General features: G+C 33.8%; 89 protein-coding genes and 4 tRNA genes (1 of these 93 running past the window's edge). 44 read left to right on the forward strand and 49 right to left on the reverse strand.

The window, feature by feature from the left end:
• Window positions 1-678: 678 nt before the first annotated feature.
• On the reverse strand, window positions 679-1,695 hold the full coding sequence (locus GSY47_RS15380) for an LLM class flavin-dependent oxidoreductase (protein WP_179001022.1): 1,017 nt from the start codon (window positions 1,693-1,695) through the stop codon (window positions 679-681).
• Window positions 1,696-1,868: 173 nt separating this feature from the next.
• Here GSY47_RS15380 and GSY47_RS15385 point away from each other — a divergent pair, with 173 nt between their 5' ends.
• From GSY47_RS15385 to GSY47_RS15400, 4 genes are all read left to right on the forward strand, one after another.
• Window positions 1,869-2,384, forward strand: coding sequence for a DUF2975 domain-containing protein (locus tag GSY47_RS15385; RefSeq protein WP_179001024.1), 516 nt, complete (start codon window positions 1,869-1,871; stop codon window positions 2,382-2,384).
• 2 nt (window positions 2,385-2,386) lie between these two features.
• Window positions 2,387-2,593, forward strand: coding sequence for a helix-turn-helix domain-containing protein (locus GSY47_RS15390; protein ID WP_012024053.1), 207 nt, complete (start codon window positions 2,387-2,389; stop codon window positions 2,591-2,593).
• Window positions 2,594-2,708: 115 nt separating this feature from the next.
• Window positions 2,709-3,608: an ABC transporter ATP-binding protein gene (locus tag GSY47_RS15395; protein ID WP_179001026.1), complete on the forward strand. Its 900-nt coding sequence runs from the start codon at window positions 2,709-2,711 to the stop codon at window positions 3,606-3,608.
• The gene (locus GSY47_RS15400) at window positions 3,598-7,137 is read left to right on the forward strand and encodes an ABC transporter permease/M1 family aminopeptidase (RefSeq protein WP_219071457.1); all 3,540 of its coding nucleotides are present in this window, start codon (window positions 3,598-3,600) and stop codon (window positions 7,135-7,137) included. Before GSY47_RS15395 ends, GSY47_RS15400 begins: the two co-directional genes overlap by 11 nt.
• Before the next feature lie 166 nt (window positions 7,138-7,303).
• On the opposite strand, the gene GSY47_RS15405 is transcribed toward GSY47_RS15400, so the two are convergent.
• Window positions 7,304-8,503 (reverse strand): polysaccharide deacetylase family protein, encoded by a 1,200-nt coding sequence (locus GSY47_RS15405; protein WP_179001029.1) that lies wholly within the window; start codon window positions 8,501-8,503, stop codon window positions 7,304-7,306.
• Between the two features lie 361 nt (window positions 8,504-8,864).
• Between GSY47_RS15405 and GSY47_RS15410 the strand changes: the two genes are divergently transcribed.
• Window positions 8,865-9,650 carry an alpha/beta fold hydrolase gene (locus tag GSY47_RS15410; RefSeq protein WP_218651369.1) on the forward strand — a complete coding sequence of 262 codons (786 nt, stop codon included), beginning with the start codon at window positions 8,865-8,867 and terminating at the stop codon, window positions 9,648-9,650.
• 162 nt (window positions 9,651-9,812) lie between these two features.
• Here GSY47_RS15410 and GSY47_RS15415 read toward each other — a convergent pair whose 3' ends face one another.
• On the reverse strand, window positions 9,813-11,792 hold the full coding sequence (locus GSY47_RS15415; RefSeq protein WP_179001031.1) for a sigma 54-interacting response regulator: 1,980 nt from the start codon (window positions 11,790-11,792) through the stop codon (window positions 9,813-9,815).
• 207 nt (window positions 11,793-11,999) lie between these two features.
• Between GSY47_RS15415 and GSY47_RS15420 the strand changes: the two genes are divergently transcribed.
• From GSY47_RS15420 to GSY47_RS15470, 11 genes are all read left to right on the forward strand, one after another.
• Entirely contained in the window at window positions 12,000-14,438 is a 2,439-nt protein-coding gene (locus GSY47_RS15420) for a tetratricopeptide repeat-containing sensor histidine kinase (protein ID WP_219071458.1), read from the forward strand.
• Window positions 14,439-14,486: 48 nt separating this feature from the next.
• Window positions 14,487-15,833 carry a sigma-54-dependent transcriptional regulator gene (locus GSY47_RS15425; RefSeq protein ID WP_179001037.1) on the forward strand — a complete coding sequence of 449 codons (1,347 nt, stop codon included), beginning with the start codon at window positions 14,487-14,489 and terminating at the stop codon, window positions 15,831-15,833.
• 264 nt (window positions 15,834-16,097) lie between these two features.
• Window positions 16,098-16,379 (forward strand): DUF7674 family protein, encoded by a 282-nt coding sequence (locus tag GSY47_RS15430; RefSeq protein WP_026730398.1) that lies wholly within the window; start codon window positions 16,098-16,100, stop codon window positions 16,377-16,379.
• Window positions 16,380-16,534: 155 nt separating this feature from the next.
• Window positions 16,535-16,612 (forward strand): K(+)-transporting ATPase subunit F, encoded by a 78-nt coding sequence (kdpF, locus tag GSY47_RS15435; protein WP_081909388.1) that lies wholly within the window; start codon window positions 16,535-16,537, stop codon window positions 16,610-16,612.
• Window positions 16,613-16,703: 91 nt separating this feature from the next.
• Window positions 16,704-18,425, forward strand: coding sequence for a potassium-transporting ATPase subunit KdpA (kdpA, locus tag GSY47_RS15440; protein ID WP_179001038.1), 1,722 nt, complete (start codon window positions 16,704-16,706; stop codon window positions 18,423-18,425).
• 199 nt (window positions 18,426-18,624) lie between these two features.
• On the forward strand, window positions 18,625-20,682 hold the full coding sequence (gene kdpB / locus GSY47_RS15445) for a potassium-transporting ATPase subunit KdpB (protein ID WP_179001040.1): 2,058 nt from the start codon (window positions 18,625-18,627) through the stop codon (window positions 20,680-20,682).
• Window positions 20,683-20,795: 113 nt separating this feature from the next.
• Window positions 20,796-21,347 carry a K(+)-transporting ATPase subunit C gene (locus tag GSY47_RS15450; protein WP_179001042.1) on the forward strand — a complete coding sequence of 184 codons (552 nt, stop codon included), beginning with the start codon at window positions 20,796-20,798 and terminating at the stop codon, window positions 21,345-21,347.
• A 435-nt stretch (window positions 21,348-21,782) separates the two neighbouring features.
• The gene (locus tag GSY47_RS15455; protein ID WP_179001044.1) at window positions 21,783-22,862 is read left to right on the forward strand and encodes a porin; all 1,080 of its coding nucleotides are present in this window, start codon (window positions 21,783-21,785) and stop codon (window positions 22,860-22,862) included.
• Between the two features lie 157 nt (window positions 22,863-23,019).
• Entirely contained in the window at window positions 23,020-24,144 is a 1,125-nt protein-coding gene (locus GSY47_RS15460) for a sensor protein KdpD (RefSeq protein ID WP_179001046.1), read from the forward strand.
• 76 nt (window positions 24,145-24,220) lie between these two features.
• Window positions 24,221-25,939: an ATP-binding protein gene (locus GSY47_RS15465; RefSeq protein WP_179001048.1), complete on the forward strand. Its 1,719-nt coding sequence runs from the start codon at window positions 24,221-24,223 to the stop codon at window positions 25,937-25,939.
• Window positions 25,940-26,430: 491 nt separating this feature from the next.
• Window positions 26,431-27,192, forward strand: a complete 762-nt coding sequence (locus tag GSY47_RS15470) for a phosphatase PAP2 family protein (RefSeq protein WP_179001050.1) — start codon at window positions 26,431-26,433, stop codon at window positions 27,190-27,192.
• Window positions 27,193-27,271: 79 nt separating this feature from the next.
• Here GSY47_RS15470 and GSY47_RS15475 read toward each other — a convergent pair whose 3' ends face one another.
• Entirely contained in the window at window positions 27,272-28,045 is a 774-nt protein-coding gene (locus GSY47_RS15475) for an XRE family transcriptional regulator (protein WP_179001052.1), read from the reverse strand.
• 88 nt (window positions 28,046-28,133) lie between these two features.
• On the opposite strand from GSY47_RS15475, the gene dinB reads away from it, so the two are divergent.
• The 6 genes from dinB (at window position 28,134) to GSY47_RS15505 (ending at window position 35,682) form a co-directional block, all read left to right on the forward strand.
• A complete protein-coding gene (gene dinB / locus GSY47_RS15480; RefSeq protein WP_179001054.1) occupies window positions 28,134-29,315 on the forward strand; it encodes a DNA polymerase IV in 1,182 nt (393 codons plus the stop codon).
• Window positions 29,315-32,368, forward strand: a complete 3,054-nt coding sequence (locus tag GSY47_RS15485) for a DNA polymerase III subunit alpha (RefSeq protein WP_179001056.1) — start codon at window positions 29,315-29,317, stop codon at window positions 32,366-32,368. The genes dinB and GSY47_RS15485 overlap by 1 nt, the downstream gene beginning before the upstream one ends.
• 109 nt (window positions 32,369-32,477) lie before the next feature.
• Window positions 32,478-33,857, forward strand: a complete 1,380-nt coding sequence (locus GSY47_RS15490; protein WP_179001058.1) for an exonuclease domain-containing protein — start codon at window positions 32,478-32,480, stop codon at window positions 33,855-33,857.
• A 40-nt stretch (window positions 33,858-33,897) separates the two neighbouring features.
• Window positions 33,898-34,524, forward strand: coding sequence for an alpha-ketoglutarate-dependent dioxygenase AlkB family protein (locus tag GSY47_RS15495; protein WP_179001060.1), 627 nt, complete (start codon window positions 33,898-33,900; stop codon window positions 34,522-34,524).
• A 157-nt stretch (window positions 34,525-34,681) separates the two neighbouring features.
• Window positions 34,682-35,143, forward strand: coding sequence for a DUF1810 domain-containing protein (locus tag GSY47_RS15500; RefSeq protein WP_179001062.1), 462 nt, complete (start codon window positions 34,682-34,684; stop codon window positions 35,141-35,143).
• A gap of 137 nt (window positions 35,144-35,280) precedes the next feature.
• Window positions 35,281-35,682 (forward strand): MFS transporter, encoded by a 402-nt coding sequence (locus GSY47_RS15505; protein WP_179001064.1) that lies wholly within the window; start codon window positions 35,281-35,283, stop codon window positions 35,680-35,682.
• 251 nt (window positions 35,683-35,933) lie between these two features.
• Here GSY47_RS15505 and GSY47_RS15510 read toward each other — a convergent pair whose 3' ends face one another.
• On the reverse strand, window positions 35,934-37,343 hold the full coding sequence (locus GSY47_RS15510) for an APC family permease (protein WP_179001067.1): 1,410 nt from the start codon (window positions 37,341-37,343) through the stop codon (window positions 35,934-35,936).
• Between the two features lie 240 nt (window positions 37,344-37,583).
• On the opposite strand from GSY47_RS15510, the gene GSY47_RS15515 reads away from it, so the two are divergent.
• The 3 genes from GSY47_RS15515 (at window position 37,584) to GSY47_RS15525 (ending at window position 40,523) form a co-directional block, all read left to right on the forward strand.
• Entirely contained in the window at window positions 37,584-38,342 is a 759-nt protein-coding gene (locus tag GSY47_RS15515) for a methyltransferase domain-containing protein (RefSeq protein WP_179001069.1), read from the forward strand.
• 383 nt (window positions 38,343-38,725) lie between these two features.
• Window positions 38,726-40,150 carry a sensor histidine kinase gene (locus GSY47_RS15520; RefSeq protein ID WP_179001071.1) on the forward strand — a complete coding sequence of 475 codons (1,425 nt, stop codon included), beginning with the start codon at window positions 38,726-38,728 and terminating at the stop codon, window positions 40,148-40,150.
• Window positions 40,140-40,523: a response regulator gene (locus tag GSY47_RS15525; protein ID WP_179001073.1), complete on the forward strand. Its 384-nt coding sequence runs from the start codon at window positions 40,140-40,142 to the stop codon at window positions 40,521-40,523. The genes GSY47_RS15520 and GSY47_RS15525 overlap by 11 nt, the downstream gene beginning before the upstream one ends.
• A gap of 3 nt (window positions 40,524-40,526) precedes the next feature.
• On the opposite strand, the gene GSY47_RS15530 is transcribed toward GSY47_RS15525, so the two are convergent.
• The 3 genes from GSY47_RS15530 to GSY47_RS15540 all read right to left on the reverse strand — a co-directional run bounded on the left by GSY47_RS15530 (window position 40,527) and on the right by GSY47_RS15540 (window position 47,150).
• The gene (locus GSY47_RS15530) at window positions 40,527-41,690 is read right to left on the reverse strand and encodes a C40 family peptidase (RefSeq protein ID WP_179001075.1); all 1,164 of its coding nucleotides are present in this window, start codon (window positions 41,688-41,690) and stop codon (window positions 40,527-40,529) included.
• Between the two features lie 300 nt (window positions 41,691-41,990).
• Window positions 41,991-44,255: an aconitate hydratase gene (locus tag GSY47_RS15535; protein WP_179001077.1), complete on the reverse strand. Its 2,265-nt coding sequence runs from the start codon at window positions 44,253-44,255 to the stop codon at window positions 41,991-41,993.
• A gap of 123 nt (window positions 44,256-44,378) precedes the next feature.
• Entirely contained in the window at window positions 44,379-47,150 is a 2,772-nt protein-coding gene (locus GSY47_RS15540) for a bifunctional aconitate hydratase 2/2-methylisocitrate dehydratase (RefSeq protein WP_179001079.1), read from the reverse strand.
• Between the two features lie 423 nt (window positions 47,151-47,573).
• Between GSY47_RS15540 and GSY47_RS15545 the strand changes: the two genes are divergently transcribed.
• The gene (locus tag GSY47_RS15545; RefSeq protein ID WP_179001081.1) at window positions 47,574-50,069 is read left to right on the forward strand and encodes an XrtN system VIT domain-containing protein; all 2,496 of its coding nucleotides are present in this window, start codon (window positions 47,574-47,576) and stop codon (window positions 50,067-50,069) included.
• Window positions 50,069-51,304 (forward strand): exosortase N, encoded by a 1,236-nt coding sequence (gene xrtN, locus GSY47_RS15550; protein WP_179001083.1) that lies wholly within the window; start codon window positions 50,069-50,071, stop codon window positions 51,302-51,304. Before GSY47_RS15545 ends, xrtN begins: the two co-directional genes overlap by 1 nt.
• 38 nt (window positions 51,305-51,342) lie before the next feature.
• On the opposite strand, the gene GSY47_RS15555 is transcribed toward xrtN, so the two are convergent.
• Both GSY47_RS15555 and GSY47_RS15560 read right to left on the reverse strand, forming a co-directional pair.
• The gene (locus tag GSY47_RS15555) at window positions 51,343-52,296 is read right to left on the reverse strand and encodes an AAA family ATPase (protein ID WP_179001085.1); all 954 of its coding nucleotides are present in this window, start codon (window positions 52,294-52,296) and stop codon (window positions 51,343-51,345) included.
• 78 nt (window positions 52,297-52,374) lie between these two features.
• The gene (locus GSY47_RS15560; protein WP_179001087.1) at window positions 52,375-53,808 is read right to left on the reverse strand and encodes a peptidylprolyl isomerase; all 1,434 of its coding nucleotides are present in this window, start codon (window positions 53,806-53,808) and stop codon (window positions 52,375-52,377) included.
• Window positions 53,809-54,278: 470 nt separating this feature from the next.
• Between GSY47_RS15560 and GSY47_RS15565 the strand changes: the two genes are divergently transcribed.
• Together GSY47_RS15565 and GSY47_RS15570 are read left to right on the forward strand one after the other, a co-directional pair.
• A complete protein-coding gene (locus tag GSY47_RS15565; protein ID WP_179001089.1) occupies window positions 54,279-55,721 on the forward strand; it encodes an alpha-amylase in 1,443 nt (480 codons plus the stop codon).
• 149 nt (window positions 55,722-55,870) lie between these two features.
• A complete protein-coding gene (locus GSY47_RS15570; protein WP_091492772.1) occupies window positions 55,871-57,463 on the forward strand; it encodes a peptide chain release factor 3 in 1,593 nt (530 codons plus the stop codon).
• A 90-nt stretch (window positions 57,464-57,553) separates the two neighbouring features.
• Here GSY47_RS15570 and GSY47_RS15575 read toward each other — a convergent pair whose 3' ends face one another.
• From GSY47_RS15575 to GSY47_RS15670, 20 genes are all read right to left on the reverse strand, one after another.
• Window positions 57,554-58,288 carry a hypothetical protein gene (locus GSY47_RS15575; protein ID WP_179001091.1) on the reverse strand — a complete coding sequence of 245 codons (735 nt, stop codon included), beginning with the start codon at window positions 58,286-58,288 and terminating at the stop codon, window positions 57,554-57,556.
• Window positions 58,289-58,645: 357 nt separating this feature from the next.
• Window positions 58,646-58,957 (reverse strand): DUF3467 domain-containing protein, encoded by a 312-nt coding sequence (locus tag GSY47_RS15580; protein ID WP_012024017.1) that lies wholly within the window; start codon window positions 58,955-58,957, stop codon window positions 58,646-58,648.
• A gap of 11 nt (window positions 58,958-58,968) precedes the next feature.
• The gene (gene rpoC, locus GSY47_RS15585) at window positions 58,969-63,276 is read right to left on the reverse strand and encodes a DNA-directed RNA polymerase subunit beta' (protein ID WP_179001093.1); all 4,308 of its coding nucleotides are present in this window, start codon (window positions 63,274-63,276) and stop codon (window positions 58,969-58,971) included.
• 280 nt (window positions 63,277-63,556) lie between these two features.
• Window positions 63,557-67,369 (reverse strand): DNA-directed RNA polymerase subunit beta, encoded by a 3,813-nt coding sequence (rpoB, locus tag GSY47_RS15590; protein ID WP_179001095.1) that lies wholly within the window; start codon window positions 67,367-67,369, stop codon window positions 63,557-63,559.
• 267 nt (window positions 67,370-67,636) lie between these two features.
• Entirely contained in the window at window positions 67,637-68,008 is a 372-nt protein-coding gene (rplL, locus tag GSY47_RS15595; protein WP_008466917.1) for a 50S ribosomal protein L7/L12, read from the reverse strand.
• Window positions 68,009-68,100: 92 nt separating this feature from the next.
• On the reverse strand, window positions 68,101-68,604 hold the full coding sequence (gene rplJ, locus GSY47_RS15600) for a 50S ribosomal protein L10 (RefSeq protein WP_091492767.1): 504 nt from the start codon (window positions 68,602-68,604) through the stop codon (window positions 68,101-68,103).
• A 22-nt stretch (window positions 68,605-68,626) separates the two neighbouring features.
• Window positions 68,627-69,316, reverse strand: coding sequence for a 50S ribosomal protein L1 (gene rplA, locus GSY47_RS15605; RefSeq protein WP_025572415.1), 690 nt, complete (start codon window positions 69,314-69,316; stop codon window positions 68,627-68,629).
• Between the two features lie 13 nt (window positions 69,317-69,329).
• A complete protein-coding gene (rplK, locus tag GSY47_RS15610; RefSeq protein ID WP_008466923.1) occupies window positions 69,330-69,767 on the reverse strand; it encodes a 50S ribosomal protein L11 in 438 nt (145 codons plus the stop codon).
• 67 nt (window positions 69,768-69,834) lie between these two features.
• Entirely contained in the window at window positions 69,835-70,386 is a 552-nt protein-coding gene (gene nusG / locus GSY47_RS15615) for a transcription termination/antitermination protein NusG (protein WP_008466925.1), read from the reverse strand.
• Window positions 70,387-70,396: 10 nt separating this feature from the next.
• Window positions 70,397-70,594 (reverse strand): preprotein translocase subunit SecE, encoded by a 198-nt coding sequence (gene secE / locus GSY47_RS15620; protein WP_008466927.1) that lies wholly within the window; start codon window positions 70,592-70,594, stop codon window positions 70,397-70,399.
• 18 nt (window positions 70,595-70,612) lie between these two features.
• Window positions 70,613-70,683: transfer RNA gene (locus GSY47_RS15625), tRNA-Trp, on the reverse strand.
• 55 nt (window positions 70,684-70,738) lie between these two features.
• Window positions 70,739-71,926 (reverse strand): elongation factor Tu, encoded by a 1,188-nt coding sequence (gene tuf, locus GSY47_RS15630; RefSeq protein ID WP_026730432.1) that lies wholly within the window; start codon window positions 71,924-71,926, stop codon window positions 70,739-70,741.
• 55 nt (window positions 71,927-71,981) lie between these two features.
• Window positions 71,982-72,053, reverse strand: a tRNA-Thr gene (locus GSY47_RS15635).
• A gap of 49 nt (window positions 72,054-72,102) precedes the next feature.
• Window positions 72,103-72,183: transfer RNA gene (locus GSY47_RS15640), tRNA-Tyr, on the reverse strand.
• A gap of 60 nt (window positions 72,184-72,243) precedes the next feature.
• A tRNA-Thr gene (locus GSY47_RS15645) sits at window positions 72,244-72,317 on the reverse strand.
• 90 nt (window positions 72,318-72,407) lie between these two features.
• On the reverse strand, window positions 72,408-72,710 hold the full coding sequence (gene hpf, locus GSY47_RS15650) for a ribosome hibernation-promoting factor, HPF/YfiA family (protein WP_179001097.1): 303 nt from the start codon (window positions 72,708-72,710) through the stop codon (window positions 72,408-72,410).
• Window positions 72,711-72,744: 34 nt separating this feature from the next.
• Complete coding sequence (locus GSY47_RS15655; RefSeq protein WP_179001099.1) at window positions 72,745-73,638, reverse strand: tyrosine-type recombinase/integrase; 894 nt, start codon at window positions 73,636-73,638, stop codon at window positions 72,745-72,747.
• Window positions 73,639-73,736: 98 nt separating this feature from the next.
• Window positions 73,737-73,931, reverse strand: coding sequence for a 30S ribosomal protein S21 (gene rpsU / locus GSY47_RS15660; RefSeq protein WP_026730435.1), 195 nt, complete (start codon window positions 73,929-73,931; stop codon window positions 73,737-73,739).
• Window positions 73,932-74,055: 124 nt separating this feature from the next.
• Window positions 74,056-75,198, reverse strand: coding sequence for an acyl-CoA dehydrogenase family protein (locus tag GSY47_RS15665; protein ID WP_179001101.1), 1,143 nt, complete (start codon window positions 75,196-75,198; stop codon window positions 74,056-74,058).
• Between the two features lie 14 nt (window positions 75,199-75,212).
• Window positions 75,213-76,100 carry a ComEA family DNA-binding protein gene (locus tag GSY47_RS15670; protein WP_179001103.1) on the reverse strand — a complete coding sequence of 296 codons (888 nt, stop codon included), beginning with the start codon at window positions 76,098-76,100 and terminating at the stop codon, window positions 75,213-75,215.
• Window positions 76,101-76,374: 274 nt separating this feature from the next.
• Here GSY47_RS15670 and GSY47_RS15675 point away from each other — a divergent pair, with 274 nt between their 5' ends.
• The gene (locus tag GSY47_RS15675; RefSeq protein ID WP_179001105.1) at window positions 76,375-77,847 is read left to right on the forward strand and encodes an APC family permease; all 1,473 of its coding nucleotides are present in this window, start codon (window positions 76,375-76,377) and stop codon (window positions 77,845-77,847) included.
• 58 nt (window positions 77,848-77,905) lie between these two features.
• Here the strand turns inward: GSY47_RS15675 and GSY47_RS15680 are convergent, their stop codons facing one another.
• The 5 genes from GSY47_RS15680 to GSY47_RS15700 all read right to left on the reverse strand — a co-directional run bounded on the left by GSY47_RS15680 (window position 77,906) and on the right by GSY47_RS15700 (window position 83,504).
• Window positions 77,906-78,133 (reverse strand): PspC family transcriptional regulator, encoded by a 228-nt coding sequence (locus GSY47_RS15680; protein WP_008466940.1) that lies wholly within the window; start codon window positions 78,131-78,133, stop codon window positions 77,906-77,908.
• 73 nt (window positions 78,134-78,206) lie between these two features.
• Window positions 78,207-79,478 carry a DUF2851 family protein gene (locus GSY47_RS15685; RefSeq protein WP_179001107.1) on the reverse strand — a complete coding sequence of 424 codons (1,272 nt, stop codon included), beginning with the start codon at window positions 79,476-79,478 and terminating at the stop codon, window positions 78,207-78,209.
• Between the two features lie 74 nt (window positions 79,479-79,552).
• Complete coding sequence (locus GSY47_RS15690) at window positions 79,553-80,035, reverse strand: 3'-5' exonuclease (protein ID WP_179001109.1); 483 nt, start codon at window positions 80,033-80,035, stop codon at window positions 79,553-79,555.
• Between the two features lie 79 nt (window positions 80,036-80,114).
• The gene (locus tag GSY47_RS15695; protein ID WP_179001111.1) at window positions 80,115-81,476 is read right to left on the reverse strand and encodes a pyridoxal-phosphate dependent enzyme; all 1,362 of its coding nucleotides are present in this window, start codon (window positions 81,474-81,476) and stop codon (window positions 80,115-80,117) included.
• 45 nt (window positions 81,477-81,521) lie between these two features.
• Entirely contained in the window at window positions 81,522-83,504 is a 1,983-nt protein-coding gene (locus GSY47_RS15700) for a putative porin (RefSeq protein ID WP_179001113.1), read from the reverse strand.
• 171 nt (window positions 83,505-83,675) lie between these two features.
• Between GSY47_RS15700 and GSY47_RS15705 the strand changes: the two genes are divergently transcribed.
• Entirely contained in the window at window positions 83,676-84,341 is a 666-nt protein-coding gene (locus GSY47_RS15705) for a ribonuclease HII (RefSeq protein WP_179001115.1), read from the forward strand.
• 45 nt (window positions 84,342-84,386) lie between these two features.
• Here GSY47_RS15705 and GSY47_RS15710 read toward each other — a convergent pair whose 3' ends face one another.
• The 4 genes from GSY47_RS15710 to GSY47_RS15725 all read right to left on the reverse strand — a co-directional run bounded on the left by GSY47_RS15710 (window position 84,387) and on the right by GSY47_RS15725 (window position 87,815).
• The gene (locus tag GSY47_RS15710) at window positions 84,387-85,238 is read right to left on the reverse strand and encodes a nuclear transport factor 2 family protein (RefSeq protein WP_219071459.1); all 852 of its coding nucleotides are present in this window, start codon (window positions 85,236-85,238) and stop codon (window positions 84,387-84,389) included.
• A gap of 296 nt (window positions 85,239-85,534) precedes the next feature.
• Entirely contained in the window at window positions 85,535-86,233 is a 699-nt protein-coding gene (lipB, locus tag GSY47_RS15715) for a lipoyl(octanoyl) transferase LipB (RefSeq protein ID WP_179001120.1), read from the reverse strand.
• A gap of 5 nt (window positions 86,234-86,238) precedes the next feature.
• Window positions 86,239-86,991, reverse strand: coding sequence for a hypothetical protein (locus GSY47_RS15720; protein WP_179001122.1), 753 nt, complete (start codon window positions 86,989-86,991; stop codon window positions 86,239-86,241).
• Window positions 86,992-87,089: 98 nt separating this feature from the next.
• Complete coding sequence (locus GSY47_RS15725) at window positions 87,090-87,815, reverse strand: hypothetical protein (RefSeq protein ID WP_179001124.1); 726 nt, start codon at window positions 87,813-87,815, stop codon at window positions 87,090-87,092.
• 280 nt (window positions 87,816-88,095) lie between these two features.
• Between GSY47_RS15725 and lysS the strand changes: the two genes are divergently transcribed.
• The 4 genes from lysS to GSY47_RS15745 all read left to right on the forward strand — a co-directional run bounded on the left by lysS (window position 88,096) and on the right by GSY47_RS15745 (window position 94,292).
• Entirely contained in the window at window positions 88,096-89,799 is a 1,704-nt protein-coding gene (gene lysS / locus GSY47_RS15730) for a lysine--tRNA ligase (RefSeq protein WP_179001126.1), read from the forward strand.
• A 92-nt stretch (window positions 89,800-89,891) separates the two neighbouring features.
• Window positions 89,892-90,029, forward strand: a complete 138-nt coding sequence (locus tag GSY47_RS15735; protein WP_179001128.1) for a hypothetical protein — start codon at window positions 89,892-89,894, stop codon at window positions 90,027-90,029.
• A gap of 219 nt (window positions 90,030-90,248) precedes the next feature.
• Complete coding sequence (locus GSY47_RS15740; RefSeq protein WP_179001130.1) at window positions 90,249-91,397, forward strand: S1 family peptidase; 1,149 nt, start codon at window positions 90,249-90,251, stop codon at window positions 91,395-91,397.
• A gap of 84 nt (window positions 91,398-91,481) precedes the next feature.
• On the forward strand, window positions 91,482-94,292 hold the full coding sequence (locus tag GSY47_RS15745; protein ID WP_179001132.1) for a VIT domain-containing protein: 2,811 nt from the start codon (window positions 91,482-91,484) through the stop codon (window positions 94,290-94,292).
• Between the two features lie 54 nt (window positions 94,293-94,346).
• Here GSY47_RS15745 and GSY47_RS15750 read toward each other — a convergent pair whose 3' ends face one another.
• Both GSY47_RS15750 and GSY47_RS15755 read right to left on the reverse strand, forming a co-directional pair.
• Entirely contained in the window at window positions 94,347-94,940 is a 594-nt protein-coding gene (locus GSY47_RS15750; RefSeq protein ID WP_179001134.1) for a hypothetical protein, read from the reverse strand.
• A 78-nt stretch (window positions 94,941-95,018) separates the two neighbouring features.
• Window positions 95,019-96,020 carry a 2-hydroxyacid dehydrogenase gene (locus tag GSY47_RS15755; protein WP_179001136.1) on the reverse strand — a complete coding sequence of 334 codons (1,002 nt, stop codon included), beginning with the start codon at window positions 96,018-96,020 and terminating at the stop codon, window positions 95,019-95,021.
• Window positions 96,021-96,212: 192 nt separating this feature from the next.
• Between GSY47_RS15755 and GSY47_RS15760 the strand changes: the two genes are divergently transcribed.
• Window positions 96,213-96,653: a hypothetical protein gene (locus GSY47_RS15760; RefSeq protein WP_179001138.1), complete on the forward strand. Its 441-nt coding sequence runs from the start codon at window positions 96,213-96,215 to the stop codon at window positions 96,651-96,653.
• Between the two features lie 46 nt (window positions 96,654-96,699).
• On the opposite strand, the gene GSY47_RS15765 is transcribed toward GSY47_RS15760, so the two are convergent.
• The 5 genes from GSY47_RS15765 to GSY47_RS15785 form a co-directional block, all read right to left on the reverse strand.
• A complete protein-coding gene (locus GSY47_RS15765; RefSeq protein WP_179001140.1) occupies window positions 96,700-99,174 on the reverse strand; it encodes a zinc-dependent metalloprotease in 2,475 nt (824 codons plus the stop codon).
• Window positions 99,175-99,338: 164 nt separating this feature from the next.
• Entirely contained in the window at window positions 99,339-100,625 is a 1,287-nt protein-coding gene (hemL, locus tag GSY47_RS15770) for a glutamate-1-semialdehyde 2,1-aminomutase (protein WP_179001142.1), read from the reverse strand.
• A gap of 76 nt (window positions 100,626-100,701) precedes the next feature.
• On the reverse strand, window positions 100,702-101,598 hold the full coding sequence (locus GSY47_RS15775; protein WP_179001144.1) for a glucosaminidase domain-containing protein: 897 nt from the start codon (window positions 101,596-101,598) through the stop codon (window positions 100,702-100,704).
• Window positions 101,591-102,499 (reverse strand): 1-aminocyclopropane-1-carboxylate deaminase/D-cysteine desulfhydrase, encoded by a 909-nt coding sequence (locus GSY47_RS15780; RefSeq protein ID WP_179001146.1) that lies wholly within the window; start codon window positions 102,497-102,499, stop codon window positions 101,591-101,593. Before GSY47_RS15780 ends, GSY47_RS15775 begins: the two co-directional genes overlap by 8 nt.
• Window positions 102,496-102,831 (reverse strand): hypothetical protein, encoded by a 336-nt coding sequence (locus GSY47_RS15785; RefSeq protein WP_179001148.1) that lies wholly within the window; start codon window positions 102,829-102,831, stop codon window positions 102,496-102,498. The genes GSY47_RS15780 and GSY47_RS15785 overlap by 4 nt, the downstream gene beginning before the upstream one ends.
• Window positions 102,832-102,947: 116 nt before the next feature.
• Here GSY47_RS15785 and GSY47_RS15790 point away from each other — a divergent pair, with 116 nt between their 5' ends.
• The 8 genes from GSY47_RS15790 to GSY47_RS15825 all read left to right on the forward strand — a co-directional run bounded on the left by GSY47_RS15790 (window position 102,948) and on the right by GSY47_RS15825 (window position 111,421).
• Window positions 102,948-103,130 carry a DUF5522 domain-containing protein gene (locus GSY47_RS15790; RefSeq protein WP_012023986.1) on the forward strand — a complete coding sequence of 61 codons (183 nt, stop codon included), beginning with the start codon at window positions 102,948-102,950 and terminating at the stop codon, window positions 103,128-103,130.
• 18 nt (window positions 103,131-103,148) lie between these two features.
• Window positions 103,149-104,126 carry a 2-hydroxyacid dehydrogenase gene (locus GSY47_RS15795; protein ID WP_179001150.1) on the forward strand — a complete coding sequence of 326 codons (978 nt, stop codon included), beginning with the start codon at window positions 103,149-103,151 and terminating at the stop codon, window positions 104,124-104,126.
• A gap of 270 nt (window positions 104,127-104,396) precedes the next feature.
• Complete coding sequence (locus GSY47_RS15800; protein WP_179001152.1) at window positions 104,397-106,376, forward strand: urocanate hydratase; 1,980 nt, start codon at window positions 104,397-104,399, stop codon at window positions 106,374-106,376.
• Between the two features lie 23 nt (window positions 106,377-106,399).
• Complete coding sequence (locus tag GSY47_RS15805) at window positions 106,400-106,939, forward strand: DUF4136 domain-containing protein (protein WP_179001154.1); 540 nt, start codon at window positions 106,400-106,402, stop codon at window positions 106,937-106,939.
• 329 nt (window positions 106,940-107,268) lie between these two features.
• Window positions 107,269-108,513, forward strand: coding sequence for a threonine ammonia-lyase IlvA (gene ilvA, locus GSY47_RS15810; RefSeq protein ID WP_179001156.1), 1,245 nt, complete (start codon window positions 107,269-107,271; stop codon window positions 108,511-108,513).
• A 78-nt stretch (window positions 108,514-108,591) separates the two neighbouring features.
• Entirely contained in the window at window positions 108,592-109,002 is a 411-nt protein-coding gene (locus GSY47_RS15815; protein ID WP_179001158.1) for a group III truncated hemoglobin, read from the forward strand.
• A 74-nt stretch (window positions 109,003-109,076) separates the two neighbouring features.
• Window positions 109,077-109,520 (forward strand): hypothetical protein, encoded by a 444-nt coding sequence (locus GSY47_RS15820; protein ID WP_179001160.1) that lies wholly within the window; start codon window positions 109,077-109,079, stop codon window positions 109,518-109,520.
• Window positions 109,521-109,657: 137 nt separating this feature from the next.
• On the forward strand, window positions 109,658-111,421 hold the full coding sequence (locus GSY47_RS15825) for an aromatic amino acid hydroxylase (RefSeq protein ID WP_179001162.1): 1,764 nt from the start codon (window positions 109,658-109,660) through the stop codon (window positions 111,419-111,421).
• Between the two features lie 208 nt (window positions 111,422-111,629).
• Here the strand turns inward: GSY47_RS15825 and GSY47_RS15830 are convergent, their stop codons facing one another.
• The 3 genes from GSY47_RS15830 to GSY47_RS15840 form a co-directional block, all read right to left on the reverse strand.
• Window positions 111,630-112,259, reverse strand: coding sequence for a DUF4230 domain-containing protein (locus GSY47_RS15830; protein ID WP_179001164.1), 630 nt, complete (start codon window positions 112,257-112,259; stop codon window positions 111,630-111,632).
• A 183-nt stretch (window positions 112,260-112,442) separates the two neighbouring features.
• A complete protein-coding gene (gene tamL / locus GSY47_RS15835; RefSeq protein WP_219071460.1) occupies window positions 112,443-114,761 on the reverse strand; it encodes a translocation and assembly module lipoprotein TamL in 2,319 nt (772 codons plus the stop codon).
• Window positions 114,745-115,343, reverse strand: partial view of a translocation/assembly module TamB domain-containing protein gene (locus GSY47_RS15840; protein WP_179001168.1) — the end only. The gene runs 4,501 nt beyond the window's last position; only the last 599 of its 5,100 coding nucleotides appear in the window; its start codon lies beyond the right edge, outside the window — the gene reads right to left on this strand; it ends in the stop codon at window positions 114,745-114,747. Before GSY47_RS15840 ends, tamL begins: the two co-directional genes overlap by 17 nt.

Raw genomic sequence — 115,343 nt, forward strand, 5'->3', positions numbered from 1 at the left:
TTGATCCTTATTTCCTGTCAGTATTTCTGTGAACGTTTTTCGCTGTTGCGGGTGCAAAAGTACACAACAATTCCAGTTACGCAAGGCTTTTTCCAAACTATTTTTATTCTTTTTCTTAACACTCTCATAACTCGCAGGTTATAATCGAAGTTTTTTCTGCTCCTTGTGGGGTTTTTCCTCGTTTGGCCATTGTTTCTCTTGTTTTACCGCAAAGGCGCCAAGTCACAAAGCCTTCTTTTCTACACTTTTTGATATTGAAAACACGCAAAGGCGCTGGGTTTTTAATTCGCTTTCTTGTCAAAACGTCTTTTGCTTCCGAAATTTTCTTCTGAAAACTGGTGTCCCAGCCCCGATAGCAGTGGAAATCCTTTTGTTTTTTCCTTTAAAAAGCAAAAGATTGAAGCGCATAGCGGGAAATAGCTCCTTATTATAACAAAATTCAATTTTTAAATCCCAAATTCCAAAAACTGACCGCTGAAGGCTTCGACTTCGCTCAGTCTGACACCACTATATACTATAGAGTATTATATATACGTTGCGCATTAGACGCACTGCGGTGCGTCTCTACAGAAAGCCTGAATTTAATTACTCTTATATATATGTATAAAAAACAAACCTGACAGATTTTGAAAACCTGTCGGGTTGTGGGAATGAAATCTACTCTTATATATAGTATACTTATATATGTATACTTTCGTTTAAGTTATCGATAGCTTCTTTTGTGATTTGAATGCTTTTTAATTTTGCCTGATGATTAAAGATTGGGCTTGTTACCATTAGTTCGTCTATTCTTGCATAGTCAATGAACTTTTTCAAATCGGTTATTAATTGTTCTTTGTTTCCTGTGAAAGTTCCAGCTGTCATTTGATTCACATGGAAACGTTCTTGCTCATTCATTATATCGTCTAATGATGGAACCGGCGGCTGTAAACCTTTACGGTCGTTTCTTATTAAGTTCAGAAACATTTGATACAAACTTGTCGACAATAGTTCTGCCTCTTCGTTTGTGTCTGCTGCAATTATATTGACGCATGCCATTGTTTTTGGCTTGTCTAAATATTCTGAAGGCTGGAAGTTTTCTCTGTAAAATTCAAATGCTTGGATCATTAGCTTTGGTGCAAAGTGTCCAGCAAAAGCATAAGGCAAACCGTAAGCTGCCGCTAAAGCTGCGCTATCCATACTTGATCCTAAAATCCAAATTGGGACTTTTAAGCCTTCGGCTGGGAATGCACGTACTTTTCCTGTTTCATTTTCGCTTGAAAAATACTCTTGAAGTTTGCTTACGTTTTGCGGAAAACGCTGTGCCTGCTCAAAAAAGTCTTTACGAATTGCTTCGGCAGTTGGCTGATCTGTTCCTGGTGCTCTTCCTAAACCTAAATCGATTCGGTTGGGATAAAGCGTTTCCAGAGTTCCAAATTGTTCGGCAACTACTAAAGGAGAATGATTCGGCAACATAATTCCGCCAGAACCTACTCGGATGTTTTTGGTCTGACTTGCCACATAACCAATTAAAACCACTGTTGCTGTACTTGCAACGTGTGCCATATTGTGATGTTCTGCAAGCCAAAAACGCTTGTATCCTAAAGTATCTGCTAATTGCGCTATGTCTTTTGTTTTTTGAAATGTTTCTTTGGCATTGCTATCCTGAGTGATGATAGCGAGGTCTAATAATGAGACTGAAATTGAGTTTTTCATATAAAAAATGCTAGTCTACAAAATTAACTCATTTATACGGATGCCTTTTGTTTTCTAATGTTAATAGATTTATAATATTTCTAAAACTATTCAAAAGTGTATTTTTCAATAATTAATTATTGTTTTACAATAATTAATTATACATTTGCAATATCAATCTAACTTTTCATTATATGAAGACAACTCATATTGTATCTAGAATATTATTTTACTTTACTCGATTTTTGTCTGTGGTTTATTTCTTTTTGGCCGCATATTCTGTTTTCACTTTAACAACAGGATTGTTTTTGACATTTAAAGATAACGGAAAGTATTTTCAGGTTTGTTATCCGTTTACTACTCATCCAATAATGTTAGGTGATTACAATCTGCCATATATTCTTTTTGATTTTTTGGCTCCGCTGAGTTTATACGGACTTTTCTTTTTATTGAGCAGTAATGTCTTTAAAGTATTTTTTCAGCCTAAACTGTTTACTCAAAATGGAATTTCTCATTTAAGGCGTTTCTATTTATCCAATTTACTAATCCCGAGTATTGTAATTTTTGTGGCTTTCTTTTTTGTTCCGCTGGATAATGAAGTTTCGCTTTTTATTCTATTGCACGGAATGCTTGGTGTTTTCGCTTACTTTTTAGCAGCCATATTTAAACAAGGTTTAAACCTTCAGAACGAACAAGACTTATTTATATAACTATGCCAATAATTGTAAATGTTGATGTAATGCTTGCTAAACGCAAGATGCAGAGTAAAGAGTTGGCAGAAAAACTAGATATTACGCCTGCCAATTTATCGATTCTAAAAACTGGAAAAGCAAAAGGAATTCGATTTGATACTCTCGAAGCTATTTGTAAAATATTGGATTGTCAGCCTGGCGATATTTTAGAATACGTGGCAGAATAGCTTTCTTTTAAATCTTATTTCACTCTTAATAAATCGGTTTTTGAAGCCGACAGGTATTCTATTGCCTAATTTTTTCAAATCACATTTTAATTCAATCATCTAAATCAATCAAAAAATGAACAGTTTATCAATTCAAAATCTCAACAAAACGTATGAGAACGGCACAAAAGCGATTGACCAATTATCACTTGAAATTACAAACGGAATGTTTGGTTTACTGGGACCAAACGGCGCTGGAAAATCGACTTTAATGCGAACTATTGTCGCTTTGCAGGAACCGACTTCGGGAATTATTGAATTTAACGGAACTAACATTCTGGAAAATCCAATGTTTATCAGGCAAAATTTGGGGTATCTACCACAGGAATTTGGCGTTTTTCCTAAAATTTCTGCTTATCGCCTGCTCGATCATTTGGCGGTTTTAAAAGGAATCGTGGATAAAAAGGAACGTCACGATCAAATTTTATATTTATTACAGCAGACGAATTTATTGCAACACAAAGACAAAGCGGTTCATTCTTTTTCCGGCGGTATGCGTCAGCGCTTTGGAATTGCTCAGGCTTTACTTGGAAATCCGAAGATAATTATTGTGGACGAACCTACTGCGGGACTTGATCCGGAGGAAAGAAACCGATTTAACAATTTGCTGAGCGAAATTGGCGAAAGCATTATCGTGGTTTTATCGACTCATATTGTAGAAGACGTTCGTGACTTGTGTCCAAAAATGGCGATTATCTCTAACGGAAAATTGATTTTGGAAGGAAAACCAAATGAAGCGATCGATTCTTTGAAAGATAAAATCTGGATGAAGGCGATTGAAAAAGCAGAACTAAAGAACCATCAATCGAACTTTAACATCATTTCGTCCAACTTAAATTCAGGAAAAATCAATATTCATGTTTTTTCAGATGAAAGGCCAGATTCTGGTTTCGAATTGATCTCGCCCGATTTAAGCGATGTTTATTTTAGTGTTTTAGCTCAAAATCAACTTAAAAATCAGTGTTATGCTTTCTAAATTAATTCAATTTGAATGGCATAACAATACCAGAAGCTGGACTTTTTATGCCACTTTTATCATTTATTTGGTCTTAGGATTTTTTGTGAGTGCTTTTGCGAATTTCTCTTTTTCGGGTGCTTACAAAAATAGTCCGTATGTGCTTACTTATGCGATTGGTCTAATTTCGCTGATGACGATATTTTCTATTACACTTCAGGTTGCGCAAAGTTTTTTAAAAGAATATGAAACTAAACTCGATTCGATTATTTTCTCTGCTCCTATTTCTAAGTTTCATTATTTGGCTCCAAAGTTTATTACGGCATTTATAATCGCCGTAGTTTCTTTTGGAATGTTTATTGTTGGAATGATCGTTGGCCATCAAATGTCGTGGCTTTCTAAAAGCGAGATTGGTCTTTTTGAAATTATAAATTATCTCTGGCCGTATTTTGTCATTGTGATTCCGAATATTTTTCTGTGCCTTTCTATATTAACGGCTTTGGCCTGGATTACTAGAAGCAAACTCTTTATTTATGCTGGAGGTTTATTAATCTACATCTTATATATAGCAGGTTCGATTTTTTCTAATTCGCCCATCTTTGCAAATGCTTCTCCGTCTTCGGCGAAAGCCATGTCTTTATCGGCAAAAATAGATCCGTTTGGTTTGGGAGCGTTTTTAGAACAAACAAGATATTGGACTGCAATTGAAAAAAATACCGAATTGGTTTCGCTTTCCGGTAACTTTCTTTTCAATAGAATGCTGTGGTTTTCTGTTGCGATACTTTTACTTTTTGTTTCGTATCGATTGTTTTCTTTCCGAAAAACAAAAACTAAAAAGATAAAAACACCAAAAAACATTTCAAAAGAAACAAAAGTCCTTTCTTCGGAAATTCCAAAAAACATCGAATTCAAAACTTTCAGGCAAAATTGGGCGGTTTTTAAAAGCAATATCAAGCTGGATATTTTTTTAGTTCTAAAAGGAATTCCGTTTTTATTGATTGTTCTTTTGTTTTCGGGATTATTGGCAATCGAAATTTCGGATGAACTTGACGGCGGAATCCGATTAGCCGAAAAAATTACGGATACTGCTCTGATGATTTCAACGATAATGGATCGTCTACCGTTTATTCTAATTTTAATTCTCCTTTTTTACAGCAATGAATTAGTAAACCGAAGCGAAAATTCGAGATTTGAAATGCTTGAAAATACTGCACCGTATTCTCAATTTGTAATTTTACTATCAAAACTAACGGCACTTTTTATTATTCCGTTAATCATAATCAGCATTAGTATTTTGATTGGATGCAGTTTTCAAATTGTGAATTCGAATGCTCCAATCGAAATTGGTCTTTATCTTTCTTTGTTTTATTATCTTGGTTTTCCGTTGTTGTTGATCTCGATTTTGGTAATTGCGATTCAGACGTTTATTAAAAATAAATATATCGGACTTTCCGTTGCTTCTTTTATATGTCTTCTATTTTGCACCGGAATTGGAGAGCAATTGGGAATTTCACATCCTTTACTGCGATTTGGAGACGCTTTTAAAAGAGAGTATTTTGATTTGAATGGTTTCGGAAAATACACTTTCCCGTTTCATATTTCGATGCTGTACAATTTCGGATTGGCCTTACTGCTTCTTACTTTGACTGGAATTTTATGGAAAAGAAATGTTTCAATCGTAAAAACCTTTCGAAGAAATTCATTTAATGGCATTCAAAAAGTAACTTTCTTCTTGGGAATTATTCTTTTTATTGGTTTTGGAAGTTATCTTTTTTATAAAACGAATATCGAATATCTGTATTTGACCGAAGAAGATCAGAATAACTGGAGCGAGAAATATGAAAATCAATTTAAAAAATACACTAATCTGCCTCAGCCCACGATTGTTTCTGTAAAAAACAAAGTCGATTTATTTCCTGAGGAAAATCGTTATGAAGTAAAAGGCACTTATGAATTGATCAATAATTCTGAAAAACCTATTGATAGTTTACTCCTATATATAGATCGAAATTCAAAACTGACTTCTGTTGAAATTCCGCATTCGAAAAATCTGGACGATGTTTCGGTATTTCATCATTATTGGTATCGATTGGAAAAACCTTTACAACCTCAGCAGAAAATGAGAATGAGTTTTTCTTTTGAGTCTTCGTGGTCGCCATTTAAAGGACATACTTCTTTTAATTCTATAATCGAAAATGGCTCTTTTATGCGAATAAGCCGTTACTTCCCGCTTTTTGGTTATCAGGAATCGAATGAAATCAGCAGTAAAAAAGAGCGCACTAAAAGACATTTGAAACCACAGACGCCTCTTAAAAAGCTGGAAGACAAATCGGAAATTAAATATGATTTTGTTGATTATGATGCTGTAGTTTCGACTTCTAAAAATCAAACGGCGATTGGTGTTGGGGATTTAATTGGAAATTGGACAAAAAACAACCGCAATTATTTTCATTATAAATCTAATGGTAAGATTCCGTTTCGATTTGCTTTTTCTTCTGCGGAATATGAAATTCAAAAAACGAATTATAAAGGTATTTCGATTGAAGTTTTTTATGATAAAAGGCATTCTAGAAACATCAAAAAACTAATTCAGGATGTAAAAAACACTTTAGATTACTGCCAAACTAATTTTGGCAAATATCCTTATAAAACAATTCGTTATGCCGAAGTTTCTGCTTTCGCCGATGGATTTGCGGCGACTTCTTATCCGTCGACGGTTTTTATGAAAGAGAATTTCGGCTTCTACAGCAACCTCAACAACAAGGATAAGGAAGATGTAATTAATCAATTAACGGCTCATGAATTGTCGCATGAATGGTGGGGAAATTCACAGATCAATCCAGAACAAAAAGAAGGAAGCTGGATTTTGACCGAAACTTTGGCGCAATACACGGAATTGATGCTTTATGAAAAAGAACATGGTGTAGAAAAAGCACTCGAAACTTTAAAAATTCATCTGGATTTGTATTTGAGCAGTCGAAGTTACGATCCTGAAACACCTTTGTATAAAACGAATTACGAAACTCCGCATTTACCTTATGACAAAGGAATGCTGGTGATGCATCAACTTCGAATTTTAATTGGTGAAGAAAAAGTAAATCTTGCTTTGAAAAATTTTCTGAATCATAATAAATATCCAAATCCGTTTCCTGATTCTGAAAGTTTATTAAAGGAAATTTATGGGGTTACTGATCAAAAACTGTATTCTAAATTAGATGAAATGTTTAAGCAGATTATTACGTATTCGTCAAAAATAGAATCAGATGCAAGTAGTAGAAAGAATGGTTTTTATGAAGTTTCTTTTAAAGCAGTTTCTGAAAAATTCAGAGAAAATGCAACTGGAGAACGAAAACCAATTGCAAACGATGCTACAATAGATATTGGAATTTACGATGAAAACGGAAAATTATTTCGTTATCCTTTCGCTATCAAAAACAATAAAATTGAAGGGAAAATTAAACTCAAAACAAAACCTCAACGCGTTGTGATTGATCCGTATTTAATGAATATTGATACTTTTATTAAGGACAACGAGAAAGAAATAGATTAGTTTATTTCTTGTGCATAATTTTTAAACACATAGAAACATAGATTTTGTTACTGATGAAAGACGTTTCACTTGCATAAATACACATAGTTATCTATGTGTTAGAAACTAGTTTCTTTTTATTTCCTTTTTTAGATAAAGAAAAAACTATGTTTCTATGTGTTTATTTTTATTTCAATTGAATGAAAATCTGTTTGTGGGTTGTTTTTCCGTTGTCTTTTATTTTCAAATCTTTGGGTGATTCGATTTCAAACTTAGATGGCGTTTCTATATTTAATGAAATGTCTCTGTGTCGAAACGCTTCTGGAATTTCGGGAAGTATAATTGTAACTTCTATTTCTTTTTTGTTCTGCTTGTATTCTATTTTGATGCGGTCTCTTAACCAAATGTATTCGTAAACTTCCTGCCACGGCGCCATCCAGATAGAATCATTTCCTTTTTCTCCGTAGTTATTGGCAAGCATTGTCATATAATATTTAAAATCGGGAAAACGCATACTTAAATTCCACAGATTTCCATTTCCTGTTCCGTGCGTGAAATCATTAAACCAAACTGGTTCTGAATGTTTTACGATTGAATCTATGGTTTTTAAATAACGATCCATTGTTTTGAAACTGAGTGTATCTTTTGAACTCAACACAAAAGTTCTGGCAGAAATCATTTTATCTAAATCAACTTTTGAATTCACTTTATAAACTGGACCAGTACCTTTATAAGAAGCAACAGAAAGGAATCCGTTAGCCAAAGCTTCTTTTTCATATTCTAAATGATAATCGGGATCGCCTTCTCCGCCTGGAACTACAAAATGTGACATGGTGAATTTTAGATTTTGCTTTATTGAAGCTGTATTTTCGGTCACTTCTGTTTTGTAATTTGTTCCGTGTTTGGTTGCATGATGAAAACTATGGTTCAGAATATCCCAGCCAGCATTGTACATTTCTTTAATTTCTGACCATGAAAGATGTCCACGGTTTTCAGGTAGATCACGAACTGATCCGCCATTGATAGCCAAAGCCAGTTTAAACTGAATTTTATTTCCGAATCCGTCTGAATAAAAAAGTCCTTTTGAAGTTGTTCCATCTCCGCCCTGATCGACTTTCCATTCGTTTTTATCCGGATTACTGATTTTTCCACCATTCAATAACGGGAAAGCCGTTAAATAAGCTGAACGATATCCATCATCAAGTGTAAAACTGTAAGCAAAATGTTTGTTGAATTTTAATGGTGAAGCTTTTATTTCTACTTTGCTTTCTGATTTTAGTTTTATTTTAAAGGAAATATTTTGCGAATAAATAGTATTGAAAGAACATTGAAGTAAAAGAATAAAAACGAATAAAAGTGCTTTGATCTGTAAACTTGGTAATTTCATTTTTTAGGTTAGTTAGATTTTTTAAAGGTACATTTTCTTTAAAAACAAACTACCAAATGCTGTAGAATTGTACGCGGATGAGCCGGATTTGCTATCGCAAAGACATTGATTTACACCGATTTTTTTTAAGATGCGAATGAGAAATCCGTTTTTATCCGCGTTTTCGCAAAGCGAATCTGTCTCATCCGCGTCTAATTTTCCATTGTGAACATTCAAAAAAATGATATTTCAATACATTAAAAGGTATTTAACGAAATATAATAATTACAATTGAGTCGAAACCTCATCAACTCGGTAATAATAAGACTTTTTTAAACAGGCATATAGATTGTATCTTAAAATATAACCTAAAATTCCTGCTATGTATCTTTCTAATACAAAAACGATTGTGTTTATTTCGGGAGCTTTTGTGAGTCATTTTTATTGGGAAGCATGGCTTGCTTTTTTTGAAAACAAAGGATACAAAGTGGTCGCTCCGCCCTGGCTTCATAAAAATGATTCGGTAGAAAATTTAAAAAAACAGAATCCGTGTGCAAAAATTGGATCCATTACTTTATTTGATCTTTTGTGTTATTATACCGAAATCATTGAAAAACTTCCAACAAAACCTATTTTAATGGGACATTCGTATGGCGGACTTTTAGTGCAATTGCTACTACAGAAAGATTTGGCCGAAGCGGGAATCTGTATCAATTCTTTTCCTCCAAAAGGTTTTACAACTTCCAAATTTTCGTTCTATAAAACTATTTTAGGTTATACGTGGAATGTTTTCTCTTATAAAAAAACATTGATTCTATCTTATAAAGACTGGCAAAATAGCTTTTTTATTAATGTATCTGCCGAAGAACAGAAAAAAGAATACGAGAAATTAATTATTCCGGAATCTAAAAAAGCGCTTCGAAGTCTATTCTCAAAAAATGCTCAAATCAATTTCAAGAAAAAACATGTTCCGCTGTTTTTTATTTCTTGTTCAGAAGACGAAATAATTCCTCCAAAACTCGTTTTGTGTAATTTCAAAAAACATAGAAATGTGCATTCTATAACTTGTTATAGGGAATTTAAAAACAAAAATCATTTTGTAATTCTACAGCCTGAATGGGAGGAAGTCGCTGAATGTATTTCAAAATGGATTGAGAAAGTTAGTTGATTATTCTTTAAACACATAGAAACATAGATTTTGCTACTGTTGAAAGGCATTTCACTTTTAATAAAACACATAAACTAAGTGTTAGAAACTAGTTTCTTTTTGCTTTCTTTTTTAGATAAAGAATAAACTATGCCTCTATGTGTTTAATATTTGCACATCAAATTAACTTATTTCTCTCTTAATTTCAAGTTTTTTGATTTTCGAATTTAAAGTCGAAGGATGAATATCCAGAATTTCGGCTGCTCCGCCTGCTCCTGAAATTTTCCCATTACATTTTTTGAGTATATATAAAATGTAGTCACGCTCATTTTCCATGATTGTTTTAATTGAAAATGAATCGGTGTTTTGCTGTTGTGCGTGTATTTTGGATGAAGGCGAAAACTCGATATTTTTAATCGTATTGCCTTCGGTGAGTAAAATAGTGCGTTGAATAAGGTGTTCTAATTCCCTGATATTTCCTGGCCAGTCGTAATTCATAATCTGCTGCAAAGCATTTTCTGAAAGTACGGGAGCTTTTCGGTTCATTCTTTCACTGTAGATATTTATGAAATGATCTGCCAGTTCTGGAATATCTTCTTTTCTCTTTTTTAAGGACGGAACCATTATTGGAAAAACATGCAGACGATAATATAAGTCCATTCTAAAACGTCCTGCTGCGACTTCTTCTTCCAGATTTTTATTGGTTGCCGCGATAATTCGCACATCGATTTTTATAGGCATCAATCCGCCAATACGTTCGATTTCTCGTTCTTGTAAAACACGCAATAATTTGACCTGAAGTTCAAGAGGCATCTCTCCTATTTCATCTAAGAAAATTGTTCCACCGTTTGCGAGTTCAAATTTCCCGATTCGTTTTTCAGTTGCTCCGGTAAAAGCACCTTTTTCATGTCCGAACAAAAGAGATTCAGCGAGATTTTCGGGAATGGCACCACAGTTTATTATAATTAATGGTTTGTCTTTTCGTGGAGATAAATCGTGAATGCTTTTAGCTATCTTTTCTTTTCCTGTTCCGCTTTCTCCTAAAATTAAAACTGAAGTATCAGACGGAGCTACTTTTTTGATGTAATTGAAAACCGTTACCATTTGCGAACTGTTTCCAATTATACCTTCAAAACCTAATTTTACATTTTCTGTTTTTTCTTTTTTTATAGGAATCTCTTTTGGTTCAACACGAATTATTGGCTCAGCCAAATAAAAACGGGAAATAAACTGAGAAAAAATATTTTCAAGATTTAATAATAATTTCAGATTTTCATCTGAATACACATTAAAATTACGACTGTAAAAGGTAAAACAAAAACGCTGTGAAATCGCAATAGAAAGTGGGAAAACCAAATACGATTTAATTCCGAAATTATGCGAAATAATACCTTTTATCGGAGCCGCCTGAAAATTATTTATCAAAGATTCTTCGCTGTAAATAATAGGTTTTATATCTATTTGAGATTTGATATAAGTTTCATTTAATTCTCGAATGGATATTTCGGCAATCTGCGAAAGCTTTTCTATATTGATAATTTGATATTGATCGATATTTTTTCGGATGATTCCGAGGTTTGAATATTGTTCTGCATTTACAAATCCGGCTTCCAGATAATCAAAAGAAATAAAAGTCTGAATGCTTTTAGCGAAAGCTAACAAAGCGTCTTCGAGCTTTAGATTGGAATTGATCAATTCCGTTATCTCATTTTTCAAATCCAATTGTTGCATTAACTGAGATTCCAGACTGTATTTCTGTCTGTAAAAGGCAATCTCCAACGTGGTTAAAATATCTTGTTCCCGAAACGGTTTTACGATAAATCCGTATGGATGAGTTGTCTTCGCCTGATCTAAAATTCCTTTGCTCGAATTGGCCGAAACAAAAATAAAACCAATGTTTTTTTCTTTTAAAATATGAGCAAGATCAATTCCAGTTTGGTTTCCTTTCAGCATAATATCTACAAATACCAAGTCTGGTTTTTGGGTCTGAATTACTTCCAAAGCCTGATCAACAGAACGTACAATTCCGATGACACTATAGTTTGCCTTTTCGAGAATTAATTGCAGATCATGCGCTTCAATAAACTGATCTTCCACAATTAAAATTTGCTTTTGTAAGTTGTTATTTTCAGATTGGGTGCTTATTTCAGACACAGTTCCCATAAATGTAGTATTTGTAATATTATATTTTTATAATTATCTGGTATAAAATTAGTTAAATAACACAAGTAATTTCAGTGTTTCCGAAATTTTATATCAAAAAAATCATATTTAATGTGAATTTTCCTGATATTTTTTAAAAAAGTCAGACTTCTTTCTTTCTATATTTGTTTACCAAAACCAATCCAAAAAACTAATTTATAACCTGTTATGAAACGAATCATTTTCTATTTGATTTTGCTTATAAGTTATGCTTCGGCGGGGCAATTATCTTCAGCTGTTGCCAAATATGATCTTCCTAAGAAAAGATTATTAATCCAGGCCTGTTCTATGTATTTGTTCAATGCCAATCAAGGTGCTATCGATGTAGACAGTTCGGTAGTTTTAGCTTGTAAGGCTTATAAACTTCCTGTGGGTCTTGCCTATGATGAAGGTTTTAATGACGGCTCGTATCTTATTGGAAAAGATTTAATAGAAAAAGGAGATATCAATTCAGTAGAAAGACTTCTGGCAAAAACCAAAGGGGAAGACAGAATCAAATTATCACTTCAATTAGGAAATTTTTATCTTTTTAAACCAGGCACCAAACCCGAAGATCTTCAAAATGCCAGAACTTATATTGATGACGCTGTCCGCACAAGCAATCAGCTTAAAAATAAAAAATGGCAACATCAGAGTTTACTATTGCTGGGAAAATATTTTTATCAGGCCAATAATCAGCCGGAAGGCAAAAAAATATTTTTAGAGGTTATATCCGAATGCAGAAAACAAAATGACAAAAAAGCGCTTGCCGAAGCCTTGGACGCTTATGGAACTCTTTTACTCAATTTAGATCCCGAAAAAGAAAAGATTCTGCAAGAAACCGTTTCGCTTTATTCTTCTTTAGGATTGGAAGAAAAGAGAATCGAAAACTACATGAAAATCACCACCATTTATTTCTGGACAGGAAAAATAAATGACGCAAAAAAGAGGTTATATAAAAATTTAGTTGATTTACGAAAAATTGGTTTTACACATCAGCAGTTTGCTGAAACTACAATTGTTTTTATCGAATTAGCCCAGAGAAATATTCCAACTGCATTATACTACGCATTAAAAAGTGTAAAAAGAATGGAAGCAGAAAAAGATTATACCTTTGGCGACATTTTTTATATGCGTTTGGGCGATGTTTACAATCACTATGGCCATCATGAAGAAGCATTACAACTCTATAAAAAGAGTATCGAAATTGGGCAGCATACTTTTGATACTGGTACCTGGTATAAAAGTTTTTTCAACTCTGTTGCAGCTTTATCTCTAAAAGGAAAAACAAAAGAAGCTTTAGAGTATATACGTTTTATGACTACAAAATATCCTCCAAAAAGTACTTTTGATAAAATGTCGGTTGCTTATATTACAGCCAATTGTTACGATGAATTAGGAAATTTTGTTCAGGCCGAAAAGTATTTTAAAAAAACTTATCAGTACGCCGAACAACTACATTCACCTGAGACATTTAGAGAAGTGATGCATCAAAATACAATAATCGCCTTATTTTATATTAAAACTAAAAGGCCAAAAGAAGCCAAATTTTATGCTGATAAAGTCTTTGCTTCTTTAAAACCACATGATATAAGATATACTTCTGAAGCACTTAAACTTTTATCATACAAAACAGACTCTATTAATGGTGATTATAAAACGGCTTTAGAGCATTATAAAGAATATAACAGAATAAGTGATTCTCTTCATGGTGTAAATAAAAACAAACAAATTGACGAACTTAAAATTCAATACGAAACACAAAATCAAGAACATAAAATCAAATTATTAAATCAGGAATCTAATTTAAAAGGAATCGCTTTAAAGAAATCCAAAATGCTGAACAGTGTTTCGATCTGGAGTTTGGTTTTACTTTTAATTACTGTTGGATTATTGTACAATCGTTATCGTTTGAAACAGCGAAATAACGTAAAATTAGAATTAAAAGAAAAGGAAATCAGCAAAGTAAATGCCAACCTGAGACATTTACTTGAGGAAAAAGAATGGCTTTTAAAGGAAATCCATCATCGTGTAAAAAATAATCTGCAGACTGTAATTAGTCTACTTAATTCACAATCTGCATATTTGGAAAATGATATGGCTTTGTCGGCAATTAAAAACAGCCAGCACAGAATTCATTCGATGTCTTTGATTCATCAGAAATTGTATAATTCTGAGAATATTTCGACTATTAATATGCTAAATTATATTAAAGAATTGGTCGAATATTTACGTGAATCTTTCTCCCTTGGGCAGAGAATTCGTTTTGAAATAAAAGTTGATCCGTTAGAATTAGATGTAGCGCAGGCTGTTCCGCTTGGATTGATTTTGAACGAGGCGATTACGAATTCTATTAAATATGCTTTTCCAAACGACCGAACGGGAATGATTTATATTACGCTTGAAGCGAAAGACGAAAAACAATATGTACTGACTATTTCTGATAACGGAATTGGTTTTGACCCAAACCTTAACGATAAAAAAGCAAACTCTTTCGGAATGAGTTTAATAAGAGGTTTGAGTGATGATATTGACGGAAATTTGACCATGGAAAATAATAACGGAACGATTCTAAAAATTGAATTTTCGCAAGAATTTCCGTTGAACCCGAAAAGGAAATCGATTTAAACCTAAATTTGTACATCAAATAACTATTCGGTTTTAGCTTATCTGCAAATGACACACAAAATTTTAATTATAGACGACGAAGAAAAACTGAGAAGTCTGCTGGCGCGAATTATAAAATCGGAAGGATTTGAAGTTTTTGAAGCCAAAGATTTAAAATCAGGTTTTAAAAAACTGGAACAAACAGATATTGATGTTGTTTTATGTGATGTGAAACTGCCTGACGGAAACGGCGTTGATTTTCTGCAAAACATAAAAGGAAGTTTTCCATTGACAGAAGTTATTTTATTAACTGCTTTCGGAAATATTCCAGACGGCGTTCAGGCAATGAAAAATGGTGCTTTCGATTATATTGTAAAAGGCGACGATAATGATAAAATTATTCCGCTTCTTTATAAAGCGGTTGAAAAGGTTCATTTGCAAAAAAAGGTTCAGCAACTCGAAAAACGCATAAACGACAAATACTCTTTCACTACCATAATCGGAAAATCGAAAGGAATTGAACAAGTTATTGATCTCGCACAAAAAGTTGCTAAAACCGATTCGACTGTTTTATTGACAGGCGAAACCGGAACTGGAAAAGAAGTTTTTGCGCAGGCGATTCATGAAAACAGCAATCGTGTGGGAAAATCTTTTGTGGCATTAAACTGCAGTACTTTCACAAAAGAAATTTTAGAAAGCGAACTTTTTGGTCATAAACAAGGCGCTTTTACGGGAGCTGTAAAAGATAAAAAAGGGTTTATTGAAGAAGCAAACGGCGGAACTTTATTTCTGGATGAAATTGGGGAAATGCCAATTGATCTTCAAGCCAAATTATTGCGTGTTTTAGAAACTTCCGAATATATTCCGGTTGGTGATACCACTCCAAAAAAATCAAATTTCAGGTTAATTGCGGCTACAAACCGAGATTTAAAAACAGAAAGCGATGAGCATCGTTTCCGTTCTGATTTGTATTTCCGTTTGAATATCTTCGAAATTAAGCTTCCATCTTTACGAGAAAGAATCAAAGATATTGCGGTTTTGACAAATTATTTCGTGAAACAGTTTTCTGAAAAAACGAATAAAAAAACTTTACATATTAGTGATGATTTTCTGCAGAAATTAGAAAATTATTCCTGGCCGGGAAATATCCGCGAACTTAAAAATATTATAGAAAGATCGGTTATTTTGAGTAGTAGCGATACGTTGACTTCAGATGTTTTGCCGTACGAAATGCAGCATCAAACTGAAAAAAGCAATAAACCAATGTCGGCTTTTTCTATGCATAGTATTGAAAAATTGCATATTCAAAAGGTTTTAAATTATACGAAAGGAAATAAAGCGGAAACGGCTCGATTATTAGAAATTGGGATTGCGACTTTATACCGAAAATTAGAAGAGTATAATATACAGTCGTGATCCTGCAAGGTTTCTAAAACCTTGTAGGTTTAGATTTTTAAATACTTTCACTTTAAATAGAATACCTACAAGGTTTTGGAAACCTTGCAGGAACCGTAACAATCTTATCATTTCAATAAAAGCTTATCATTTTGATAGGCTTTTTTTATACCTATTTTTTGGCACAAAACTACATTTCTTTTATTGACAGCACTTTAGCTATAACTTGCATTTTTCGGAACATATTTTGGCATAAGGAGAGAGAACATTAAAAATTCATTCCAAATGAAAAATCAAGTAACCTCAATCTACAAACAAGCAGAACGCTTTGCCGAGATAACCAAAAAATCAATTATTTCTGGAAACATCGTTCGGGCAAAAAAATGTCTTGCTCTTGCCGAACGTTTATTTATAACCGGAAGCATCGAAACTAAAAATGCCATTTCTAATGTGTATGTTTTTTCAGTTTCTTCTTTTATGGAAGTGCGTCACTGCAATATTTCACATTTGTTTCCTCAAACGCTTAAAGCGGAATATATCAAGCAGGTTAATGCCTCTGGTGTTTAATCGGTTAACTGTTTAATTGTTTAATCGCCAAACGACAATCTAAAATCTGAATTCTAAAATAATCTCCTATGATCACTTTTCTTTTACTCGGGCTGGCCGTTGTGCTGTTTGCCATTTGTTTTCTTTCTGTCGAATTTTTTGAAAAAATCTAAATCATGACCGCATTATTTATCATTTCTATCGCCGTTTTCGTGTATTTGGTTTATGTACTAATCAAACCCGAAAAATTTTAATGATGTAAAAAGTTATAAGTGAGATGTTAGATGTTAAGCGTCGCTCTCCTTTTACAAATTACATTTTACATTTTACAAAAACTCACATATTATGAACACAGAATTATTAGGCGTCATTGGTATTTTTATCCTAACCATTGTTTTAGCGATTCCTTTAGGAAAATATATTGCTAAAGTTTTCTTGGGAGACAAAACACTTTTTGACCCGATTTTCAATCCAATTGAAAAATTTATTTTTAAAATAAGCGGTATAAATCCTGCTGAAGAAATGAACTGGAAACAACACTTAAAAGCACTTTTAAGTATTAATATGGTTTGGTTCTTTCTTTGCTTTTTTGTCTTATTATTTCAGGGATCTTTGCCATTAAATCCGGATAACAACCCGTCTATGACACCTGATCTGGCTTTTAATACGGCTATTTCATTTATCGTAAACTGTAATTTACAGCATTATTCTGGCGAAAGCGGGGTTTCTTACCTTTCACAAATCGTCTTGATGTTCCTTCAATTTGTTTCTGCTGGTATCGGAATGGCCGCTGCCGCTATGATTTTTACAGCAATGAAAGAAAGAACAACAGAACAATTAGGCAATTTTTATAATTATTTCATCAAAAGCTGTACTCGTATTTTATTACCACTTTCAGCAATTGTAGCTGTTGCACTAGTATTTAGCGGAACTCCAATGACTTTTGAAGGTAAGGATGCTATTACAACTTTACAAGGCGATCATGTAGAAGTTTCTCGCGGACCAGCTGCGGCTTTTATTGCGATTAAACATATTGGTACAAATGGTGGTGGTTTTTTTGGAGCGAATTCAGCTCACCCATTAGAAAACCCGACTTATTTTACAAATGGAGTTGAACTTTGGGCACAGATGATTATTCCGTTTGCGATGATTTTTGCTCTTGGATTTTACCTCAACAAAAGAAAATTATCAAATATTATTTTTGGTGTAATGACGGTTGGATTTTTACTTCTTGTAGTTCCAACAGTTATGAGCGAAATCAACGCAAATCCTGCTATCGAAAAAATGGGAATCGCACAAACAACCGGAGCGATGGAAGGAAAAGAAGTTCGGTTTGGCCCAGCAATGTCAGGTTTCTGGAGTATTGCTACAACGGTAATTTCTACAGGTTCTGTAAACAGTATGCACGATAGTTCGATGCCGGTTTCTGGCGCTATGCAATTATTATCTATGATGGTGAATGCCTTTTACGGCGGATGCGGTGTTGGTATTTTGAATTACTACATTTTCATTATTCTGGCTGTATTTATTTCCGGATTAATGGTTGGTCGAACTCCTGAATTTTTAGGCAAGAAAATCGAAGCGCGGGAAGTTAAAATTGCCGCTTTTATCGCCATACTTCATCCTCTATTGATTTTAGCCGGAACTTCTTTAGCTTCTTATTTTGCTGCTAATGATACCGCAATGGGCTATTGGTTTAGCGGTAACGCAACAGGCTGGTTAAATAACCCTGGAAATCACGGATTCTCAGAAATGTTATACGAATACACTTCAAGTGCTGCTAATAACGGTTCTGGTTTTGAAGGTTTGGGAGATAATAATCCGTTCTGGAATATCACTACAGGAATTGTATTACTTCTAAGCCGTTTTATTCCAATCATTGGTCCATTAGCAATTGCAGGTTTGCTGGCAGGTAAAAAATACATTCCAGAAAGTGCCGGAACTTTAAAAACGGATACATCAATTTTCGGAATCATGACTTTTGCCGTAATCGCAATTATCGCCGCTTTATCGTTCTTCCCAGCGTTGGCTTTAGGTCCATTGGCAGAATTCTTTACTTTAAAATAATAACTCATTTTTCAATGCTGAAAATATTTTAAACACATAGAAACATAGTTTTTTCTTAACCTAAAAAAGAAAATCAAAAGAAACTAGTTTCTAACACATAGCTATGTGAATGTATGCAAGTGAAACGCCTTTACCACAAAGTTAAAATCTATGTTTCTATGTGTTTTAAAAAAATCAGTTAAACAAAATAACATAAAAAATGACAACTAATAAATCCACATCATTGTTTGAAAGTAAACAGGTAAAAGAAGCCTTAGCGCAGTCTTTTGTCAAGCTGAATCCAAAAATGATGATCAAAAATCCGGTAATGTTTACCGTAGAAATTGGAACTGCAATTATGTTTGCTGTCTGCGTTTCGATATTAATGGGCGCAAATGACCAAGGAAGTTTTACCTATAACCTAATTGTATTTTTAATTTTACTGGCAACGCTTTTATTTGCCAATTTCGCCGAAGCCATTGCTGAAGCAAGAGGAAAAGCACAAGCGGACAGTTTAAGAAAAACTAGAGAAGAAACTCCTGCAAGACAGATTCTGCCTAACGGAGAAATCAAAAATATCAGTTCTTCAGCATTAAAAAAAGACGATATTTTCGTTTGCGAAGCCGGCGATTTAATTGCTGCCGACGGTGAAATTATCGAAGGTCTGGCTACCATTGACGAAAGTGCTATTACTGGAGAAAGTGCTCCTGTAATTCGGGAAGCAGGCGGAGATAAATCATCTGTAACCGGAGGGACAAAAGTATTATCTGATAAAATTAAAGTAAAAGTAACTTTTGAACCTGGCGAAAGCTTTTTAGATAAAATGATTGCTTTGGTTGAAGGTGCGAGCCGTCAGAAAACACCAAACGAAATTGCCTTAACCATTTTATTAGCCGCATTTACTTTAATTTTCGTGATTGTGTGCGTTACGCTAAAACCGTTTGCCGACTATGCCAACGCACCCATTACGATCGCGGCTTTCATTGCTTTGTTCGTTTGTTTGATTCCAACAACAATTGGAGGTTTGCTTTCTGCAATTGGTATTGCGGGAATGGACAGAGCGTTGCGTGCCAACGTAATTACAAAATCGGGGAAAGCAGTTGAAACTGCAGGAGATATTGATGTTTTGCTTTTGGATAAAACCGGAACCATTACCATTGGAAACAGAAAAGCGACTAATTTTTATCCGACAAAAGGAATTTCTTTTGATGATTTTGTGAAATCGGCTGTTTTGAGTTCGCTTGCTGATGATACTCCTGAAGGGAAAAGTATTTTAGAATTAAGTGAGATGATTGATGTAAAAAATGAAACGAAAGCAAGTTTCTTAAAGACTACTTCTGATATTTCACATACTATCAAATTTACTGCAGAAACCAGAACTTCTGGAGTCGTATTAAAAGACGGAACAAATATTAGAAAAGGTGCACAAGACGCTGCAAAGAATATTGCACAGCAAGCTGGAAATTCTTTTCCTGAAGATACTGCACAACAAGTAATTTCAATTTCGTCTAATGGAGGAACTCCATTGGTAGTAATTAAAAACAATGAAGTTCAAGGTGTTATCGAGCTTCAGGATATTATTAAAACTGGAATGAAAGAACGTTTTGAGCGCTTACGCAGAATGGGAATCAAAACGGTTATGGTTACAGGTGATAATCCGCTTACGGCCAAATTTATTGCCGAAGCTGCCGGTGTTGATGATTTTATTGCCGAAGCAAAACCTGAGGATAAAATGAATTACATTAGAAAAGAACAGGCTGAAGGAAGACTGGTTGCCATGATGGGTGACGGAACAAATGATGCTCCTGCCCTTGCCCAAGCCAATGTCGGCGTTGCGATGAACAGTGGAACTCAAGCGGCAAAAGAAGCCGGAAATATGGTCGATCTTGACAATGATCCAACGAAACTAATTGAGATTGTTGAAATTGGAAAACAGCTTTTAATGACTCGAGGTACTTTAACTACTTTTTCTATTGCAAATGACGTTGCGAAATATTTTGCTATTGTTCCTGCTCTTTTTATTACTGCGATTCCTGCGTTGCAAGGTTTGAATATCATGCATTTGCATAGTCCTGAAAGTGCGATTTTATCGGCTGTAATTTTCAACGCGGTTATTATTCCAATTTTGATTCCGCTTGCGCTGAAAGGTGTTGATTATCGACCAATTGGAGCAAGTGCCATCCTTAAAAGAAACCTTTTGATTTATGGTTTAGGTGGTTTGATTGTGCCTTTTATCGGAATCAAACTGATTGACGTGATTGTTGCACTTTTTATGTAAGATGCTAAGTTGCTAAGATTCTAAGTTTTTTCCTTAGAGTCTTTAAAACTTATTTATCACAATTAAAAAAACTTAGAAACTTAGAGGCTTAGTCTCTTAGAAACTTTAAAAAAATGAAAAATCTATTTTCTATAATAAAACTTACTGCGGTTACCTTAATCTTATTCGCAGTTATTTATCCTTTAGCGATTTACGGAATCGCACAAATTGCTCCGAATCAAGGAAAAGGAGAAACAATTTCGGTTAACGGAAAAGTGGTTGGTTACCAAAAAATTGGTCAAAAATTCGATAAGTCGAATTATTTCTGGGGAAGACCTTCGGCTGTTGATTATAATGCGGCGGGAAGTGCCGGAAGCAACAAAGGTCCAAGCAATCCTGATTATTTGGCTTTGGTTCAAAAAAGAATTGATACGCTTTTATTGGTTCATCCGTATTTGAAAAAATCTGATATTCCGTCGGATATGGTTACGGCTTCTGGAAGTGGTTTAGATCCGAATATTTCTCCGCAAGGGGCTTTGATTCAGGTGAAACGAGTTGCTAAAGAAAGAAAACTGGATGAAGCTAAAGTAAAATCTTTGGTTGAATCTAAAATTAATACTGCTGTCGTTGGTCCTGAAACTGTGAATGTTTTGGAATTGAATGTGGCTTTGGATCAGCTTCGCTAATTCCAAAGATGCTAAGTCGCTAAGGTCCTAAGATTCTAAGTTTTTCTCCTGCAAGGTTTTAAAAACCTTGTAGGTATGAAAAATCTGCATCAAGTATTATCATGAAGTAACCGCAAAGTTTGTCATTCCGAGGAACGAGGAATCTCCGCGAGTAGCTCGACAAAGATTGGCGAATTTCTATACGGAGTTTCTTGCGGAGATTCCTCGTTCCTCGGAATGACAAACAGAGCGTAAACTGAAACTTATAATTAATACCTACAAGGTTTTGGAAACCTTGCAGGAAACGAAAACGCCTTTTTACCCCAAATGCCCTAGCCCCGATAGTAGTGGAAATCCTTTTGTGTCTCGTTTCTTTAACGAGACACAAAAGATTGAAACGGATAGCGGGATTAGCTCCTAAAAAATCTACTTAATAAATAATAGAATACCACAAAAATGAAAAAAATAATACTTACTGCTTTAATCGCTTTTGGTTTTAGCAATTTACAAGCACAGTCAGCATCTAAAAGTCCATTGACATTTTCGGGATATGTAGACGCTTATTATAGTTATGATTTCGGGAAACCTGAAAATCATACTCGGCCAAACTTTTTTTACAGTTATAATAAAAGCAACGAGGTAAACCTGAATTTGGGAATGGCGAAAGTGAATTATTCGAAAGAAAATATTCGGGGAAATTTTGCCCTGATGGCGGGAACTTATGCCGAATATAATATGTCTGCCGAGCAAGGTTTATTGAAAAATATTTATGAGGCGAATGTTGGTGTGAAGATTTCGAAAAACCATAATTTATGGATTGATGCGGGAATTATGCCTTCGCATATTGGTTTTGAAAGCGCGATTGGAAAAGACTGCCAGACTTTAACGAGAAGTATTCTGGCTGAGAATTCCCCTTATTATGAAACGGGAGTTAAAATTGGTTATACTTCTGAATCTGGAGAATGGTATTTGGCGGGTATGTACTTGAATGGCTGGCAGAGAATTGAAAAAGTTGAAGGTAATCAAACGCCTGCTTTTGGAACTCAGGTTACTTACAAACCGTCTGATCGGGTTGCTTTGAACTGGAGTACTTATGTTGGAAATGAACAGCCGGATATTGATAAAAAGTGGCGTTATTTCAACAACTTTTATGGACAGTTTAAAGTAACAGAAAAGACAAATATTACAGCTGGTTTTGATATTGGATCACAACAATCGACTAAAAATAGTAACAAATATGACACTTGGTTTTCGCCAGTTTTGATTCTGCAATACAAACCAGTTGACAAGATTCAGCTTGCTGTAAGAGGTGAATATTATAGTGATGAAAAAGGTGTAATTATCGCAACTGAAACGCCAAACGGTTTTAAAACTTACGGATTTTCGGCTAACTTTGATTACTTAGTTACTGATAATGTTATGTTTAGGATTGAAGCCAGAAATCTTTCAAGTAAGGATGAAATCTTCACAAATAAAGACAATCTCCCAACGGATACGAATACGTTTGTAACGACTTCGTTGGCGATTAGTTTTTAGGGGAATATTTCTTGCCACAGATTACACCCATTAAAAAGGATTTTTTTTTGTGCTAATTTATTCGCCACGAATTCACGAATTATTTCAAATAAAAATTCGTGAATTCGTGGCTAAAAAAAATAAAACTTTGTGACTTAGCGCCTTCGTGGCAAAAAATATGGAAAACGAAAATAATAATGCACAGCACTTTCTCGATTTAATTCAGAAATCACGAAAGGGAAAGTTTAAAATCTACATTGGAATGAGCGCCGGTGTGGGCAAAACTTTTCGTATGCTTCAGGAAGCGCATTCGTTATTGAAAAACGGAATCGATGTGAAAATTGGCTACATCGAAACGCACATGCGAAAGGAAACGCATGAATTATTAGCGGGTTTGCCGATAATTCCGAGACGGACCATTTTTTATAAAGGAAAAGAATTAGAAGAACTCGATGTTCAGGCGATTATCAATCTTCGTCCGGAAGTGGTTATTGTTGATGAATTGGCACATACAAATGTTGAGGGAAGCAAAAATGAAAAACGCTGGCAGGATGTTTTAGAGATTTTGGAAGCGGGAATTAATGTGATTTCGGCAGTGAATATTCAGCATATTGAAAGTTTAAATGAAGATGTAAAACGCATTACAAATATTGATGTTCAGGAACGTATTCCGGACAATGTTTTGCGATTGGCAGATGAAGTCGTGAATATCGACTTAACATCTGAAGATTTGATTGCGCGTTTGAAAGAAGGAAAAATTTATACTCCGGATAAAATTCAGACGGCTTTAACGAACTTTTTTAAATCGGAACAGATTTTACAGCTTCGGGAATTGGCTTTGAAAGAAGTAGCGAGTCAGGTCGTTCGGAAAGTTGAAAATGAAGTTCCGAATCTTCATGCTTTACGACATGAGAAACTTTTGGCCTGCATTAGCAGTAATGATAAAACGGCTAAAATTGTAATTAGAAAAACAGCAAGACTTTCCAGTTATTATAACGGATTGTGGTATGTTTTATATGTAGAAACTCCGCAGGAAAGCAGTAATAAAATTGCCTTGGACAAACAAAGACATTTAATTAATAACTTTAAACTCGCCGTACAATTAGGCGCAGAAATTATTAAACTGGAAAACAGTAATATTACCGATGCAATTTTGGCAACTGTTGAAGAAAAACAAATTACAACTGTATGTATTGGAAAACCGCATTTGAATTTATTTAAAGTAATTTTGTCTACAACAATTTTCAGACGTTTGTTGAATAAACTGTCTTTATCAAATGTTGATCTTGTAATATTATCGTGAAATGTTTTATGTGAGATGTAAGATGTTGTTCTTCATTTCACATTTTACAAACAACATTTCACACAAAAAATAAAATATGAGAATTAAAACCAAATTGAATCTGGGAGTTGGATTGTTATTTTTAATGATCATCATACTTTCGTTAGTGAGCGGTTATTCTGTTTTTTTGATAAAAGCAGATACCGAGAATATTCTGAAAGCAAATTATAATACACTGGAATATTCGCGAAATATGATTTTGTCTTTGGATGAAATTAAAGCGAGCCCTGATAGCAAGATTCATGTTTTCAAGGAATATCTTGAAAAACAAACGCAAAATGTTACCGAACCGGGAGAAAAAGAAGCAACCGAAAACCTTGAAAAAAGTTTTACGCTTTTAGAACAAAACGGAGCAAACGAAGCCATAAAAGCAAAAATCAGACAGGATATTTTTGCTATTATGAAACTGAATCTGGATGCGATAAAACAGAAAAGCGATATTGCCAAACATACCGCCGAAAATGCCAATTTATGGATTGCCATTGTGGGAAGTTTATGTTTTTTGATTGCTTTTAATTTGCTGGTTAATCTTCCGAATAATATTGCCAATCCAATCAAGGAATTAACACTGAGTATTAAGGAAATTGCTAATAAAAATTATTCGGAGCGTGTTCATTTTACAAGTCATAGCGAATTTGGAGATTTGGCCAAATCGTTTAATACGATGGCGCAGAAACTTCAGGAATATAATGATAGTAATTTGTACAAACTCTTCTTCGAAAAGAAACGACTGGAAACTTTAATCAATAATATGAACGATCCGATTATTGGTCTGGATCATGAAGGAATTGTTTTGTTTGCCAATGATGAAGCGCTCAAAATTATTGGTCTGAAACTGGAAGATGTTATAGGAAAATCGGCTTCTACTCTAGCCTTGTCAAATGATTTGATTCGGTCTTTGATTTTAAAAGAGGAATCAGATGCTCCTAAAAAACAACCGCTTAAAATTTATGCGCACGGAAAAGAAAGTTATTTCGAAAAAGAAATTCTGAACATTACCATAATTCCAACAGGTGAAGAAAAGGAAATCAATATTGGCGATGTCATTATTCTGCGAAATATTACACTTTTTAAAGAGCTGGATTTTGCCAAAACCAACTTTATTGCGACAGTTTCACACGAATTAAAAACACCAATTGCTTCGATAAAATTAAGTCTGAAATTGCTTGAAAATGAAAAAACAGGCGACATGAACGAAGACCAAAAACAATTGGTTGAAAGCATAAAAGATGACAGTCAGCGATTATTGAAAATTACGGGCGAACTGCTTAATCTATCGCAGTTAGAAACTGGAAATATTCAATTGAATATCGAAAAAAGCAATCCGCATGAAATTGTAAATTATGCTGTTGAAGCGGTAAAAGTTCAGGCGGAACAAAAACAAATCAAACTGGTTATTGATGCTGATGAAAATCTTCAAGACGTAAAAGCCGACAGTGAAAAAACAGGCTGGGTTTTGATTAATTATTTATCGAATGCGATAAGATATTCTTCTGAAAAAAGTACCATTCACATCAAACTAAAAAAAGAATTAAATCAAATTGTGTTTCAGGTTATCGATACCGGAAAAGGAATTGATACAAGATATAAAGACAAAGTTTTTGATAAATATTTTCAGGTTCCGGGAAGTCAAAAATCTGGAACGGGATTAGGTTTGGCAATCAGTAAAGAATTTATTGAAGCTCAAAATGGAAATGTTGGTGTTGAAAGTAATTTGGGATTGGGAAGTACGTTTTGGTTTTCGTTGAAGGTTTAGATTTTTTTTTGCCACAAAGGCACTAAGACGCTAAGTTTTATTTTTCAGCCACAGATTAAAAGGATTAAACAGATTTTTGAATGACTTTGTATGTCTTTTTTCGCCACAAATTACACAAATTTTCACAAATTATATTTTAATAAAGTTTATCAAAAGAGCCGTAGGCTAGGTACATTTTGTAGGGCCGGATTTCAATCCGGTTGGCATAGAAATTCCGCAATACAAAAGAGCCGTAGGTTCGGCACATATTGAGCGCAACTATGAATCTCGTCTCTAAAGGACTTCTAGAACATGTTAAATCATCCTCAACGGATTGAAATCCGTTGTTACAATATCAATTATTCCTACGGAATTTTAAAATAAATTTAGCCAATCTTAATCCAATTACCCTATTTAAAACCAGCAAATTAAAGTTCGCTTAAGGTTCAATTAAGACCAAAATACCGACATTAAACATTCGTTACTATTGCAAAATATAAACGACAAAAACAATGTTCCGCAAAACAGTTTTCCTAGTATTCTTGTTCGGATTATTTTCTGCAAATGCACAGCAAAATGATTCGATCACAAAAATTGACAGTACTTCTCATAATTTAAAATTCAATTACAAACAATTGATTATTCCATCGGTTTTAATTGGTTATGGTGTTATTGGGTTAGAAAGTGATCAGCTTTTGAGTTTCAACCACCAAATTAAGGCTGAAGTTACTGAAGACATTGACAACAAAATTACGATTGATGACTTCTCTCAATATGCACCCGCCGCATCTGTTTATGCATTGAATGCTTTTGGCGTAAAAGGTAAAAATAATATGCGGGATCGCTCTGTAATATTGGTGACTTCGTATGCTATTATGGCAACAACAGTTTTAGGTTTAAAATCGATTTCACATGTAGAAAGACCAGACGGAAGTTCGAATAATTCTTTTCCTTCCGGACATACAGCAACGGCATTTATGGGTGCCGAATTTTTATACCAGGAATATAAAGACAAATCGATTTGGTATGGAATTGCAGGTTATGCCGTTGCTACTGGAACGGGACTTTTTAGAATCTACAATAATCGTCATTGGTTAACTGATGTCGCTGCTGGAGCGGGAATTGGGATTTTGAGTACCAAAATTGCCTATTGGATTAATCCATATATTACTAAAAAGTTATTCAAATCAGATTCTGAGAACAAATCAACTTCTATGATTATGCCTTTTTATAATGGACAGCAATATGGATTAGGATTTGCGAAGATCTTTTAGTTTTTTTGACACAAAGGCGCTAAGACACAAAGTTTTTTTGAATAGTTTTGTGTCTTAGCGCCTTCGTGGCAAATTCTTTTTATGTATTCGAAGTATTATTCTTAATCTCCCTAACTTCTCTTTTCAATTCTAAAAGCAAATCTTTCATTGCTCCGGTTTCTGTCGTTTCTTGTTTTTTATCCGAACGGCCGATGTTACATTCGTATTCCCAAATCTCCAGAATATCAGAAGCTTTCACTTCATAATTCGGGTAAAAATTGTTGTCGGATTCTAAAACCAAACTATTCTTTTTGTTTTTATTGAGACGTTTATACACCATTCCTTCATTCTTAGTAATAAGAATATAGGTTTTTCCGTCCATTACCTCTCCCAGCTTTTCTACATAACGACCAATAATAATAGAACCATCTTCGTGTGGAGGCATTGAATCGCCTTCAACGGGAAATCCGCGGTGTTTTCCTGGTCCTAAAAAAGGAAGGGTAATCTGCTGTAAACTTTCAATATATTCTGGATCAGCATATCCGTTGAGGTAACCTGCTTTTGCTTTTTGAGATACAATTTCAATAAAATTTTCTCCAAAACTATCCACTTGAATAGGTAAAATAAGTCGGTTGCCTTCTAGTTTTATCAAATTTTGCACATCAATTTTGCGTATATCGACAGATAATATCAAGTCAATACTCATATGAAAATATAATGCAATCTTCTTTAAAATGTCATACGGTGCTTCCGAAGTTCCATCTTCGTATTTCACGTATCTACCTCTGGTAATGCTAAGGTTTTCAGCTAATTTCTCCTGCGATATTTTATGCTTAACCCTTAATGCTCTGATGTTGTCTGAAAATAAGGACATAATTAATTTGTTATAATTTGGAACAGCAAATATACAAAAAATGTTATTATCTGTACTAATTTTGTTTCATACAAAACAAAAGGAAAAAATGGCACGGGCAATTGTACATATGGATTTGGATACCTTTTTTGTATCCTGCGAAAGACGCACCAACTCTGAACTTAACGGAATTCCGCTTATTATAGGTGGAGGAGACCGTGGCGTTGTGGCATCTTGTTCGTATGAAGCACGTAAATTTGGAGTTCGTTCTGCTATGCCAATTCGTATGGCGTTAAAACTTTGTCCTGACGCAAAAGTGATGAAAGGCGACATGGAATTGTATTCACAACTTTCTCATGACGTTACCGAAATCCTTCAGGAAAAAGCGCCTGTTTTAGAAAAAGCTAGTGTAGACGAATTTTATCTTGACATTACCGGAATGGACAAATTTCATGGCAGTTATAAATGGACAAATGAACTAGCACAAAAGGTAATTAAAGAAACTGGACTGCCAATTAGTTTTTCATTATCCATCAACAAAACCGTTTCTAAAATTGCGACTGGAGAAGGCAAACCTGTCGGAAATCTTGAAATTCCGGAACAAAAAGTTCAGGACTTTTTAAATCCGCTTTCGATTCAGAAAATCCCGATGGTGGGCGCTGTTACTTTTCAGCTTTTGTCTAGAATTGGCGTTCGTAAAATTCAAACTTTGGCCGAAATGCCTGCTGAAGTTTTACAACAAATGATTGGCAAAAATGGTTTGGAACTTTGGAAAAAAGCACACGGAATCGATCACACGCCTGTTGAACCTTATACCGAACGAAAATCAATTTCGACCGAAACTACTTTTTCACAAGACACTATTGATCTTGCAAAACTGAGAAGAATATTATTAGGAATGGTCGAAAAACTGGCTTTCCAACTTCGTGCTGAACAATGGCTGACTTCAACTGTTACCGTTAAAATACGTTACGCCAATTTTGATACCGAAACCAAACAATGCAGGGTTGCCTACACTTCAGCTGATCATGTTCTGACTAAAAATGTAATAGAACTTTTTGAGAAAGTGTATCAACGTAGGATGCGTCTGCGTTTGATTGGCGTTCGCTTTAGCGGATTGGTACGCGGAACCTATCAAATTGATCTTTTTGAAGACACTCAGGAAATGCTTTCACTTTATGAAGCGATGGACAAAATGAAAAGCCGTTATGGTTTTGATGCCGTAATGCGCTGTGCCGGAGCTCATTTTAAACCGAATACCAAAGACGAAATTTTAAAACGCAAGAAATAATGTATCTTAATTGTCATTCTTATCATTCATTACGTTACGGCACAATTCCGCTTAAGGATTTGATTGCCGAAGCCGTTTTGCATGGTATAAAAGCAATGGCATTGACGGATATTAATACTGTTACTGGAATTTATGATTTTATAAAAGCGTGTCAGGAAAACGGAATTAAGCCATTAGTTGGAACGGAATTTCGATACAATCATGAATTCCGATATATTGGCCTCGCTAAAAATGCTGAAGGTTTAGCTGAAATGAATCGCTTTTTAACGGATTATAATTTCAGCGGAGAAACTTTACCTTTACGTACTCCAAAATTCGAATCGGTTTTTGTGATCTATACTTTAGAAAATGCTCCTGAAACACTTTTTGAAAATGAATTTATCGGAGTTCGTCCTGAAGAAGTTTCAAGTCTTCTGACTTCAAAACATAAAAACAAAATCTCCAAAATGGTGATTTTACAACCTGTGACTTTTAGAAGTAAAAAAGAATACAATCTACATAAAGTGCTTCGTGCTATTGATACCAATATTATTTTATCGAAACTTACAGAAGCAGATTACTGCAAAGTTTCTGATGTGATGAAACCTGTAGAATCGATTCTGCCATTCTATGAAAAATATCCTGAAATTATTTTGAATACACAGCGTATCATTGACGATTGTAATTTTCAATATGATTATTCGGCTAAAAAGAATAAAAAATTCTATACTGAAAACCGTCAAAAAGATTTAGAAAAACTGACCGAATTGGCTTGGGAAGGATTTAAAGAACGATACGGAAACGAAAATCTAGAAGCAAAAGCTCGCGTCGAAAAAGAATTAAAAGTAATTGACGAATTAGAATTCAGCGGTTATTTTTTAATTACTTGGGATATTATTCAATATAGCAATAGCCAAGGTTTTATGCACATTGGGCGCGGAAGCGGTGCTAACAGTATTATTGCCTATTGTCTCGGAATTACCGATATCTGCCCTATTGAACTCGATCTCTATTTTGAACGTTTTTTAAATCTAAACCGTAAAACACCACCTGATTTTGATATCGATTGGAGCTGGCAGGAACGTAACACAATTTTAGAATATATCTTTGGAAAATACGGTAAAGATCATGTAGCGTTTTGTGGCACAAATGTCGAGTTTAAATACCGTTCTATTTTTAGAGAAGTTGGAAAAGTTTTTGGTCTTCCTAAAGAAGAATTAGATCTTTTGGCAAAAAATCCGGAAGAACTTCATCCAACCAATAAAATTGTACAATTGGTTCAAGAATACGGAAAAATGATGGGGAAATATCCCAATCAACGAAGCATGCATGCGTGTGGAATTCTAATTTCTGAAGAACCAATTACAAATTATACACCTTTGGAAATGCCTCCAAAAGGTTTTCCAATCGTACTTTTTGATATGCACATTGCCGAAGAAATTGGTTTTGATAAATTCGACATTCTAAGTCAGCGAGGTATTGGCCATATTGACGACAGCGTAAAACTGATTGCCAAAAACCGAGGCATAAAAGTAAATATCCGCGATACTTCGATTTCTAAAGACGAGGCTGTTTGCAATTCTTATTTAGCAAAAGGACATACAATTGGCTGTTTTTATATCGAAAGCCCTGCTATGCGTGGTTTACTGCGTCGTTTAAATTGCGATAATTATAAAATTTTGGTTGCCGCGTCGTCTATTATTCGCCCCGGCGTTGCACAATCGGGAATGATGAAAGAGTATATTTTTCGTCATAATAATCCAACTCAGTTTGAATATTTTCATGAGGTTTTCAAAGAACATCTTGGCGAAACTTACGGTATTATGGTTTATCAGGAAGATGTCATTAAAATCGCCCAGCATTACGGTGGACTTCCCGCTCCTGATGGCGATATTTTGCGCCGTGCTATGTCGGGAAAAGGAAGATCTCTAGAAGCACTTCAGAAAGTAAAAGATAATTTCTTTGCGAGCTGTGCTCAAAAAGGGCATCCTGAAACTTTGAGTCAGGAAATTTATCGCCAAATTGAATCTTTCGCAGGATATTCTTTTTGCAAGGCACACTCAGCTTCTTATGCAGTTGAAAGTTATCAGAGTTTATATTTGAAAGTCAATTATCCTGTTGAATTCATGACAGCCGTAATCAACAATCAGGGTGGATTTTACAGAACCGAAGTTTATGTACACGAAGCAAGAATGTCGGGCGGAACGATTCATAATCCATGCGTGAATAAAAGCGAATATCAGACTACTTTATATGGTACCGATATTTATTTAGGTTTTATGCACATTCAAAGTCTGGAATCTAAAATTGCTCATTTGATTGAAGAAAATCGAAACAAAAAAGGCGATTTTAGTTCTCTGGAAGATTTTATCAATAGAATTCCAATTGGAATTGAAGGCGTTAAAACACTGATTTTTATTGATGCTTTTCGTTTTACAGGAAAAACAAAAAATCAGCTTTTGGTCACTGCCAGTCTACTGTTGAATAATTTCAAACCTGAAAATAGAGATTTGAAATTACTGCAGGAACCCGTTAAAGAATACAAACTTCCAACATTGGAACGTTCCGTTTTTGAAGATGCTTTTGATGAAATCGAATTACTGAGTTTTCCTGTTTCATGCACTATTTTTGACCTTCTTCAAACCAAACATCGAGGCGATATTATGGCTAAAGATTTAGTAAAATATCATAAAAAACAAGTCAGAATGCTGGCCTATTTAATTTCCAGAAAACATGTTCCCACGAAAAAAGGCGCTATGTATTTTGGAACCTGGATCGATCATGAAGGCACTTATTTTGATACGGCACATTTTCCGGATAGTTTAGAAAAATATCCTTTTCAGGGCGGAGGCTGTTATTTATTATTAGGAAATGTTGAGGTCGATTATCATTTTCCAACCATCACAATTACTAAAATGGCAAAGATGCCTTTTATTCCAGATCCTCGTTATATGGATGCTAAAGATCAATACCGAACACAAAACCAGATTAAAGAAGATATAAGCCTTACACATCGAAAACCTTATCCGCAAGGTCACGAAATTAATCTGCCCAGACATAGAATGAAGTTTTAGTACTCAGTGTTCGGTATTTAGTGTTCAGGTAAACACTGTGGCTGAACACTAAATACCGAACACTGAACACTAAAAAAAATAACTAAAGAACAACTTACGTTATATAAAGATGAAAAATACGGAATATGCTATAGTCGATATTGAAACCACAGGCGGAAATGCCAGTGGAAGTCGCATTACTGAAATTGCAATCATTATTCATGATGGTAAAAATGTGCTGGATCGTTATGAAACCCTTGTAAATCCTGAACAGGACATTCCTCCATCTATTTTTGGATTAACGGGTATAAATAATGAAATGGTCGTCAATGCACCAATCTTTGATGACATATCAGAGAAAGTATTAGAAATGCTTACGGATCGTATTTTCGTGGCACACAATGTCAACTTCGACTATTCATTTGTTCATCATCAATTAGAACAGGCAGGCTTTAAATGGTCGGCTAAAAAACTTTGTACCGTTCGTGCCGCCAGAAAAATCAAACCAGGATTAGGTTCTTACAGTTTAGGAAATCTTTGCAACTCATTAAATATATCTTTAGAAAACAGGCACCGAGCAGGCGGAGATGCAGATGCTACTGCTTTACTATTTTCGCTTTTATTAGAATGGGACGATGCAGGAGAAATCGAAAAAATGATCAAAAAAACAGCGCAAGATCAACGTTTACCACCTAATCTTCCGCCAGATGATTTTAATAATTTGCCAGACAAACCGGGTGTTTATTATTTTTATAATCAGGCGAAAAAAGTGATTTATGTTGGAAAAGCGATTAATTTAAAGAAACGTGTGTCGTCTCATTTCACAGGCAATAATATTAATCCGCAGAGACAGCATTTTTTAAGGGATATTCACGGAATCTCTTTTGAAGTCTGTGCTACTGAATTAATGGCACTTTTACTGGAATGCACCGAAATCAAAAAACTCTGGCCAACGTACAACAGAGCTTTAAAACGTTTTGAAGCTAAATTTGGCATTTATCAATACGAAGCCCGAAACGGTTATAAATATCTCGCCATTGGGAAAGTGAGTAAATTTCAGGTTTGTATCCATGAATTCAGCAGTTTGTATGAAGGCATTAATTTATTGCGAAGTCTGGCCGAACGTTTTGAAATTGATCATCGTTTCTGCAAATATTCAAAATCCGAAGAAGGAGATTTTTTTCAGAATAATAATCCGCAAAGCCTGCCTGATGTTCTAATGCATAATGCCCAAGTCGACAACGCCATTGATTATCTCTTAAATAACAGACCTTCTTTTGCCATTATCGATAAAGGAAAATCAAAAGAAGAGCGCAGCTGTATCTGGATTGAAAACGGACATTTTTATGGTATGGGATATCTTCCTTCCGATATTTCGATTCATGAACCTTCAGATGTAAAAAATTACGTTACGCCTTATAAAAGCAATCAATATATCGAACAGCTGATTTTTTCATATGCTGAAAAGCATCCGAGAAAAGTATTCTTTAAAAAACATCTTTTAGCCTAAAATCAAATCTGAGAAAAATAGAGCTGTAAAAATTAAAATTATGACACTATTTAGCGATACCGAATTATTTACGACTGGACAAACAGGTAAAAAAATTTTTGATCTCCCAGACTGCGAACTGATTCTGATTGATAATTTTTTCAGCAAAGAAGAATCAGATTCCTTTTATGAAAGAATACTGCGTAAAACCAAATGGCGAGAATATGAAATGGAAGTTTATGATAAAACTTACACTGTCCCTAGAATGATTGCCTGGTATGAAGACAAAGACAATGCAGGTGCAGATCCCAAAGGGCCAGATTGGACGTATGAATTATTAAAAATCAGAAGCCGTGTCGAAAAGGAAACCCAACTTGACTTTAATAGCTTACTGTTAAATTTATACCGAAACGGAAAAGACGGTGTAGGCTGGCACAGTGACCGTGAAGACAATTCTGGTAAAGATCCAATTATAGCCTCAGTTACTTTTGGAGAAACGAGAATGTTTAAACTCCGTCATAAATTCAGGAAGGATATTCCACTGGTTGAGATTCCGCTTCATCATGGTTCTTTCTTACTGATGGCGGGCACTACGAATAGTTTTTGGCAACATCATGTTCCAAAAACGGCTCGTAAAGTTTTACCCAGAATTAATTTAACTTTTAGGCAAACGCAACGTAATGCGTAAGTCATTAGGAACTAAAAACTAGCTGATTTATTAGCTCAATTTTGACGAGGAAAATTCTGTCGAAAAAAGTTAAAATACTGATTGTATGAACGTTTTATTAGGCTGAACCTTCCTTTTTTACTATTTTTGCAAACTTTTAAAAATATATAATACCGTAATGGCTTATTCAAACAACGATTTAGCACGCTTCTTAGATGCGCAAAACAAACTTTATCTTACTGCTCTTTCTGAAATCGGAAAAGGCAAAAAAGAGACGCATTGGATGTGGTTTATTTTTCCTCAAATTAAAGGTTTAGGAAAAAGTGATACTGCAAATCTTTATGCCATTAACGATCTAAAAGAAGCTTCGGATTATTTGGAACATCCTATTTTAGGAAAACATTTAATTGAAATTTCAGAATTATTATTAACCTTCAAAATGAAATCTGCTGACGGAATTTTTGGCGATTTAGATGCTCGAAAATTACGTTCCTGTATGACTTTGTTTTCTTTGGTAGAAAATGCAAATCCAATCTTTCAGGAGGTTTTGGATGCTTTTTTCTCTGGAGAATTAGATCCTCTTACCATATCAATTATTAATTCAACTATAGAATCATCTCTTGAGCCTGCCGTTGTATAAATTACAGTCTCATCGATTTTAACATTCTAACACTGCCTAACCGCAGTGTTTTTTGTTTTTAAAAGTAAGCAGTCCAAACGTAATCCTTTATATTTGTATAAGTTTGATCTTCATTATCCCCAAAAAAACCAAAAATCATGAATGAAAAAATCAAAACCCTGCAAATTATCCATCTTGCCATTTGTGCTGGAACTCTTGCTGCCTATTTCTTTCTAATAGACTTTTCTTTGAAAACATTAGAAATCCCAAATATAGATTCATCGTCAGCTATTTACTTACTAATACCAGTATTAGCCTATATCTTGAGTACATTTTTATTTAAATCTCAGTTAAAACAAATTGATCCTAAATTGAAATTAGAAGAAAAAATGCCGATTTATCAAGCGGCTTCCATTATGCGCTGGGCAGTTCTAGAAGGTGCAGCATTTTTAATATTATTCTTAAAACCAGAATTTGTACTATTTGGAATTCTAATTATTATTTATCTTATTTTTTTAAGACCGACAGAAGAAAGAATTAATAACGATTTGAATTTATAATACAATAATTCTATCAGCGAAATTTCACTAAATAAAAATTCAATTTACGATATATAAAATCTTATTTAAATCTACAAAAGCTCTAAAACCCTTGTTTTTAGGGCTTTTTATAATTCAGCATCTTGCTAATTTTTCCTAGAATATTTTCTCATTAATTTTAGTTCGAATTTGTTTCAAAAAAAAGCGCCTTGAAATCATCAAGACGCTTTAATTATTTATAAATTTCTTCGATTTCAACATGAAACAAAAACTTATTCTTTAGGTTTCGTTAGATAATAAACTGGAATACCTGTCAGCATAATCAAAACTCCCCATCCGCAGGTTGAAAATTTTGTAATTAATAACGAGATACAAATTGCTGTCGCTGTAATGATGTAAAGCATTGGTAAAAACGGATATCCAAAAGCTCTATAAGGTCTTTCAACATCTGGCATTTTTTTACGCAAAATGAAGATTCCATAAATTGTTAGAATATAAAAAATCAGAACAATTATAATTACAAAGTCTAACAAATCACCATATTTTCCTGTAAGACACAAAGCCGAGGCCCAGATACATTGTGCCCAAAGTGCCCAAGCTGGCACGCTTGACTTATTTAAAACTGCTGCTTTCTTGAAGAACAATCCATCTTTTGCCATCGTATAATACACTCTTGCTCCAGCCATAATTAATCCGTTATTGCAGGCAAAAGTCGAAATCATAATCATTATGGCAATAATCAATGTTCCAATATTTCCAAAAATATACTGAGCAGCCACAACAGCAACACGATCAGATTTAGCTGTCGCAATTTCATCAAAAGGAACAACTGCCAAATACATAATATTCGTTAGAACATAAATTATTGTTACAATAAAAGTTCCTAGAAATAAACTCAATCCAACATTACGTTTTGGATTTTTAATTTCACCAGCAATAAAAGTAACACCGTTCCAAGCATCACTTGAAAACAAAGAGCCAACCATCGCAGCGGAAATCCCAGAAATTAATGCCGTTCCACTTATTGGTAACCAAGAACCACTGTCCTTATCAAATGTACGGGTAATCCATCCATCTGCCCAGTTGGCTTCCCAAATAGAAGCTTTTGCGCCAAGCGTTAATCCAAAAACTACTAGTCCAAGCAAAGACAAAATTTTAATGATTGTTAAAACTGTCTGTAAAATTTTACCATCTTTTACGCCGCGACTATTGATATAACTCAATAAAATAATAGTAAAAATAGACACTAACTGTGCTGCATTGAGTTTAAAAGAACCTAATTCATACAATATATTTTCATCACTAAAAGGTTCATACAGATAGGCTGCAAACTTTGAAAAAGCTACTCCAACAGCAGCAATTGTTCCAGTTTGGATTACGGCAAAAAAGCTCCATCCGTACAAAAAAGCAATAAGTTTATTATATGCTTCTTTTAAATAAACATACTGTCCACCTGCTTTTGGAAACATAGCGCTCAATTCGCCATAACTTACGGCGGCAATAATTGTAATTAATCCAGAAATCAGCCAGATAAGCGTCAGCCATCCTGCTGATCCGACTTGTCTGGCAATATCGGCACTTACAATAAAGATCCCAGATCCTATCATAGAACCTACTACAAGCATGGTTCCGTCTAATAATCCGAGTTCTCTTTTAAAATTTTCTTGGTCGTTTTCTTGCATTTTTATTGGTTTAGGGTTGGTTAAAGATATACTTTTTTTCAACAGTTTAGATTTTAGATCATAGATTTCAGATTACTAAAGTCTTTTTGGGCGTATCCCTCTGGGTCGGGCTATCCACTATATCTTTTATGGCGAACCCCGCCATAAAAGGATGCCGTTTCTATCCCTTACGCAAACTCGTTTTTATAAGAAGTTTTACACATTAAAGTTTTTTTCTATCTTTAAATAAAAACAACAATTATGACCTGGGATCCAAAAAAATACAACGAATTTAAAGAAGAACGTTCGAAACCTTTTGACGATCTGACAAGTCATATTATCGATACGCCCAACCTAAAAGTCATTGACTTAGGATGCGGAACTGGTGAACTAACCAAGAAACTATACGAAAAATTAACTAATCCAACAGTTCTTGGAATAGATAACTCAGCTGAAATGCTGGCCAAAGCTCCTATTCAAACAAATCTTCAATTTGAAGAAAAACCAATTTTAGATCAGCTAAACGATACAGTCAAATGGGATCTTATTTTTTCAAACGCAGCATTACAATGGATTGACAATCATTATGAACTTTTTCCAAAAATTATTTCCCGTCTAAATTCAGGTGGACAACTGGCAGTTCAAATGCCTCAGCAGAATGAAAATATTCTCAATAAAATACTTTTAAACTTGGTACAGGAAGAACCTTTCACTTCTTATTTAAATAATTGGACAAGACCTTCACCAGTTCTGACTTTAGATGAGTATGCTAAAATCCTTTTTGAAAATGGCGGAGAGGATTTGGTCATATACGAAAAAGTATATCCTATTATTTCTACCGCCCAAGATGACTTTTTCGATTTTATTTCCGGCTCCGCTTTAACCGTTTATCAAGAGCGTTTAAAAGAAGGCGAATTTGAAGAATTAACTGCTGAATTTAAAAAAAGAATAAACACTTATTTTCCAAATGTTCCTGCCATTTATGCCTTCAGAAGACTGATCATTTATGCCAAATTTTAATCAATTAATTGAGACAGACAAAACCTCAACTTCTTTTTTTTACTTTCTACTTTTTGTCTTTTATTCACTTCCAGATTTGGAAAGTCAAAATCTAATTCGACTTCAATAAAAGATATAAACAACATAAATAACTACCAAACAAGATGTTAAACAAAAAAGAATTAGTTTAAAAAATTTTCAATTTGAACTCATTTTTTTGTAAAACTTATAAGATAAATTTCACTATATTTGAGAGAATCATTCCAAATCTATTTTTTAAGCGCCGATAATTTTAACAAGTGTTTAATTTAAATTTTAAACAACCTTTCCCAAATAAGATTGTTTTCAGATTAAAAAAAAAGCACATAAAGACACTTTATTATTAACCTACTAATTATAAGATTATGTCTAAGTTACAAGCTTTAAAAAACTTTCGTTTTCCGAATGTTTTCATTCTTATTCTAATCGTTTTTATTTCCTGCGCGTTACTCATCTGCATCAATTTTTTTACCATTAAAATTTTATCGGCAAACCGGGCTTACGTCAATGGAGAATCTCATTATTCTAAAGGACAAAAAGATGCATCGAGACATCTTATTAGTTATCTATATACACAAAATCCAAATCAATGGAAATCATTCCTTGAGGAAATAAAAGTGCCGCAGGGAGATGGAATTGCACGCATCACTTTGCTAAAAGCAGGAGACAATCAAGTGGCAAGAAAAGGTTTTTTAACTGGCCGAAATCATGAAGACGACTTGGATGATGTAATCTGGCTTTTTGACAACTTTAAAAATGTTTCTTTTTTATCTAAGGCTATTCACGAATGGGGGAAAGGCGACAAACAAATTGTTAAGCTTTTTGTAATTGGCCAACAAATTCACGCTAAAATAGATCGTGAAATTTTGACTGGTACAGATCAAAAAAAGTTTATGAAAGAAATTAGTATAATTAGTGATCAATTAACTATTAATGAACGAAATTTCTCAAATACATTAGGAGAAGGAACACGAAAAATCAAAGACTTATTAATTTTTACCAATATCTTCTTCATCTTGGTCATAATCTGCAGTGTATGCCTATATTATTCCATTATGGTAAAAAGGCTTGTTGTTTCTAAAAAAGAAACTGAGGCTAAAAATGAGAACTTAATAATTGTAAACAAAGAACTAGATCGTTTTGTTTACAGTGCTTCACACGATTTGAGGTCTCCAATCACTTCTTTAAAAGGCTTAATCGAAATTACAGCCTTAGAGGATGATGTAAATCAGATTCGAAATTATCTTCAAATGATGCATCAAAGTCTGGCTCGTCAAGATCAATTTATCAGTGACATCATTGATTATTCTAAGAACAAAAGAAAAGAAATAATCATAGAGCCAGTTAGTTTAAAGGAATTGTTTAACGAAGCTATTTTACAATTAATGCATATTGAAAATGCCAGTAGAATCAAATTTACTCAGGAGCTTCAAGTAGATCAAATTAAGAGTGACGGTCTTCGTTTGAAAATCATTATCAACAATCTAATTTCAAACGCTATAAAATATGCCGATTGCAGTAAACAAGAAATGTTTATTACTATTAAAACCTACTTCAGTGAAGGTTTAAATAAAATTGAAATCGCAGATAACGGAATCGGAATTCATGACGAACATAAAGAAAATATTTTTGATATGTACTTTGGAACTAACAAAAATAAAGGTTCCGGATTAGGCTTATATATTGTCAAAGAAGCCGTCGAAAATATCAAAGGAGACATTTTTGTTTTTTCGGAAAGCAATGTCGGAAGTAAATTTATTGTAACTATACCTAACTCACATGCCGTTTAGATCTCAATTTATCATCATAGAAGACAACTTAATTGATCAGTTTGTCACTAAAAAATTACTTAAAAAAGGATTAGATATTAATCCACTTTACACTGCTAATAATGGAAAAGAAGGTATTGACTGGCTTATAAAGAATCCAAATCATCATTCCTTGATTATTCTTTTAGACATTCAAATGCCTATTATGAATGGTTTTGAGTTTTTAGATGAATTTGCTAAACTGCCAGAAATGGTAAAAGATAAAATTGAAATTTTTGTACTTTCTTCTACTTTAGACAGTGATGAGATTAAGAGAGTAAAAGAAAACAAATACGTCTCTGATTTTTGGAATAAACCTTTCAGACTGGAATTATTGCAAAAGACTTTTGTTTAAAAATTATTCTAAAACACGATTTACTTGAGAAAATGATCTAGTGTAATAAGGTTCTTTTGTAGAGGAGATTATTACACCTCCGTGTGTTGATGAATGTACAAATTTAATTTCCCCATCGATATTTTCAACCACCATACCAACATGATTTATATGACGTCTTCCGTTGGTTTTAAAGAAAATTAAATCTCCTTTTTGAGCTTCGTCTGAAGCTACCTTAGTTCCTATTCGAGATTGTTCTATTGAACTTCTTGGCAGTTTAATATCGAAGTTACCAAAGGTACAGAACATTAATCCTGAACAATCAAAACCTGCTTTTGTAGTACCGCCAGAACGATAACGTGTTCCGATATTTTCAGTTGCACTTGCTATAAGCTGATCTATTAAGTCAGAGTGGGCCCCTGTTGGTACTTTTACATAAGTAGAATCTCTTTTTATTTCTGGTGTCGTTTCTGCTATTTGCGTTGAAGAAGAAAGAATTGTTTCATTAGTAATTTGTCCTTCTTGAGATGCTTGAATTGCATCTGCTTTTTCTTTTGGAACACGAATTTTCAGAACATAACCGATAGGCATTTTCTTTTTGATTGAAGGATTTTGGCGCTCTAATTCTGCAACTGAAACTCCATATTCTTTTGAAATACCATACTTTGTTTCTTTTGCTTTAACTTCTCTAATTAATTCAACATCTGTAGAAACTATTTGTGGTATATTTTTACTTGATTTTTCTTCAACAGAAGCAATAGTCGAAGGAATTGCAATCTGTTGTCCTATTTTCAATCCTTCTGTCTCCAAAAGTGGATTGGCTTTCTTTAAATCATCAACAGAAACATTATATTTTTTTGAAATTCCCCAAAGTGTTTCTTTAGCAGTTACTTCATGTGTTTCGGGAGAACTAATATTAGAAGAAGTATTATTTAAAGCAAGTTCAGTAGTTTTAGATTTTGTCTTTGAAGTGCTTTTATTTTTATTCGGAATTAAAAGTGTAGAATTTAGTTTTAAGATTTTAGGAGCATTTGGGTTGGCATCAGTAATCTCTTTTACTTTTACCCCATATTTTTTAGCAATAACAGAAAGGTTTTCTCCTTTTGAAATTTTGTGCTTTACAAAGTTCTCCTGCGCGAAGGCTCCAAAACTAAAAAAAAACAGTGCTATTATTATCCTATAAACCATATTTCTTGAATTACATTTTTATTACTATTTCAAGAGCTCAAAACATTAATTTTTAAACTCAAAAAAATCATTTTTATTACGTGCATCGCGAATTTAACTTTTTAAAGTAAAAAAACCTCGATTTTTAACAACTAATTTTGGTCAAAAACCCAAATTTAAAGCTTAGTTAATATCAAAAAAAGCTTCTTGACTGAATTTCAAAACTTTATAATTAAGACTAAATTTCCTTCCAAAAACTAGCATCAAAACAAAACGCCCTGTTATCACAGAGCGTTTTTACTTATAATTAAATTCTAATAATTAAGCTTTTCCAGCAGCAATTAAGTTTAATGCAGAACCCGCAACAAACCATCCAATTTGTCCAGCATTATACGTATGGTTTGCCAAGATAATATCTTTAGTTCCATTCGCATGAACAAATTCTAATGTTAATGGTTTTCCTGGAGCAAACTCTGTCAAATCCAAGAAATTGATCGTGTCATCTTCTTGGATTTTATCATAATCTGCTTCGTTTGCAAAAGTCAACCCTAAAAGACCTTGTTTTTTAAGGTTTGTTTCATGGATACGAGCAAATGATTTCACTAAAACCGCTTTCACTCCTAAGAAACGAGGTTCCATAGCCGCATGTTCACGAGAAGAACCTTCTCCGTAGTTATGATCTCCAACCACAATAGACGGAACTCCAGCTGCTTTATAAGCACGAGCAACAGCAGGCACTGCATCGTATTGTCCAGTCAATTGATTTTTAACTGAATTTGTTTTTTGGTTATATGCGTTTACAGCACCAATTAACATATTATTAGAAATATTATCTAAATGTCCGCGGAAACGTAACCACGGCCCTGCCATGGAAATATGATCGGTTGTACATTTTCCGAATGCTTTGATTAACAATTTTGCACCTGTGATATTTTTACCGTCCCAAGCATCAAATGGAGCTAATAATTGTAAACGTTCAGAAGTTGGATTAACCACTACCTGAACTCCTGAACCATCAGCAGCCGGAGCCTGAAATCCTGGATCTTCTGCATAAAAACCTTTAGCAGGAAGTTCATCTCCAGTTGGAGCATCCAACATTACTTCTTCTCCATCTTCATTAATCAACTTATCTGTTAAAGGATTAAAACTTAAATCACCCGCAATAGCCATTGCGGTTACCAATTCTGGAGATCCCACAAATGCTAATGTATTAGGGTTACCATCTGCACGTTTCGAAAAGTTACGATTGAAAGAGTGAACGATTGTGTTTCTTTCTTCTTTCTCTGCTCCTTCTCTGTCCCACATACCAATACATGGTCCGCAGGCATTTGCAAAAACAGTTGCTCCAATTTTATGAAATGTATCAATAAATCCGTCTCTTTCTATAGTCGAACGAACTACTTCAGAACCTGGAGTAATAGTAAACTCCGCTTTTGTTTTTAAGTTTTTAGCAGCAACTTGTCTTGCTAAAGAAGCTGCACGGGAAATATCTTCATAAGAAGAGTTTGTACAAGAACCAATTAAACCAACTTGAATTTGCAATGGCCAATTATTTTTTATTGCTTCATCTTTCATTTTAGAAATTGGAGTCGCTAAATCTGGAGTAAAAGGTCCGTTTAAATGAGGTTCTAATTCTGATAAATTAATTTCAATAACCTGATCAAAATATTGCTCTGGATTTGCATAAACCTCTGGATCTCCAGTTAAATATGGAGCGATTTTATCGGCAGCATCTGCAACTTCTGCACGGTTTGTAGAACGAAGGTAACGTCCCATTGAAGCATCGTATCCAAAAGTTGAAGTTGTTGCTCCAATTTCAGCTCCCATATTACAAATAGTTCCTTTACCCGTACAAGACATTGCTGTTGCTCCTTCGCCAAAATATTCTACTATAGCACCAGTTCCGCCTTTTACAGTCAAAATACCAGCCACTTTCAAAATAACATCTTTAGGCGCTGTCCAGCCTGATAACTTACCCGTTAACTTTACTCCAATTAATTTAGGAAATTTAAGCTCCCATGCCATTCCTGACATTACATCTACAGCGTCGGCACCACCAACTCCAATTGCCACCATTCCTAAACCTCCTGCATTTACGGTGTGCGAATCGGTACCAATCATCATTCCACCAGGAAAAGCATAATTTTCCAAAACCACTTGATGGATAATTCCAGCTCCTGGTTTCCAGAAACCAATTCCATATTTATTAGAAACAGACGATAAGAAGTCAAAAACCTCATTACTTTGTGTCTTCGCTCTAGCCAAATCCGTTGCCGCATCAACTTTTGCTTGAATTAAGTGATCACAGTGCACAGTAGTTGGAACCGCCACTTTAGATTTTCCAGCATGCATAAATTGTAATAATGCCATTTGTGCTGTTGCATCTTGACACGCTACACGATCCGGTGCAAAATCAACGTAATCAACTCCTCTCTTAAACACCTGAGATGGATTTCCATCCCACAGGTGATTGTATAAAATTTTCTCAGTTAATGTAAGTGGACGACCAACAAGCTCACGTGCTTTATCAACACGTGACGGCATATTTTCGTACACTTTTTTAATCATTTCGATATCAAAAGCCATAAGTCTTACAATTTGTTTGTTTTCTGTTTTTTTTGAACTTCCTAAGTTACAAAAAATAGAGGAGGTATAAAAGAAAAAGCCCGAGTTTATTGCTCGGGCTTTATAATATTAATAATTGTAAGATTACATTACTAATGATTTATTTGAAGGTGCAAACTTAGTCAAGTTAATACCATCAACTGCAGCAGTATATTCTTCGATAGTAGGAGTTCTTCCTAAAATTGTAGACAATACCACAACTGGAGTAGAAGAAAGAAGAGACTCTCCTTTTTTACCTTCTTTATCTTCTACAACTCTTCCTTGGAAAAGACGGGTTGAAGTTGCCATTACTGTATCTCCTTTCGCTGCTTTTTCTTGGTTACCCATACAAAGGTTACACCCTGGACGCTCTAAATACAACATGTTTTCATACTCCGTACGTGCGGCACCTTTTGGAGCATCATCATTGAATTCGAAACCAGAATATTTTTGTAAAACTTCCCAGTCTCCTTCAGCTTTAAGTTCATCTACAATGTTGTATGTTGGTGGCGCTACTACAAGTGGCGCTTTAAACTCAACTTTACCTGTTTGTGCTTCAACATTTTTCAACATCTGAGCAAGGATTTTCATATCTCCTTTGTGAACCATACAAGATCCGATAAATCCAAGATCTACTTTTTTATCTCCTCCGTAGAAAGATAGAGGTCTAATTGTATCGTGAGTATATCTTTTAGAAACGTCAGCATTATTTACGTCTGGATCGGCGATCATTGGCTCAGCAATCTGATCTAAATCAACTACAACTTCAGCATAATATTTAGCATTTGCATCTGGAGTTAAAGCTGGTTTCTCAGCCGATTTAATTTCAGCAATTCTCTTATCTGCTTTATTGATTAATCCTTGAAGAACGTGTTTATCGTTATCCATTCCTTTGTCAATCATGATTTGAATTCTGCCTTTCGCAATTTCCAATGATTCGATCAAAGTTTCATCTTCAGAAATACAGATAGAAGCTTTTGCTTTCATTTCTGCAGTCCAGTCAGTAAATGTAAAGGCTTGGTCAGCAGTAAGTGTTCCAATGTGAACCTCAATGATTCTTCCTTGGAATACATTTTCTCCACCAAATTGATGCAACATCTGAGCTTGAGTAGCATGAACCACATCACGGAAGTCCATATATCCTTTCATATCTCCTTTGAAAGTAACTTTTACAGATTCTGGAATTGGCATAGAAGCTTCACCAGTTGCCAATGCAAGGGCAACAGTTCCTGAGTCAGCACCAAAAGCAACACCTTTTGACATTCTTGTATGAGAGTCACCACCAATAATAATAGCCCACTCATCAATAGTGATATCATTAAGTACTTTGTGAATAACGTCTGTCATTGAATGGTAAACTCCTTTCGGATCACGAGCTGTGATTAATCCGAAATCGTTCATAAATTTCATCAATTTAGGAATATTAGCCTGTGCTTTTTTATCCCAAACAGAAGCAGTGTGACAACCAGATTGGTAAGCACCATCAACGATTGGCGAAATTACTGTAGCAGCCATAGACTCTAATTCTTGAGCAGTCATAAGACCAGTCGTATCTTGAGAACCTACGATATTAACTTCAACACGAACATCAGAACCAGCGTGTAATACTTTACCTGGAGCAATTCCTACAGCATTTTTGTTGAAGATTTTTTCTACGGCTGTAAGACCTTGTCCTTCGTGAGAAACCTCTTTTGAAGGAGCATACACTAATGGAGCTTCAACATCTAAAACTTTAGCTGCTAATGTTTGAAGTTTTTTACCAAATACGATAGCATAAGAACCACCCGCTTTGATAAATTCCATTTTTTGAGGAGTAAATGCTTTAGAAATGTCGATCAATTCCTGATCTCCGTTATAAAGTTTTTTCTCTTTAATATTGATAGTTAAAACAGTTCCTGTAGCGACAGAATAAGTTTGCTCAAGAATTGGTTCGTCGTTTTCGTTACGAATAACATTTCCTTCCGCATCAACTTTTTTAACCCAGTTTTTAAGGTCTAAACCAATACCACCAGTAACGTCTACAGTTGTTAGGAAAATTGGAGAAATTCCATTTGTTCCACCAACAATTGGAGCAATATTTACGAATGGAATATAAGGACTTGCTTGTTTTCCTGTCCAAAGCGCCACGTTATTTACACCTGACATTCTAGAAGAACCAACTCCCATTGTTCCTTTTTCAGCAATCAACATAACGCTTTTATCAGGATGTTGTGCTTGTAATGCTTTAATTTCTTGCTGTGCCTGAGGCGTGATCATACACTGACCGTGAAGTTCACGATCTGAACGAGAGTGTGCCTGATTTCCAGGAGAAAGTAAATCTGTTGAGATATCTCCTTCACCAGCGATAAAAGTAACCACTTTAATTTCGTCAGCTACTTCTGGTAATTTTGTGAAAAATTCTGCTTGAGCATAACTCTCAAGAATTTCTTTAGCAATTTCATTATTATTTCTGAATGCCTCTACTAAACGATCTGTATCTGCCTCGTAAAGGAAAACTTGAGTTTTTAAAACTTTTGCCGCTTCTTTTGCAATAGCAGCATCATTACCTAATGCCAAATCAAGCAAAACCTTAATAGAAGGTCCTCCTTTCATATGTGATAATAACTCAAAAGCAAAAGCTGGAGTAATTTCTTTTACTATAGATTGACCAAGAATAATCTCTTTTAAGAAATTTGCTTTTTCGCCAGCAGCACTTGTTGTACCTGGCAAAGTGTTATAAATAAAAAACTTAAGAGAATCTTCTCTGTATTCGTTATCTAAATCTTTAATTTGTGAAATGATTTCGCTTACTAATTCAGCGCCATCAATTGGTTTTGGATGAAGTCCTAGGGCTTTTCTTTCTTCAATTTCTTGAATGTAATCTTTGTAAGTATTCATAATTAAGTAGAAGTATTTTTTTTTGTACGCAAATTTAAAGATTAAAGCTGAGAATTAAAAAAAATATAATAGAACTAGCCTTTTCAAAAATTATTATTGTTAAAAAACGATTTTCAATGCTTGTTTTTGATAAAAAATTAATTTTACATCAAAAAAATGATTTTTTGATATTTTAAAATCTTTTCTTTAACAAAGTCGAAATTTAATGTTACGAACTAAGTGAGATTTTACTTCTATTTTCGCAAAGAACAGTTCTAAATAATAAATTATAACGTTATAGTTGTGATTTTAGCCAACTGCTTCCTCCCTTTTTAGGCTTCATTTTTTACAGAAATCTTTCATTAAAAAAACTTCCAAAAAATGCTTGCAATTCAATTTTTCTTATAACTTTGCAATTCAAAGTTCTTTCAAAAACACATTACTATGGAATACAAATTTAAAAATGAGAATGATTATCTTAATAAAATTGGTGTTAGAGTTAGTCTCTTTACCAGTTTATTCTGTGGCTTTTTTTTATTGATTTTACTACTAAATGAAAACAGTCAATTTTTTGGTGTAGGAGTATTAGGCATCCTTACATTGATAATGGAATTTGCTTACGGAGTCACTGTTACCTTTCTTATTCTTAGAAAAAGGAAAAAATATCTTCATTTAACTCCTTTTCTTATACTTAATTGGTTTATTGGATGTTTTTGCCTAAATATTTTCGTGCCTATATTTGAAGATCTTCCATCATGGGTTTACCTTACCACTTTATTCTTTTTTATTAGCAATTTTTTCATTTACCTAAAGCCATCAGAAAATAGTTTTACTCCTTATCTCTTTTTTATAAATGGATTATCTTACAGTATAATATTGTATTTCACTTTCTATCTTTTACCTCTTACACCTTTTGCATGCATTGGAATTCTACTATTAGGAATTGGTTTTTATGCATTAGTTCCATTACTTGTTTCCGTTATCCATATAGCAACTATAGCTCGTTTTTTTCAAGAAAACAGAAAACATTTTATTTCATTCAGTGCAGGTTTTAGTTTTGTTTTAATTCTCTTATTTGCTTTTGTTGTAATGCTTGATAGAGAAAGCAGACTTATTAACGTTAGACGCCCCATTAATTCTTTTACTTTAAATGAAGATTTACCCAATTATATTGAAATATCACAAAGTCTTGATCCGAACTTTTTTAATGAAATTTTACTAAAAAAAGACATTGTTTATACAGGGCCTGAAAAATTTTTTAATTACGATCTTGGCTCTTTTGGAATTAAACAATTTAACGAAAGAAAAATCCATAATCCATTTATTACAATTGCATATATCTTTTGCGAAGAACTTGACCTGAGCCAAAATGACCGAATTAATATTCTTAAATCTAATTTTGACAAACGACTAGAAACCGAAGAACAGTTATGGAGCGGTGAAGATTTGATTACCAAAGACATCAAAGAAGATGTAAAATTATATCCCGACTGCAGACTTGCTTATACCGAAATTACCATGAATATTGCCTGCGATAAAGATTCATGGAGAGATCAGGAAGCTATTTATTCCTTCCAGCTTCCTGAAGGTTCTGTTGCAACTTCACTTTCATTATGGGTAAACGGTATGGAACGAAAAGGAGTTCTAACTACAAAAGAGAAAGCTGAAAAAGCATACAAACAAATTGTTGGCGTAGAGAGCCGTGATCCATCTTTAATGCAATGGAGAGAAGGAAACAAAGTTGTCGTGAGAGTTTTCCCTGTAAGTTATACAACCCCAAGAATGTTCAAATGTGGCTTTACTACTCCTTTAAAAGCTGAGGATAATGAGTTGAAATACGAAAGCCTTTCTATTAAAGGTCCAAATATTTCAAACGCTTCTACAGTTTCCAGAATACAGATTAAAGGAAAAACTACTGTCGAGACAAGTAAGAATTTTAAACTTCAAAATAATTTTTACATTAACGAATCAAAAGGTCTTGATGACTGGCAGGCAATAATACCTTTAAACAAAATATCAAAGCCAAACTCTTTTGCTTGGAAGGATAAAATATATGAAGTAAAAGAGAGTCAAAAAGAGAATGTTCCTTTTAATGCATCAGAAATCATTTTAGATCTAAACAGCAACTGGACAACTCAGGAAATTGAATCATTTGTAAACGTAAAAGGAAAAGAATTTTATGTTTATCATGACAAGGAAAAAAAAGCAATAAACAAAGAAAATTTCAAAACTATTTTTCTTGATTTTAAATACTTACATTATTCATTATTGCCTCTATATGAAATCAAAAAAAATAGTTTAATTATAACTAAATCTGGAAAATTTTCTGCAAATTTTGAAGAACTTAATGAATCTGAATATTTAAAAAAGATTCGAAACCTGACTAAATCACAAAATCTGAAAGTAATCAATATTTCTGTAAACATTAATCCGTTTTGGCAGACCATAAAGGAGCAAAAATATGTTGATTTTTACCAGACAAGCTTAAGAAATAGTTTAAGAATGCTGCATGAAAATTATTTCATCAAGTTTAAAACGGCTGAAAATATGGTTAATATTGAGACTTCAAATACTTCAATTCAGGAAAAATCACAAGACAGCACTTTCAAAAGTGATGGGCCAAATCATATTTACAGAATGTATGCTTTTGGAAAAGTTTTGGAAGAACAAGTAAAAATTCAGAGTGACACTTTAGCTTCAAATAAATACGTTACTCTGGCAAAAGATGCCAACATTGTAACTCCAATTTCATCTTTAATCGTCTTGGAAACTGATGAAGATTACAAAAAGAACGGAATTGAGAAAAATGTCGACACTTTAGGAAATGCTTCTATTAAAAATGACGGCGCTGTTCCAGAGCCACATGAATGGATACTTATTATTATTGGCTTAACTACACTTTTCGTTTATTATCGCAAAAACAAAACTCAAAAAGCATAATGACTTTATTGCTGCAATCTTATCAAAAATCAATTGCTATTCTGGCTATTACAATTTTGTTAGTTATAAACTACACTATTGTATTAGCTGGACTAGACAATAATTTCTTTGGAATCATTTTTTCCATTCTGCTATTTCTTAATGCAGGAAGAAAAACTACTCTAAAATTGAGCTACCCTCTTCTTGGAATGATTTTTTTATTGGAATTTATCAGCTACAGACTGCATACAAAGTCATTGCATTTTTATGCTTTACTATTACTGATATGTTTTATTTATTACAGTTTTACTAAAAGATTTTCCTTTATTGCTTTTATCTGTCTTTTTTTGTTTTCTTCGATTTTTGACCAATTATTTAATTATCTGACTGTCGAAATAAAACAAACACTTTGTTATGGAGTCTATCACACATTGAAAAACTTTCTTCCGATAACAAAAATCGAGGGAGTTAATTTTTATATTAACGATGCAAAAGTTTCTATTGATACTGCTTGTATGGGGTTGTCGATGTTTAAAACGGGATTACTTTCAGGAGCATTTTTACTGACTTTAGAAGAACGAAAACAACAAAAATATTTTAGCATACTGCAAATTTTAGTTTTTTGCAGTGTTTTAGTTATTCTAAATATTGTCTCTAATTATTTCAGGATTATCACTTTGGTCTTATTCAATTGTACCGAAGAAAATATCCTGCACCATACCATCGGAATTGTGTGTTTTGTCTTTTATCAAATTGCTCCCATTTTATTTCTCATCCGATTTTTTATTCCCAAAAAGGATGAAATAAACAGTGACAAGATTCAGCCAAAATTTATACCGATACTATTTGCCACTGGAATTTTATTTAGTACCAGTTTCGAAATTAAAAAAGAACAAAATTATTCCCTGTTAGAAAATCTAAATCCGTTTTACAATATCAAAAATGGTGTTTGGGTAACCAACGAAGTTTTTAAAATTGTAACTCCCGAAACTTTAACCTATATAAAAACTCCTATTCATAAACCTTTAATCTGCTGGACAGGAAACGGATATAAGATTATTGAATCTAAGGAAATCAGCAGAAACAAGGAGAAAATATGGCTCACGAAAATGGAAAAGAACAACATTAGGTATTTCTCTTACTGGTGGTACGAATATGATAATAAAAAATATACATCACTCACCAAAGTTTTGCTATTAAAGCTTTTTAACAACAAAACAGTACGTTTAATAAATGAAACGAGTATTAAAAAATAAAAAGGCCTGATTAATAAATCAGGCTTTTTAGCTATATCTTACATCAGCTTCTTGATAATAACCTCTTCAGTTATTCCTTCTGCATCTGCTTTGTAGTTTTTAATAATTCTATGACGTAAAATTCCTGTTGCTACAGCCTGAACATCTTCAATATCCGGTGAAAATTTACCATTAAAAGCGGCGTGTGCTTTTGCTGCTAAAATTAAGTTTTGCGAAGCTCTAGGACCTGCTCCCCAATCTAGATAATTTTTCACAAAATCGGTTGTCAGAGCATTATCAGGACGTGTTTTACTTACCAGAGTTACCGCATATTCGATAACATTATCTGCAACAGGAATTCTACGGATTAAATGTTGAAAATCGATAATTTCCTGTGCCGTAAACAATGGAGTAATCTCAGTTTTTACGTCAGAAGTAGTTCTCTTAACGACTTGAACTTCTTCTTCAAAAGTTGGATATTCTAATTTTATGGCAAACATAAAACGGTCTAATTGCGCCTCAGGTAACGGATATGTCCCTTCCTGCTCAATTGGGTTTTGAGTTGCTAAAACAAAATAAGGTAAATCTAATTTATGGTGTTGTCCAGCAATTGTTACCGATCTTTCCTGCATCGCTTCAAGCAAAGCTGCCTGAGTTTTAGGTGGCGTTCTATTTATCTCATCTGCTAAAATGATATTAGAAAAAATAGGGCCTTTTATGAATTTGAAATTTCTATTCTCATCCAAAATTTCACTCCCTAAAATATCAGAAGGCATTAAATCTGGCGTAAACTGAATTCTTTTAAAATCTAAACCTAAAGCTTGAGATAATGTATTAATCATTAAGGTTTTTGCCAGACCTGGAACACCAATTAAAAGTGCGTGTCCTCCAGAAAATATGCAAAGTAAAATTTGATCTACAACGGCGTCCTGCCCTACTATTATTTTCGCTATCTCTTTTTTTAATTCGTTTCTTTTTTGAACTAAATTGTGAATTGCTGTTACGTCAGACATTTATGAGTGTATTTAAAATTAAAAAGAGTTAATTCTATGAATTCATAAAACTAACTCTTTTTATTTATTTAATAAAAATTATTTTTTCAACCAGTTGTTTGCGAATTCACATTCTTTGTATTCGCCAATAATTTTAATGTAAGTGTCTTTAATTTTATTATCAAACCATTTTGCAATAGCATTAATCTGCTTTTCTTTTAATGCTAATTCTTTGATTTTAGTATAATCTTTAGCATAATCTGCAGTATGATCTTCGATACGGTTTGTAACTGTAATCAGCTTATATGTTTTCTTTCCTTTATCATCAGTATTTAAAAGTGGCTGAGAAACCTCATTTCCTTTTAAATTAGAAACTTGACTGTATAAAGTTGGATCCATTTTTGTCAATTCAAAACGTGTATCCTGAGTTGTAGGATTTACCAAAGTTCCTCCATTTGCTCTTGTCTCTTTTTCATCAGATTCTGTTCTAGCAGCATCTGCAAATGAAATCTCGTTACCAACAATTTTGTTTCTAATATTGATAATTCTCTCTTTTGCTTCTTTTAAAGCGGCATCAGAAACAGTTGGAGAAATCAAGATATGACGTAATTCAACCTCTTGTCCTTTAATTTTTTCTACCATAATAATATGATATCCAAAAGTTGTTTCAAACGGCTCTGAAATTTCGCCTGCTTGTAAACTGAATGCAACATCCTTAAATTCTTTTACGAAAGGTGTTTTTCTTGTCATTTTATAATACCCTCCATTAGGAGAAGACCCCGGGTCTTGAGAATATAAAACTGCTTTTGTAGCAAAACTAGAACCGTCCAGTACATCTTGTCTTATAGACTTTAATCTATCAATAACTTTTTGCTTATCTTCTTTAGAAACCTTAGGTTCCACAACAATTTGAGCTACTTCCATTTCAGCTCCAAATGTCGGCAATTCATCTTTTGGTATCTTTTTAAAGAAATTACGAACTTCTTCTGGAGTAATTTCTACATCTTTAATGATTTTATCTCTCATTTCTGAGGCAAGTTTCTGTTCTTTTAAGATGTCTGCAAAATAAGTTTTAAATTCCTCTACAGAATTTTTTTTATAATACTCAACAACTTTATTGATATCTCCTCCTACTTGCTGCGTCATATAATTTAAACGCTCTTCCATCATACCTCTAATTTCGGCATCACTAACAATAATACTATCCTGAATTGCCTGGTGAGCATATAATTTATCTTCAAGCAATTTTCCAAGCATTTGGCATCTTGTAATGTCTTTTATAGAGCCACCTTGCGCTGTAATTTCTAAAAATCCTTTGTCAATGTCAGAATCCAAAACAATGTAGTCTCCTACCGTTGCGATAATTCCGTCTACTTTTAATTTTCCACCAGTAGGTGTTTCAGCCGGTTTTTGAGCAACAACATCAGGAATTACTTCTTGTGCAGTGATAATTGGAGCACAAAAAAGAAAAAAACAAATTGCTAGTGCAAACTTGTAATCAATTGTTTTTAACTGGAACTTTTTTAATAACATTATTTTAAATTTTATTTGAATGTAAGCTTGTTTTTATATAATCTGTATTAGTTATGTTTTAAAATAATTCTTCAAACATAAATAATTAAAGTATAGTTCTTTTCTAACTTATAACGAACAAAAATAACAATTCAATTACATAATACAACTATCTGATATACTATTAACAAAAAATTATGGGATACTAAGATCTTGTTTAATTAACGTTCATTAGAAATTGGCTGAAACTTTTTGATTATAGAATTTCTTCTTTGAATAAAACACTAATTATAAGCGATATAAAAAAACTTCTCAACACTACAACGTTTTCGTAACAAACTATTTTCTTACAAATTGAAATGATATCAAAAAAAACATACTTTAGATGCGTAATTATCAATTTAAAAGCTTAAAAATGAAGATATGCCTGTTTTTAATGCGAAAGAATTCATTAATTACAAAAAAACTATTTAACTAAACCACAATCTATTATGAAAAAACCTATTTTAAAACTGTGCATGGTTACTATTATCTCTGGATTATTGTTTTCATGTTCACAAAATGAAATCAATGAAACTGACGCAAAAGCGGAAAGTCAAAATTTTAAAGTGATTGATGTTACGCATCATGACGGAAAACCTTTTAGCACAGGAACTTCAAATTCTTCTCCTACTGGAAAATATGTTGATAATCCCGGAGGCGGTGTCATGATGCAGGCTTTTTATTGGGATGTTCCTGCGGGAGGAAATTGGTGGAACACCATAAGCAGCAAAGTAACCGCATGGGGCAATGCTGGAATTGGTTCTATCTGGCTTCCACCTGCTTCAAAAGCACAGAACGGAGCTTTTTCTATGGGATATGACCCGACAGATTACTTTGATTTTGGAGATTACAATCAAAATGGAAGTACCGAAACTCGTTTTGGTTCTAAGGCTGAGTTGGTCAGTTTAATTACAGCTGCCCATAATGAAAATATTAAAGTTTATGCAGATATTGTAATCAATCACAACAGTGGTGGACAATCTGAAGCAAATCCGTTTACAGGGACAAATACTTGGACGAATTTTACTGGAATTGCTTCAGGAAAATTCAAACGTACTTATAATGATTTCTACAAAAACAGTTATGGCAATAATGACGAAGGTGCATTTGGAGGATTTCCAGATTTGTGCCACGCCGCTCCAAATGTTCAAGACTGGCTTTGGCTGAGAGCTGACGGTGTTGGTAAATATTATAAAAACACCATGAAATTTGACGGCTGGAGATTCGACTACGTTAAAGGTTTCGGTCCTTGGGTTGTCAATGCTTGGAATGCTAATGTTGGAGGTTTTTCTGTTGGTGAATATTGGGATTCTAATGTAAATACATTGGAATGGTGGGCTAATAACGCAAACAGTTCTGTTTTTGATTTCGCTTGTTATTACAAAATGAATGATGCTTTTGATGGAAATAATCTAGCCTTATTAAATGATGATATGATGTGGAAACGAAATCCATATAAAGCAGTAACTTTTGTAACCAATCATGATACCGATGAAATCTGGAGCAAAATGTTAGCATACTCTTACATATTAACTCACGAAGGTTATCCAACCATTTTCTACAGAGATTATGAAGAATGGCTGGACAAAAACAAATTGAATAACCTAATCTGGATTCACAACAACAAAGCAACAGGAACGACTTCTATTTTATATTCTGACAATGACGAATATGTAGCTAGAAGAAATGGTTATAACGGGAATCCTGGTTTGGTTGTCTACATCAACAATTCAGATGTTTGGCAGGAAAGATGGATTCAGACGAATTGGGCTAATACTCAAATAAAAGATTTTACAGGAAATTCTTCTTGGTATCCAACTACGCAAGCAGATAAATGGGTAAAAATACAATGTCCCCCAAAAGGATATTCCATTTGGTCAATTAATCAGTAATTTCAAAAATGACTATTTAAGGCTGTTGCAAAACAGCCTTATTTTTTTTCTAAAAAAACCTCGAATAAGAAAGACTTCCCAAATTTAAGAAGTGAATATTTTTATAAAGCCGTATTTAATAGTACTTTTGCAACCTATTTATACGAAATATGAGCTTTTTAAAAGAAATACAACGCAGAAGAACATTTGGAATTATCTCGCACCCCGATGCTGGTAAGACTACATTAACGGAAAAATTACTGTTATTTGGAGGAGCTATTCAGGAAGCGGGAGCTGTAAAAAATAACAAAATTAAAAAAGGAGCAACGAGTGACTTTATGGAAATCGAACGCCAAAGAGGTATCTCGGTTTCGACTTCTGTACTTGCTTTTAATTATAAAGACAAAAAAATCAATATCCTTGATACTCCTGGACACAAGGATTTTGCAGAAGATACTTTTAGAACTTTAACTGCAGTTGATAGTGTTATTGTTGTAATTGACGTTGCAAAAGGGGTTGAGGAACAAACGGAAAAATTGGTTGCAGTTTGTAGAATGCGTAACATTCCAATGATTGTTTTCATCAACAAATTAGATCGTGAAGGTAAAGATGCTTTTGATCTAATGGATGAAGTAGAACAAAAATTAGGTTTGAAAGTTACGCCACTAAGTTTCCCTATCGGAATGGGTTATGATTTTCAGGGAATTTATAACCTTTGGGAAGAGAACATTAACCTTTTTAGCGGAGACAGCCGAAAAAATATTGAAGAAACAATCGCTTTTTCTGATGTGCAAAACAATCCGGAATTGGATAAAATTGTGGGAGAAAAAGCAGCTAACAAACTTCGTGAAGAACTAGAATTGATTGATGAAGTTTATCCAAAATTTGAACGTCAGGATTATTTAGATGGAAAAATTCAGCCAGTTTTCTTTGGTTCTGCTTTAAATAACTTTGGAGTTCGTGAATTATTAGATTGTTTTATTACAATCGCCCCATCTCCAAGAGCAAAAGATTCTGAGACTCGCACAGTTGAGCCTACAGAAGAAAAAATGTCTGGATTTGTTTTTAAAATCCATGCCAATATGGATCCAAAACACCGTGACCGTTTAGCATTCATCAAAATCGTTTCCGGAACTTTTGAAAGAAATAAACCTTACTACCATGTCCGCCAAAAGAAAAATTTAAAATTCTCAAGTCCAAATGCCTTTTTCGCTGAGAAAAAAGAAATCGTTGATATTTCTTACCCTGGTGATATTGTAGGTTTGCACGATACTGGAAACTTTAAAATTGGAGATACTTTAACTGAAGGCGAAATCATGAGCTTTAAAGGAATTCCAAGTTTCTCTCCGGAGCACTTTAGATACATCAACAATGCTGATCCAATGAAAGCAAAACAATTGGAAAAAGGAGTAGATCAGTTGATGGATGAAGGTGTTGCGCAGTTGTTTACTTTAGAAATGAATAATCGTAAAGTTATCGGAACGGTTGGAGCACTTCAGTATGAGGTTATTCAATATCGTTTAGAGCATGAATACGGAGCAAAATGTACTTACGAAAACTTCCCCGTTCATAAAGCTTGCTGGGTAAAACCTGATGATGCTAAAAATGAGGAATTCAAAGAGTTCAAACGTATCAAACAAAAATTCTTAGCTCATGATAAATACGGACAATTAGTATTCTTAGCTGATTCTGATTTTACTATTCAAATGACACAAAGTAAATATCCAACTGTGAAATTATACTTTACATCTGAATTTGATTAATTCTTTTAGAAGAAAATAATATATAAAGGCTGTCAATTTTTATTATGACAGCCTTTTTCATTTACATTCCACAAAATGCAGATTTGAATATTATCGCGTATAATTAATTCCTAATCCTCCCGCTATATAAATTCTGTTAAGCTCTTCTGCATCAATAATTATGTTTTTTACCAAAACATCATTTTTAGCTGACTTTATATCAAAGGCTACTTCTTTTGAAAGATAATAATCGTTGGCCGTAATTGTAACCATTATCGTTTTACTGCCCTTTAAAACTTTGACTTCTATCGAAAATTCACCAGTTTTAGGATTCACTTTCAAAGGATTTTGCGAGTTATTAAAAGCAATCATTAAATTAGAATATGCTTCTTTATCAAAAGGTTTGTTTGTTTTTGATTCTAACAGTTTTCCTTTTATGATTAATGAGACTTCTTGATTTCGAGTCTGGCCATAAGCTACTTTACCTACTTTGTAAGTATTCGGTTTTGGGCAGTTTATTTCTGTTTTAACAACTTCTTTTTCTTGTGCTGAAAGATTTGACACCAGTAAAACTAATGCTGCAACTGCTGCGTATTTTAAAGTATTAATTTTAGAAGTTTCATTGTAAACAAATTCTTCTTCCAATTGAGTCGTTTTTAATCGTGCACAAATACTTTTATCCTTATTATCTGAAATAAATTTAGCTACTTCGGAGTTTGTTTTTTTACTTAAATCAATTACATTCTTCATACACGAACTACAAAACGAACCATTAGTATTTGGAATCATTTTATCAAAATTTTCAGAACAAGGATCTGCTATTTCTAAGGTGAATTTCTTTTTCATACTCTACTTTATTTATAAGTTAAAAACTTTATGGCGCTTTCTTACTTAGATAGAGTATCAATTTTATAAAAAGGTTGGGAAGCCAAGAATCTTTTTTTCAATATTCTTATAAAAACTTAATTTTTAGACATAAAAAAAGCGCTAATATTTAAATTAGCGCTTTCCTTTAATTTGAATTAAATCTAACCTTACTAAGTCATTATATTTCAAAAATTAATTCTTCATAGGATCGCAAATATACTCTAACACAGACAAGTAAAGAAATTTCATCGATAAAAGTAAATTAAATCGGACAAAGTGCATTTTATTATATTTTACTATATAAAAAAAGCCCCATTTTGAATGGGGCTTTGAAATTTATGCTTGTCCCGCAGGACCAAAATTAAGCGGAATTGGTGCTTGCTCTGTTTCTTTGATTTCGCCATGAGCTGCTTCAAATCGATGGATATTTTCACCTATTGCTCTTAACAATCTTTTAGCATGTTGTGGTGTCAAAACAATTCTTGACTTTACCTTGGCCTTAGGAATCCCTGGCATAATACTCACAAAATCTAAAACAAACTCTGATGATGAGTGATTGATAATTGCCAAATTAGAATAAATTCCTTCTGCAATTGTTTCGTCTAACTCAATATTAATTTGCTCTTGTTGTTGTTTCGGATTACTCATAGTTTCCTAAATTAATAAATGTATTCTTCTTTATTAGCCATCATTTCGTTGTAATCGTCTTTAGATCCTACAATAGTATGATCATATTCTCTCATACCAGTTCCTGCAGGAATTCTGTGTCCAACAATTACATTTTCTTTTAATCCTTCTAAATCATCTACTTTACCAGCTACTGCAGCTTCGTTAAGTACTTTCGTTGTCTCCTGGAATGAAGCCGCAGAAATGAATGATTTAGTTTGTAACGAAGCTCTTGTAATACCTTGAAGAACTGGCGTCGCAGTTGCAGTGATTACATCTCTTGCTACAACAAGATTTTTATCTGTACGTTTCAATAATGAATTTTCATCACGTAATTCACGAGGTGTAATAATCTGACCTGGTTTCAATACAGAAGAATCTCCAGCATCTTCAACCACTTTCATTCCGTATAATTTATCGTTTTGAAGGATAAAGTCTTTAGTGTGGATCAATTGATCTTCTAAGAATAGAGTATCTCCTGGATCTTCCACTTTAACTTTACGCATCATTTGACGAATTACAACCTCAAAGTGTTTGTCATTGATTTTTACCCCTTGTAGACGGTAAACCTCTTGAATTTCATTAACCAAATACTGTTGAACAGCTGCCGGTCCTTGAATTCTTAAGATATCATCTGGTGTAATTGCACCATCAGACAATGGAACTCCCGCTCTTACGAAGTCATTCTCTTGTACCAAGATTTGGCTAGAAAGTTTAACTAAATACTTTTTAATCTCACCAAATTTAGATTCGATAACAATCTCACGGTTACCTCTTTTGATTTTACCGAAAGATACAACTCCATCAATTTCAGATACAACTGCTGGGTTTGAAGGGTTACGAGCCTCAAGCAACTCAGTAATTCTAGGAAGTCCTCCCGTGATATCGCCTGCTTTAGAAGAACGACGTGGGATTTTTACTAATACTTTACCTGCTTTAATTTTCTCACCGTTTTCAACCATTAAGTGTGCACCTACTGGCAAGTTGTAAGAACGAATCAATTCTCCTTCTTTACCGTAAACCAATAAAGTTGGGATTAATTTTTTGTTTCTAGCTTCAGAAATTACTTTTTCTTGGAAACCAGTCTGCTCATCGATCTCCACCATGAACGATTGTCCTTGTTCTAAATCTTCGTAAGCAATCTTACCTGTAAACTCAGAAACAATTACACCGTTATATGGATCCCATTTACAGATTACAGTTCCTTTAGCTACAGTTTCACCATCTCCAACGAAGATACTAGAACCGTAAGGAATGTTATGTGTATTTAAAACAATTCCAGTTTTTTCATCAACTAATTTCAACTCAGTTGAACGTGAAACTACGATATCAACAGAGTTACCTTCTCCATCTTCTCCTTTAACTGTTTTTAAATCTTCAATTTCAAGTCTACCTGCGAATCTTGTAACAATACTAGACTCTTCAGAGATACCTCCAGCAACCCCCCCAACGTGGAACGTACGAAGTGTCAACTGTGTACCTGGCTCTCCAATAGACTGAGCTGCAATAACTCCGACAGCTTCACCTCTTTGTGTCATTTTTCCAGTAGCTAAGTTTCTACCGTAACATTTCGCACAAATACCTTTTAAAGCTTCACAAGTTAATGGAGATCTAACTTCTACTTTTTCAATTGGAGAAGCTTCGATAGTTCTCATAATTGATTCCGTAATTTGTTCTCCAGATTTAACCATTACTTCGTTAGTAAGAGGATTAATAACGTCTTGTAATGCAACACGTCCTAAAATTCTCTCTCCTAAAGATTCAACGATTTCCTCATTTTTCTTCAATGCAGCAACTTCAACACCTCTTAAAGTTCCACAATCTTCGATGTTAACAATAACATCTTGAGAAACGTCATGAAGCCTTCTTGTTAAGTAACCAGCATCGGCCGTTTTAAGAGCCGTATCCGCAAGACCTTTACGAGCACCGTGAGTAGAAATGAAGTACTCAAGGATCGAAAGACCTTCCTTAAAGTTAGAAAGAATCGGGTTTTCAATAATCTCACCACCACCAGCAGTAGATTTTTTAGGCTTAGCCATCAAACCACGCATACCAGTTAACTGACGAATCTGTTCCTTAGAACCCCTCGCCCCAGAGTCAAGCATCATATATACAGAGTTGAAACCTTGTTGGTCTTCTCTAATATTTTTCATTGCTAACTCTGTCAACTGAGCATTTGCTGAAGTCCATACGTCAATAACTTGGTTGTAACGCTCGTTATTTGTGATAAGACCCATGTTATAGTTAGTTGAGATACCTTCAACTTGCTCTCTAGCATCTGCAATTAACTTAGTTTTTTGTTCTGGAATTCTAATATCACCTAAAGAGAATGATAAACCTCCTCTAAATGCGAATTTATAACCCATATCTTTCATATTATCCAAGAAAGCTGCCGTTGTAGGTACATCAGTCACACTTAAAATGTGTCCGATAATATCTCTAAGGTTTTTCTTAGTCAATACGTCATTGATATATCCAGCTGCTTCAGGTACTACTTCGTTAAATAATACACGTCCTGCAGTTGTTTGAATAATTTTGTATACTAATTCTCCAGCGTCATTAAAATCTTTTGCTCTAATTTTCACACGAGCATTCAATTCTAATCTTCCTTCGTTTAATGCAATGTTTACTTCTTCAGCAGAATAGAAAGTCAAATCTTGACCTAAAATAATGTGATCTTCTGTAGAAATACGCTCTTTTGTCATATAGTACAGCCCCAAGACCATGTCCTGAGAAGGTACAGTAATTGGAGCACCATTTGCAGGGTTCAAGATATTATGAGAAGCCAACATTAATAATTGTGCCTCTAAAATAGCCTCTGGTCCTAATGGTAAGTGAACCGCCATCTGGTCACCATCGAAATCGGCGTTAAAAGCCGTACATACTAATGGGTGTAACTGGATCGCTTTTCCTTCAATTAATTTTGGCTGGAAAGCTTGGATACCAAGTCTGTGCAAAGTAGGAGCACGGTTCAGTAATACTGGGTGTCCTTTAATTACATTTTCTAAAATATCCCAAACCACTGGCTCTTTTTTGTCAATAATTTTCTTAGCAGATTTTACTGTTTTAACAATACCTCTTTCAATCAATTTACGGATAACGAAAGGTTTGTATAATTCAGAAGCCATATCTTTTGGCAATCCGCACTCATATAATTTTAACTCTGGACCAACGACAATTACCGAACGAGCAGAATAATCCACACGTTTTCCAAGTAAGTTTTGACGGAAACGTCCTTGCTTACCTTTTAATGAGTCAGATAATGATTTTAATGGTCTGTTAGATTCTGTTTTAACAGCAGAAGCTTTACGAGTGTTATCAAATAATGAATCTACAGATTCTTGTAACATACGTTTTTCGTTTCTTAAGATAACTTCTGGAGCTTTAATCTCCATTAATCTTTTCAAACGGTTGTTACGGATGATTACACGACGGTATAAGTCGTTCAAATCTGAAGTTGCAAAACGACCTCCATCAAGCGGCACAAGCGGACGTAATTCCGGTGGAATAACTGGAACCACTTTCATGATCATCCATTCTGGACGGTTTTCGCGGTTTTCGTTAGATTCACGGAAAGACTCAACAACTTGTAATCTTTTTAAAGCTTCAGTTTTACGTTGTTTAGATGTTTCGTTGTTAGCGCTGTGTCTTAATTCATAAGATAAAGCATCTAGGTCAATACGAGCTAATAAATCCATAATACACTCTGCTCCCATTTTGGCAACAAATTTATTTGGATCTAAATCATCTAAATATTGGTTTTCTTGTGGAAGAGTATCTAAAATATTTAAGTACTCTTCTTCAGTTAAGAAATCAAGTCTTTGTAAAGATTCTCCATCAGCATTTTTAGCAATACCAGCTTGGATTACTACGTATCTTTCGTAGTAAATGATCATATCTAATTTCTTAGATGGAAGACCAAGGATATAACCAATTTTGTTTGGAAGAGAACGGAAGTACCAGATGTGAGCAATTGGCACAACAAGGTTGATGTGTCCAACTCTGTCACGACGTACTTTTTTCTCAGTAACTTCAACACCACAACGGTCACAGATAATACCTTTGTAACGAATTCTTTTATACTTACCACAAGCACATTCGAAATCTTTTACTGGTCCGAAGATTCTTTCGCAGAAAAGTCCGTCACGCTCTGGTTTGTGAGTTCTATAGTTAATTGTTTCTGGCTTTAAAACCTCTCCTCTTGATTCTTTCAAGATAGATTCTGGTGAAGCCAATCCAATAGAAATTTTGTTAAATCTTTTTACTGGATTCTTATCTTTATTGTTTCTGTTATTCATCATAGTTTTTACTATTGATTTATTTGCAATTAAAAAATTGAATTTAGATTTATAATCTACTCTTAAAAATTTAAGAGTTAATCATTCAGCTACTACCTCGGGTTACTTCTCTAAACCTCAAATTCTTATTTGAAGTGCTAGTTATAAAATGCCTCGCATTGTTATAAAAAATCGGAACGGGTTACGGGTATAAATCTTTAAAAACTTGTAACATTTAGTAAACAATCGCAGTCCCAGTTTTCAGTGCTAAACTGAATACTGAGACTGTAACTGAAAACTTTATTTATTCTTCCAAACGAAGATCTAATCCTAGACCTTTCAATTCGTGCATTAATACATTGAATGATTCTGGTAAACCTGGTTCTGGCATAGTTTCTCCCTTAACGATAGCTTCGTAAGTTTTAGCTCTACCAATAACGTCATCAGACTTAACAGTTAAGATTTCACGTAAAGTACTAGAAGCTCCATAAGCCTCAAGTGCCCAAACCTCCATCTCTCCAAAACGCTGACCTCCAAATTGAGCCTTACCTCCAAGTGGCTGTTGCGTAATCAATGAGTATGGTCCGATAGAACGTGCGTGCATCTTATCATCAACCATGTGTCCTAATTTAAGCATGTAAATTACACCCACAGTTGCTTTTTGTGCAAAACGCTCTCCAGTTCCACCATCATAAAGATAGGTATGTCCGAAACGTGGTACGTTAGCTTCATCAGTCAAAGCGTTGATCTCGTCAAGAGAAGCACCGTCGAAAATTGGAGTAGCAAATTTTCTACCCAAGTTCATACCAGCCCATCCAAGAACAGTCTCATAAATCTGACCAATGTTCATACGTGAAGGTACCCCAAGTGGATTCAATACAATATCTACCGGTGTTCCATCTTCTAAGAAAGGCATATCTTCGTGACGAACGATTCTAGCAACAATACCTTTGTTACCGTGACGTCCCGCCATTTTATCACCAACTTTTAACTTACGTTTTTTAGCAATATAGATTTTAGCCAATTTCAAGATTCCAGATGGTAATTCATCTCCAACTGTAATAGTAAATTTCTCTCTTCTTAAAGCTCCTTGTAAGTCGTTCAGCTTAATTTTATAGTTATGAATTAAATCATTAACCATTTTATTAGTAGCATCATCAGCAACCCATTGACCTTTGCTTAAGTGAGCGAAATCTTCTACTGCGTAAAGCATTTTTTGAGTATATTTTTTACCTTTTGGTAAAACTTCTTCACCCAAATCATTCATTACACCTTGAGATGTTTTTCCGTTAACGATCAAGAATAATTTCTCAACCAATCTGTCTTTTAATTCAACAAATTTAGTTTCGAATTCCATTTCTAAAGCGCCTAAAGCATCTTTATCCTGAGTACGTTTACGTTTATCTTTTACGGCTCTTGCAAATAATTTTTTGTCAAGAACTACACCGTGTAAAGATGGAGAAGCTTTTAATGACGCATCTTTTACATCACCTGCTTTATCCCCGAAGATTGCACGAAGCAATTTCTCCTCTGGAGTAGGATCTGATTCCCCTTTTGGTGTAATTTTTCCGATTAGAATGTCGCCAGGTTTAACCTCTGCTCCAATTCTGATCATACCGTTTTCATCTAAATCTTTAGTAGCTTCTTCAGAAACGTTAGGAATATCGTTTGTTAACTCTTCATTTCCTAACTTAGTATCTCTAACCTCTAATGAATAATCATCAACGTGGATAGAAGTAAAAATATCATCACGAACTACTTTTTCAGAAATTACAATCGCATCCTCGAAGTTATACCCTTTCCATGGCATGAACGCAACTTTTAAGTTTCTACCTAAAGCTAATTCACCATTTTGAGTAGCATATCCTTCTGATAATACTTGTCCAGGAATAACTCTGTCACCTTTTCTTACGATTGGTTTCAAGTTAATACTTGTACCTTGATTGGTTTTTCTAAATTTAATAAGGTTGTACGTTTTCTCATCAGCATCAAAACTAACCATTCTCTCGTCTTCTGTACGATCGTATTTAATAGTAATGATGTTTGCATCAACATACTCAACAGTACCATGCCCTTCAGCATTGATTAATACTCTTGAATCTGAAGCTACCTGACGCTCTAAACCTGTACCAACAATCGGAGCTTCAGGACGGATCAAAGGAACTGCCTGACGCATCATGTTTGATCCCATCAACGCACGGTTCGCATCATCATGTTCCAAGAAAGGAATCAAAGATGCAGAAATCGAAGCGATCTGGTTAGGAGCAACGTCTGTATAATGAACTACTGATGGCTCAACAACCGGGAAGTCACCTTCCTCACGAGCAATAACATTGCTTGCTGTAATTTTACCAGAAGCGTCCATTTCAATGTTTGCCTGAGCAATCATTTTGCCTTCTTCTTCTTCAGCACTTAAGTAAACTGGAGTACTTTCTAAATCAACTACACCATTTGTTACTTTACGGTAAGGAGTTTCGATGAAACCCATTCCGTTAACTTTTGCATAAACACCAAGAGATGAAATCAAACCAATGTTTGGTCCCTCAGGAGTTTCAATCGGACATAAACGACCATAGTGTGTATAGTGAACGTCACGAACCTCGAAACCAGCTCTTTCTCTCGAAAGTCCACCTGGTCCAAGTGCAGAAAGTCTTCTTTTGTGTGTAATCTCAGCTAATGGATTCGTTTGATCCATAAATTGAGATAACTGGTTAGTACCAAAGAAAGAGTTGATAACTGATGATAATGTTTTAGCATTAATCAAATCAATTGGTGTAAACACCTCGTTATCTCTAACGTTCATTCTCTCACGAATAGTTCTAGCCATACGTGCTAAACCAACACCGAATTGTTGAGACAATTGTTCACCAACTGTTCTAACACGACGGTTTGATAAGTGATCAATATCATCAATCTCTGCTTTAGAGTTGATCAACTCGATCAAATATTTAACGATTGTAATGATATCTTCTTTGGTAAGCACTTGCTTATCCATAGGGATATCTAAATCTAATTTTTTGTTCATTCTGTAACGACCAACTTCACCTAAGTTATAACGTTGATCAGAGAAGAACAATTTATCTATAATACCACGAGCAGTTTCCTCATCAGGCGGTTCAGCGTTACGCAACTGACGGTAAATGTGCTCTACAGCTTCTTTTTCAGAGTTTGTTGGATCTTTTTGTAACGTGTTGTGGATAATAGCATAATCTGCTTGATTATTATCCTCTTTGTGTAACAAAATAGATTTAACGTTAGAATCGATGATCTCTTCAACATTATCTTTGTCGATAATTGTATCACGATCAAGGATGATTTCGTTACGCTCGATAGAAACTACCTCTCCAGTATCTTCATCAACGAAATCCTCGTGCCATGTGTTCAATACACGCGCAGCAAGTCTTCTTCCAATATATTTCTTAATACCTGTTTTAGAAACTTTAATTTCTTCAGCCAAGTCGAAAATCTCAAGGATATCTTTATCTCTTTCGAAACCGATAGCACGGAATAAAGTTGTAACCGGTAATTTTTTCTTTCTATCGATATACGCGTACATTACGCTGTTGATATCTGTAGAGAATTCTATCCAAGATCCTTTAAAAGGAATTACTCTTGCAGAATAAAGTTTAGTTCCATTTGCGTGGAATGACTGTCCAAAGAAAACCCCTGGAGAACGGTGTAATTGAGATACTACAACACGCTCGGCACCATTAATAACAAAAGTACCACTAGGAGTCATGTAAGGAATTGTTCCAAGATAAACATCTTGTACAATAGTTTCAAAATCTTCGTGTTCTGGATCTGTACAGTATAGTTTTAACCTAGCTTTTAAAGGCACACTATAAGTAAGACCTCTCTCTATACATTCTTGAATTGTATAACGTGGCGGATCAACAAAATAATCTAGGAATTCCAATACAAAGTTATTTCTTGTATCTGTAATTGGGAAGTTTTCCATGAAGGTATTGTATAACCCTTCGTTGCCTCTTTCGTCAGATTTCGTTTCTAATTGAAAGAAATCTTTAAAAGATTTAACCTGAACATCTAAGAAATCTGGATAGTCAGGGATGTTTTTTGTAGAGGCAAAATTCAATCTTTCAGTCTGATTTGTTATCATCAATGGACAAAATTTTGATTAAAAAAAAGTAATTTATTTTTGTGTAAAAACACACTGTTTAATCTATACTTTCTTAATTATAATCAATACATCTTTAAAAATAAAACAAGTAAAATAGGTTTGATTTTCTTTCTTCGTATTGATCAAAAACTTTTTCGTATTTTAAACTATGGGATAATAAAATTTAAATATTTTATTATACGAAAAATGGTTTAGGCCTTTGAGTGTTAACTCAAGGCCTAAACCTAGTTCTTAAACTGAGTTTAATTATTTAAGCTCAACAGTAGCTCCAGCCTCTTCTAAAGATTTTTTAAGACCTTCAGCCTCTTCTTTAGAAACACCTTCTTTAACGTTGCTTGGTGCACCGTCAACTACATCTTTAGCTTCTTTAAGACCTAAACCAGTTAATTCTTTAACTAATTTTACAACAGCTAATTTAGAAGCTCCTGCATCTTTCAATACAACTGTAAATTCAGTTTGTGCTTCTTCAGCAGCACCGTCTCCACCACCAGCAGCAACTACTACAGCTGCAGCAGCAGGCTCGATACCATACTCGTCTTTTAATATTGTTGCTAATTCGTTAACTTCTTTAACTGTTAAGTTAACTAATTGTTCTGCGAATTGTTTCAAATCTGCCATTTTTTCTATCGTTTAAAATGATTTGTAAAAATATAATTTATTTATTGTGCGCTAATTAAGCAGTAAGAAAGTATTCTTTCTTACGTTGATAATTACTCTGCTCCTTCTTCTTCGCTTCCAGCGAATTTGTTTTGTAAAGCAGAAATAATTCTTTGAGCTGGAGATTGTAACAATCCAATGATTTCTCCGATAAGCTCTTCTTTAGATTTAATTGTAGCTAATGCATCTAATTGGTTATCCCCAATATATACTTCAGAATTGATGTAAGCTCCTTTTAAAACTGGTTTATCAGATTTCTTACGGAAATCTTTGATGATTTTTCCAGGTGCGTTAGCAACATCAGAAATAAAGATAGCACTGTTACCTGATAAAACTGTAGGTAAATCACCATAATCATTATCAGAAGCTTCCATTGCTTTTGCAAGCAAAGTGTTCTTTACAACTTCTAATTTGATACCTGCTTTGAAACAAGCTCTACGTAAGTTTGAAGTTGTCTCTGCGTTTAAACCAGAAATATCAGAAATGTAAATGATATTTGTACCAGCTAACTGCGCAGTTAAATTTTCAATCGCGATTGATTTTTCTTCTCTAGTCATACTAAAAATTTTTAACTACCAATTATACTGCTTTTGGGTCTAATGCAATAGCAGGACTCATTGTGCTTGTAAGGTGGATACCTTTAATGTATGTACCTTTAGCAGCAGTTGGTTTAAGTTTTATTAATGTTTGAATAATTTCGTGTGCGTTGTCAACAATCTGCTCAGCTCCAAAAGAAACTTTACCGATTCCTGCGTGTACGATACCAGTTTTATCAACTTTAAAGTCAATTTTACCAGCTTTAACCTCTTGAACAGCTTTTGCAACATCCATAGTTACAGTACCTGTTTTAGGGTTTGGCATTAAACCTCTAGGTCCTAAAATACGACCTAATGGACCTAATTTACCCATAACAGCAGGCATAGTAATGATTACATCAACATCTGTCCAACCGTCTTTAATTTTTTGTAAGTAATCGTCAAGACCAACGTGATCTGCTCCAGCTTCTCTTGCTTCAGCTTCTTTATCTGGAGTAACCAATGCTAATACTTTAACGTCTTTTCCTGTTCCGTGAGGTAAAGTAACTACACCTCTAACCATTTGATTCGCTTTTCTTGGATCAACACCCAAACGAACTGCGATATCAACAGACTCATCAAATTTTGCAGAAGCAACAACTTTAATTAATGCAGCAGCATCTTTTAAAGAGTATAATTTGTTCTTTTCAATTTTTGAAGCAGCCTCTTTTTGCTTTTTTGTTAATTTTGCCATTTCTTTTTCTTAATTAAAAAGGAGCGTCTCCTGATACAGTTATACCCATAGATCTAGCTGTTCCAGCAACCATACTCATAGCTTTTTCAATTGTAAAAGCATTTAAGTCTGGCATTTTGTCTTCAGCAATAGTTCTAATTTGTTCCCAAGTAACACTAGCTACTTTTTTACGATTAGGCTCACCAGAACCAGATTTTAGCTTTGCAGCTTCCATTAACTGAACTGCTGCTGGAGGAGTCTTAACAACAAAATCAAATGATTTGTCTTTGTACACAGTGATTTGCACTGGACAAATTTTGCCAGGTTTATCCTGAGTTCTAGCATTAAATTGCTTACAGAACTCCATGATGTTAACCCCAGCAGCTCCTAAAGCAGGTCCAACCGGTGGCGACGGGTTCGCAGCACCTCCCTTAACTTGTAGTTTAACTACCTTACTAATTTCTTTAGCCATTTTTAAAAAATTTAACACTGTAATCAATGGAAGCGATTACAATGGTTTATTATAGTGTAACAAAAAATTATACTTTTTCTACTTGCATAAAACTTAATTCCAATGGAGTCTTTCTTCCGAAAATCTTAACCATTACCTCAAGTTTACGCTTCTCTTCATTGATTTTCTCAACAGATCCGTTAAATCCATTGAAAGGTCCATCAATAACCTTAACCGTTTCACCAACACTAAATGGAATAGAACGTGTATCTGTGTTTACAGCCAGCTCATCCACTTTACCTAACATACGGTTTACTTCAGAAAGTCTTAAAGGAACAGGTTCTCCACCTTTAGTTTCTCCTAAAAATCCAATAACACTAGTAATTGACTTAATAATATGAGGGATTTCACCAACTAAGTTAGCTTCAATCATAACATATCCAGGAAAATAAACTTTATCCTTAGATGATTTTTTCCCATCTTTTACAGTAACTACTTTTTCAGTAGGAACTAAAACTTGAGAAACATAATCCTCCATACCTAATCTCGCAATCTCAGTCTCGATATAAGCTTTCACTTTATTCTCTTGACCACTAACCGCTCTAACTACGTACCATTTTTTCACATTATTATCTGCCATCACAAAAAAATTATCCTTTTAACCAGTTAAAAAATCCAGCCAAAGCTTTTGCAAAAAATTCGTCCACTCCCCAAGTTGCCAAAGCGAATAAAATCGAAAATACAGCCACAACAATTGTCAATTTTTGAACTTCAGCCCAAGCTGGCCAAGTAACATTTGACTTTAACTCTTCGAAAGCCTCTGATAAATAATTAGTAACTTTTGTCATTTGATATATTTTTTATTGCACGGGCGGAGGGATTCGAACCCCCATCAACGGTTTTGGAGACCGCTATTCTACCCTTGAACTACGCCCGTAATTAAAGCCAGTGATTAAAAAATAATCACTGGCTTTTTATTAATTTTAATAGAATTACTCTACGATTTCAGTAACCTGACCAGCACCAACTGTTCTACCACCTTCACGGATAGCGAAACGTAAACCTACGTTCATAGCGATTGGGCTTAATAAAGCAACTTCAATAGTTAAGTTATCACCTGGCATTACCATCTCTACACCTGCTGGTAAAGAAATAACTCCTGTTACGTCAGTTGTACGTACGTAGAACTGTGGACGGTAGTTATTGTGGAATGGAGTGTGACGTCCACCTTCTTCTTTTTTCAAGATATAAACCTCAGCTTTGAATTTAGCGTGTGGTTTTACTGAACCTGGCTTAATAATAACCATACCTCTTTTGATATCAGCTTTATCAATACCTCTTAACAATAAACCTACGTTATCTCCAGCTTCACCTCTGTCAAGGATTTTACGGAACATCTCAACCCCTGTAATAGTAGAAGTTAATTTTTCAGCTCCCATACCAATGATTTCAACAGGATCTCCAGTGTTAGCAACTCCAGTTTCGATACGACCTGTAGCAACAGTTCCACGACCTGTAATTGTAAATACGTCCTCAACTGGCATCAAGAATGGCTTAGCAACGTCACGTACTGGCTCTTCGATCCAAGCATCAACAGCTTCCATTAATTCGATAATTTTAGGTACCCAGTTTGGATCATTGTTTAATCCTCCTAATGCAGAACCTTGAACTACAGGACCATTATCTCCATCATATTCGTAGAAAGATAATAAATCTCTAATTTCCATTTCAACAAGCTCTAATAACTCAGCATCATCAACCATATCCACTTTGTTCATGAAAACAACGATTCTTGGAATACCAACCTGACGACCTAAAAGGATATGCTCACGAGTTTGTGGCATTGGACCATCTGTAGCAGCAACTACTAAGATAGCTCCGTCCATTTGAGCAGCACCAGTAACCATGTTCTTTACGTAATCCGCGTGACCTGGACAGTCCACGTGAGCGTAGTGACGGTTAGCAGTTTCGTACTCTACGTGCGATGTATTAATAGTAATACCTCTTTCTTTCTCCTCTGGAGCGTTATCGATTTGATCAAACGATTTTGCTTGACAGTAACCAGCATCTGACAATACTTTAGTGATTGCAGCAGTTAATGTAGTTTTTCCGTGATCTACGTGTCCAATTGTACCTATGTTTAAGTGCGGTTTGGAACGATTAAAATTCTCCTTTGCCATTTTACTTAATTTTTAATCTTAGTTATATATTAATTTTCAATTTCCTACTTACTTGAGCCAATGTCGGGATTTGAACCCGAGACCTCTTCCTTACCAAGGAAGCACTCTACCCCTGAGCTACACCGGCAGAGAGTTCTGATTTTAGACTTATTAAAATCTAAACATCTTTTTTTTTGTGGGGAGAGCAGGATTCGAACCTGCGAAGTTCACACAGCAGATTTACAGTCTGCCCTCGTTGGCCGCTTGAGTATCTCCCCTGATTTTTAAAATCTCATTATTTTAAAGAACTTATTTCAAATCGCATTTGAAATATTTTGAGCCGATAGAGGGACTCGAACCCACGACCTGCTGATTACAAATCAGCTGCTCTAGCCAGCTGAGCTACATCGGCGAATGCATTAAAAAAGTCCGCTATTTCTAACGGACTGCAAATGTAGCTATTTTATCTTTTAATCAAAACATTTTTCAAAAAAAATTTCAATTAAATATGTGCTCTTATTTTTTCCTTCCTTTTCACAAGTAAACGTTCTAACGATTCTGCCGAAAGCTCAACCGCCTCTTCAAATGTTTTGCACTGTTTTTTTACCAAAAAATCATCCCCGGGAACATTAATCTTTATCTCCACAACCTTATTCTCTTTATCACTTGTCCTTTCCACTTTCAAAAAAACATCTGACGAAACCACTCGATCGTAGTATTTCTCCAACTTACCCATTCTTTCCTGAATAAAATCGACCAATTTTCTGTCAACAGCAAAGTTAACTGCATGAACATCTACCTTCATAATACAAATTTTAGGATTTAACATTTTAGAATTATCATTCACCTCTTGGATGTGCCCCTTTATACACTTTTTTAAGCTCCGCCAAACTATTATGAGTATAAACCTGTGTAGACGCCAAACTAGAATGCCCCAACAATTCTTTAACTGAATTCAAATCTGCCCCGTTATTCAATAAATGAGTTGCAAAAGTATGACGAAGCACATGCGGACTTTTTTTCACCTTTTCCGAGACCCTACTAAAGTATGAATTTATTAAACGATAAACAAAAGATTCACTCAATTTTAATCCTTTTTTTGAAATAAAAAAATAATCAAAATCCACAATATTATCCAAACCACCCCTTTCCCCTACATAGACCTTAATTTGATTTAGTATTACTGGCAGAACAGGAATAATTCGCTCCTTATTTCTCTTTCCCAACACCTTTATAACACCAGCAGAAAGATCTACATTCTTAATCATCAAATGAATCAATTCCGCACGACGCATTCCAGTCACATAAAACATCTCCACAATAAGCTTATCCCTCACTTCTTCAAAACCCACCGGCAGATCTATTTCACTCAGCAAATCCTTTAATTCTTTTTCAGAAAAAGGAACCTGAACCGCTTTCGGAACTTTTAAAGCCTTATGTTTCAACATTGGATTAATCTCAATCTGCTTGGATTTCAATAGAAATTTATAAAAAGCCTTCAAAGAAGCCATCTTTCTATTTATTGACACATTCGAAATTCCCTGATCAACCAAAAAAACAATCCAGCTTCTAACCTGACTATAATTCACCAAATCAATATTATCCTGATCAAAACTTTTATCAACAAAAGATTCAAAAGACACAACATCATTTAAATAAGCCTGCACAGTATGTGCAGAATATTTTTTCTCCAACAAAAGATAATCCTTAAAAGCTTCTTTATTTGTTTTCATAAAAATCAAAATTCTCAGTATTAAGCACAAAAAAAACCGTTAGCATCAAAATTAAAACATTTTGATCACTAACGGTAATTATTTTAAAAAGCGAGATATTAACTTTCTAAGCTATCTTTCAAACCTTGAATGTAAGCCGCTTTTTGAATTTGAGCTCTTTTGATAACAGAAGGCTTAATAAAAGCAGTACGTGCTCTTAATTGACGAACAGTTCCTGTTTTATCAAATTTTCTTTTATAGCGCTTTAATGCTCTATCGATATTTTCTCCGTCTTTAATTGGTATAATTAACATAATATAGACACCTCCTCTCGTTAAGGCTGCAAATGTAGAAATTAATTATTAATTATAAGCCATAAAATTTAAATTATTTTTCTTTAGAGAATAGAATATAGAAAAAAGACAATAGCCTAAATGTTTATTCTCTTAATAAATTTCTCGAGATAACTACCTTTTGAATTTCAGTAGTTCCTTCTCCTATTGTACACAATTTAGAATCTCTATAGAATTTTTCAACCGGAAAATCTTTGGTATACCCATATCCGCCATGAATTTGAACGGCATCATTGGCAATTTTTACACAGGCTTCAGAAGCATACATTTTTGCCATTGCCCCCGCTGTAGTCACCTCTTTATGCTTTTGTTTCAAAAAGGCAGCTTTATGAAGCAACAATTCTGAAGCCTCTATTTCTGTTGCCATATCTGCCAATTTAAAGGATATTCCTTGAAAATTACTGATTGGTTGTCCAAACTGATGTCTTTCCTTTGAATATTTTAACGCCGCTTCGTAAGCGCCTTTTGCAATACCTAATGATAAAGCCCCAATAGAAATCCTTCCTCCGTCTAGAATTTTCATTGCCTGAACAAATCCTTGCCCAACTTCTCCTAATCTGTTTTCATCTGGAACTCGGCAGTTATCGAAAACCAACTCTGCAGTTTCACTGGCTCTCATTCCCAGCTTATTTTCTTTCTTTCCTGACGAAAAACCTTTCATCCCTTTTTCAAAAACAAAAGCCGTCATTCCTTTTGAATCTCCTTTTTCTCCTGTACGAACCACAACAACAGCAATATCTCCAGAAATTGCATGAGTTATAAAATTTTTTGCCCCATTTACGATCCAGTGGTCGCCATCTTTTACAGCAGTTGTATTCATTCCGCCTGCATCCGAACCTGTATTATGTTCTGTTAATCCCCAAGCGCCAATATATTCTGCTGTTGCTAATTTAGGAAGCCATTTTTTCTTTTGTTCTTCGTTTCCAAAAGTCAAAATATGATTTGTACATAACGAATTATGCGCAGCAACTGACAATCCTATTGATGGATCTACTTTTGAAATTTCTTCAATTATAGTAACATATTCATGATAACCTAACCCAGAACCTCCATATTCTTCAGGAACTAAAACCCCCATAAATCCCATTTCACCCAATTTCTTAAATAACGGAATTGGAAAAATCTGCAACTCATCCCACTCCATTATATAAGGTCTTATATTTTTTTCTGCAAAGTCTTTTATAGACTGCGTAATCATTAACTGTGTTTCGTTATATTCAAAATTCATTAGTTGCTTTCTTTTTAGTACTCCAAATATAAACTAATTATTTTTGCTTTTTCAACAGGAAAATCTTTAATTTTTGACAAATCCTCAATATTATTAAAATTTCCGTTCATGCTTCTATAAGTTACAATCTGTTTTGCGAGTGCATATTTAAAATATGGAAACTGAGATAATTCTTTTAACGAAGCATCATTCACATTTATTTTTTTTAATGTTGACGGAATTACGACTTTAAAATGAGTCTTTAATTCATTTATAACTTCGGGCGAAAGCCCCCACACATCCTCCATTTGGTCCATTGAAACAAAACATCCCATAATTTCTTTTTGTTTTAAGATCCGCGTCGAAAGACCTTCTCCTATTCCGTATACTTTCATCAAATCTTCTTGAGTTGCCTGATTTATATCTAACACTTCAAGCTTTACCTTCTTCGGATATTCCTTCTTAACATAATTATCAGTGTGTGACTTAAATTCTGTTTTATGCTGTGCCCAATCTGAAAATTTAAACAACGGAGAAATTTTACTTAACAACGAATCCGAAACTCCAGTAACCTTTTGAAACTCTTCAGCTGAATTTACATATTTATTTTCTTTACGAAATGCCTGTAACCGGTCAATTTCTTCAACCGACATTCCGAGTTTATATCCTTTATAATCTGAAATAAAATTTGGATTGAACAGATAAACAGAAAATCTATTATTTCCTTTCAAGTTTTTTTTATTATCAATTTCTGATTGAAGAGCGAGCCATTTTTCTTTATCAGGACTTTTCTCTTTACTTATAGAAAAATCAGCTAACAAATAAACCAGCTGCAATACTATTATAATAAAGAACAGTATAGAAATGCCCGTTCTCTGATACTTTGTAAAATATAAATATTTTTTAAAATCACTAAAATTCATAACCAAAAAAGCTTTTCAATTTATTTCAAAACAAAAACTAAGAAAAAACTTTCAAAAATATCAATAAAATTAGTAAGAAAAGTAGTTTTTAAAAAATTATCAAATATTTTAGAAAACCTCAATTAATTTAATGAATATCAATACTTAACGAAACTTTCCTGAGAGTCCTCTAAAAAAAATAAAGATTTTATAACTTAAAACATGATAATTGTTTTTATTTTTTACAAAAAACAATACATTTGGCACTTAATAACAAATAAACCAATAATATAGTATGTCAATTTGGAGAGTTAAACCAATATCAGCTTTTGAAGCCGATATGAAAAAAAGTGATTTAAAGAGAGTCCTTGGAAAATGGAGTCTTACTGCCATTGGTGTTGGTGCCATTATCGGTGGAGGTATTTTCGTACTTACAGGTACTGGGGCTTATTATCATGCAGGTCCAGCATTAGCAATTTCGTTTATTATCGCAGGTATTGCTTGTGTTTTTGCGGCTCTTTGCTATTCTGAATTTGCTTCCATATTACCAGTTGAAGGATCTGCTTATGCTTACGCCTATGGTACTATCGGAGAAATTTTTGCCTGGATAATTGGCTGGGGACTTATTCTCGAATATGCAATGGGTTCTATGACCGTAGCGGTTTCCTGGTCCGGATATTTTAATAAATTACTCAAACTATTTCATATCAAACTCCCTGAATGGCTAACCACAGATCCTGCAAGCTACACTGGAGAAGGTTTTTCTATGAATCTTCCAGCTTTCTTAATCGTTATTTTGGTTATTTCATTACTTATTAAAGGAACAAAAAGCGCTGCAAAAGCGAATAATGCTATCGTAATTCTTAAAGTTTCTGCGGTTATCTTCGTAATTATTGCTGGACTTTTCTTTATTAATACAGCAAACTGGAGTCCTTTTATTCCTGAGGCAACTCAAATTATTGAAAAAGAGACAACTCACAATGCATATGGAATTGGAGGAATTGTTTCTGGAGCAGCTGCGATTTTCTTTGCTTACGTTGGTTTTGATGCTGTTTCTACACAAGCCGGAGAAGCTATTAATCCTAAAAAAGATGTTCCTTTTGCTATTATTGCTTCTTTATTAGTTTGTACTACTTTATATATTCTTGTTTCTCTTGTATTAACTGGAATGATGAATTACCAAGATTTTAATCCGCTAGGAAAATATCCTGAAGCTATCAAAGCGCCTGTTGCTTATGCATTTGATATTGCAGGACAACCATGGGCTGGATTTATTATTACTGTTGCAGCTACTATTGGATTAGTTTCTGTATTAATGGTAATGATTATGGGACAATCTAGAATTTTCTTAGGTATGTCTAAAGATGGTTTAATTCCTTCTGTTTTCTCTAAAGTAAACCCTATTTCTGGAACTCCAAAAACCAACTTAATGATTTTGGGTGCAATTATTGCAACAGTTGCAGCTTTTACCCCTATCAACAAATTAGCAGACATGACAAGTTTTGGTACTTTATTTGCCTTTACAATGGTTTGTATTGCGGTTTGGATTTTAAGAGTAAAGCAACCAGGTTTAAACAGAACTTTTAAAGTTCCTGCATTGCCTGTTATTGCTGTACTTGGAATTGCAATTAATACTTATTTGATTATCAATTTAAGTTTAGATGCTCAATTGTTATCGCTTGGATGGCTTTTAATTGGTATCATTGTTTATTTTGGATACAGCAAACAAAGATCTAAGCTTAATGACGCTAAAGGATTCGAAGAATAGAAATTATACTATTTCAATATAAAAAGAAAGCTCCAAATGTTAATTTGGAGCTTTCTTTTTATAAATCAAATACCGATGTTCTTTTGGAACGGATTAAATCCTTCAGTCTAATCCAAAATGCCAAAGTCAGATAGACTCCAAATCCTAAACCTGCCGTAACAAAAGAAATATAGATAAAAAACAATCTGACACTTGTTACACGCATCCCTAATTTATCTGCCAATCTAGAAGAAACATGGAAACCATATTTTTCAAAAAAGAATTTTAATTTTAAAATAGCTGACATATTATGATATTAGATTTTTGACTTAAGATTTTAGATTTCTACGTTGACGTGAATTGCAAAAATACAAAATTATCTAATTGTTTTTTAGAAGTTCCACTCCTATCGCACATTTTAAACAGGCTTTTTGATTACAATATTCATTTTTAAGTTCTAATAAAGTCTGGCTTTCAAATGCATTTTTTGGTTTTATTCCAAACGAAATAAACTTATCTATTACGGCATTTTTCTCTGATGCAACTTCATTCATGAAATCAATTAAATCTTCAACAATTGGCTCGCCTAATACAGTCGAATAAGCAAACTGAATTGGAATAATCGTATTGATCACAATCAAATCTAAAAACGCCTTCGATAATGGCTTTGATTTCTTTGGGCTTTCTTTATCAAACTGATAATGGTTCTGCCAATAACTACTTGCCGAAACATTAAAAAGATTATAAACACTCGCAAGAGACTTTAAATCATTTATCTTAGAAAACAAATTTTGATACTTATGATAAAGACCTGCCATTTGCGAAAGCCTTATGGTTGGAAAATTATCTGGGCGAAGTTTAAAAAATTGCACAGGTTCAACAAATGTTCTTTCCAATTGGTACTTATTCAATAAATAAAAATATCTGAATTTTAAATCTTTAAAATAGACATCTTCTTTTTCTCCATTAAGCAAACCAGCAGTTCCAAAAAATAATGCTTCCAGATTTTCGTTTTCGAAACTTTCTTTTCTTATGATTGAAAACGGAATTGATTTGGCAATTTGAAGAAAAGAAACTCCATTTGTATTCAAACCGAAATTCTTTGCCAAAAGAAAAAACAAAACCGCTTCCCAGTCTTGATTTGTTTCTTCTAATAATTCATAAATAAATTTTGATTTTCGTTCCAAACGTTCAAAAAACAATCTTTCCTGCCAGCTTTTAAAAACAAAACTGTCAATGCCTTTAATTTGTTTTTCGCATGAAATCCATGATTTAGGAGAAACCAATGCTGAATAATTAGCCAATATTTCTTTATCAACAAAGTCTTTGAGAACCAAAACGGGAATTTCCGTATTATCTTCTCTAAAAATAGCCGTATCATTCTCCCAAACTACATGAAGGATCACGTTTTGGTAAGCAGGATCTTTTTCGTGATTATGAAGGTACCAATCGGAGGATTTTAAATGAATCTCGACATTGCCTGCCCATTTTTGATTTCCAATTTCTATCTGTGCATTAAAAAAATCAGGCCCCGAAAGCTCCAAATAATCACCTGATTTCAAAATAGTAATTAATTCGCCTTGCGCGCTTTTTAAATTCAGAGTATCAAACTTCTTGAATTTCCAGAGATAATGAAGAAAGTCTTCTTTCATTTTTAGATTTTATGATATTTTACAAAATCTAAAAGTAATAAAATTTTAAAATTATTCTTACAAAATAAATTTATTTAACGAAGCATATACAGCTTTGCACATGCTCTTGCATCTGATAAAGCCTCGTGGTGATTAAGCTGAATTTTCATTTCACGACAGCAGTCACTTAATTTTGTTGGCTTTATTCCTTTTGCTTTATAGATTTTCACTGTGCATTCCCATTGTGAAGCAATGTTTAAATCTTCATAATTTAAACCGTGAAGCAGCATAGACTTCATTAAAACATTACGATCAAAACTTTCATTGTGTGCTACTACAACTCGATTTTTTAATCGCTTTTCAATTTCTGGATAAACCTGAAAAAAAGATTTAGAATTGACAGTATCCTTTGGATAAATTCCATGAACACGAGTCGTAAATGGATTATATTCATTATTTGGCGGTTTTATTAACGTTACAAATTCGTCAATAATTATTCCGTTTTGAACCGTCACAATTCCAACAGAACAAGGATGATATCCCGTGGCTGTTTCAAAATCAATAGCAGTAAAATTCATTTTATATTTTTAAAAGTAAAATCCATAAACCCAATTACCAAGGTAACAAGATTTATGGATTAGCTATATTTGTAAAGATTTATTTTATTGAGCCTATAATATCATATTTTGTAATAATGTGATGATGCCCGTTTCCTAAATCAACTAGAACCGCATCATTTTCTTTGGTAAAAAGTTTTGAAACCTCTTCGATTGGAGTTCCTAATTTTACAATTGGAAAAGGTTTTCCCATTACCTCCTTGATTGGCTTTTCGGCAACATTTTTGTCAGCAACATAACTTCTAAACAAATCTGTTTCGTCTACAGAACCCACAAATCCGTTAATATCTACAACAGGAATCTGCGAAATTTTATATTTACGCATACGTTCAATTGCGTGCGAAACCAGTTCTTCTGTACGAACCACAATTAATTCTTTATCGATATGATCTTTAATAACATCTTCTGCTTTCGTGATGTTTTCTTCTAAAAATCCACGTTCACGCATCCAATCATCGTTAAACATTTTACCAACATAACGGCTTCCAGAATCATGAAATAAAACTACTACAACATCGTCTGGTTTAAAATGCTCTTTTAGTTGCAATAAACCTTTTATGCAAGCTCCAGCAGAATTTCCAACAAAAATAGCTTCTTCCAAAGCAATTTTTCTAGTGTAAACAGCAGCATCTTTATCAGTCACTTTTGTAAAACCGTCAATTAATGAGAAATCAACGTTTTTAGGCAGAATATCTTCTCCAATTCCTTCTGTTATATAAGAGTAGATTTCATTTTCGTCAAAAATCCCTGTTTCATGGTATTTCTTAAAAACAGAACCATAAGTATCAATTCCCCAGATTTTAATGTTCGGGTTTTTCTCTTTCAAATATTTTCCAACTCCAGAAATAGTTCCTCCAGTACCAACACCAACAACAAAGTGCGTAATTTTACCTTCAGTCTGTTTCCAGATTTCAGGCCCAGTTTGCTCGTAGTGCGCCAATGAGTTTGACATATTATCATATTGGTTTACATACCATGAATTTGGAGTTTCTTCTGCTAAACGCTTAGAAACTGAATAATAAGAACGAGGATCTGTTGGCTCAACATCTGTTGGACAAACCACAACTTTTGCACCAACAGCACGAAGAATATCCATTTTTTCTTTTGACTGTTTGTCTGAGATAACACAAATCAATTTATAGCCTTTTACTATCGCTACAAGAGCCAATCCCATTCCTGTGTTTCCTGAAGTTCCTTCGATAATAGTACCTCCTGGTTTTAATCTTCCATCAGCCTCTGCGTCTTCAATCATTTTCACGGCCATTCTGTCTTTTACAGAATTACCTGGATTAAAAGTTTCGACTTTTGCCAATACTAATGCATCAATTTCAGCAACAATTTTGTTGAGTTTTACCAATGGTGTGTTACCAATTGTTTCTAAAATATTATTTGAAAAGTCCATTTTTATTTAAGTTTAATATGTGGTTTAAAATAAAGTAAGTCTTTTTTATTGGAAGAAATTCCAAACTAAACCAAAACGCAATACAAAATCACGATAAGGATTATTAGGCGTTGCATAATAATTACTTTGTGTAAAAGCAGCATTAAAATGCTCTGCTTTTAAATAAAATCTAGTCTGACGAATTCTGGCATTAATAAAGAAATCAAATGTTGCAAAACCACCAATTTTTTTATCCTGCTGCACAAAGAATTCAGCAATAACAGGGTTATAATCATCCCCATAATATTTAGTAAGATAATTAAATACAAGTCCCGTCTGCATATATAATGCTTTCTTAAAAAAGTAACCTGAATAATAGAACGTGTTTCTTGTTACAAAGTCAGGAACATTTAAAATCAAATCAGACTGATCAACTTTCTGATATAAAAGTGTGTTATCTAAAGCGAATGGGCCAAATTTAAATTCACGGCTCGCTTTTATTTCCAAATAGTTAATTGTGTTTCCATATTGAAATGGATTTACAATTTGAATATTTGATGCTTTTTGTGTATCTGTGGCATCATCAGCAAAATACAAATGATCTTTTAGTACTGTGTACTGCACTTGTCCTGTTAACCAAGGAGTCTGAATCTCAGCACTAAGTGAGTTTATTTTTTCATTTTTAAAATCATTTGACCAATTGTATTGTACCCAGCTGCTTTGATACAAATTATAATTATTATTTGGAAGTTTATTAATGTTACGATATCTAAAATCAAATTTAATTTTATCATTTAAATCGTATCGTAACTTTGCATCTAAATCTGAAAGCGACTGATTCGTAATCGATCTAGAATACAAAAACCTACCATTCCATTTGTTTTTTTGGTATTCGTATTGCCCTCCTACATTATTAATTTGTAAAAACAGATTTCCTGGTACAGCAGTACCGTCTGTACGAATAATAACTCGTTCGTATTCATAATTTGATCTGTAGTCATCTATAAAAAAGTTAAACTTTCCTAGAAGCGAATTTTCATAAGCAAGTCCCGCTTTATTATATAACCTTTCATATTTTGTCTGATCGTTTATATTGCTGGATGCATACGAATCTCCAAAACGCTGAATTCTGGTGCTTACATTATTATCATCAGTAACTGTAGAAAGTACTGTTGGCTGTTTATACTCATAACTTTTATTTTCATAATTAAGCTGATGAGTTACATATAAATTATTATTCCCTTCAGTTGGATTTACTCTAAAAGCATGATCAAAAAAGATTCTTCTTCCTTTTAGCATTGATTCTGCATCAGTTAAATAAACCTGCAGTCTTTGTCTGTTCTTATAATCTTTATTATCGCTTTCAAAATTATTATCATTAGTAATACCGCCATTTTCTTCATTCAATACATCTTGAAAAGTATAATGGGCATTAATAGAATAACGTCTGCTTGTTGTGGCATAACTCGTTGTAAACCTAAAATTTCCCGCACTCACCAATTGATTAATATAATCACCTTCCGATCTTAAACCTCTATAGGCAATTGAAAAATTCAGATTTTTAGAAACGTTCAATGTGATAAAAGAATCTACATTTTGGCCTTTATTAATTGTCGTATTAAAAAACAATTCTGTAAAAGGTGTCGCTGCAGAATAATATCTAATTTGATCTGCTTGTATATAATTAAAGTGTTTTCCGTTAAAACCAATTTCTGGATATGGAGAAAAACTCGTTAGGCTGTATTGTAAGGTATTTAAAGGTTGTCCAATATTAGAAAATTCTTGATAACCGAAAAGATCTTTTCTAAGATGATTTTGTCTGTAAGCGTTTTTAAGTGTCAGTGAAGTATCTGCATAAATTGTATCGTGTTCAAGTGTAACTATTTTATATTGATCTATAGTTGCAATCTTAGCTTTTTTCTTTTTTACGGTATCTGTAATACTAGAATATTCCGTATTCATATCTAAATTATTTTTAGGAGCTGGTTTTACTTGAGAAAACAATAAAGTTGGTACAACTAATAGATATAGAAAAATGAATATTCTCATTTGATGGCTTTATATAAATTTATTTTGACAAAATTTGCTAAGCAAAGGTAAATTATAAAAACAAATAAAGAAAAAAACACTTCATTTTATACAATTGCCTTGGCTGACAGTGTCAAAACGAATATTTTTGCTGAAAATTTTATCTAATTTGTTATTTAAAAATTAAAAAAAATGCTCTCAAAAAATTTTTCTGGATTTGTTTTAGAAACTGGGACAGATGAAGCTGGACGAGGATGTCTTGCTGGACCTGTTACCGCTGCAGCCATAATTCTTCCTGAAGATTTTGAGAATATTATTCTAAACGAGAGTAAACAGTTATCAGAAAAAACTAGAGCACTTTTAAGACCTGTTATAGAAGAACAAGCTATTTGCTATTCAGTAACTCACTTGTTTCCTGACGAGATAGACGAAATAAATATTTTAAACGCCTCAATGAAAGGTATGCAGGAATGCATTTTAAAACTAAAACAAGTTCCAGAGTTTATTATTGTCGACGGAAATCGTTCTTTAAATGCTAAACTTGGACTCAAAAACACTTTTGGCAAACAATTTTCTGACGATGAAATTGCATTGTTAAAGTCGATTCCAAATCAAAGTATTATAAAAGGTGACGGAAAATATCTGAGTATCGCGGCTGCTTCTGTTTTAGCTAAAACCTATCGTGATGAATACATGGATCAAATTCATGAAGAATTCCCAATGTACAATTGGAAAAAGAATAAAGGTTATCCAACTAAAGAGCATCGTGAAGCTATTAAAAAATATGGGACTACAAAATACCACCGAATGAGTTTCAGACTTTTACCTGAACAGTTGGAACTTAATTTCTTCGAATAAAAAAAAGACCTGATTAGGTCTTTTTTTTTATTCGAAACAATTTTATTATTTCCTACTCTTTAAAAATTCTGCTAATTGTTTGGTGTCATAATAAAAAGGTCTTATTTCAACAATTTTTCCATTTTTCAAATCAAAATGTTCTGAAATTGGCACCGAAATAGTTTTTCCAGATTTCTTTGCAGTACATTTTATTGTGAAATAAATAATCACTTCATTTTTCGATGCATCACTAAAATAAACTGGTTCTTTTTCTATTTCAAAACTAGCAAACTCAGCTGATTTTGTGAACATTTTTGTCCATTCGTTAAACCCTTTGTAAGTTCCACCATAAGGAAGTCCTTCTGCTTGATTATAAACGGCTTGATCTTCAATTAGAGTTGACATTTTAATAAAATCTTTCGTTTTAAAAAGACATTCAAAATACTGATTTACAACATTAAAATTATCTGATTCCAGCTTTTTTAAACTGTCAGCTTCAGAAATGCTTATCTCTTTATCCCAAAAACCGATAATTTTACTTACCTGTCCTTTGCCGTTTAATCTAGCAAAATCACGTCCGGTCATTATAACATTATTTTTTGAGTCTTTAATTTTCCATTCCCAAGTCACATAATTGTCTTTTATAACTTTTGAGCCCGAAGTCAAAACAGCATCAGGATTCTTTTTGTAAAATTCATTTATAACATTATTAAATGCTACAATTCCTTTAACAGATGCAGATGGATCTTCGAAAGTACTGTCTTCTAACCAAATCGATTTTATAAGTTTTAATCTCGCATCGTTATTCTTTTCAGACCATGCTTTTTCATAAATACTAATTGGGTATAATTTATCTTTCTTTTGAGCAGAAAGACTGTTAAGTAAAAAAAGGAAGCAGAGTAAGTAAATTTTTCTCATAAGCAGTTTCATTAAATAATTAGAATATGTATCAACAAAGTCAAATATAACGTAAATACAAGATAAAACCGGCTTCTTCATGTAATTTGCTAACCTCTCAAAATCTTACCTTTTGCAAAATGTTTTTTGCTTATTTTGAATACATTTTCATAAAAAACCGCTTTCTATCTAAAAATAAGTTTTGAGTTACATCTTCAACTGTGTCTTGCTTATTACGGAAACAGTCTTATTTATCAAAATAAAAACCCGTTTCAGATGTTATCTGAAACGGGTTAATTCTTTATTGGCAATTCTTATTAAACAAATTCTGCTTCAAACAACACAGTAAAATGTTTGATGATTTTAGCTTTTACTTCTTCTTCATCAACCTTTTCTACTCCAAGTTCGACGTTTAAAGAAGTTACGCCTTTTCCTCGAATACCGCACGGAATAATATTATCAAAATATCCCAAATCGACATTTACGTTTAAAGCAAATCCGTGCATAGTTACCCAACGCGAAGCACGAACTCCCATAGCGCATATTTTACGGGCAAACGGAGTTCCCGCACCAAGCCAAACTCCTGTTTCGCCTTCACTTCTACCCGATTCTAAGCCGTATTCTGCCAAAGTAAGAATGATAGATTCTTCCAATAGACGTAAGTATTTGTGAATATCAGTAAAGAAGTTTTCTAAATCAAGAATAGGATAACCTACAATTTGTCCCGGCCCGTGATATGTTATATCGCCACCACGGTTAATTTTATAGAAAGTGGCTCCTTTGGCTTCTAGTTGTTTTTCGTTTAATAATAAATTCTCAAAATCGCCGCTTTTACCCAAAGTATAAACATGTGGATGCTCTACAAATAATAAATAATTTGGCGTCGGCAGATCAAGTTCTTCCCTTCTGTTTTTGATTTTTAAATCGACTATATCTTTGAAAAGTTCTTCCTGATATTCCCAGGTCGATTTATAGTCTTTATTACCCAGATCCTGAAGTTGGATTTTTTTATTCATTTTAATTATTTTTCAAACTCAACATCGAAGTTCAGTTTGTCTGGATTCTCCATATAATCCGTAAAAGAGTATTGAATTGTAATTGATTTTCGATCATCGCTAAACAATGCATTTGGATTAGAGACTTTCTTAATCTTTTTTGGAAAATTATATTTTACAATGTAATTAGACGAGGCAAACATCATTTTGCTCATATCTGGTGTAGAATCTTTTTTAATCTCAGCCAGTTTTTGCTTATCTATTACTGCTTTTCTGGTAAATTTCTTTCCGTCGTAAGTGTAACTTAGTTTACTATTATTGTTTCCGAAACCACTCCCAAGAGGACTAGCATTTGCAGTACCTTCTAATTTCTGAAGTGCACTTATGGTTTGTAAAATATCTTGTAATTCATTTACATTTTTAAAGTCTGTTGCAAAATTCATTAAAAACTGCTTTTTCTCTGAACTCATTTTAGTGCTCACTACAAAATTTTCCAATTTTTTTAATTCTTTTTGAGCTTCTGGGGACAATTTAGCAATACTGTCTTTTTTCTCTTCAAACAGTTGTTTGAAAGTAAATGTAGAATCAATGTCTTTTTTAGCATCAGCTCCCATTTGGCTTCCTATTTGGTCGCCCGCCATTTCCATTAAAGCAGAACCGTCCATATCTACAGAGAATTTTCCAGTTCCGTTTTCATTAATCGTAATGTTTTCAGTGAAAGTACAGCTAGTTAAAGTTGCTATTAAAAAAGAAAAACTAAGTAGTTTATATAATTTCATAAGTATCTAATTTTTCATCAAAGATACGAAGTTTTTTAGGTTCTGTGGTCCTAAGGAACTAAGCTTCTAAGTTTATCTAATCTTTTACCTATTTTATATTATTCTAAAATCACTTCCAGATTCGTCATTTCCGGATTGCGTAAACAATCTGACAATTTAAATTCTAATGTTAAAGATTTTTTATCCGAATTGATAACCGCTTTTGAGTTGGAAACTGATTTTATTTTTTTTGGAAAATGATACTTTAATAGATATGATTGTACCAGTTTTGAAGAACCGTACTTCTTCTCAAAATTTTCGGCTTGTGATTTTGCTTTTTCTAATTCAGCTGTATTGATAATTGAGACTGAACGTTTGAATGTTTTTCCGTCAAATTCATATCCTATTCTAAAATAATGCTCTTCTGCGGTTAAAGCATAATTGTGCTGAATATCTGATGTATAATCTTCTGTCTTGAACAAATCCGGAATTTCAGAAACTTTATCAAAATGAAGTGCAAAAGCGGTTCTGAATTCTTTTTCATAAGAACTTCGTTTGATCTGCGCTTTTACATTAGCATATTTTTGAAACAACTGCTGCTCTTCTGGTTTGTATTTCGCAAAATTCTCCTTGTATTTTGCGATGTAATCTTTAAAAACATAAGTAGTATCCTGAAACACATTTTCTTTCGAATATTCTTCGCCCGCCAATTGCATATAACTATTTTCTTCTCTCTGCTGTACAATTTCTATATCGCCACTCCCATCAGAATTGATTGTAATGGTTTCGGTTATTTGACAGCTTGATGCTAAAATTAGAATTAATACAATTAATAAATATTTCATTTTTTGTAAAAGGTTTTGATTTTAAAAGATGCTAAGATAGTTAGTTCTATATTTAATTTTCTTACAATATAAACTTCTTCTAAAAACAAAATCTTCTAATCTAGCCCCGATAGAAGCGGTATCCTTTTTCTTGCTTCTTTAGCAAGGAAAAGATACAAGCGGATAGCGGGACAGAACGTTCTTGATAAACCTTAAATTTCTGCTACAAAAAACCTTAACAGTTTGAGTGGAAACTTGAAACAAAAATTTTATCTTTGCACACTTAAAAAAATAGCACAAAATGGCATTATCAGAACAAGAAATCATCAGAAGAGAAAAACTTCAAAACTTACGCAATCTGGGAATCAATCCTTATCCAGCTAATCTTTTTCCTGTAAATCATACTTCGAAGCAGATAAAGGAAACTTTTGAGGAAGGTAAGAAGGTTATTGTTGCAGGACGTTTGATGAGTGTTCGTGATCAAGGTAAAGCTTGTTTTGCTGAATTACAAGACAGTGAAGGACGTATTCAATTGTACGTAAATCGTGATGTTTTATGCGAAGGCGACGATAAAACTTTATACAACCAAGTATTCAAAAAATTAACTGATTTAGGTGACTTTATTGGTATTGAAGGTGAATTGTTTACAACTCAGGTTGGTGCAAAATGTATCCGTGTTAATGGTTTTACTTTCTTGAGTAAAACATTACGTCCGCTTCCGTTACCAAAAGTTGACGAAGAAGGAAACGTTCACGATGCTTTTAATGACGCTGAGTTACGTTACAGAATGCGTTATGTAGATTTAACAGTAAATCCACAAGTAAAAGAAACTTTCCTTAAGAGAACTAAATTGTTCACTGCAATGAGAGAGTATTTTAACAATGCAGGATATCTTGAAGTGGATACTCCGGTTTTACAATCCATTCCTGGTGGTGCTTCGGCAAGACCTTTTATTACGCATCATAACTCGCTTGATATTCCGCTTTACATGCGTATTGCGAATGAGCTATACTTAAAAAGATTGATTGTTGGTGGATTTGAAGGTGTTTATGAGTTCTCTAGAAACTTCCGTAATGAAGGTATGGACAGAACGCATAATCCTGAATTCACTGCAATGGAAATATATGTAGCTTATAAAGACTACAACTGGATGATGGATTTTGCAGAAGGCTTATTGGAGCATTGTGCAATTGCAGTAAATGGCACAAGCGAAGTAACTTTTGGCGAGCACAAAATCAACTTTAAAGCGCCTTATGCGCGTGTTACAATGACCGATTCTATCAAACATTTTACTGGTTTTGATATTTCTGGAAAAACAGAACAGGAATTGTTTGAAGCGGCGCGTGGAATGGGAATCGAAGTTGACGAAACAATGGGTAAAGGAAAATTGATTGACGAAATTTTTGGGGCTAAATGTGAAGGAAATTATATTCAGCCAACTTTCATTACAGATTATCCTAAAGAAATGTCGCCGCTTTGTAAAGAGCACCGTGACAATCCAGATTTAACGGAACGTTTTGAATTAATGGTTTGCGGTAAAGAAATTGCAAATGCTTATTCTGAATTGAATGACCCAATTGATCAAAGAGAGCGTTTTGAAGATCAAATGCGTTTGGCAGCAAAAGGTGATGATGAAGCAAACGGAATTATCGATGAGGATTTCTTAAGAGCACTTGAATATGGTATGCCTCCAACTTCTGGAATGGGAATTGGAATGGATCGTTTGATTATGTATTTAACTAATAATGCTTCTATTCAAGAAGTTTTATTGTTCCCTCAAATGCGTCCAGAGAAAAAACAAGCTCAGATCGAATTAACTGAAGAAGAAAAAGTTATCATTACTTTATTGAAAGGTAACGAAAATAAAATGGATTTGTCTCAGCTAAAAGTTTCTGCTAATTTAAGCGGTAAAAAATGGGATGCTTCAATGAAAAATTTATCTAAACACGGTTTGACAAAAGTTGTCGTTGACGGCGAGTTTAAATTTGTGGAATTGGTGGGGTAAATTTTGTCTTATTTTATTATAAATACAGCCCAGCAGGTTCAAATCTGCTGGGCTTTTTTATATAAATTACCTAAACAAAAAATAGATTAATTATGAATAATAAAGAAATTTATCAATTAGATGAATACGAAATAGTTATCATCAAAAAAAGTGAAGATGATATAAAAAACGGAAGAGTTATATCACAAGAAGATTTAGACAGAGAAGATCTAGAATGGCTGTCAGAATAATTTGGACTAATACCGCAGTTAATCAAAGAAGAAAAATATTAAATTATTGTAATTAAAAACAAATCAAAATTAGGTAAATATTGAACACAGAATTGATTTTAATTTTACTTTTTTTTAGCAAACAAATTACTACATTTGAAAAATAGTTAGACTTGATATCAAGTCTATTTTTTTTTAACCCAAACCCATTCAATTAACATTTTTCAACCAATACTCTAAATGAAAATTAGAAAAATCGCCCCAAACGAAGACTTGGCATCAGCAACAAACAAGAAAAAAAGCAATCGCTACAAATTTGTAATCATTGGTATTATCTTTCTCGCAGCAGCAGGATTTTTAGGATTTAAATATCTAAAACCTAAACCTGAAGCTGTTTGTTTAGGCACAGATACCAAAATCTACGATGCTTATAAAGACGCAGTTGTACTTATAAAACATAGATATGGCTATTTTGCTAAAATTAACGGGAAAGAATTTCAGCTTACTTCTGAAGATGCTAAGGAAGAGACCATTTACGGAACAGGCTTTTTTGTAGACACAAACGGAGACATGATAACCAATAGACATGTTTTAGAGCCATGGTCTTCATCAGATGAAGAAAGCGCTAAAGTAAATGCTACTATGCGAAATCTAAGAATGAAGATTGCTTCTATTCTTACTAAAGAGGTTTCTGCAGATGAATATGAAAGCTTTATTGAAAGAAATTGGACACATGCTTCCATCTCATATAATGAAGGTGAAGAAGAGGGAGATTATGACGAATCGGGTGAGGAAACTACTGAGTCAGCGGGTGAAGAATTTGTTAGTTCAAACGAAACAGAAACCGCTACTGATACATCATCGACAGATATTGCAGCATCAATTCCAGTAAAAGAATATGTTTCTATTGATGAAATTGAAGTATTTGTAAAAACCTTGGATATTGAAGTGGCTCTACATGATTCTGATAGCGAATGGCTTAATTGTGAGGTTAAAAAAGTATCTGAAGACAGCAATGTTGATTTAGGCATTTTACAGCTGGCTGATCATAGAACTCCAGGAACTGTTAGCAACGTAATCGATCTTGAGAATGCTGTTGCCAACGATTCTACTTTAGCACCCGGTCAGAAAGCGATAATGGTAGGCTATCCTCTTGGAATGGATTTGGCACAAACCAATTCAGGTATAAAAGTACAACTTTACAATGGTCAGATAAGTAAAGAATCAGACGGCAATAAAATTCAATACAGCATAACTTCTACACATGGTGCCAGCGGTGCGCCAGTCTTTAATGAATGTGGCCAGTTGATTGCGGTAAATTTCAGTGGAGTCGATCAGGTTCAAGGTATCAATTTTGGAATTGTGGCTAAACATATTAATTCTCTTTAATTTAAAAAAAGATCAAAAATACTTTTTTAAAACAAATGAATTTTCCTACGTTTATAGCCAAATAAAAAATCACGTTTATTAATCATGAATAAAATTTTTACTATTTGTGCACTACTGTTTTCTAGTGCCGTTTTTTCACAGATTCCAAATCTGGATGTCGAAAACCAGAAAAAGAATTCTGTAACCTTGCAGGATTTAAAAATCGAAACTAAAATTTTAGGAAATCTTGCGGCAACAACTGCAACTTATATATTTTACAATTCTGGAGATAGAATTTTAGAAGGAAAACTTACTATTCCGTTGCCTGAAGGCGTAAGTGTAAGCGGTTATGCTTTAGACATCAACGGAAACTTGAGAGATGCTGTTCCAGTTCCAAAAGAACGAGCTAAAGAAGTATTTGAAAGTATTGAAAGAAGAAATGTGGATCCTGGTATTATTGAAAAAGTAGAAGGAAACAATTTCAGAACCAGAATCTACCCTATTCCAGCTAGAGGCAGCAGAACGATTCAGATTACTTATAATCAGGAATTAAAAAATACTGCTACTGATTATCTGTTTTTTTTAAGTTTTGCCAATGCTGTCAATATTCCAAAATTTAATTTAAAAGTATTGATTAATGAAAGTCTGACGACTCCTAAAATTACGGAAAATCCAGATGGAAGTTTTGCTTTTCAGAAAAAAGGAAATCAATGGATAGCTGAAATCAGTAAAGCGAATTTTACACCAAATGAAAGTCTCAAAATAACGATTCCAAAAGTTAATGAATCTTCAAGTGTATTGCTTCAAAAAGCTTCTGATAATAAATTTTATTTTGCGGCAAGTGTTTCGATGAATTTCCCCGTAAAAGAAAAAGCAAAATCTCAAAAAATTGCTATTATTTGGGACAACTCATTCAGTGGATCAAAAAGAGATCATCAAAAAGAACTGGACTTTCTTAATGCTTATTTTTTAGAGAACAAGAACATTGCAATATCTTTTGTCCTTTTAAATAATATTCTCGAAAAAACAGAAGAATTTACTGTTTCTGGAGGAAACTGGAGTGCATTAAAAGAAAGAATTCTTAACCTGAAATATGATGGAGGAACTGACTTTGGTGCTTTAAAAGAAATACCGCAAATAGATGAATATCTTTTATTTTCTGACGGAATTTCAAATTTTGGCGATTTAACTTTAAAATTTAAAAAGCCTATCAACAGCATTACAAGCACGCCAACTTCTGATTTTAATCTGTTGAAACTTTTGGCTTCACAATCAGGAGGAAATTTCATCAATCTTAATGAATTAGATACGCAATCTGCTTTAAAAACATACAATAGACTTCCTATTCTATTTTTAGGTTTTAAAGAAACCAATACTGCTCAGGAATTGTTTCCAAATGTTGGAACTGCTGTAAACGAACCTGTCAATATATTTGGAATCTCATCTTCAAATTTGGGTAAACTTACTGCTGTTTTTTCAGTAGGAAATAAGAAATTTGAAGTTCCTGTAGATTTTAGTAACGCGGTACAAGTAGATAATTGGCCTATTGCTCAATTTTGGGCACAGCGAAAAATTAATGATCTTGAACTTAATTCGACTCAAAACAGCGATGAAATCAGAAACTTGAGCGAGCAGTTTGGAGTAGTAAGCAAAAACACCAGTTTAATAGTATTAGACGACATTAATGATTATGTACGTTTCGGCATCACTCCTCCTCAGGAATTATTGTCAGAATACAACAAAATCGTTTCGCAGAACAAAAGACAAATTTTAGAACAAAGAAAAAATCTGCTGTCTAAAGCTTTTGATAAAACACGTGAACTAACAACCTGGTGGAATTCTGAATTTAAACCTACAGAAAAAAAACAATATCCTACAGTTTCTAAGCAGTCACAAAAATTGTCTTCAGAAGAAAGTGTTGTTAGCGATAACGCTGTATATTCCGCAGAAAGAGAGAGCAGGTCAAGCGATAAAAAAACATCCACTGGTAAAATAACTTTAGTAGATGTAGAAAGCACTCAAGAGTATATGAAGGATTTTCAGTCTTTACAATCTCCCGAATTGATTTACCAAAAATATCTTGAAAATCGTCCTAAATATGAAAAACAGGTAACTTATTATTTTGATGTTTCTAAACTGTTATTCAGAAAAGGAGACAAGGTGCTTTCTTTAAAGGTTTTAAGCACATTAGCCGAACTTGATTTAGAGAATGAAGAATTATACAAAACAATATCTTATCTATTGAAACAGAGAGGTAATTACGACAAAGAATTGTGGATTACCCAAAAGATTCTAGAATGGAGACCGTTTGATCCTCAAAGTCATAGAGACTATGCATTGGCTTTGGTTGACAATAAAAAACCTCAAGAAGCTCTTAATGTCTATAAATCTATGCTTTATCAGGAATATACGGATGAGATTTCTGTAAGAGATACTGGTATTGAAGAGATTTTGATCATGGAAATCAATAATATTTTGAGCCAAAACAAAAACGTTGATGCCAGCAAAGTTGATGATCGTTTAAAAGCAAATCTTCCTATAGATATTCGAATTGTGATTAACTGGAATAAAGACAATACAGATATCGATCTTTGGGTTACAGATCCAAGAGGCGAAGATTGTTCTTACTCTCATAGATCGACTGAAATTGGAGGAAGATTAAGTAACGATTTCACTCAAGGTTTTGGCCCTGAACAGTTTTTACTTAAAAAAGCGATCAAAGGGAAATATAAAATTAAAACTAACTTTTTTGGTGAGAGACAGAATGTTCTTTCTGGCCCAACGACCATAATGGCAGAAGTATATCTTCATTATTCTGATGGAAGACAAGAGCGAAAAATAGCTGTTTTCCAAAGTCAGAAAGAAAACAAACGTGAAAACGACAGTAAGATTCTAATTGGAGAATTTGAATTTTAGAAAGTTAACTGATTTCAAACCCGACAGGTTTTTAAAACCTGTCGGGTTTATTTTTTAAAACGAATACTTCTCACTTTTTTTATTCGTAATATCTAGAACTTTTGTATTTTCTTTTGGAACCCCTTTCACAATTTCGTGAACCGATGGATTCGAAGGATATTTTCCACTTTTCATTTTTAGAAGATGAAATTTCCCACCACTTTCAAAAATCAAATCATAAAATTTTTCAGTTGATGAAGTAGTTACATAAATTGGAAAATCGGTTACCGTGAATTTATTGATCAAACTTCCGTCATTATTCAAAATATATCCCGAACAGCCTCCGCTTCCGCAGAAATAGGAGTTGGAAAAACCAACAAAATATTCGTTTTTCTTATCGTTATTTAAATCAAATTCTTCGTAATAAAAGTAACGATCCTCTTTTGTCAGTGCAGGAAGATCATTTTTTAATAAAATATTTAATTCTTTCCTGATTAGTTTAACTGCTTTATCATCTCTTGGTGGAGCATCGCTTAAATCTGCTGTTCCTCCTATTGTTTTAGATAAAGTATCCTGCACAATCGTTTTGACAATATTTTTTGAATTGTCTTTATTTTGACAGGAATAAAATGCCACGATTCCGATTAGAATTAAAATTTTACTTTTCATAATAAGTTAATTTAATGATTTTCTAAACCGAAAGATTTTAAAAACCTGTCGGGTTTGCCAATCTAATTCAATTTCAATTTAGACTAACAACGCTGCTTTATTTTCAATATCATTTTTTTCCAACAATGACTTTATATTATTAAAAGTCACTAAAGCAATCTGCGTTAAAGCTTCATTGGTAAAAAACGCTTGATGTGCTGTCACCAAAACATTCGGAAAACTCATTAAACGCTGAATGGCATCATCTTGAATGATATCTGCCGATAAATCTCTAAAAAATAGTTTTTCCTCCTGTTCGTAAACGTCTATTCCTAAATAACCGATTTTTCCTTCTTTCAAGCCTTCAATAACTGATGAAGTTTCGATTAATCCTCCACGACTGGTATTAATGATCATTACGTTCTCTTTCATAAAAGAAAGCGAAGTTCTATTGATCAGGTGTTTTGTCTGATCGTTCAGCGGACAATGCAATGAAATTATATCACTCGATTTAAAAATCTCTTCTAAACCAACAAAAGAAACACCGTCTTTGACCATTTCTTCATTTTCTACAATATCATAAGCCAAGACTTTACAGCCAAAACCTAATGCTATTTTAGAAAATGCTTTTCCTATATTTCCAGTTCCAATAATTCCAATTGTTTTTCCAAATAAATCAAAACCTAATAATCCGTTTAAAGAGAAATTTTGTTCGCGAACTCTATTATAGGCTTTGTGTGTTTTTCTATTTAAAGTCAAAATCATAGCCATAGCATGTTCTGCAACTGCTTGCGGAGAATAAGCTGGAACACGACAAACTTTGATATCGTGTTTTTTTGCTGCTTCTAAATCCACATTATTAAAACCAGCACAGCGTAAAGCAATAATTTTTACATTTTTGTCTGCCAATTGTTTGATTACTGTTTCGTTCACAATATCATTTACAAATACGCAGACAATTTCGCATTCTTCAATTAAAGCAACAGTCTGTGAATTTAATTGTGTTTCAAAAAAATCTAGCTGAAAGCCAAAGTCAGCATTGTATTTATTAAAGAATGCTTTATCGTAAGGCTGCGTCGAAAAAAAAGCTGTTTTATTCATAAATGACTCGATTAAATTCTCAGTTTAAAATTTGTTTGTACCTTAAAAATAAGAAAATATCTTCAATACGACAGAAATAAAACCATTAATCAACTACTTTTCAATCTGTTAAATAAATTATAAATCTAATCTTCATTTTAAACCTATTGAATTTGATAAAGTCTAATCAGAAACAATTAAAAAAACTTGAATATGAAAAAATTATTTATCGCAGCTATGTTATTTGTTGGAATAGCAAGTTTTGCACAAGACATGGACCAAAAGCCATCACGCGAAGGCAGAGAAAGAATGACTCCAGAACAGCGTAATGAGAAACAGCTTCAAAAACTAACTTCAGAATTAAATTTAGATGCCAGCCAGCAAGCTCAGGTTAAACAACTACTAGCTGACAGAAGTGCCAAAGCTGAAAAATTTAGAGAAGCGAGAAAAGAGAAAAAAGATAGTAACACAAAACCAACTGCAGCAGAAAAGGCCGCTTTCAAAAAACAAATGGAAGATGAAGTAGCTGCAAATGATGCCAAAATGAAATCAATCTTAAAAGCCGATCAATACACAAAATGGAAATCTTTGCAGGAAGAAAGAAAAGACAAAATGAAGGATAAAATGAAAGAACGCAGAGAAGATAAAATCTAATTTGGTTTATAAAAAAAGAGGCTTAAAAAAGCCTCTTTTGTTTTTCTTACTTTACAGGATTCAATATCAAATCTATTCTTTTTATACAATCTTCATAATGATATTTTGTTTCCGTATTAATCCCTGTTGCTTTTGCCGTAACAAGCGATTTTCTTAATGTTGTTAATTCGCCGCGAACCAAAGCTCTTAAATCAGATTGTCCAGTGTTGTAATAAACAAATGATCTGTCATTTGGTTTAATTTCTTCTGTCATCAAATAGCCCATTCTGTCAATGTAGGCACGCTGTAAATTTCTTCGATAAACCGTTACATTTCCTGCAACTACAGATTCTTTCCAAATTCCTTTGCGAAGATCTTTGAAGAAATCTAAAGCTTTGTAATTATCTCCGCTTAAAATTTCGTTATCCATTAATCTTCCAATTCTTCCTAAAGTCATTAAATTATTCAGTTGTCGCACTTGAAGGTTTCTAAACTTTTCTGTATAACCTGCAAACTCTGTATTTTGCAAGGTTTTAGTATTTACAATCCAAGTTGGCGATTCAAAAGCATTTTTCTGAAGCCAGTTCATTGCTTCCATTTGTTTTACTTTTGGAACTACTTCATAAACGCTTCCTGCCTGATTTGGCTTTTTGGTATTTTCATAGATTCCTCCGACATTCGTTACCACATGACCAACATAACGACTCCAACAATCTAAAAGTTCCTTATATAATTCATCTAAATCTTCGTAATTATTAGTTGCGGTACTAGTCCATTCGCTAAGATGACCGGCAACGTATTCCAAATTTTTAAGTCCATAAGAACTTGCTTTCATGGAGTTATTTCCTATGTCTTCTGTTTGAGAAGACGGATCAAAAGCACTGCTTTGTTTTCCAAATTTATAAATCGGGTTTCCTGCTTTTTCTAAGATCCATTTATCCAGAGTTGGCACTTCTGCTTCAGGAGATTGTGCAGTCGGAATTACTCTGTATCCCCAATTTAAAGCATAATGATCATAAGCTCCCATTTTTCGTATAAAACGGATATTTTTATCTTCTGGTTGTGCAATATAATTGAAACGAGCATAATCCATTATACTTGCAGAAATTCCGTTTTGCTGGGTAAAATCTCCGTTTCTGTAACTTTCTACATCATAGGCACAGCTTGCTCCCATATTATGTGGAAAACCTAAAGCATGACCGACTTCATGAGCAATAACCATTCGCATCATTTCGCCCATTTCCTCATCGCTGGTCTGCAAAGTTCGTGCTGAAGGATTTGCCGCTCCTGTTTCTAATAAATATCTATTTCTGTAAGAACGTAAATGATTGTGGTACCAAATTACATCACTCTCAATAATTTCTCCAGTTCTCGGGTCAGAAACACTTGGTCCAACCGCATTTCGGGTTGTACTTGCGACATAACGAATCACAGAATAGCGAACATCTTCTGGGCTGAAATCAGGATCTTCTTCTTTTGTCGGAGCATCTTTTGCGATGATTGCATTTTTAAATCCTGCGGTTTCAAAAGGTTTCTGCCATTCTTCAATTCCTTGTTTAATGTATTTTTTTAATTTTTCAGGCGTTGCTGGATCTAAGTAATACACAATTGGTTTTATAGGTTCTACCAATTCTCCTCTGTTATACGCTTCCGGATCTTTTGGTTCTAATCTCCAACGTGTGATGTAGGTTTTTAAATCCGATTTTAATTCATTGCTTCCGTAATCATATTGACTAACTGTAAACCATCCTACACGAGGATCAGCCAATCTAGGTTTCATTGGAACTTCTGGCAATAAAATCATAGATTGATTCATTTGAATACTGATTGATTCTGATGCTTCTAACATTGAAGGCTTAGATGCATTGTAAGTCATATCTTGAACTACTTCGATATTCATTGGAAAACTTTTCATTGCTGTAATAAAAGTTCTCGAATCATCTAAACCTCTTACTTTGTAGGTTTCACGCATTTCTGCTGAAATACCACTGATTGCTTTTACATCTGTACTGTAAAATTTAGTGACATCAATAACTGTATTTGCAGAATCTTTACTGAAGGCAACAATATCAAAAGCATATAAAGTTGGCTCATAATTATTGGCTTTAACTGAAATGCTAATTGGCAGTGTATCATTGGCCACCGAATTATAAGATTTTGATTTAATTAAAATTTTATCCTGAAAACGCTGCCAGACAATTAACTGCTCATTGGTTTCAGAACCTGCATTGACATAGCCTCCTCCAAGATTAGAAGGTAATTTTGCAAGTCGGCTTACTAATAACATGTCTTTGTTTAAATATTTATTCGGAATTTCGAAATAGTATTTTTTATCAACTTTATGAACTGTAAAAAGTCCTTCGTCTGAAAGGGCATCTTTAGTAATTACTTTGTTGTAATCTTTGATTGAAGATTCTGGTTTCTTTTCTGGCGGAGCCGCAGTTACTTCTTTTTGATCTTTTTTCTTTTTGCTTTGAGCAAATTGTTGTGAAGGTAATAGCGTAAAAACAGCTATCGTAGATAAAATGAAAAATTTCTTCATTTCAATGTTGGTTTAGTAGTTATTTGACAAACAAAAATAAATTTTACTTACAATTTTACAACAGCCTCTTCTTGTATTAACTTTTTATTAACTAAAAAAATCGGACATAAAAAAGGCTCAACTTTTAGTTAAAGTGAGCCTTTATAATTTATTTTTGATTGATCTTAGAATGTTTTCGAAACTTTATCAATTGCATTAATCGTAAAATCTAAATCTTCATAAGTCAAAGCATCTGTAATAAACCAAGTTTCATACGCCGATGGTGCGATATAAATACCTTCCTGCAATAATCCGTGGAAGAATTTCTTAAATGTTTCATTATCTCCTTTTGCAGCAGTTTGAAAATCTGTAACTGGATCTGCATCAAAATGAACCGAAATCATAGAACCTACTCTATTAATAGTAAACACCACATTATTTGCTTTTAAAACTCTATCAATTCCCGCTTCTAAATAAGCTGTTTTTTCTTCTAAACGAGTAAAAATTTCTCTGTCATTATCTAAAGCTTTCAACATTGCCAATCCGGCAGCCATTGCTAACGGATTTCCAGATAATGTTCCTGCTTGATAAACTGGTCCAAGAGGCGCTAAATAATTCATGATTTCTTCGCGGGCAGCAAAAGCTCCAACTGGAAGTCCACCTCCAATTACTTTTCCAAAAGTTACAATATCGGCATCAATTCCATATAATTCCTGAACGCCGCCACGAGCCAAACGAAAACCTGTCATTACCTCATCAAAAATCAGTAAAATTCCGTTTGCTGTGCATAATTCTCTCAAGCCTTCAAGGAAACCTTTTTGAGGTGGAATACATCCCATATTTCCAGCAACAGCTTCGATAATAATTGCTGCAATTTCTCCTTTATTTGCTTCAACCAATGTTTTTACATTTTCTAAATCATTGTATTTTGCCAATAAAGTATCTTTTGCAGTTCCCTGCGTAACTCCTGGACTATTTGGCGAACCAAAAGTTACCGCACCGCTTCCTGCCTGAATCAAAAATGAATCAGAATGTCCGTGGTAACAACCAGCAAATTTTACAATTTTATCTCTTTTTGTAAATCCTCTTGCTAAACGAATCGCGCTCATACAAGCTTCTGTTCCTGAATTTACAAAACGTATTTTATCTATATTCGGAACCATAGAAACGGCTAAAGCTGCGATTTCTGTTTCCAATTCTGTAGGCATTCCGAATGAAGTTCCCAGTTTTGCTTTTTCGATTACGGCATCTACAACGGGCTGATACGCATGGCCTAAAACCATTGGCCCCCAAGAGTTGATGTAATCTATTAATTTATTTCCATCTTCATCATATAAATAAGCACCTTTGGCACTTTTTACAAAAATTGGAGTTCCGCCAACGGCTTTAAATGCTCTTACTGGTGAATTTACTCCTCCTGGAATTACTTTTTCTGCTGCAGCAAAAAGCTGACTACTTCTTTTATATAACATTATAATATTAGATTTCTGATATTAGATTTTAGATTGTTTGAAAACTGAGAGTGAACACTAAAAAATTGAATACTGATTACTTAACCTTAAGCCTCTGTCCAATCGAAATCGCATTATCAGTCAGATTATTTTTTCGCTTTAAATCCTCAACCAATAAATTGAATTTTTTTGAAATCGAATACAAAGTATCTCCTTTTTGAACCTCATACAAATTCGGATCGTATTGATTCATATTGATCTTTGGATCAGAAGCGACATCATAAGATGATTTTTTTGGTGGAGTCGAAGTATTAATTGGCACGTAGTTTCTTCCTGTAACTTGACAATCATATTGATGCAGATTATATCGCTCAATATAACTGATTAATTTATCTGGATATTTGGGATCAGTAGCGTAACCTGCCGCTCTCAAACCTTTAGCCCAAGATTTATAATCGTCTTTTTCGTAAGTAAATAAGGTGGCATATCGTTTTTTTCCAACCAAAAATAAAGCGTGATCTCTATACGATTCTGATGCCTGAGGATATTTTCTAAAACATTCCTGAGCCGAGTCATCGTCGTGGCGAACACTTTCTCCCAGCCAGTCATTATGGCATTTTATTCCAAAATGATTATTAGCATCTACTGCTAAATCTCCTTTTCCTGCACCCGATTCCAAAATTCCCTGCGCCAAAATAATACTCGCTGGAATTCCGTACGTTTTCATGTTCCCCATTGCAATGTCTTTGTATTGCAAAACATAATTATTTATCAAATCACTTGTTACAACTGTCTTTGAAGTAGATTGAATAACCTCAGTTGTATTATTGGTAGAAGGATATTTAGCTGTTGGTTTAGCATATACAGGTTTTTTCGCCGCTGCTGTTCTTGTTTGGTGTACAGCCGCTTTTTTAGTCGTTGCGATAGCAGGTTTGCTCGACGAGCAGCTTGCCAAAACTAATATTACGACAAGTAATACAATTTTTTTAATCATTGGTTTTGAGTATTGGTAATTTCTTCTGCTTCAACTTTATATTCATTCCTTCAATTCCCTGTAATCCACCAGTATGAATGAGTAAAATTTTTGAATGTGCAGGAAAATAATTTTTGCCGATTAAATCTATAACGCCAAAAACCATCTTTCCTGTATAAATTGGATCTAAGGGCACTTTTGTTTTTTCAAAAAAAGCATTAATAAATTCAACTAACTCTAAATTTATCTTGCCATAACCTCCAAAATGATAGTCAGAAATTAAATTCCAGTTATCTTTTTTTGCAAAAATACGAATTTCATCGTTTAAAAAGTCACCTTTTAACGCCGGAAAGCCTAAAATTTGCTGATTTGGCAATGCACTATTGATTAATCCCGAAATCGTACCGCCTGTTCCAATCGCACAACATACGTAATTAAAACCTGAATCTTCATTGGTTAAAATCTCTTCACAGCCTTTTACAGCGAGTTCATTTGTACCGCCTTCTGGAACTAAATAAAAATCGCCAAACTTGTTTCTTAGCTTTTCAATAAAAGATTCTTCATTTTTTAATCGATACTCTTCTCTTGAAACAAATTCAAATTGCATTCCGTTTTCCTGAGCAAATTTTAAGGTTGGATTTTCCTGTATTTTATCCAGAAGTTCCTCTCCGCGAATGATTCCGATAGTTTTAAGACCTTGTTCTTTTCCAGCATAAGCTACAGCTGCAATATGATTGGAAAAAGCGCCACCAAAAGTCAGTAAAGTATCTTTATTTTCGGCTTTCGCCTGAAGTAAATTGTATTTCAGTTTTCTGAATTTATTTCCTGAAACAAAAGGATGAATCAAATCTTCACGCTTTATAGTCAAAGAAATATCATTTGGAAATTGAATATTTATAGATTGATTGAAAACTGGATTCATTTTGATTTGATGTAATGTAAAAACTGAAAAAAGGATCGGTTTTTCAGATAATTTAAGTCTCTTTCTTTAGTATAAGCTTCTCTTTCGAAACTGATATTTCGATACGCCAATGCTCCATTTTTATATTGAATCAGGCGAATTAAATATTCTAAAAAATACCAGACAAAAAACGGAATTACTAAAAGTTCTAATTGTTGTCTTAAATGAATTTTTTCATGATTGACGAAAACTTCGTTCGTCTTATCAAAATCATATTTTGCAATTATAAACGGAAATACAGCCATTCCTCGATATCCTTTCGGAATTAAATATTTGGCAACAATCAGAAACATTGGCTGTAAAATTTATAAATTTGTAGCTATATAATTGTTCGATTTCGATAAAAACACAATCAAATATTTATATTTTTGATTTTAAAGTTTAGAAAAATAGAACACGAAGCAGATTTATGAAAGAGCAAAGTAATGAAAATAAATTAATCGAAGGAGAAGATTTTTACTATACGCCCGAAGGTTATAAATGCTTTACTGAAAAACATCATTTAAAAAGAGGCTATTGCTGCAAAAGTGGCTGCCGTCATTGTCCGTACGGATATGATAAAAAAACAGGAAGAATCAATAAACCTTCATAAAAAATTAAAACAACATACATGAACGTTTTCATCAATAAAAATATACCAGAAGCCGGCATAAAATTGCTTCAGGAAAAAGGCATCAACCTTACTATAAATCCAAAGGAGAATATATTATCTAAAGAGGATTTTATAAAAATCTGTCAGAAAAATGATGCTCTTTTAAGTGTTGGAACTCAAAATCTTTTAGACGAAGATTTTTTTCAGCAATGTCCACATTTAAAAGGAATCGCGTTGTTTTCTGTAGGGTTTGATTCGGTTCATATTCCTTCAGCAAACAGTAGAAAAATTCCGGTTGGAAATACGCCTGATGTTTTAAGCAGAGCCACTTCGGATGTTGCTTTTTTATTGATGCAAAGTGTTGCCCGAAAATCATTTTTTAATCATAAAAGAATTTTAAATAACGATTGGGGCAGTTTTGATCCATTGGCCAATTTAGGACAGGAACTTTATGGAAAGACATTAGGAGTATTCGGTTTGGGGAGAATTGGTTTTGAAATGGCGCAAAAGTGCAAAGCTGCTTTCGGAATGAATATTATTTACCACAATCGCTCTCGTAAAGAAGATGCAGAAAAAGAATTGGATGCAAAATTAGTAGATTTTGAAACTCTACTTGCTGAAAGTGACGTTTTAAGTGTTCATGCTAATTACACAATAGAAAATAACGAACTCTTCAATAAAAATGCTTTTGCTAAAATGAAATCGAATTCGATTTTCATCAACACTGCAAGAGGGAAATTTCATAATGAAAATGACTTATTTGAAGCTTTAACAAATAATATAATCTGGGGCGCGGGACTGGATGTTACCAATCCTGAACCGATGAAGTCTGATAATCCGTTATTGTCTCTGTCAAATTGTTGTGTTTTACCACATATTGGTTCTGCAACTTATGAAGCAAGAAACGGAATGGCTGTTTGTGCTGCACAAAATATAATAGCGCTTTTTGAAAATAAAAAAATGCCGTATTGTGTTAATGAGGAAGTCTATTTTTAAATTCCAATTTTAAAATTCCAAATTCCAATCTGAAATCAACAATCTAAAATATCATATATGGATATTCGTTCAAGAAAATTTAAGATTACGATTTATAAATCTTATCATAGGTCGGATATCCGTTATCCTTAGTTTTTTTATTACGCAATTATCACAATTATGGCACAATGTGATAACATAATTAAAAAAACAAAAAATTAATCTGCTGTTAATCTAACCGCAATACCTTAGCGTCTTAGAATCTTAGCAACTTAGCATCTCTAAAAGAAAATGACCTTTCAAGAACAAATACAAGAAGGAATTCCAAATATCTTACCTCAAAAAAAGGACTACGATCTGGCTATTAATCATGCGCCGAAAAGAAAAGAGATTCTTTCGGCAGAAGAGAAAAAGCTGGCTCTTAAAAATGCCTTACGTTATTTTGATCCAAAACATCACGCCGAATTAATTCCTGAATTTTCAGAAGAACTAGAAAAATACGGGCGTATTTATATGTATCGTCTTCGTCCAGATTACAGAATGTACGCAAGACCAATTGACGAATATCCAGGAAAATCATTGCAGGCCAAAGCAATTATGCACATGATTCAGAACAATCTGGATTATACTGTGGCGCAACATCCGCATGAATTGATTACGTATGGAGGAAATGGAGCTGTTTTCCAAAACTGGGCGCAATATTTATTAACGATGCAATATTTGTCTGAAATGACAGATGAGCAGACCTTAACCATGTATTCAGGTCATCCGATGGGATTATTCCCTTCTCACAAAGAAGCCCCAAGAGTTGTGGTTACAAACGGAATGGTTATACCGAATTATTCTAAACCTGACGATTGGGAAAAAATGAATGCGTTGGGAGTTTCGCAATACGGACAAATGACAGCGGGAAGTTATATGTACATTGGCCCGCAGGGAATTGTACACGGAACTACGATTACCGTTTTGAATGGTTTCAGAAAAATAAAACAAAATCCCGAAGGAAGTCTATTCGTAACTTCTGGACTTGGAGGAATGTCCGGGGCACAGCCAAAAGCCGGAAATATTGCAGGATGTATTACGGTCTGCGCCGAAGTAAATCCGAAAATCACCAAAATCCGTCACGAACAAGGCTGGATTAATGAAGTTGTAACTTCGACTGATGAATTGGTGGCCCGAGTAGCTTTGGCAAAAGCCAATAAAGAAACCGTTTCGATTGCTTATTTAGGAAATGTGGTGGACGTTTGGGAACGTTTTGACCAGGAAAACATTAAAATTGATTTAGGCTCAGATCAGACTTCACTTCATAATCCTTGGGCTGGAGGTTACTATCCAGTTGGGATTTCATTTGAAGATGCCAATAAAATGATGGCCGAAAATCCAAATTTATTCAAAGAAAAAGTTCAGGAAAGTTTACGCCGTCACGCAGATGCCATAAACAAACACACTGCAAAAGGAACTTACTTTTTTGATTACGGAAATGCCTTTTTATTAGAAGCTTCACGCGCTGGTGCAGATGTAATGGCTGAAAATAATATTGATTTTAAATATCCTAGTTATGTTCAGGATATTATGGGGCCAATGTGTTTTGACTACGGATTTGGTCCTTTCCGTTGGGTTTGTACTTCTGGAAAACCGGAAGATTTATTAAAAACGGACGCCATTGCCTGCGAAGTTTTAGAGAAAATGGCAGAAACAGCTCCAAATGAAATTCAGCAGCAAATGCAGGACAACATTAAATGGATTAAAGGCGCACAGGAAAATAAACTGGTTGTCGGTTCACAAGCCCGAATTTTATACGCTGATGCCGAAGGAAGAATTAAAATTGCAGAAGCTTTCAATCAGGCTATTGCCAAAGGTGAAATCGGCGCAGTGGTTTTAGGCCGTGATCATCATGACGTTTCCGGAACTGATTCTCCATACAGAGAAACTTCAAATATCTATGACGGTTCTCGTTTTACAGCCGATATGGCGATTCATAACGTAATTGGAGACAGTTTTAGAGGAGCAACCTGGGTATCCATTCACAACGGCGGTGGCGTTGGCTGGGGAGAGGTTATAAACGGCGGATTTGGTATGGTTCTTGATGGTTCTACTGAGGCTTCAAAGCGTTTAGCATCAATGCTTTTCTGGGATGTTAACAACGGAATTTCAAGACGAAGCTGGGCTCGAAATGAAGGTGCTGTTTTTGCCATAAAAAGAGCAATGGAAGTCGAACCTTTATTAAAAGTAACTTTACCGAATATAGTTGATGAAAATTTACTAAATTAATAGAACATTTAATTCCTAAAAATATGAAAACACTTAAGTTAATTCCGATTTTGCTGCTATTAATACTTACTTCATGCAGCACTGTGACTGTTTATTCTGATTATGACAAAACTGTCGATTTTGCGCCTTATAAAACATACGCTTACTTTAAGCCCGGAATTGACAAGGTCGAGATATCAGATTTAGACAAAAGAAGAATTCTTCGCGCTATTGATGATCAAATGCAGGCTAAAGGTTTTACTAAAAGCGATAATCCTGATATGTTAGTAAACATCTTTACAAAATCAAGAGAACAAGTTGATGTAAACCAATTTAGTGCTGGCTGGGGTTACGGCTGGGGCTGGGGCTGGAATCCATGGATGATGTACGGTGGTAATCAAACCACAGTTTCTACTTCTACTGAAGGAACTTTATACATTGATTTAATTGATGCTAAAAAGAAAGAAATGATCTGGCAAGGTGAGGGAGTTGGTACTTTAACTAGAAACATCGATAAAAAAGATGAAAGAATTGCTGAATTTGTAGGCAAAATTTTGGCTCAATATCCGCCAGTTAAAAAATAGTTTTCAGTCACAGTTTCAGTTTGCTGCTTTTTATAAAAATTCAAATAGTTGTAAACTTTTCAAAAAAAAAATAATACTTTTGCTACTCAATCAGCTTAAAAAATGAAAAACTTTAACAACATTATTATCGCTATTATTAGCATTATTGCAATTCAGCAGTAATGGCGAGGTGTTATATAAGTTTGTAAAGTATAATTTATAGAAACCTCCCAATTGGGAGGTTTTTTATTTTAAAAACAATTTTAAACAGCCACGAATTCACGAATTCTTATATTCAAAAATTATCAAAAATAATTCGTGAATTCGTGGCGAAAAAAAAACAAATTCTCATGAGTTTATTTAATGAAGTACTTAATGCAAAAAAGCAGCTTGAAGATGTAGTTGCAGCTACTCCTCTAACCCAAAATTTGAATCTTTCGGACGAATTCAAATCGACTATTTTATTAAAAAGAGAAGATTTACAAATTGTGCGGTCGTATAAAATTAGAGGAGCCTACAATAAGATTTCTTCGTTAAATGAAAAAGAAAAAGCAAGCGGAATTGTTTGTGCCAGTGCTGGAAATCATGCCCAGGGAGTTGCTTATTCTTGTAATCTTCTTAAAATAAACGGCAAAATCTACATGCCAAAAACCACTCCAAAACAAAAAGTAAAACAAGTACAATTGTTTGGAAAAAAATTTGTTGAAATTGTTTTAACCGGAGATACTTTTGATGACGCTTATGCTTCAGCCACTGCAGATGCTATTAAAAATCATAAAACCTTTATCCATCCTTTTGATGATGAAAAAGTGATTGCAGGTCAAGGAACTGTTGGATTGGAAATTCTAGAAAGTTGCAAAGAACCAATCGATTATGTTTTTGTACCCATTGGCGGTGGTGGACTCGCATCTGGTTTATCTGAAGTTTTCAGACATTTAAGTCCAAACACTAAAATAATCGGAGTTGAGCCAAAAGGCGCTCCTTCGATGAAAACTTCGATTGAAGAAAATAAAAACACGCCGTTAAAAACAATTGACAAATTTGTTGATGGTGCTGCTGTAAAACAAGTTGGCGATAAAACCTTTGAAATCTGCCGTTATAATTTGGAAGATATTATTTTGGTTCCCGAAGGAAAAGTCTGTACGACCATTTTAAGATTATATAATGAAGAAGCTATGGTTGTAGAACCTGCAGGCGCTTTGACTATTGCTGCGTTGGATTTTTATAAAGATAAAATTAAAGGCAAAAATGTAGTCTGCATTGTAAGCGGAAGCAATAATGATATTGAAAGAACTGCCGAAATAAAAGAACGTTCTTTATTGTATGAAGGATTAATGCATTATTTCATGATTCAGTTTCCACAGCGTCCAGGAGCTTTAAAAGAATTCGTAAATAATATTTTAGGTCCAGATGATGATATCACTTATTTTCAGTTTGCTAAGAAAAACAGTCGTGAAAAAGGTTCTGTTGTTGTTGGTTTAGAATTGAAAAATAAAAAAGACATCATGCCTATTAAACTTAAAATGACACAAAACGGATTTGAATTTCAATATTTGAATGATAATCAAGATTTGTTTACGCAATTGATTGGATAATCGTTTTCAAAATGATAATTGTCAATAAATAAAAAAACTTATGGCGTATTTTTGCAGCTTAACTTTAGAATAAATAAAATGGCAGATTTAAAAGATATTTCCACTATAGAAGACATTCAACAAATGGTTAACAGCTTTTATGCTAATGTTAGAAAAGACGATTTGATTGGCCCGATTTTTAACGATAAGCTACAAGACCGTTGGGAACCGCATTTGCAAAAAATGTATAATTTTTGGCAGACCATTCTTTTCGATGTTCGTGCCTATTCTGGAACACCTTTTCCGCCGCACAAACAATTGCCTGTTGACAAAACTCATTTTGACCGCTGGATCGCCATTTTTAATACGACAATCGATTCTCAGTTTGCTGGGCCAATTACAGAAGAAGCTAAAATGCGTGCTACAAATATGGCTTTTATGTTCAGCCATAAAATTGAGTATTTTAGAAACGCTGAAAATGAAATGAGAGATGCCACAAAAAAATCTTAAAAAATTTCTTTCAAATAACAGGCAGAACTTTATATTTGACTAAATGAATTAAACCCAAATCTATATTTTTAGTTATGAAAAAAGCAATCTTATTTGTTATCATCTGTTTTGCATTTACAAATCAATTAGCAGCACAATCACAAGCACCGTTTTCCAATTTATATAAAGGAACGGTTGATGGAAAAACTCCCGTTACCTTTTATATTAAAGCAACAGAAAACCAATGTACAGCTGATTTAAGTTATGTCGCAATATACCGCTATAAATCAAACAAATGGCTTCATCTGGATATTACACAGAACAGAAAAGCTGAAAATGAATTTATTATGGTTGAACACGGTTTCAGCGGTGTTTTGATTTTAAAGAAAACTGGAAATACTTTTGCTGGTTTATGGATTAGTCCCGATACTAAAAAGCAGTTAAAAATCGATTTAAAAGAGGTTTCAATGACTAAAAAAGAAATCGAAAACTACGAACAAACACTGGAAAGAGTAAGTTTTGAAAATAATGACTGCTAAAAACATTAATTCTATACTTTACCCTAAACTTACAAAAACGCAATAAAAGTTAATTTGGAATAAAAATATTGTGATAAAATGCAAAAAATAGCGGTCTAAATTCGTAATTTTACATTCTAATCTACAACGTTTTCGAAATGAATCCAAATATTGAAACCAATCCGTTATTAGAAAGATTGCCTAAACATTTACAGCAATTTATCAAACCTCAAGATTATAGCGATTATTCTCCTATCAATCAAGCAGTTTGGCGATATGTGATGCGCAAAAATGTAGATTATCTTTCTAAAGTAGCACACCATTCTTATTTGGAAGGTTTACGAAAAACGGGAATTGAAATTGATTCTATTCCGAGCATGTATGGCATGAACCGAATTCTAAGTGAAATTGGCTGGGCTGCCGTTGCTGTTGATGGATTTATTCCGCCAAATGCTTTTATGGAATTTCAGGCTTATAATGTGCTGGTAATTGCTTCGGATATTCGACAGTTGGAACATATTGAATACACTCCTGCTCCGGATATTATTCACGAAGGTGCTGGCCACGCTCCTATTATTGCTAATCCTGAATATGCTGAATATCTAAGACGTTTTGGAGAAATTGGCTGTAAAGCAATTTCTTCTCATAAAGATTATCAGATGTATGAGGCAATCCGACTGCTTTCGATTTTAAAAGAAGCCGAAGATACGCCTCAGGAAAAAATCGACGAAGCAGAAAAAGCAGTTGCCGATTTACAAAATGATATGGGCGAATTATCTGAAATGGCACAAATTCGAAACCTGCATTGGTGGACAGTGGAATACGGCTTAATTGGAACAGTTGAAAATCCTAAAATATATGGTGCTGGACTACTTTCTTCTATTGGTGAAAGCGCACACTGCATGACCGATAATGTGAAGAAAATTTCTTATGATATTTCAGCAGCCAATCAGAATTTTGATATTACGCAATTACAACCTCAATTGTATGTAACACCGACTTTTTCTCATTTAAGTTTGATTCTGGAAGAGTTTGCTAATAAAATGGCTTTACGTACTGGAGGTCTTTCTGGAATTAAAAAACTGATTCAATCGAATGCTTTAGGAACAATTGAATTGAGCACAGGTTTACAAATTTCAGGAGTTTTCACGAATGTAATTGAAGAAGAAGGAAAACCGGTTTATATTCAGACCACTGGAAAAACTGCTTTGGCTTACCGCGAAAAAGAATTAGTAGGACACGGAACTCTAACACATCCACATGGATTTGGAAGTCCGATTGGAAAATTAAAAGGCTTTAATCTTGCTATTGAAGATATGAGTCCGAAGGATTTACAGGCTTACAGCATTGTTGAAGGCGAAAAAATAAAACTGGAATTTGAAGGCAATATTATTGTGGAAGGTGAAATTATTACCGGTTCTCGAAATCTTCATGGAGAAATCATTTTAATTAGTTTTAAAAACTGCACGGTTACTCATGGCGAGACGGTTTTATTCCAACCTGATTGGGGTAATTATGACATGGCAATTGGTAAGAAAGTCATTTCTGCTTTCTCTGGCCCAGCCGATGTTAATAGTTTTGATTTGATTAATATAGTTCCGTCAACCAAAACCATCAAAGCAAAACATACTGATGAACGTGATGAATTAGAACATTTATATGCGACTGTTCGTGAAATCAGAAATAATAAATCTTCTAAAACAGAATTGAAAGCTGTTTTTGAAAAACTTAAAAATAATCATTCAAACGATTGGCTTTTGTCTGTTGAAATTACAGAACTTTTGAAAGATTCTGAAGAGAAACAGCTTTTACAGGAAGTATTGGTTCATTTAGATCAATTGAAAGTCAAACGTCCTGAAATTGCACATTTGATTGCTGGTGGATTGGATTTGATTTTTGATAATTTGCCACAAAGGCGCTAAGACACAAAGTTATTTTGAATTGCCTCCTGCTTTAGCTGGAGGAAAACAAAAATCTATCAGAAAGGGCTTTAGCCAAATGTCATGATTTGGCTAAAGCCCTTTTTAAATTTCTTATGAATACCTCCAGCTAAAGCAGGAGGCAATTGAATAAATAATTTGATCTATTTTAATAAAAAAACTTTGCGGCTTAGCGCCTTTGTGGCAGACCTTAGAGCTTCAAATCCTGACTTAACTCAGTCTCAGACTCGATAGTTTTTCCGTTGTATTCCAACTTCCAGCCCATCGAGTTTGTCAGAATCAGAATTTTAGACAATTCACTAATTAGTCTGTTTTGGGCGTTTGTTTTGAGCGTTGATTTTTCGATTTTCTTGGCTAAGTTCGCCTTTACCGATTTGTTGATTTTATTGTAATCGTCTCCTGTAAACGGATTCAGTTTACTTTGTTCTACATCATAAAACTGAATATCCGGGTTGATTGTAATTTCTTCTTTCGGAATGTTTAAAATAGTAATGGTTTTATTTTTCTCATCAATATCATATTTCATTTGATGCAAATCATAAGCAACCGTTACGTTTGCATTGACTACAATAAGCGCTTTCTTTTCAAAAGAAATCATGTCCATCAAATACTTCTGTTGGTTTTTATAGGTAACCACTTCCGAAAAATGACCTTCGGTTACCACTAACTTTCCAACATTAAGAATCTGCTGTTGAATTAAATTGGTATTGTATTGAATATCCGAATCGTCCTCTTTTTTAAACTGGCAGTATTTAAAAGCCAAAACAATGACTAAAACGATTACACCAATACCAATAATTCTTTTGATTAAGTTTTGCATTCCTCTAAAATATTTTAGACCAATTTACTTCTTTTTTTAGTTTTTTTCGCCACGAATTCACGAATTTTCGGTAATCTATGCGGATACTTACAACTGAATTTCACCAATTTTGATTTGCGAAATTAGAAAAAATCTATAGACAAAGAAATTAGCGAAAATTCGTGAATTCGTGGCTGAAAAAAATTAGAAAGGATAGCCAATAGCAATATTCAGAATGAGATTGTCTTTTCTCCAAGAACTGCTTCCAAAATTAATATCATCAATAACCCATCTTTGTCCGTCTGGAAGAGCTGGATTTCTTAGTGGAATGGCTAAATCTGTTCTTAAAATCAGGAACGACAAATCAAAACGTAAACCTGCTCCTGCACCAACAGCAATTTCTTTCATAAAATCTTTTGAGATTTCAGCTCCGGGTTTATTGGGATCGGCATGTAAAAGCCAGATATTACCGGCATCCAAAAATACTGCACCTCTCACTATACTAAAAAGTTTTGCTCTGTATTCGGTATTAAACTCCAATTTCAAATCGGCTGATTGATCTGGTGTATAATTAATATTGGTTGTCGTTTCAGGAATCACATAACTTCCTGGCCCGAGCGTTCTGGCTCTAAAAGCTCGAATACTGTTTGTCCCTCCCACTACAAACTGTTTAGAAGCTGGCATTGTATTCGAATTTCCATAAGCAAATCCTGCCCCTACAATTAATCTACTGGCTAATTCGCTCTCTTTTCCTAGTTTTAAATAATGCCTGAAATCGGTTCTTATTTTTACATATTGTCTAAACGGAACATCAAATATCGTTTTAACCTTATCCGGATAATCTGCACCGGTAACCAAACCGGTAATATTCCCAGCCAAATCCAATTCTCCATTAAAATAGATCGTGTTTTTTCGGCGTTTCTGCATGGTATTCGTATAGGTATAATTGTAAGTTGGCCCAAAGATTAACTGTTTTTCAATTACCTTTCCTAATGCAGGATCTTGTTGAATGTCTTCTAAATATTCAGCCGTAACATGATTCGGACTAACATACGTCACATCAATTACATTAAGCTGATGTTCTTTTCGGATGTTTTCCTTCCATAGATAACCAAAAGAAGTATTAAAAGAATTCAGTGCATACAATTGGGTTCGTTTTTGATATTCATATCGAAGCGTTGCTTTGGTTCTTGGCACATATTCACTGTTTCCTTCAATATTAAAAGGCGTAATAAATCTTGGCCATGTTAGACTAACTTCCCCTCCAAGTTTATAAATATTTTTCCCCTTATTCACGCCACCCAATTGAAAATCGGCACCTCCAAAAATCGAGGCTGTAAACAATTCTGCACCGCGAAGGAAGTTTCTATTATTCCAGTTCAAATTAAGTTCTGTACCCGTATAACTTGCTGAATTGGTTTTACCCAAAACCTCAACACGAATAAACTTTTTAGGCAAAAGCGTTAGATAATAATAGGAATCTAAAGCATTATCAATACTGTCTGAAGGCTTAAATTCGTTTTTAACAAAGCTAAAAGTTCCCAGATTGACGAAACGATTCAAAGTCAAATTGTGATCGGTTCTGTTATATAAATCCCCTTTTTTGAAATAGATGGTTCTGTCGTAAACTCTTGGCTTAAAAGTTTCTGCCGTATCTATAATAGTAAAATCTTTATACTGAGTAATATTCTTTTTTCTATAAACCATACTGTCGTTTGACAGCGAATAATTCGGATACACAAATATGTTATTTATCTTATAAGCTCTTAAAGCTTTTGCAGGAGTTTCATCTTTAATAACCAATCTGATTTTTACTTCATGATCGCCTTTACTACTGTCTACTTTTGCCAGAAGATAATCGGGACTAAAATAATAGTAGCCTTTTTCTTTAAGTCTTGCATCGATGCGTTCTCTCTCTGCTTTTATAAGATCCAAATCATACGGTTTACCCACTTTCAATAAACTGCGTCGGCTTGATCTGGCGATTATTTTTGACATTTTTAAAGAATCATCCGGAAAAATCACACTTTTAATAATGTATTGTTTTTTGGGAATAACGGTATATTCTGCTGTTACTCTTTTATTATTTACAGTAGAATCTGCGCTGACACGAGTTTTAAAATAACCTCTGTTTTCTGTAAAATTCCGTAAAACCGAAGCATTATAATCTAAATCGACTTTGCTAAAAAGCACTGGCTCTTCTCCCACTTTAGTTCGAAGCCAATATCTAAATCCTTTTTGTTTTTTGGGCTCGCCGGCAATATTATAAAACCATAATTTTGGACGTAAACCTAAAAACGTTTTATTTGGTTTTGGACGAAGAAGACCTTCCATCTCCGTTTCAAGCGCTTTTCTATCTTTCTTTTTCATGATAGAGTCCTTCACTTCTACTGAACCGCCCGTGTAAAGCAAATCGCCTTCTGGAAGATATTTTGTATTACTGCATCCGAAAACAAAAAACAGGGATAGCAGTACAAAATACTTTGCAAAATGATTTTTTATATGATTACGTTTTTTGTTCATTTCCTTCAATTTGATTTTCCTGCAATTGCTCCTTCTCTTTCTCTTCCTTTTTTTTCTGTTTTTCTTTTTCTTTTCGAAGCTTCTCTTCTCGAATCAATTCTTTTTCTTTTTCGGTGCGATGGAAAAGTTCTCTGAATTTATTGTAACTCATTGTGATAATAAAAGCAACTCCTGTTTCTACAACCTGTCCTTCTACTGCTACCTGATATTGATTTTTTCTATAAGCACGAACAATATATCTGCCGTCTTTTGTAAGCTGATAATCTAAAGCTACATCACCGGCAATATTAGTGCTTTCTTCATTGGCCCGCTCTGCACCTTCTACTCCAAAACTGCTTCCAACAGTTACTTTCAATCTGTCATCCAACAGTTTTTTAGAAACTTCTACATTCAGATCTGTTCTGTTTTGCATGGTTCCAGAAGTATAATCTTCAGAGGATTCTAAATCAAAATTGACTTCAAATCCTGTAATTAATTCACCTGCCAGATTATTCAATTGCTGTGAAAGAATCTTACTCACACTTTGTCTTGCGAAAGATTCTGCGTTAACGCCACCGCTTTCACTTTGAAAAGGGTTTTCTC

The organism is Flavobacterium quisquiliarum, assembly GCF_019308285.1.
GTDB classification, from domain to species: Bacteria; Bacteroidota; Bacteroidia; order Flavobacteriales; family Flavobacteriaceae; genus Flavobacterium; species Flavobacterium quisquiliarum.

Coding starts and splice junctions, on each gene's coding strand:
- GSY47_RS15520 (WP_179001071.1), top strand. CDS start 38,726: ATGTCTAAGTTACAAGCTTTAAAAAACTTTCGTTTTCCGAATGTTTTC.
- GSY47_RS15500 (WP_179001062.1), top strand. CDS start 34,682: ATGGCTTATTCAAACAACGATTTAGCACGCTTCTTAGATGCGCAAAAC.
- GSY47_RS15390 (WP_012024053.1), top strand. CDS start 2,387: ATGCCAATAATTGTAAATGTTGATGTAATGCTTGCTAAACGCAAGATG.
- kdpA (WP_179001038.1), top strand. CDS start 16,704: ATGAACACAGAATTATTAGGCGTCATTGGTATTTTTATCCTAACCATT.
- GSY47_RS15735 (WP_179001128.1), top strand. CDS start 89,892: ATGAATAATAAAGAAATTTATCAATTAGATGAATACGAAATAGTTATC.
- GSY47_RS15400 (WP_219071457.1), top strand. CDS start 3,598: ATGCTTTCTAAATTAATTCAATTTGAATGGCATAACAATACCAGAAGC.
- GSY47_RS15750 (WP_179001134.1), bottom strand. CDS start 94,940: ATGAAAAGTAAAATTTTAATTCTAATCGGAATCGTGGCATTTTATTCC.
- GSY47_RS15425 (WP_179001037.1), top strand. CDS start 14,487: ATGACACACAAAATTTTAATTATAGACGACGAAGAAAAACTGAGAAGT.
- GSY47_RS15395 (WP_179001026.1), top strand. CDS start 2,709: ATGAACAGTTTATCAATTCAAAATCTCAACAAAACGTATGAGAACGGC.
- rplK (WP_008466923.1), bottom strand. CDS start 69,767: ATGGCTAAAGAAATTAGTAAGGTAGTTAAACTACAAGTTAAGGGAGGT.
- nusG (WP_008466925.1), bottom strand. CDS start 70,386: ATGGCAGATAATAATGTGAAAAAATGGTACGTAGTTAGAGCGGTTAGT.
- GSY47_RS15490 (WP_179001058.1), top strand. CDS start 32,478: ATGAAAAATACGGAATATGCTATAGTCGATATTGAAACCACAGGCGGA.
- kdpF (WP_081909388.1), top strand. CDS start 16,535: ATGACCGCATTATTTATCATTTCTATCGCCGTTTTCGTGTATTTGGTT.
- GSY47_RS15785 (WP_179001148.1), bottom strand. CDS start 102,831: ATGTTTCTGATTGTTGCCAAATATTTAATTCCGAAAGGATATCGAGGA.
- dinB (WP_179001054.1), top strand. CDS start 28,134: ATGGCACGGGCAATTGTACATATGGATTTGGATACCTTTTTTGTATCC.
- GSY47_RS15760 (WP_179001138.1), top strand. CDS start 96,213: ATGAAAAAATTATTTATCGCAGCTATGTTATTTGTTGGAATAGCAAGT.
- xrtN (WP_179001083.1), top strand. CDS start 50,069: ATGACTTTATTGCTGCAATCTTATCAAAAATCAATTGCTATTCTGGCT.
- GSY47_RS15545 (WP_179001081.1), top strand. CDS start 47,574: ATGGAATACAAATTTAAAAATGAGAATGATTATCTTAATAAAATTGGT.
- GSY47_RS15765 (WP_179001140.1), bottom strand. CDS start 99,174: ATGAAGAAATTTTTCATTTTATCTACGATAGCTGTTTTTACGCTATTA.
- GSY47_RS15695 (WP_179001111.1), bottom strand. CDS start 81,476: ATGGACTTTTCAAATAATATTTTAGAAACAATTGGTAACACACCATTG.
- GSY47_RS15495 (WP_179001060.1), top strand. CDS start 33,898: ATGACACTATTTAGCGATACCGAATTATTTACGACTGGACAAACAGGT.
- rplL (WP_008466917.1), bottom strand. CDS start 68,008: ATGGCAGATTTGAAACAATTCGCAGAACAATTAGTTAACTTAACAGTT.
- lysS (WP_179001126.1), top strand. CDS start 88,096: ATGGCATTATCAGAACAAGAAATCATCAGAAGAGAAAAACTTCAAAAC.
- rpsU (WP_026730435.1), bottom strand. CDS start 73,931: ATGTTAATTATACCAATTAAAGACGGAGAAAATATCGATAGAGCATTA.
- GSY47_RS15555 (WP_179001085.1), bottom strand. CDS start 52,296: ATGTCTGACGTAACAGCAATTCACAATTTAGTTCAAAAAAGAAACGAA.
- GSY47_RS15570 (WP_091492772.1), top strand. CDS start 55,871: ATGAGCTTTTTAAAAGAAATACAACGCAGAAGAACATTTGGAATTATC.
- GSY47_RS15655 (WP_179001099.1), bottom strand. CDS start 73,638: ATGAAAACAAATAAAGAAGCTTTTAAGGATTATCTTTTGTTGGAGAAA.
- GSY47_RS15380 (WP_179001022.1), bottom strand. CDS start 1,695: ATGAAAAACTCAATTTCAGTCTCATTATTAGACCTCGCTATCATCACT.
- GSY47_RS15485 (WP_179001056.1), top strand. CDS start 29,315: ATGTATCTTAATTGTCATTCTTATCATTCATTACGTTACGGCACAATT.
- hemL (WP_179001142.1), bottom strand. CDS start 100,625: ATGTTATATAAAAGAAGTAGTCAGCTTTTTGCTGCAGCAGAAAAAGTA.
- rpoB (WP_179001095.1), bottom strand. CDS start 67,369: ATGATAACAAATCAGACTGAAAGATTGAATTTTGCCTCTACAAAAAAC.
- GSY47_RS15580 (WP_012024017.1), bottom strand. CDS start 58,957: ATGAGTAATCCGAAACAACAACAAGAGCAAATTAATATTGAGTTAGAC.
- GSY47_RS15745 (WP_179001132.1), top strand. CDS start 91,482: ATGAATAAAATTTTTACTATTTGTGCACTACTGTTTTCTAGTGCCGTT.
- GSY47_RS15700 (WP_179001113.1), bottom strand. CDS start 83,504: ATGAGAATATTCATTTTTCTATATCTATTAGTTGTACCAACTTTATTG.
- GSY47_RS15775 (WP_179001144.1), bottom strand. CDS start 101,598: ATGATTAAAAAAATTGTATTACTTGTCGTAATATTAGTTTTGGCAAGC.
- GSY47_RS15465 (WP_179001048.1), top strand. CDS start 24,221: ATGAGAATTAAAACCAAATTGAATCTGGGAGTTGGATTGTTATTTTTA.
- kdpB (WP_179001040.1), top strand. CDS start 18,625: ATGACAACTAATAAATCCACATCATTGTTTGAAAGTAAACAGGTAAAA.
- GSY47_RS15405 (WP_179001029.1), bottom strand. CDS start 8,503: ATGAAATTACCAAGTTTACAGATCAAAGCACTTTTATTCGTTTTTATT.
- GSY47_RS15690 (WP_179001109.1), bottom strand. CDS start 80,035: ATGAATTTTACTGCTATTGATTTTGAAACAGCCACGGGATATCATCCT.
- GSY47_RS15415 (WP_179001031.1), bottom strand. CDS start 11,792: ATGGGAACTGTGTCTGAAATAAGCACCCAATCTGAAAATAACAACTTA.
- hpf (WP_179001097.1), bottom strand. CDS start 72,710: ATGAAGGTAGATGTTCATGCAGTTAACTTTGCTGTTGACAGAAAATTG.
- GSY47_RS15515 (WP_179001069.1), top strand. CDS start 37,584: ATGACCTGGGATCCAAAAAAATACAACGAATTTAAAGAAGAACGTTCG.
- GSY47_RS15680 (WP_008466940.1), bottom strand. CDS start 78,133: ATGTCAGCTATTTTAAAATTAAAATTCTTTTTTGAAAAATATGGTTTC.
- GSY47_RS15710 (WP_219071459.1), bottom strand. CDS start 85,238: ATGAGAAAAATTTACTTACTCTGCTTCCTTTTTTTACTTAACAGTCTT.
- secE (WP_008466927.1), bottom strand. CDS start 70,594: ATGACAAAAGTTACTAATTATTTATCAGAGGCTTTCGAAGAGTTAAAG.
- GSY47_RS15510 (WP_179001067.1), bottom strand. CDS start 37,343: ATGCAAGAAAACGACCAAGAAAATTTTAAAAGAGAACTCGGATTATTA.
- GSY47_RS15450 (WP_179001042.1), top strand. CDS start 20,796: ATGAAAAATCTATTTTCTATAATAAAACTTACTGCGGTTACCTTAATC.
- GSY47_RS15460 (WP_179001046.1), top strand. CDS start 23,020: ATGGAAAACGAAAATAATAATGCACAGCACTTTCTCGATTTAATTCAG.
- GSY47_RS15720 (WP_179001122.1), bottom strand. CDS start 86,991: ATGAAATTATATAAACTACTTAGTTTTTCTTTTTTAATAGCAACTTTA.
- GSY47_RS15675 (WP_179001105.1), top strand. CDS start 76,375: ATGTCAATTTGGAGAGTTAAACCAATATCAGCTTTTGAAGCCGATATG.
- GSY47_RS15430 (WP_026730398.1), top strand. CDS start 16,098: ATGAAAAATCAAGTAACCTCAATCTACAAACAAGCAGAACGCTTTGCC.
- GSY47_RS15505 (WP_179001064.1), top strand. CDS start 35,281: ATGAATGAAAAAATCAAAACCCTGCAAATTATCCATCTTGCCATTTGT.
- GSY47_RS15740 (WP_179001130.1), top strand. CDS start 90,249: ATGAAAATTAGAAAAATCGCCCCAAACGAAGACTTGGCATCAGCAACA.
- rplJ (WP_091492767.1), bottom strand. CDS start 68,604: ATGACTAGAGAAGAAAAATCAATCGCGATTGAAAATTTAACTGCGCAG.
- tuf (WP_026730432.1), bottom strand. CDS start 71,926: ATGGCAAAGGAGAATTTTAATCGTTCCAAACCGCACTTAAACATAGGT.
- GSY47_RS15385 (WP_179001024.1), top strand. CDS start 1,869: ATGAAGACAACTCATATTGTATCTAGAATATTATTTTACTTTACTCGA.
- GSY47_RS15470 (WP_179001050.1), top strand. CDS start 26,431: ATGTTCCGCAAAACAGTTTTCCTAGTATTCTTGTTCGGATTATTTTCT.
- ilvA (WP_179001156.1), top strand. CDS start 107,269: ATGAGTTTATTTAATGAAGTACTTAATGCAAAAAAGCAGCTTGAAGAT.
- GSY47_RS15805 (WP_179001154.1), top strand. CDS start 106,400: ATGAAAACACTTAAGTTAATTCCGATTTTGCTGCTATTAATACTTACT.
- GSY47_RS15780 (WP_179001146.1), bottom strand. CDS start 102,499: ATGAATCCAGTTTTCAATCAATCTATAAATATTCAATTTCCAAATGAT.
- rpoC (WP_179001093.1), bottom strand. CDS start 63,276: ATGATGAATAACAGAAACAATAAAGATAAGAATCCAGTAAAAAGATTT.
- GSY47_RS15575 (WP_179001091.1), bottom strand. CDS start 58,288: ATGAAAAAGAAATTCACCTTAGAAATAGCAGATCCTTGTTCTGAAAAT.
- GSY47_RS15755 (WP_179001136.1), bottom strand. CDS start 96,020: ATGAATAAAACAGCTTTTTTTTCGACGCAGCCTTACGATAAAGCATTC.
- GSY47_RS15420 (WP_219071458.1), top strand. CDS start 12,000: ATGAAACGAATCATTTTCTATTTGATTTTGCTTATAAGTTATGCTTCG.
- GSY47_RS15525 (WP_179001073.1), top strand. CDS start 40,140: ATGCCGTTTAGATCTCAATTTATCATCATAGAAGACAACTTAATTGAT.
- GSY47_RS15665 (WP_179001101.1), bottom strand. CDS start 75,198: ATGAATTTTGAATATAACGAAACACAGTTAATGATTACGCAGTCTATA.
- GSY47_RS15535 (WP_179001077.1), bottom strand. CDS start 44,255: ATGGCTTTTGATATCGAAATGATTAAAAAAGTGTACGAAAATATGCCG.
- GSY47_RS15795 (WP_179001150.1), top strand. CDS start 103,149: ATGAACGTTTTCATCAATAAAAATATACCAGAAGCCGGCATAAAATTG.
- GSY47_RS15725 (WP_179001124.1), bottom strand. CDS start 87,815: ATGAAATATTTATTAATTGTATTAATTCTAATTTTAGCATCAAGCTGT.
- GSY47_RS15815 (WP_179001158.1), top strand. CDS start 108,592: ATGGCAGATTTAAAAGATATTTCCACTATAGAAGACATTCAACAAATG.
- GSY47_RS15530 (WP_179001075.1), bottom strand. CDS start 41,690: ATGGTTTATAGGATAATAATAGCACTGTTTTTTTTTAGTTTTGGAGCC.
- GSY47_RS15820 (WP_179001160.1), top strand. CDS start 109,077: ATGAAAAAAGCAATCTTATTTGTTATCATCTGTTTTGCATTTACAAAT.
- rplA (WP_025572415.1), bottom strand. CDS start 69,316: ATGGCAAAATTAACAAAAAAGCAAAAAGAGGCTGCTTCAAAAATTGAA.
- tamL (WP_219071460.1), bottom strand. CDS start 114,761: ATGAACAAAAAACGTAATCATATAAAAAATCATTTTGCAAAGTATTTT.
- lipB (WP_179001120.1), bottom strand. CDS start 86,233: ATGAATAAAAAAATCCAACTTCAGGATCTGGGTAATAAAGACTATAAA.
- GSY47_RS15410 (WP_218651369.1), top strand. CDS start 8,865: ATGTATCTTTCTAATACAAAAACGATTGTGTTTATTTCGGGAGCTTTT.
- GSY47_RS15830 (WP_179001164.1), bottom strand. CDS start 112,259: ATGCAAAACTTAATCAAAAGAATTATTGGTATTGGTGTAATCGTTTTA.
- GSY47_RS15825 (WP_179001162.1), top strand. CDS start 109,658: ATGAATCCAAATATTGAAACCAATCCGTTATTAGAAAGATTGCCTAAA.
- GSY47_RS15565 (WP_179001089.1), top strand. CDS start 54,279: ATGAAAAAACCTATTTTAAAACTGTGCATGGTTACTATTATCTCTGGA.
- GSY47_RS15705 (WP_179001115.1), top strand. CDS start 83,676: ATGCTCTCAAAAAATTTTTCTGGATTTGTTTTAGAAACTGGGACAGAT.
- GSY47_RS15455 (WP_179001044.1), top strand. CDS start 21,783: ATGAAAAAAATAATACTTACTGCTTTAATCGCTTTTGGTTTTAGCAAT.
- GSY47_RS15800 (WP_179001152.1), top strand. CDS start 104,397: ATGACCTTTCAAGAACAAATACAAGAAGGAATTCCAAATATCTTACCT.
- GSY47_RS15670 (WP_179001103.1), bottom strand. CDS start 76,100: ATGAATTTTAGTGATTTTAAAAAATATTTATATTTTACAAAGTATCAG.
- GSY47_RS15685 (WP_179001107.1), bottom strand. CDS start 79,478: ATGAAAGAAGACTTTCTTCATTATCTCTGGAAATTCAAGAAGTTTGAT.
- GSY47_RS15475 (WP_179001052.1), bottom strand. CDS start 28,045: ATGTCCTTATTTTCAGACAACATCAGAGCATTAAGGGTTAAGCATAAA.
- GSY47_RS15560 (WP_179001087.1), bottom strand. CDS start 53,808: ATGTTATTAAAAAAGTTCCAGTTAAAAACAATTGATTACAAGTTTGCA.
- GSY47_RS15790 (WP_012023986.1), top strand. CDS start 102,948: ATGAAAGAGCAAAGTAATGAAAATAAATTAATCGAAGGAGAAGATTTT.
- GSY47_RS15540 (WP_179001079.1), bottom strand. CDS start 47,150: ATGAATACTTACAAAGATTACATTCAAGAAATTGAAGAAAGAAAAGCC.